At 55.5% G+C, this 81,070-nt stretch carries 77 protein-coding genes and 2 pseudogenes (1 of these 79 running past the window's edge); 51 read left to right on the top strand and 28 right to left on the bottom strand.

Annotation, left to right across the window (positions count from 1 at the left end; genetic code table 11):
- Positions 1-961, bottom strand: a 961-nt coding sequence (manD, locus tag RTM13_RS17165) for a D-mannonate dehydratase ManD (RefSeq protein WP_312213570.1), incomplete at its 3' end; no start/stop codon positions are given.
- 108 nt (positions 962-1,069) lie between these two features.
- Entirely contained in the window at positions 1,070-1,411 is a 342-nt protein-coding gene (locus RTM13_RS17160) for a YnfA family protein (protein ID WP_312213568.1), read from the bottom strand.
- A 91-nt stretch (positions 1,412-1,502) separates the two neighbouring features.
- On the opposite strand from RTM13_RS17160, the gene RTM13_RS17155 reads away from it, so the two are divergent.
- Positions 1,503-1,844, top strand: a complete 342-nt coding sequence (locus RTM13_RS17155) for a DUF1283 family protein (RefSeq protein ID WP_312213566.1) — start codon at positions 1,503-1,505, stop codon at positions 1,842-1,844.
- Positions 1,845-1,846: 2 nt separating this feature from the next.
- Here RTM13_RS17155 and RTM13_RS17150 read toward each other — a convergent pair whose 3' ends face one another.
- Complete coding sequence (locus RTM13_RS17150) at positions 1,847-2,557, bottom strand: YnfC family lipoprotein (RefSeq protein ID WP_312213564.1); 711 nt, start codon at positions 2,555-2,557, stop codon at positions 1,847-1,849.
- 258 nt (positions 2,558-2,815) lie between these two features.
- Here RTM13_RS17150 and atzF point away from each other — a divergent pair, with 258 nt between their 5' ends.
- Genes atzF through RTM13_RS17105 form a run of 9 tightly spaced genes read left to right on the top strand, consistent with a single transcriptional unit; the run spans position 2,816 to position 14,767 of the window.
- Positions 2,816-4,618, top strand: coding sequence for an allophanate hydrolase (gene atzF / locus RTM13_RS17145; protein WP_312213562.1), 1,803 nt, complete (start codon positions 2,816-2,818; stop codon positions 4,616-4,618).
- The gene (gene uca, locus RTM13_RS17140; RefSeq protein WP_312213560.1) at positions 4,611-8,231 is read left to right on the top strand and encodes an urea carboxylase; all 3,621 of its coding nucleotides are present in this window, start codon (positions 4,611-4,613) and stop codon (positions 8,229-8,231) included. Before atzF ends, uca begins: the two co-directional genes overlap by 8 nt.
- 2 nt (positions 8,232-8,233) lie before the next feature.
- Complete coding sequence (locus RTM13_RS17135; RefSeq protein WP_312213583.1) at positions 8,234-8,920, top strand: GntR family transcriptional regulator; 687 nt, start codon at positions 8,234-8,236, stop codon at positions 8,918-8,920.
- 34 nt (positions 8,921-8,954) lie between these two features.
- Positions 8,955-10,226, top strand: a complete 1,272-nt coding sequence (gene urtA / locus RTM13_RS17130; RefSeq protein WP_312213558.1) for an urea ABC transporter substrate-binding protein — start codon at positions 8,955-8,957, stop codon at positions 10,224-10,226.
- Positions 10,227-10,285: 59 nt separating this feature from the next.
- On the top strand, positions 10,286-11,860 hold the full coding sequence (gene urtB / locus RTM13_RS17125) for an urea ABC transporter permease subunit UrtB (RefSeq protein WP_312213556.1): 1,575 nt from the start codon (positions 10,286-10,288) through the stop codon (positions 11,858-11,860).
- Entirely contained in the window at positions 11,860-12,936 is a 1,077-nt protein-coding gene (urtC, locus tag RTM13_RS17120; protein ID WP_312213555.1) for an urea ABC transporter permease subunit UrtC, read from the top strand. The genes urtB and urtC overlap by 1 nt, the downstream gene beginning before the upstream one ends.
- Complete coding sequence (gene urtD / locus RTM13_RS17115; RefSeq protein WP_312213553.1) at positions 12,929-13,720, top strand: urea ABC transporter ATP-binding protein UrtD; 792 nt, start codon at positions 12,929-12,931, stop codon at positions 13,718-13,720. The genes urtC and urtD overlap by 8 nt, the downstream gene beginning before the upstream one ends.
- A gap of 1 nt (position 13,721) precedes the next feature.
- A complete protein-coding gene (gene urtE, locus RTM13_RS17110) occupies positions 13,722-14,420 on the top strand; it encodes an urea ABC transporter ATP-binding subunit UrtE (RefSeq protein ID WP_312213551.1) in 699 nt (232 codons plus the stop codon).
- A gap of 47 nt (positions 14,421-14,467) precedes the next feature.
- Positions 14,468-14,767 carry a DUF1161 domain-containing protein gene (locus RTM13_RS17105; protein ID WP_312213549.1) on the top strand — a complete coding sequence of 100 codons (300 nt, stop codon included), beginning with the start codon at positions 14,468-14,470 and terminating at the stop codon, positions 14,765-14,767.
- Between the two features lie 4 nt (positions 14,768-14,771).
- Here the strand turns inward: RTM13_RS17105 and bioD are convergent, their stop codons facing one another.
- From bioD to RTM13_RS17090, 3 genes are all read right to left on the bottom strand, one after another.
- Positions 14,772-15,467, bottom strand: coding sequence for a dethiobiotin synthase (gene bioD / locus RTM13_RS17100; RefSeq protein WP_312213547.1), 696 nt, complete (start codon positions 15,465-15,467; stop codon positions 14,772-14,774).
- Positions 15,468-15,592: 125 nt separating this feature from the next.
- Positions 15,593-16,813, bottom strand: coding sequence for a sugar metabolism global transcriptional regulator Mlc (gene mlc, locus RTM13_RS17095; RefSeq protein ID WP_312213545.1), 1,221 nt, complete (start codon positions 16,811-16,813; stop codon positions 15,593-15,595).
- Between the two features lie 107 nt (positions 16,814-16,920).
- The gene (locus RTM13_RS17090) at positions 16,921-17,841 is read right to left on the bottom strand and encodes a LysR family transcriptional regulator (protein WP_312213543.1); all 921 of its coding nucleotides are present in this window, start codon (positions 17,839-17,841) and stop codon (positions 16,921-16,923) included.
- Between the two features lie 109 nt (positions 17,842-17,950).
- On the opposite strand from RTM13_RS17090, the gene RTM13_RS17085 reads away from it, so the two are divergent.
- Both RTM13_RS17085 and RTM13_RS17080 read left to right on the top strand, forming a co-directional pair.
- The gene (locus RTM13_RS17085) at positions 17,951-19,207 is read left to right on the top strand and encodes an MFS transporter (RefSeq protein ID WP_312213541.1); all 1,257 of its coding nucleotides are present in this window, start codon (positions 17,951-17,953) and stop codon (positions 19,205-19,207) included.
- A gap of 238 nt (positions 19,208-19,445) precedes the next feature.
- Positions 19,446-19,535, top strand: a pseudogene (locus tag RTM13_RS17080) (hypothetical protein); the annotation flags it as partial.
- A gap of 41 nt (positions 19,536-19,576) precedes the next feature.
- Here the strand turns inward: RTM13_RS17080 and RTM13_RS17075 are convergent.
- The 3 genes from RTM13_RS17075 to RTM13_RS17065 all read right to left on the bottom strand — a co-directional run bounded on the left by RTM13_RS17075 (position 19,577) and on the right by RTM13_RS17065 (position 20,434).
- Positions 19,577-19,894 (bottom strand): hypothetical protein, encoded by a 318-nt coding sequence (locus RTM13_RS17075; RefSeq protein ID WP_312213539.1) that lies wholly within the window; start codon positions 19,892-19,894, stop codon positions 19,577-19,579.
- 62 nt (positions 19,895-19,956) lie between these two features.
- Positions 19,957-20,241, bottom strand: coding sequence for a hypothetical protein (locus RTM13_RS17070; protein ID WP_312213537.1), 285 nt, complete (start codon positions 20,239-20,241; stop codon positions 19,957-19,959).
- A 52-nt stretch (positions 20,242-20,293) separates the two neighbouring features.
- Positions 20,294-20,434 (bottom strand): hypothetical protein, encoded by a 141-nt coding sequence (locus RTM13_RS17065; RefSeq protein WP_312213535.1) that lies wholly within the window; start codon positions 20,432-20,434, stop codon positions 20,294-20,296.
- Positions 20,435-20,810: 376 nt separating this feature from the next.
- Here RTM13_RS17065 and RTM13_RS17060 point away from each other — a divergent pair, with 376 nt between their 5' ends.
- Complete coding sequence (locus RTM13_RS17060) at positions 20,811-21,014, top strand: hypothetical protein (RefSeq protein WP_312213533.1); 204 nt, start codon at positions 20,811-20,813, stop codon at positions 21,012-21,014.
- Entirely contained in the window at positions 21,011-21,454 is a 444-nt protein-coding gene (locus tag RTM13_RS17055; protein ID WP_312213532.1) for a hypothetical protein, read from the top strand. Before RTM13_RS17060 ends, RTM13_RS17055 begins: the two co-directional genes overlap by 4 nt.
- Positions 21,455-22,471: 1,017 nt before the next feature.
- On the opposite strand, the gene RTM13_RS17050 is transcribed toward RTM13_RS17055, so the two are convergent.
- The gene (locus tag RTM13_RS17050; RefSeq protein WP_312213530.1) at positions 22,472-22,708 is read right to left on the bottom strand and encodes a hypothetical protein; all 237 of its coding nucleotides are present in this window, start codon (positions 22,706-22,708) and stop codon (positions 22,472-22,474) included.
- Between the two features lie 348 nt (positions 22,709-23,056).
- On the opposite strand from RTM13_RS17050, the pseudogene RTM13_RS17045 reads away from it, so the two are divergent.
- The 4 genes and pseudogenes from RTM13_RS17045 to RTM13_RS17030 form a co-directional block, all read left to right on the top strand.
- Positions 23,057-23,283, top strand: a pseudogene (locus RTM13_RS17045) (MFS transporter); the annotation flags it as partial.
- Between the two features lie 77 nt (positions 23,284-23,360).
- A complete protein-coding gene (locus tag RTM13_RS17040; RefSeq protein ID WP_312213528.1) occupies positions 23,361-24,845 on the top strand; it encodes a carboxypeptidase M32 in 1,485 nt (494 codons plus the stop codon).
- Between the two features lie 159 nt (positions 24,846-25,004).
- Positions 25,005-25,259 carry an acid resistance repetitive basic protein Asr gene (gene asr, locus RTM13_RS17035; RefSeq protein WP_312213526.1) on the top strand — a complete coding sequence of 85 codons (255 nt, stop codon included), beginning with the start codon at positions 25,005-25,007 and terminating at the stop codon, positions 25,257-25,259.
- Positions 25,260-25,491: 232 nt separating this feature from the next.
- Positions 25,492-26,307: a serine protease gene (locus RTM13_RS17030; RefSeq protein WP_312213524.1), complete on the top strand. Its 816-nt coding sequence runs from the start codon at positions 25,492-25,494 to the stop codon at positions 26,305-26,307.
- Here RTM13_RS17030 and RTM13_RS17025 read toward each other — a convergent pair whose 3' ends face one another.
- The 4 genes from RTM13_RS17025 to RTM13_RS17010 all read right to left on the bottom strand — a co-directional run bounded on the left by RTM13_RS17025 (position 26,308) and on the right by RTM13_RS17010 (position 29,660).
- Positions 26,308-28,470, bottom strand: coding sequence for an EAL domain-containing protein (locus RTM13_RS17025; RefSeq protein ID WP_312213522.1), 2,163 nt, complete (start codon positions 28,468-28,470; stop codon positions 26,308-26,310).
- A gap of 158 nt (positions 28,471-28,628) precedes the next feature.
- Positions 28,629-28,766, bottom strand: a complete 138-nt coding sequence (locus tag RTM13_RS17020; RefSeq protein ID WP_312213520.1) for a hypothetical protein — start codon at positions 28,764-28,766, stop codon at positions 28,629-28,631.
- A 64-nt stretch (positions 28,767-28,830) separates the two neighbouring features.
- Positions 28,831-29,262, bottom strand: coding sequence for a hypothetical protein (locus tag RTM13_RS17015; RefSeq protein WP_312213518.1), 432 nt, complete (start codon positions 29,260-29,262; stop codon positions 28,831-28,833).
- A gap of 158 nt (positions 29,263-29,420) precedes the next feature.
- Positions 29,421-29,660 carry a hypothetical protein gene (locus tag RTM13_RS17010; RefSeq protein WP_312213516.1) on the bottom strand — a complete coding sequence of 80 codons (240 nt, stop codon included), beginning with the start codon at positions 29,658-29,660 and terminating at the stop codon, positions 29,421-29,423.
- A gap of 429 nt (positions 29,661-30,089) precedes the next feature.
- Between RTM13_RS17010 and RTM13_RS17005 the strand changes: the two genes are divergently transcribed.
- The 3 genes from RTM13_RS17005 (at position 30,090) to RTM13_RS16995 (ending at position 33,472) form a co-directional block, all read left to right on the top strand.
- On the top strand, positions 30,090-30,974 hold the full coding sequence (locus RTM13_RS17005) for an SDR family oxidoreductase (protein ID WP_042393648.1): 885 nt from the start codon (positions 30,090-30,092) through the stop codon (positions 30,972-30,974).
- Positions 30,975-31,024: 50 nt separating this feature from the next.
- Positions 31,025-32,860 carry a glycoside hydrolase family 15 protein gene (locus RTM13_RS17000; protein WP_312213514.1) on the top strand — a complete coding sequence of 612 codons (1,836 nt, stop codon included), beginning with the start codon at positions 31,025-31,027 and terminating at the stop codon, positions 32,858-32,860.
- A 99-nt stretch (positions 32,861-32,959) separates the two neighbouring features.
- Complete coding sequence (locus RTM13_RS16995) at positions 32,960-33,472, top strand: DUF892 family protein (RefSeq protein ID WP_312213512.1); 513 nt, start codon at positions 32,960-32,962, stop codon at positions 33,470-33,472.
- Between the two features lie 197 nt (positions 33,473-33,669).
- On the opposite strand, the gene smrA is transcribed toward RTM13_RS16995, so the two are convergent.
- Entirely contained in the window at positions 33,670-34,233 is a 564-nt protein-coding gene (smrA, locus tag RTM13_RS16990) for a DNA endonuclease SmrA (protein ID WP_312213510.1), read from the bottom strand.
- Between the two features lie 410 nt (positions 34,234-34,643).
- On the opposite strand from smrA, the gene ogt reads away from it, so the two are divergent.
- From ogt to uspE, 3 genes are all read left to right on the top strand, one after another.
- Positions 34,644-35,159 carry a methylated-DNA--[protein]-cysteine S-methyltransferase gene (gene ogt, locus RTM13_RS16985; protein ID WP_312213508.1) on the top strand — a complete coding sequence of 172 codons (516 nt, stop codon included), beginning with the start codon at positions 34,644-34,646 and terminating at the stop codon, positions 35,157-35,159.
- Between the two features lie 194 nt (positions 35,160-35,353).
- Positions 35,354-36,106 (top strand): fumarate/nitrate reduction transcriptional regulator Fnr, encoded by a 753-nt coding sequence (gene fnr, locus RTM13_RS16980; protein WP_131406021.1) that lies wholly within the window; start codon positions 35,354-35,356, stop codon positions 36,104-36,106.
- 143 nt (positions 36,107-36,249) lie between these two features.
- Positions 36,250-37,200 (top strand): universal stress protein UspE, encoded by a 951-nt coding sequence (gene uspE, locus RTM13_RS16975; RefSeq protein WP_312213506.1) that lies wholly within the window; start codon positions 36,250-36,252, stop codon positions 37,198-37,200.
- Between the two features lie 57 nt (positions 37,201-37,257).
- Here uspE and pntB read toward each other — a convergent pair whose 3' ends face one another.
- Both pntB and pntA read right to left on the bottom strand, forming a co-directional pair.
- Positions 37,258-38,646 carry a Re/Si-specific NAD(P)(+) transhydrogenase subunit beta gene (pntB, locus tag RTM13_RS16970; RefSeq protein ID WP_312213504.1) on the bottom strand — a complete coding sequence of 463 codons (1,389 nt, stop codon included), beginning with the start codon at positions 38,644-38,646 and terminating at the stop codon, positions 37,258-37,260.
- A gap of 10 nt (positions 38,647-38,656) precedes the next feature.
- Positions 38,657-40,186 (bottom strand): Re/Si-specific NAD(P)(+) transhydrogenase subunit alpha, encoded by a 1,530-nt coding sequence (gene pntA, locus RTM13_RS16965; RefSeq protein ID WP_312213502.1) that lies wholly within the window; start codon positions 40,184-40,186, stop codon positions 38,657-38,659.
- 491 nt (positions 40,187-40,677) lie between these two features.
- On the opposite strand from pntA, the gene ydgH reads away from it, so the two are divergent.
- From ydgH to folM, 3 genes are all read left to right on the top strand, one after another.
- Positions 40,678-41,622: a DUF1471 family protein YdgH gene (gene ydgH / locus RTM13_RS16960; RefSeq protein WP_312213500.1), complete on the top strand. Its 945-nt coding sequence runs from the start codon at positions 40,678-40,680 to the stop codon at positions 41,620-41,622.
- Positions 41,623-41,798: 176 nt separating this feature from the next.
- Complete coding sequence (locus RTM13_RS16955) at positions 41,799-43,184, top strand: amino acid permease (RefSeq protein WP_312213498.1); 1,386 nt, start codon at positions 41,799-41,801, stop codon at positions 43,182-43,184.
- A gap of 33 nt (positions 43,185-43,217) precedes the next feature.
- On the top strand, positions 43,218-43,940 hold the full coding sequence (gene folM, locus RTM13_RS16950) for a dihydromonapterin reductase (RefSeq protein ID WP_312213496.1): 723 nt from the start codon (positions 43,218-43,220) through the stop codon (positions 43,938-43,940).
- On the opposite strand, the gene RTM13_RS16945 is transcribed toward folM, so the two are convergent.
- The gene (locus RTM13_RS16945) at positions 43,937-44,272 is read right to left on the bottom strand and encodes a GlpM family protein (protein WP_312213494.1); all 336 of its coding nucleotides are present in this window, start codon (positions 44,270-44,272) and stop codon (positions 43,937-43,939) included. The two genes, folM and RTM13_RS16945, sit on opposite strands and share 4 nt — an antisense overlap.
- 126 nt (positions 44,273-44,398) lie before the next feature.
- Between RTM13_RS16945 and rstA the strand changes: the two genes are divergently transcribed.
- The 4 genes from rstA to tus all read left to right on the top strand — a co-directional run bounded on the left by rstA (position 44,399) and on the right by tus (position 49,240).
- Complete coding sequence (gene rstA, locus RTM13_RS16940; protein WP_312213492.1) at positions 44,399-45,112, top strand: two-component system response regulator RstA; 714 nt, start codon at positions 44,399-44,401, stop codon at positions 45,110-45,112.
- Positions 45,113-45,287: 175 nt separating this feature from the next.
- Positions 45,288-46,640, top strand: a complete 1,353-nt coding sequence (locus tag RTM13_RS16935; RefSeq protein WP_312213490.1) for a hypothetical protein — start codon at positions 45,288-45,290, stop codon at positions 46,638-46,640.
- A gap of 190 nt (positions 46,641-46,830) precedes the next feature.
- Positions 46,831-48,141 carry a two-component system sensor histidine kinase RstB gene (gene rstB, locus RTM13_RS16930; RefSeq protein WP_312213489.1) on the top strand — a complete coding sequence of 437 codons (1,311 nt, stop codon included), beginning with the start codon at positions 46,831-46,833 and terminating at the stop codon, positions 48,139-48,141.
- A gap of 169 nt (positions 48,142-48,310) precedes the next feature.
- Positions 48,311-49,240 carry a DNA replication terminus site-binding protein gene (gene tus / locus RTM13_RS16925; protein ID WP_312213487.1) on the top strand — a complete coding sequence of 310 codons (930 nt, stop codon included), beginning with the start codon at positions 48,311-48,313 and terminating at the stop codon, positions 49,238-49,240.
- Positions 49,241-49,247: 7 nt separating this feature from the next.
- Here the strand turns inward: tus and fumC are convergent, their stop codons facing one another.
- Together fumC and fumA are read right to left on the bottom strand one after the other, a co-directional pair.
- On the bottom strand, positions 49,248-50,651 hold the full coding sequence (gene fumC / locus RTM13_RS16920) for a class II fumarate hydratase (protein ID WP_312213485.1): 1,404 nt from the start codon (positions 50,649-50,651) through the stop codon (positions 49,248-49,250).
- A gap of 124 nt (positions 50,652-50,775) precedes the next feature.
- Complete coding sequence (gene fumA / locus RTM13_RS16915; RefSeq protein ID WP_268108143.1) at positions 50,776-52,422, bottom strand: class I fumarate hydratase FumA; 1,647 nt, start codon at positions 52,420-52,422, stop codon at positions 50,776-50,778.
- A gap of 198 nt (positions 52,423-52,620) precedes the next feature.
- Here fumA and manA point away from each other — a divergent pair, with 198 nt between their 5' ends.
- Positions 52,621-53,799 carry a mannose-6-phosphate isomerase gene (gene manA / locus RTM13_RS16910; RefSeq protein ID WP_312213482.1) on the top strand — a complete coding sequence of 393 codons (1,179 nt, stop codon included), beginning with the start codon at positions 52,621-52,623 and terminating at the stop codon, positions 53,797-53,799.
- 97 nt (positions 53,800-53,896) lie between these two features.
- A complete protein-coding gene (locus RTM13_RS16905; protein ID WP_312213480.1) occupies positions 53,897-55,510 on the top strand; it encodes a YdgA family protein in 1,614 nt (537 codons plus the stop codon).
- A gap of 24 nt (positions 55,511-55,534) precedes the next feature.
- Here the strand turns inward: RTM13_RS16905 and RTM13_RS16900 are convergent, their stop codons facing one another.
- Positions 55,535-56,563, bottom strand: coding sequence for a Mal regulon transcriptional regulator MalI (locus RTM13_RS16900; RefSeq protein ID WP_312213478.1), 1,029 nt, complete (start codon positions 56,561-56,563; stop codon positions 55,535-55,537).
- A gap of 176 nt (positions 56,564-56,739) precedes the next feature.
- On the opposite strand from RTM13_RS16900, the gene malX reads away from it, so the two are divergent.
- A complete protein-coding gene (gene malX / locus RTM13_RS16895; RefSeq protein ID WP_312213476.1) occupies positions 56,740-58,332 on the top strand; it encodes a maltose/glucose-specific PTS transporter subunit IIBC in 1,593 nt (530 codons plus the stop codon).
- Between the two features lie 11 nt (positions 58,333-58,343).
- Positions 58,344-59,516: a MalY/PatB family protein gene (locus RTM13_RS16890; RefSeq protein ID WP_312213474.1), complete on the top strand. Its 1,173-nt coding sequence runs from the start codon at positions 58,344-58,346 to the stop codon at positions 59,514-59,516.
- 50 nt (positions 59,517-59,566) lie between these two features.
- Here the strand turns inward: RTM13_RS16890 and melR are convergent, their stop codons facing one another.
- Positions 59,567-60,493: a transcriptional regulator MelR gene (gene melR, locus RTM13_RS16885; protein ID WP_312213472.1), complete on the bottom strand. Its 927-nt coding sequence runs from the start codon at positions 60,491-60,493 to the stop codon at positions 59,567-59,569.
- Positions 60,494-60,765: 272 nt separating this feature from the next.
- Between melR and RTM13_RS16880 the strand changes: the two genes are divergently transcribed.
- From RTM13_RS16880 to RTM13_RS16870, 3 genes are all read left to right on the top strand, one after another.
- Positions 60,766-62,121: an alpha-glucosidase/alpha-galactosidase gene (locus tag RTM13_RS16880; protein WP_312213470.1), complete on the top strand. Its 1,356-nt coding sequence runs from the start codon at positions 60,766-60,768 to the stop codon at positions 62,119-62,121.
- A gap of 84 nt (positions 62,122-62,205) precedes the next feature.
- A complete protein-coding gene (melB, locus tag RTM13_RS16875; RefSeq protein WP_312213468.1) occupies positions 62,206-63,633 on the top strand; it encodes a melibiose:sodium transporter MelB in 1,428 nt (475 codons plus the stop codon).
- A 2-nt stretch (positions 63,634-63,635) separates the two neighbouring features.
- Positions 63,636-63,890: a SemiSWEET transporter gene (locus RTM13_RS16870; protein ID WP_312213466.1), complete on the top strand. Its 255-nt coding sequence runs from the start codon at positions 63,636-63,638 to the stop codon at positions 63,888-63,890.
- Here the strand turns inward: RTM13_RS16870 and RTM13_RS16865 are convergent.
- A complete protein-coding gene (locus tag RTM13_RS16865) occupies positions 63,887-64,786 on the bottom strand; it encodes a LysR family transcriptional regulator (RefSeq protein WP_312213464.1) in 900 nt (299 codons plus the stop codon). The genes RTM13_RS16870 and RTM13_RS16865 overlap by 4 nt on opposite strands.
- A gap of 6 nt (positions 64,787-64,792) precedes the next feature.
- Positions 64,793-65,695, bottom strand: coding sequence for a LysR family transcriptional regulator (locus RTM13_RS16860; RefSeq protein WP_312213463.1), 903 nt, complete (start codon positions 65,693-65,695; stop codon positions 64,793-64,795).
- Between the two features lie 220 nt (positions 65,696-65,915).
- On the opposite strand from RTM13_RS16860, the gene RTM13_RS16855 reads away from it, so the two are divergent.
- Both RTM13_RS16855 and RTM13_RS16850 read left to right on the top strand, forming a co-directional pair.
- Positions 65,916-66,938: an alpha/beta hydrolase gene (locus RTM13_RS16855; protein WP_312213462.1), complete on the top strand. Its 1,023-nt coding sequence runs from the start codon at positions 65,916-65,918 to the stop codon at positions 66,936-66,938.
- A 107-nt stretch (positions 66,939-67,045) separates the two neighbouring features.
- Positions 67,046-67,810 (top strand): SDR family NAD(P)-dependent oxidoreductase, encoded by a 765-nt coding sequence (locus tag RTM13_RS16850; protein ID WP_312213460.1) that lies wholly within the window; start codon positions 67,046-67,048, stop codon positions 67,808-67,810.
- 230 nt (positions 67,811-68,040) lie between these two features.
- Here RTM13_RS16850 and RTM13_RS16845 read toward each other — a convergent pair whose 3' ends face one another.
- A complete protein-coding gene (locus RTM13_RS16845) occupies positions 68,041-68,385 on the bottom strand; it encodes a cupin domain-containing protein (protein ID WP_312213458.1) in 345 nt (114 codons plus the stop codon).
- Between the two features lie 142 nt (positions 68,386-68,527).
- Entirely contained in the window at positions 68,528-68,941 is a 414-nt protein-coding gene (locus tag RTM13_RS16840; protein WP_312213457.1) for an Imm63 family immunity protein, read from the bottom strand.
- 369 nt (positions 68,942-69,310) lie between these two features.
- Here RTM13_RS16840 and add point away from each other — a divergent pair, with 369 nt between their 5' ends.
- On the top strand, positions 69,311-70,312 hold the full coding sequence (gene add / locus RTM13_RS16835; protein WP_312213455.1) for an adenosine deaminase: 1,002 nt from the start codon (positions 69,311-69,313) through the stop codon (positions 70,310-70,312).
- A gap of 32 nt (positions 70,313-70,344) precedes the next feature.
- On the opposite strand, the gene RTM13_RS16830 is transcribed toward add, so the two are convergent.
- On the bottom strand, positions 70,345-71,385 hold the full coding sequence (locus tag RTM13_RS16830) for an oxidoreductase (RefSeq protein WP_312213453.1): 1,041 nt from the start codon (positions 71,383-71,385) through the stop codon (positions 70,345-70,347).
- A gap of 217 nt (positions 71,386-71,602) precedes the next feature.
- On the opposite strand from RTM13_RS16830, the gene blr reads away from it, so the two are divergent.
- The 10 genes from blr (at position 71,603) to dtpA (ending at position 80,745) form a co-directional block, all read left to right on the top strand.
- Positions 71,603-71,728 (top strand): division septum protein Blr, encoded by a 126-nt coding sequence (gene blr / locus RTM13_RS16825; RefSeq protein ID WP_312213580.1) that lies wholly within the window; start codon positions 71,603-71,605, stop codon positions 71,726-71,728.
- Between the two features lie 147 nt (positions 71,729-71,875).
- Positions 71,876-72,316: a DUF2569 domain-containing protein gene (locus tag RTM13_RS16820; protein WP_312213451.1), complete on the top strand. Its 441-nt coding sequence runs from the start codon at positions 71,876-71,878 to the stop codon at positions 72,314-72,316.
- A 78-nt stretch (positions 72,317-72,394) separates the two neighbouring features.
- Positions 72,395-72,976, top strand: coding sequence for an electron transport complex subunit RsxA (gene rsxA, locus RTM13_RS16815; protein WP_042393740.1), 582 nt, complete (start codon positions 72,395-72,397; stop codon positions 72,974-72,976).
- On the top strand, positions 72,976-73,554 hold the full coding sequence (rsxB, locus tag RTM13_RS16810) for an electron transport complex subunit RsxB (protein WP_312213449.1): 579 nt from the start codon (positions 72,976-72,978) through the stop codon (positions 73,552-73,554). The genes rsxA and rsxB overlap by 1 nt, the downstream gene beginning before the upstream one ends.
- Entirely contained in the window at positions 73,547-75,649 is a 2,103-nt protein-coding gene (gene rsxC / locus RTM13_RS16805) for an electron transport complex subunit RsxC (RefSeq protein ID WP_312213447.1), read from the top strand. The genes rsxB and rsxC overlap by 8 nt, the downstream gene beginning before the upstream one ends.
- Positions 75,650-76,699, top strand: a complete 1,050-nt coding sequence (gene rsxD, locus RTM13_RS16800) for an electron transport complex subunit RsxD (protein WP_312213445.1) — start codon at positions 75,650-75,652, stop codon at positions 76,697-76,699.
- A 10-nt stretch (positions 76,700-76,709) separates the two neighbouring features.
- Positions 76,710-77,330, top strand: a complete 621-nt coding sequence (gene rsxG / locus RTM13_RS16795) for an electron transport complex subunit RsxG (RefSeq protein WP_312213443.1) — start codon at positions 76,710-76,712, stop codon at positions 77,328-77,330.
- 3 nt (positions 77,331-77,333) lie between these two features.
- The gene (locus RTM13_RS16790) at positions 77,334-78,035 is read left to right on the top strand and encodes an electron transport complex subunit E (protein WP_312213441.1); all 702 of its coding nucleotides are present in this window, start codon (positions 77,334-77,336) and stop codon (positions 78,033-78,035) included.
- Positions 78,035-78,670, top strand: a complete 636-nt coding sequence (gene nth / locus RTM13_RS16785; RefSeq protein WP_312213439.1) for an endonuclease III — start codon at positions 78,035-78,037, stop codon at positions 78,668-78,670. The genes RTM13_RS16790 and nth overlap by 1 nt, the downstream gene beginning before the upstream one ends.
- A gap of 569 nt (positions 78,671-79,239) precedes the next feature.
- Positions 79,240-80,745: a dipeptide/tripeptide permease DtpA gene (gene dtpA, locus RTM13_RS16780; protein WP_312213437.1), complete on the top strand. Its 1,506-nt coding sequence runs from the start codon at positions 79,240-79,242 to the stop codon at positions 80,743-80,745.
- Between the two features lie 132 nt (positions 80,746-80,877).
- On the opposite strand, the gene pdxY is transcribed toward dtpA, so the two are convergent.
- Positions 80,878-81,070, bottom strand: partial view of a pyridoxal kinase PdxY gene (gene pdxY / locus RTM13_RS16775; protein WP_312213435.1) — the final stretch only. The gene runs 668 nt beyond the window's last position; the window shows 193 of its 861 coding nt (coding positions 669-861); the start codon falls outside the window, past its right edge — the gene reads right to left on this strand; its stop codon occupies positions 80,878-80,880.

The raw sequence follows: 81,070 nt of genomic DNA, 5'->3' as shown, positions 1-81,070 counted from the left end.
GCGAGAGATCCGACGGGCCGTGAGAGCCGGTACGCACCTGATAGAGCGAGGCGAAGTCAGCGATACGGCGCATGCCGGTGATGCCGCCCGCGTGGGTAATAGTGGTGCGAATATAGTCAATCAGCTGCTCTTCGATCAGCTGCTTGCAGTCCCAGATGCTGTTAAAGACCTCGCCCACGGCAATCGGAGTCACCGTATGCTGGCGGATCAGGCGGAAGCACGCCTGATTCTCGGCCGGAGTCGGATCCTCCATCCAGAACATGCGGAACTCTTCAATGCTCTTACCAAAGCGCGCCGCCTCAATTGGCGTCAGGCGATGATGCATGTCATGCAACAGATGCTCGTTAAAGCCAAACTTGCTGCGCACCGCGTCAAACAGCTTCGGCGTGAAGTCGAGATACTTCTCCGTTGACCAGAGCTGCTCTTCCGGCCACTGGCCTTTGGTAGCAGGCTCGTAGGCCAGCCCTTTACCTTTAGACATGCCGTAGGTGGTTTTCATTCCCGGCACGCCGCACTGTACGCGAATGGCTTTGAAACCCATCTCTTTATGGCGGGCATAATCTTCCAGCACGTCATCAATGCTGTGGCCCGTGGTGTGGCAGTAGACCATCACCCCTTCCCGGGAAGCGCCGCCCAGCAGCTGATAGAGCGGCATGTTGGCCGCCTTGGCTTTGATGTCCCACAGCGCCATGTCGATTGCCGAGATAGCGGACATGGTGACCGGGCCACGACGCCAGTAAGCGCCCTTGTAAAAGAACTGCCAGATATCTTCGATACGGTGTGCATCGCGGCCAATCAGCTGCGGGCAGAGATGATCCTTAAGATAGGAGGCCACGGAGAGCTCGCGCCCGTTCAGCGTGGCATCGCCCAGACCGACAATCCCCTCGTCGGTGGTAATTTTGAGGGTGACAAAATTGCGCCCCGGACAGGTAACAAATACTTCAGCCCCTACAATCTTCATCTTCTGATCCTTTACATCTCGGTTGTGATGCAGAGAATTTACGCAACTGAGCTACTACCATACAAGTATGATGATCGTAAAATCGTCGCTGGATCACAAAAAAAGGCGCTATGCGCGCCCCCATCCTGCCACGATAATCAACATCCCGCAGAGCGCCACCAACGCACCCAGCCAGTCGTAAAGGCTGAGCTTGACGCCATCCACGACCCGCAGCCAGATCAGCGCGGTGCAGACATAGACCCCACCGTAGGCGGCGTAAACGCGCCCGCTGGCCGCCGGATGCAGGGTCAACAGCCAGACAAAGGCCGCCAGCGCCAGCCCGGCCGGGATCAGCAGCAGCGGGCTGGCTCCCCGCTTTAGCCACAGCCAGGGCAGGAAGCAGCCAAGGATTTCGCATAGCGCAGTGATGAAAAAGAGCAGCGTGGTATTGAGAGTGGCGATATTAAACATTAAAGATGACGGCCTTATATCGTCCAGGAAGAATGGTGTAGAATAGCGTGAGTAATGAGCCACGTCCTCCCTGGCTAACCGAGGAGTAACAATGAACATGATCTTTAGTAAACGCCTCTGCCTGGCGGCTATGCTGACGCTGGGTGCTGGCATGATGTGTTCCGCAGCCAATGCTGATACCAGTAAGCTTATCATTGAGTCCGGCGACAGCGCCCAGAGCCGCCAGCAGGCCGCGATGGAAAAAGAGCAGTGGAATGATACCCGCAGCCTGCGCAACAAGGTAAACACCCGCGTGGAAAAGGAGTTTGATAAGACTGACGTGGCCTTCGATGCCCGTGATAACTGCCAGAAGAGCGCTAACGTCAACGCCTACTGGGAAGAGAATACGCTGCGCTGTCTCGACCGCCGTACCGGGCGGCCGATCGGGCAATAACCTTAGTAGTAGGCGATAGTGTTTTTGATCGCGTACTGATGCTCAACGGCAGGGGTTACGCTTTCATCAACGATGGTTAACGAGCAGCTTACCGGGTTGTCGTGACGATCGTATTCGCAGGCCTGCTTCACGCTGCCGATAGGCTTATCATTCAGCGTGCTGACGCCGGTATAGTCGAGCTTTTTGCGTCTGTCCGTTGAGGGTGTTGATTCCACGGACAGATGCATCTCCTTGCTGGTGGTCGATTTGCCGAGCGGGTACCCTTCCGCATCATACTGGTAGTTAATCTGCAACTCCTTGCCGCGGGCAAGCACCACAAAACCCTTCTCATCCGTATCCCAGGTCACGCCCGCCGACGGGAACTCTGCCAGCTGGCATTTACCCTGTAAACGCAGGCGCTTCTCATGGGTCACGGCATCGACGTAAAAGTTGGCGTTCAGCACCAACGCTAAGCCGGTGTTGTTATCTACATCGTGAAGTTCCAGCGTATCAAAGCATCCCTCCTGCGAGAGCGTGCCGGTCACGCGCCTGGAGACTTCCCCCTTATCATTGAGCAGCGTCTGGCTAAAGTCTTTTACCGGGCCACGCAGTGGGTCAAAGTCAAACTCATTGGAGAAACTGGCCATCTCTGGCGTAAACGAAACCGGCGCTTTGCCATCATCGCACCCGGCAAGCACTGCCGTAACGGCTGCCAGCATTATTAATTTTTTCATACCTACCCCACGCGTTGCACCTTATTAAAGCATCTTAGCAAATTCAGTTATTTATGAAACATCATCCCTTCGCATTAGCTTGTTCGCTGCGCTGTGACGGGGCGCACCTTTTTTGCTCAACGCTGCGCAGCCCGGGTGCAGTCGCCGCTCCCCGCCAGCTGCACATTATTAAAATATTATTATTAAACAATAGATTAAAAACTGGCACGCCGCTTGCTATTTGAATTCCATCTTGTATACCAGATGGAATTGCTCACTATGACAATAATGACCGGCCAGACCCTGAGCGGGTGGCAGCAGCAGATCCAGCAGCGGCGCGGCGACGTTTTATCTCTCCTGACGACGCACCTGGCAACCCTCTCTGCCGATGACAATGCATGGATTACCCTCGCCACACCTGAGCAAATTGCTGCCCAGCTGGCAGCGTTAACGCCTCGCTATCAACAGGATCCGGCGTCGCTGCCGCTGTATGGCATCCCCTTTGCCGTTAAAGACAATATCGATGCGGCCGGATTTCCCACCACCGCGGCCTGCCCGGCGTTTCGCTATATCGCCGAGCAGGATGCGACCACGGTTGCGCAGCTCAAAGCCGCCGGGGCGATTGTCATTGGCAAGACCAATCTCGATCAGTTTGCTACCGGTCTGGTGGGCACGCGCTCTCCGTGGGGAGCGGTGAGCAACAGCTTCAACCCTGACTACGTGAGCGGTGGCTCCAGCTCCGGCTCGGCGTCAGTGGTGGCGCGCGGTCTGGTGCCCTTCTCCCTCGGCACCGACACCGCTGGCTCCGGCCGGGTACCCGCCGGATTTAATAACATCGTTGGGCTAAAGCCCACCAAAGGCTGGTTCTCCGCCAGCGGCGTGGTTCCAGCCTGCCGCCTGAACGATACCGTATCGGTGTTTGCCATCACTGTCAGCGATGCCTGGACCATCGCCGAAACGGCGGCAGGCTACGATGCCCGCGACGCCTACTCTCGCCACGTACCGGGCACCGCCCCGGCCGCGCTGCCGGAGCGCCCGGTATTTGCCGTTCCCGACACGCTGCAATTCTTTGGCGACGCCCAGGCCGAAGAGGCGTGGGAGCGCGCCCTCGAGCAGCTGCGCGTCTGTGGCGTAACGCTGAAAACCATCGACTTCACCCCGTTCGCCGAACTGGCCGCCCAGCTTTATCAAGGGCCGTGGGTTGCCGAGCGCACCGCTGCCGTGGGGGAGATAATCGACCGCCCGGAGGAGATGGATCCGACGGTGTATCAGATCGTTGCCGGAGGCAGTCGCTACAGCGCGGTAGAGGCGTACAAGGCCGAGTACCTGCGCGCCGAGCTGGCGCGAAAAATTCAGCTGACGCTTGCCGAGGTCGACGCGCTCGTCGTGCCCACTTCGCCGACCATCCGCACTAAAGAAGAGATGCAGCAGGAGCCAATCCGCTACAACTCGGAGTTTGGCACCTATACCAACTTTACCAACCTGGCGGATCTCAGCGCCCTGGCCCTGCCCGCGCCGTTCCGTGCCGATGGCCTGCCCGCCGGGATCACTCTGCTCGCCCCCGCCTGGCACGATCGCGCCCTCGCCAGCTTCGGCATCCGTTGGCAGCAGCAGAGCCGCCTGCCTCTGGGGGCAACCGACACCCGCCTTCCCACAGGCGAAACGACGCTGCCCCTCTCGCAGGATCATGTGCGAATCGCGGTGGTCGGGGCGCATCTGCGCGGCATGCCGCTTAACCATCAGCTTGTTAACCGCAAGGCGGTATTTGTCGAGACCAGCGAAACCGCGGCCTGCTACCGCCTCTATGCCTTGGCCAATACCCAGCCGGCAAAGCCGGGTCTGGCCCGGGCCAGTAGCGGCGAATCCATTCAGGTCGAGCTGTGGGATATCCCGCTGGCGCGCTTCGGTGAGTTTGTCGCCGAGATCCCAGCGCCATTGGGGATCGGCTCTCTGGAGCTGGCAGATGGCCGCTGGGTAAAAGGGTTTATCTGTGAGGGTGCGGCGCTTGGCGACGCGCAGGACATTACGGCTTATAAAGGCTGGCGGCACTGGCTCGCCAGCAAGGAGACTCAGCATGTTTGATCGCGTACTGATTGCCAACCGGGGTGAAATCGCCTGCCGCGCCATCCGCACCCTGCGTCGTCTGGGGATCGTGAGCATTGCCGTCTACTCCGACGCGGATAAAAACGCCGAGCACGTTAAGGCGGCGGATATCGCCCTGCCGCTGGGCGGAGAGAAAGCCAGCGACAGCTATCTGCGCATCGACAGCATTATCGATGCCGCTAAGCAAAGCGGCGCCCAGGCGATTTGGCCCGGCTACGGCTTTCTCTCTGAGAGCCTGGCCTTTGCCGACGCCTGTGAGCAGGCAGGCATCGTCTTTGTTGGCCCGACAGCACAGCAGATTGGCGAGTTTGGCCTCAAGCACCGGGCGCGCGAGCTGGCCGCCCAGGCGGGCGTGCCGATGACGCCGGGCACCGGCCTGCTGAATACTCTCGACGAGGCGCTGTTGGCCGCACAGGAGATTGGCTACCCGGTGATGTTAAAAAGCACTGCGGGCGGGGGTGGGATCGGTTTGACCCGCTGCGCCGACGATGAGGCGTTACGGCAGGCGTGGGAGAGCGTCCGCCGTCTGGGCGAGCAGTTCTTCAGCGACGCGGGGGTATTTATAGAACGCTGCATCGATCGCGCGCGCCACGTTGAGGTGCAGATCTTTGGCGACGGTAACGGCAACGTAGTGGCGCTCGGCGAGCGCGACTGCTCTCTGCAACGCCGCAATCAGAAGGTCGTAGAAGAGACCCCTGCGCCGGGATTACCGGAATCCACCCGCGCCGCGCTGTTAGCCTCTGCCGTTGAGCTGGGCAAGCTGGTGAACTACCGCAGCGCGGGCACGGTGGAGTATATCTATGATGCCGGGCAGGATGCGTTCTACTTCCTGGAGGTCAACACCCGCCTCCAGGTGGAGCATCCGGTCACCGAGTCCGTGACTGGTCTCGATCTGGTTGAGTGCATGCTGCGCGTTGCCGCCGGGGATACCATCGACTGGGAGCGACTCCAGCGCAACCCGCAGGGCGCGGCGATTGAGGTGCGTCTGTATGCCGAAAACCCGCTAAAGAATTTCCAGCCAAGCCCCGGCGTACTGACCCACGTCAGCTTCCCGGAGAACGTGCGCGTCGACAGCGGCGTAACTACCGGCAGTGAGGTCTCCGCCTTCTACGATCCGATGATCGCCAAACTGATCGTCCATGCGGATACCCGCGAGGAGGCTCTGCTCACGCTGCGCGAGGCGCTGGACGCAACCCAGCTGCACGGCATCGCCACTAACCTTGACTATCTGCGGCAGATCGTTGCCAGCGAGGCCTTTGTGCAGGGCAGCGTCTGGACGCGGATGCTCGACACCTTTACCCCCGCCACGGCGGCTATTGAGGTCGTGCAGCCCGGTACCTGGAGCAGCGTTCAGGACTACCCCGGTCGTCCGGGCTACTGGGACGTCGGCGTTCCGCCCTCCGGCCCGATGGACGATTTTGCCTTCCGCCTGGCCAACCGCATCGTGGGCAACCACGCCTCCGCCGCCGGGCTGGAGTTTACCCTGCAAGGCCCGACGCTGCTGTTCCACAGCGATACCACTATTGCCCTGACCGGAGCCGACTGTCATGCCGAGCTTGACGGCCAGCCAGTCGCGTACTGGCAGCCAGTGGCGGTGAAGGCCGGGCAGACGCTGGTGCTGGGCCGCGCCCACTCCGGCTGCCGTACCTATCTCGCCGTGCGCAACGGTATTGACGTGCCCTGCTATCTCGGTAGCCGCGCGACCTTCGCCCTCGGCCAGTTTGGCGGCCACGCCGGACGGACGCTGAAGGTGGCCGATCTGCTGCCCATCTCCCGCCCCGAGTTAGCCGCCTGCACTACGCCTGCGCCAGAGCGGGATCCGCAGCCGCTGGCCGCCGGGCTGATCCCTGAGTATCAGGAGAGCTGGCACATCGGCGTGCTCTATGGTCCGCACGGCGCGCCGGATTTCTTCACCCAGGAATCCATCGACGAGTTTTTCGCCAGCGAGTGGCTGGTGCACTACAACTCTAACCGTCTCGGCGTACGCCTGACCGGGCCGAAACCCTCCTGGACCCGGCCCGACGGCGGTGAGGCGGGCCTGCATCCGTCTAACGTTCACGACTGCGAATATGCCATCGGCGCGATCAACTTTACCGGCGACTTCCCGGTGATCCTCACCCGCGACGGCCCGAGCCTCGGCGGTTTTGTCTGCCCGGTGACCATCGCCAAAGCGGAGCTGTGGAAAGTGGGCCAGGTGAAGCCTGGGGATCGCCTGCGCTTCTACCCGATAAGCGTTGAGGAGGCGGTAGCCCTGGAGAAGGCCCAGCACCGCATCGTCGAGACGCTGGAGCCTGCCGAAACGCTGCCCGCGTTTGCTACCCCATCGCTGGCGGATCGCGACGGGATCTCCGCCGCCGCGCTGGTCTCTATTCCGGCCAGCGGCACGACGCCCGCGATCTGCTATCGCCAGGCGGGGGATAACTACATCCTGATTGAGTATGGCGAGAACGTCCTCGATCTGGCCCTGCGCCTGCGCGTCAGCCTGCTGATGGCGCAGCTTCAGACCCTGGCCCATCCGGGGATTAAAGAGCTCTCCCCTGGCGTGCGCTCGCTGCAGATCCGCTACGACAGCCTCGCTATCAGCCAGCCGTCACTGGTGGCCATGCTGCTGGAGATTGAAAGCAGCCTGGGAGACGTCAGCGAGATGAAGGTGCCGTCGCGCATCGTCTGGATGCCGATGGCCTTTGAAGACAGCGCCACCCTTGGGGCGGTCAGCCGCTATCAGGATACGGTGCGGGCCAGCGCCCCATGGCTACCCAACAACGTTGACTTTATTCAGCGCATTAATGGTCTGGCGGATCGTAACGCGGTGCGCGACACGATTTTTGATGCCAGCTACCTGATCCTCGGCCTCGGCGACGTCTACCTGGGCGCGCCCTGCGCCGTGCCGGTGGATCCGCGTCACCGCCTGCTGAGTTCGAAATACAACCCGGCGCGCACCTTTACCGCCGAGGGCACGGTGGGCATTGGCGGGATGTATATGTGCATCTACGGCATGGACTCGCCCGGCGGCTATCAGCTGGTGGGGCGCACCCTGCCTATCTGGAACAAATTCCTGAAAAACAGCCAGTTCAAACAGGAGGAGCCGTGGCTGCTGCGCTTCTTTGACCAGGTTCGTTTCTATCCGGTCAGCGAGGAGGAGCTGGAGCGTCTGCGGGATGATTTCCGTGAAGGCCGGGCCACTATCCGCATCGAGGAGACAGTGTTCGACTACGCCGAGCATCTGCGTTTCCTTGCGCACAACGCGCCCGAGATTGCCCAGTTCCGGGAACGTCAGGCCGCGGCCTTTAGCGAAGAGGTTGCCCGCTGGCAGCTGGATGAGCAGGCCCAGCCCGAGGAGATAGTACTGCCACCAACAGACGCGGTGGACGACGGCGCGCTGGCGGTGAACGCTGACATGAACGGCAACATCTGGAAGGTGCTGGTCCAGCCAGGCGATGAAGTTATCGAAGGCCAGCCGCTGGTGATTGTCGAGGCGATGAAGATGGAGCTGGCGATCCACGCCCCGCAGGCGGGACGCATCAAGCGTATCGGCTGTCAGCCCGGTCGTCCGGTAACGCCTGGCGATGCCCTGCTGTGGCTTGAGCCGTGAGCATGGGCGGCAAGCCGGGGCTGGCGGAGCGCATCTACCGCGCGCTGAAAAATGAGATTTTCACTTTTCAGCTGATGCCGGGGGATCGCTTTAGCGAGAGCGAGGTTGCCGGACGGATGGCCGCCAGCCGAACCCCGGTGCGCCAGGCGCTCTACTGGCTGGAACATGAGGGTTATGTCGAGGTGGCCTCGCGCAGTGGGTGGCAGGTGAAACCATTCGATTTCGCCTGGTTCGAGGCGCTGTACGATCTGCGGATCGTGCTGGAGCGCGAGGCGGTTCGCCGCCTGTGCGGCATGCCTCCCGGCAGCTGCGCCGAGCACCTCGCCCCGCTGATTGCATTTTGGGTGGATGCCCCACCGCTGGAGGACGGTCTGGCGGTCTCGCCCCACGACGAGCAGTTCCACACCGCGCTGGTGGCGGCAACGGGCAACGGCGAGATGGCGCGGGTCCACGTCGATCTGACCGAGAAGATACGCATTATTCGCCATCTCGACTTTACGCGGGACGATCGGGTGGCGGCGACCTATCAAGAACACGGGCGTGTACTCCGCGCCATTTTGACACAGCAGACAGAGGAGGCGCAGCGGATCCTGACCGACCACATACTACAGAGCAAAGCGGTGGTCAGAAAAATCACACTACACAGGCTTCAGCAATCGCGGCTACCGCCGGTTTCATCGCAGATATAACGCAATAATTCTCTTACACTTTTAGGGGTTGATGATGAAAAGACGTTCGTTAATTAAAGCCTTTGCCCTCTCCGCCACCATGGTCAGCATGGGGATCTCCTGGCAAGCCTGGGCCGCCGATACCATCAAGGTCGGCATCATGCACTCGCTCTCCGGCACCATGGCGATCTCCGAGACGCCGCTGAAAAACGTCGCGCTGATGACTATCGATGAGATCAACGCCAACGGCGGCGTGCTGGGGAAAAAGCTGGAGCCGGTGGTGGTCGATCCCGCCTCTAACTGGCCGCTTTTCGCCGAGAAAGCCCGCCAGCTCATCTCCCAGGATAAGGTCGCGGCGGTGTTTGGCTGCTGGACCTCGGTGTCGCGCAAATCGGTGCTTCCGGTGTTTGAGGAGCTGAACGGCCTGCTCTTCTACCCGGTGCAGTACGAGGGCGAAGAGATGTCGCCGAACGTCTTCTACACCGGTGCGGCCCCTAACCAGCAGGCGATCCCGGCGGTAGAGTACCTGATGAGCGAGGACGGCGGCAGCGCCAAACGCTTCTTCCTGCTCGGCACCGACTATGTCTACCCGCGGACCACCAATAAGATCCTGCGCGCCTTCCTGCACAGCAAAGGCGTGCAGGATAAAGATATCGAAGAGGTCTACACCCCGTTCGGCCACAGTGACTACCAGACCATCGTCGCCAATATTAAGAAGTTCGCCGCCGGGGGTAAAACCGCCGTCGTCTCCACCATCAACGGCGACTCCAACGTGCCGTTCTATAAAGAGCTGGCTAACCAGAGCATCAAGGCCACCGACGTGCCGGTCGTGGCCTTCTCGGTAGGCGAAGAGGAGCTGCGCGGGATCGACACCAAGCCACTGGTGGGCCATCTGGCGGCGTGGAACTACTTCCAGTCCGTAGATAACTCAACCAACGCTAAATTTGTGGCCGACTACAAGGCCTATGCCAAAGCGCATAACCTGCCGAACGCCGACACCGTGGTAACCAACGATCCAATGGAGGCCACCTACGTCGGGCTGCACATGTGGGCCCAAGCAGTAGAGAAAGCGGGCACCACCGACGTGGATAAAGTGCGCGCGGCGATGGCCGGGCAGACCTATAAAGCGCCGGACGGCTTTACCCTGACCATGGACAAGACCAACCATCACCTGCACAAGCCGGTGATGATCGGTGAGATCGAGGACAACGGCCAGTTTAACGTCGTCTGGCAGACCGAGCAGCCGGTTCGCGCCCAGCCGTGGAGCCCGTTCATTGCCGGTAACGATAAGAAGCCGGATACGCCAGTGAAATCCACCGGGCAGTAACCCAGACGCCCGGCAGCATGGGCTGCTGGGCAATGACCCCATCAGCGGAATAAGCGACCATGAAAATAGCCACGCGCTTCGGCCTCTTCTTTGCCTGCTGCCTGCTGTTCATCGGCACGGCCTCTGCCGGACCGGCGAGCGAGTACGGCGCTGCCAGCCGGACCCAGCAGGCGCAGCTTTTACAAACCTGGTCCGCCGCGCCCGATGCGTCGCGCTTACCCCTGCTCCAGGCGCTTCGCCAGGAGAACGTGGGCGTCGATAAGCGCGGCCAGCTCTTTATCCAGTCGGGAGCGTCCCTGACCCCGCTGGAGGGCAACGCGGCCCCGGAGGGCAACCCGCGCAAGCTGTTTATGAACAACCGCATCCGTACCCTGGTGGCCAACGCCCTTGCCGCCCACCAGCTGGTCAGCGACGATCGCACCCTGCGCCTCGCCGCCGCGCAAAATTTGCAAAACGACGCGACGTCGGAGCAGCTTCCCCTGATCCAACAGCGGCTGGCCCAGGAGCAGGACAACGAGGTGAAGGCGGCTCTGCTGCTGGCTGTCGCCACTCTCCAGCTCGCCGATGCTAATCCGCAGGTGCGCCTGCAGGCGGTCAAACAGCTGGGTGAAAGTAGCGCCCCGCAGATCCAGGCCAGCCTCCAGCGCCTTATCCAGCCGCAAAACGAGCCGGACGCCAGCGTGCGCGCCGCCGCCGCTGACAGCCTGAAGCAGATCCAGCAGCGCCTGCGCTGGGGTGACTGGCTGGGGCAGGCCTTTAGCGGCCTGTCGCTGGGATCGATCCTGCTGCTGGCCGCCCTCGGCCTGGCGATCACCTACGGTCTGCTGGGGGTGATCAACATGGCCCACGGCGAGATGCTGATGCTGGGAGCGTACGCCACCTGGCTGGTGCAGGATCTCTTTGCCCGCCTCGCCCCGCAGTGGCTGGCCCTCTACCCCATTGTCGCCCTGCCAGTGGCCTTTTTCATTACCGCCGCGATGGGGATGGCGCTGGAGCGGCTGATCATTCGCCATCTCTATGGCCGTCCGCTGGAGACTCTGCTGGCGACCTGGGGCATCAGCCTGATGCTGATCCAGCTGGTGCGCCTGCTCTTTGGGGCGCAGAACCTGGAGGTGGCTAACCCCGGCTGGCTCTCCGGCGGCTGGGCGGTGCTGCCGAACCTGATCCTGCCTTACAACCGCATCGCGGTGATCGTCTTTGTCCTGCTGGTGCTGGCCCTGACCTGGCTGCTGCTCAACAAAACCCGACTAGGGATGAACGTCCGGGCGGTCACGCAGAACCGGCGGATGGCCGACTGCTGCGGCGTGCCCACCGGGCGGGTAGATATGCTGGCCTTTGGGCTGGGCTCCGGCATAGCCGGGCTGGGGGGCGTGGCGCTGTCGCAGCTGGGCAACGTCGGCCCCGAGCTGGGCCAGGGCTATATCATCGACTCATTTTTAGTGGTGGTACTGGGTGGCGTTGGCCAGCTGGCAGGTACGGTAGTGGCTGCCTTTGGCCTCGGCATTATCAACAAGCTGCTGGAGCCGCAGATTGGCGCGGTGCTGGGCAAAATCGCCATCCTGGTACTGATCGTGCTGTTTATCCAGAAACGGCCGCAGGGGCTGTTTGCATTCAAGGGGCGAGTGATCGACTGATGAGCCAACCTATAACCCTGACGCTGGCGCAGCGTGCGCCCCGTCTGACGCGCACCCTGACGCTGGGCATTATCGCCCTGCTGCTGGCCCTGCCTTTTCTCGCCCTGCTGCCGCAGGAGCATCCTCTGGCGATGTCCGCCTACACCCTGACGCTGGTGGGAAAAATCCTCTGCTACGCCATCGTCGCCGTGGCGCTGGATCTGGTCTGGGGCTACGCTGGTCTGCTGTCGCTGGGGCACGGGCTGTTCTTTGCTCTCGGCGGCTACGCGATGGGTATGTACCTGATGCGTCAGGCGGCGGGCGACGGCCTCCCGGCCTTTATGACCTTTCTCTCGTGGAGCGAGATGCCGTGGTTCTGGGCCGGCACCCAGCACTTTGCCTGGGCGCTGTGCCTGATCGTGCTGCTGCCTGGCCTGCTGGCGTTGCTGTTTGGCTTCTTTGCCTTCCGCTCGCGCATCAAAGACGTCTACTTCTCGATCATGACCCAGGCGCTGACCTATGCGGGGATGCTGCTCTTCTTCCGCAACGAAACCGGCTTCGGGGGTAACAACGGCTTCACCGGCTTTACCACCCTGCTCGGTTTCCCGGTCACTGCCACCGGAACACGGATCGGCCTGTTTATCGCCACCGTGCTGCTGCTAATCGCCGCGCTGGGTATCGGTATAGCGCTGGCGCGCAGCAAGTTTGGCCGGGTGCTGACGGCAGTACGTGACGCGGAGAACCGGCTGATGTTTTGCGGCTACGATCCGCAGGGGTTTAAGCTCTTTGTCTGGACGCTCTCCGCCGTGCTGTGTGGCCTCGCTGGGGCGCTCTACGTCCCGCAGGTGGGCATTATCAACCCGAGCGAGATGTCGCCCACCAACTCCATCGAAGCCGCCATCTGGGTGGCGCTGGGCGGACGCGGGACGCTGATCGGGCCGCTGCTGGGCGCGGGCATCGTCAACGGGGCGAAGAGCTTCTTCACCGTCGCCTTTCCGGAATACTGGCTCTTTTTCCTGGGCCTGATGTTTATCCTCGTCACGCTGTTTTTACCGCGCGGCGTCATTGGCCTGCTGAAGCGGAGAAAACATGACTGATACCCTTTTTACCCAGCCGCTGCCGCAGGATCGTTTCCGGGAGACCACCGATCCGGTACTGCTGCTGGAGAAGATCAACGTCTCCTTCGACAGCTTCCGCGCCCTCACCGACCTGACGCTGGCGATTGGCGTGGGCGAGCTGCGCTGCATCATCGGCCCCAACGGCGCGGGCAAAACCACGCTGATGGATGTGATCACCGGCAAGACCCGCCCGGACAGCGGCAGCGTGGTTTACGACCAGAATATCGACCTGACCCAGCTCTCCCCGGTAGAGATTGCCCGGGCGGGCATCGGGCGCAAATTTCAGAAGCCAACGGTGTTTGAGGCACTAACCGTGGCCGAAAACCTTGAGATCGCGTTGAAAACCGATAAGTCAGTCTGGGCCAGCCTGCGGGCGACGCTCAGCGGCGAACAGCGGGATCGCATCGATGAGACCCTTCAGCTGCTGCGGCTGGCAAATCAGAGCCAACGCCAGGCAGGACTGCTCTCCCACGGCCAGAAGCAGTTTCTGGAGATCGGCATGCTGCTGGTGCAGGAGCCGCATCTGCTGTTGCTGGACGAGCCTGCCGCCGGGCTGACCGACGCCGAGACCGAGTATATCGCCGAGCTGTTCCGCACCCTTGCCGGCAAGCACTCGCTGATGGTAGTGGAGCACGATATGGGCTTTGTCGATACCATTGCCGACCACGTTACGGTGCTGCATCAGGGCCAGGTGCTGGCCGAGGGTTCCCTGCGCGAGGTGCAGGCGAATGAACAGGTTATAGACGTTTATCTGGGGCGATAACATGCTGGAAGTGAATGAACTGCATCAATATTACGGCGGAAGCCATATCCTGCGTGGTCTCTCGTTTACTACCCACCCTGGGGAGGTGACCTGTCTGCTGGGGCGCAACGGGGTGGGAAAAACTACCCTGCTGAAGTGCCTGATGGGGCTGATCCCGGCCAAGTCCGGAACCATCAGCTGGCAGGGTAAAGCCATCAACCAGCAGAAGCCCCACCAGCGGGTGCGCAGCGGCATGGCCTACGTGCCGCAGGGGCGGGAGATCTTTCCCCGGCTGACGGTAGAGGAAAACCTGCTGATGGGTCTGGCGCGCTTCGGTGGATCGCAGTCCAGGCGGGTTCCCGATGAGATCTACGACCTGTTTCCGGTGCTGCGGGAGATGAAGCAGCGGCGCGGGGGCGATCTCTCCGGCGGCCAGCAGCAGCAGTTAGCCATAGGCCGGGCGCTGGCCTGTCGGCCGCAGCTGCTGATCCTTGATGAGCCAACGGAGGGGATCCAGCCCTCGGTGATCAAAGAGATTGGCGTGGTAATTAAAACCCTCGCCGCGCGCGGCGACATGGCGATCCTGTTGGTAGAGCAGTTTTATGACTTTGCCGCCGAGCTGGCGGACAGCTATCTGGTGATGTCCCGGGGAGCGATCGTTCAGCGCGGCAGAGGCGAAGAGATGGAGAGCCACGGCGTGCGCAATCTGGTGGCGATTTAGCCACGGCTGCTAGACTAGAGCTATACCCCTGAAAACAGGAGCCGCGTATGAAAACATCCCGTTTGTTCATCGCCCTGGTACTGTTTGCCGCCGCCCCGGCGCTGGCCGCGCCGGAGTATTGCGAAAAAGTAAGACGTGAGATCAAGCAGCGCATCATGGCCAACGGCCTGCCGGAGACGGCGTTTACGCTCAATATTGTTCCGGCAGACCAGGCGGATAAGCCCGATACGCACGTAGTCGGCCACTGCGCCAATGATACCTATAAGATCCTCTATACCCGCACCAGCAGCGGCAACGTGCCTGCCGCCGGATCTGCGCCGGACGGCTCACGTACCGAGCCGCAGTAGTCGATTAGGCCAGCACGCGATCGGCGATCAGCGTCCGGGTCAGCAGGGTGATGTCGATATAGTGCGCCAGGTCGCGCTGCTCGGCGCGGGGCAGATAGGGTAGCTCGCCAATCAGCGGCGCGGGGATCTTTTTGCCCAGCACGTTAATGATCTCGGCATAGTGGGCAAGGCCGGGGTTGATGCGGTTTGCCACCCAGCCGATCAACGGCAGGCCGTCGCTGGCAATGGCCTGGGCGGTCAGCAGGGCATGGTTGATGCACCCCTCCTGGATCCCCACTACCATGATCACCGGAAGCTGCTCCTGAACCACCCACTCAGAGAGCGGACGCAGATCGTTCATCAGGCCACGCCAGCCGCCCGTCCCTTCGACCACCACATGGTCGACGCAGTCGTTAAGATGCGCCAGCCCCTTCGAGAGCAGGCCATAGTTGATGGGACAGCTGTGGGCGACGCTGCTCTCCTCCTCGCTCAACGCGATAGGATTCACCGCCTCGTAAGGGAGCGCTAACGTCGAGACGCTTTGCAGCACCAGCGCATCTCTGTTGCGCAGGCCCTCTGGCGTCTCTTTACTCCCCTTCGCCACTGGCTTGTAGCCAGCTACGCTTCTGCCGCTGGCCGCCAGCGCCTGCAAAAGTGCGCGGGAGACCACTGTCTTCCCGACAGCCGTATCGGTACCCGTAATAAAGAAACGCTTAAGCATCACTCACTCCACCGTTTTGCCGCGAAAATATACACCAGGAAAATAATTCAGAGGAGAAAGTCTAAGTTAAGTCGTCAGGGCCCAATTTGAGGTAGCGCAATTTTTCCTACAACTGTGCGAATTTGTTAACCCTGCAACAGACGAATCAACAACGAACCGTTATACATCGCGTCTTTTACCAGCGCCGCACCCGCCATCGTGCCCTGGTTAGAGAACTGCGTGCTCTCTACGGTGATATGTCGGCTATAGGCAGGCAGAGACTGCTGACGGATGCAGTTGCTGATGGCAGGAAAGAGAATATCTGCGGCCTGGCTCAGGGGGGAGCCAATAAGAATTTTTTGCGGATTGAACAGGTTCACCATGATCGCCAGGATGCGCCCGACGTTGGTGCCTACGCCGGTAATGATATCCGTCGCCAGCCGATCCCCCTCCCGCGCGGCCTGGCAGAGCGAGGCCACGGTGAGCGGCTGGCCGTGCAGCTGCGAGCTCATCGACTGGTTCATGCGCTGCTGCGCCAGCTCCAGCACGCTCTCTACGCTGGCGATAGTTTCGAGACAGCCATGATTGCCGCAGTAGCAGCGCTTGCCGTAGGGGTCGACCTGGGTGTGGCCGATCTCAACCAGGCTGCTGCTGCCTGCATGCAGCAGACGTCCGTCAGTGATCACCCCCGCGCCAACGTTGTGGTCGATCACTACCTGAATAACGTCCCGCGCGCCGCGAGACGCACCAAAAAGCGCCTCCGCCATGGTCCACGCGCTGATGTCATGTTGAATATAGACCGGCACGCCGGTATGGCGCTCAAGGGCCTCCCCCAGCGCCATGTCTTTGACATCTTCATAGAACGGCATTCGATGTACGATGCCATTTTCGGTATCGATAATGCCTGGCAGGGTAATGGCGATGGCGGTCAGGCGTTCGAGCTTGCGCTGATGGCGGATAAAAAACTGGTCGATGTGATGAATAACGCGGCTGACAAAGGGGGCGTGGGAGTGTAGAGGCAGCTCACGCAGCTCCTCGACCACTAGCTTGCTGCTAAGATCACGCAGGGCGAGATGGATCTCACCCCGGCTAATGCGCAACGAGAGATAGTGCCAGGCTTCAGTTTCCACCATTAACCCTACGGCGGGACGACCACGGCTGCCCGGCTCCTGGATCTCGGTCTCCTGCACCAGATGTGCCTCGAGCATTTCACGGACAATCTTAGTGATGCTGGCGGGGGCAAGCTGCGCCAGACGCGACAGATCGATACGTGAAACCGGGCCTAGCTGATCGATAAGCCGGTAAACGGCTCCTGCATTGGTCTGCTTAATCTGATCAATATGGCCGGGCGTACTATCAGCAACCACCTCTTGCTCCCTTTATTTTCGCGCTTCGAAATAAACTTCTGGCTATGGTGAAGCAGTTCCTTAAGGCCGTCAAATTTTTGATTAGCCTTGTGATTTACCGCACAATTTCACCCTTTATGGGGCACATTCTGGTCGCTTTTAACGCTCTCAAGCAGCTGCTGCTTGAAATGCAGCGCGGCAGCGCCCTGCTCACGATGTCTCGACCAGACCAGCCACATCTGAGAGACCGCATCGACTTCGACGATGGGCAGCCAACGCATCTCGCTCAGCTGCACCCGACAAAACGAGGCGGGCAGGATCGATACGCCCAGTCCCGCCGCCACCAGACCAATAATGGTCATCGCCTCGCCCACCTCCTGGGCAATACGCGGCACCAGCCCGTAGCGGCGCATCAGGCCAAGAATATCGTCATACAGTCCGGTTCCGACATGCGGGTCAAAAAAGACAAACGGCTCTCTCGCCAGCTGACTCAGGGTTACCGAAGGCTGCGCCGCCAGGGGGTGATCGCACGGAACCATCGCCAGCAGCGGTTCTCGCAGGATCACCTCCCACGCCAGGGTCTCCGGCAGCGCGGTATTGCGCATCAGGCCCAGATCCAGGGTTCCCTCATGCAGAGGAGCGATCTGCTCGCGGGTATTGATCTCCCGGGTTTGCAGATGCACGTCGGGATAGCGTCGCCGGAAGGTCGATAGGGTATCCGAAACCGCTTTAATAAAGGGGGCAGAGGAGGTAAAGCCGACCCGCAGTTCACCGGTCTGCCCCTGATGCAGACGGGCGGCACGGGCGGCTGCGTCATCAACCTGCATAAGGATCTGTCGGCTGTCGAGCAGAAACTGTTTTCCCGCCGGGGTCAGTGCCACGCTGCGGTTGGTCCGCGCCAGCAACCGGGCACCAACCTGCTGCTCCAGCAGCTGGATCTGCTGGCTTAGCGGCGGCTGAGAAATGTTAAGCCGGGCCGCAGCATGGCCAAAATGCAGCTCTTCCGCCACGGCAATAAAGTAGCGCAGATGACGCAGCTCGATATTCATATGTTTAATATATTATTTGAGATTATTAATATATTAGACAGAATATTTACATTTTCCTACCCTTATCGGTAATCGCTTCTCAGCCGTTATAAGCCACTAAGGATCCCCCGTGAGCCGTACTACCGTCGTTGACATCGCCCCGGCAAGCGATGCCGACGTGCAGACTACCGCTATTCCTGCCACACCCTATATTAAACGCGGCACACCACAGTTTATGCGCGTCACGCTGGCGCTCTTCTCTGCCGGACTGGCGACCTTCGCCCTGCTCTACTGTGTGCAGCCGATTCTGCCGGTGCTCTCCCACGAGTTCGGCGTCTCGCCAGCCAGCAGCAGCATTTCGCTCTCTATCTCTACTGCCATGCTGGCCATTGGGCTGCTGTTCACCGGTCCGCTTTCGGATGCCATTGGCCGCAAACCGGTGATGGTCACCGCTCTGCTGCTGGCCTCGTGCTGTACGCTGCTCTCCACGATGATGACCAGCTGGCACGGCATTTTAATTATGCGCGCGCTGGTGGGGCTGTCGCTGAGCGGCGTGGCGGCGGTGGGGATGACCTACCTGAGCGAAGAGATCCACCCCAGCGTGGTGGCCTTTTCGATGGGTCTCTACATCAGCGGTAACTCTATCGGCGGCATGAGCGGACGCCTGCTCAGCGGGGTGTTTACCGACTTCTTTTCCTGGCGCATCGCTCTTGCCGTTATTGGCTGCTTTGCCCTCGCCTCGGCGCTGATGTTCTGGAAAATTCTCCCGGAATCGCGTCATTTCCGCCCCGCCTCCCTGCGACCCCGCTCGCTGATGATCAACTTCCGCCTGCACTGGCGCGACCGTGGCCTGCCGCTGCTGTTTCTTACTGGTTTTCTGCTGATGGGGTCGTTCGTCACCCTGTTTAACTACATTGGCTATCGCCTGATGCAGACGCCGTGGCAGCTGAGCCAGGCGGTGGTAGGCCTGCTCTCGGTGGCTTACCTGACCGGGACATGGAGTTCGCCCAAAGCCGGGGCGATGACCGCGCGCTTTGGGCGCGGGCCAGTGATGCTCGTTTCAACGGGGATTATGCTGGGGGGCGTGCTGCTGACGCTCTTCTCATCGCTGGGGCTGATTTTTGCCGGGATGCTGCTCTTCTCCGCGGGCTTCTTTGCCGCTCACTCCGTCGCCAGCAGCTGGATCGGGCCGCGAGCGCGCCGGGCAAAGGGCCAGGCCTCATCGCTCTATTTCTTCAGCTACTACCTGGGATCGAGCCTGGCCGGGACGCTCGGCGGCGTATTCTGGCACAGCTATGGCTGGAACGGCGTCGGCGGTTTTATCACCCTGATGCTGCTGGCCGCGCTGCTGGTGGGCCGCAGCCTGCACCGCAGGCTCTCTGCATAGCGTAATGTATCCTGCCTGAACGTGCCGGGCGGCGCTACGCTTGCCCAGCCTAATAACAGCGCCTTACCGTAGGCCCGTGCAAGCGTAGCGCCGCCGGGCAATAGACACCGCGTCAGCTCAACTCTATTGGGAAGCTCTATAGGGTATGACCGCCAGAAAATTTCTCACGTTGGTATCCGCACAAGCGTCCTGTTATCTTGAAATGTAAATAAATAATATCAGCACAACACGAGGCTCAATGGACAACAGCAACTATCAGCAACTCACCCGCACCTTCCAACGTCTTTACCGCTTCTCTCACCTCTCCTTCATCGCCGGCTGGGACATGAATAGTACCTAGAAATATTACGGCTAGCTAAGGGATTAGTACTATGAACGAGTGGACAAAGCTTTTCTACAGCTATTGGATTGGGCTGTATCGTCCCTGATGAAAGTAAGCTCTGTAAGCGAGCCTGATGGATTGCTGTCTACATCGCTCTCAGGGTCTGTTATATAGGCAATACGTGTAGGTAGTTGATTGAGGTAGTTGAGGTCTGTAACAAGAGCTGTGGTTGCTGATGGGAAAGTATTCTGGATCACTTGCTTCACCAACATAATATGGTCATTATCTTGTGAAAGGCCATCTGTATCTGCTGGTAATGCAGGGTCTAAATCCGCTACATATACTGCATCATATTCTACTGTCATAATGTCGTAATCCTTTACATGAATAGAGGGCAAGCATTACTAATAATGCAGCCCCCCTTCTATTAGTCCCTGATAGCAGCTTCAAGTCTAGCCATTACTAATTGAACTTCTGCTTCATCCTTGGTGTGTTTGACTGACTTACGTATCCATTTAATTTCACCATAACCCAGACGCTCTGACTTATAACTTTTGTCATCTGCAAACTTTTTATAGCGATCCGGAGCAAAGTTCGCATTCATTACTACACCAGGAAGAAGGTGAGTAGCTTTCCAAAGTTCATCGCAAGCAGCTTCTTTAGTCATTAATTCACGGTCAACAAAATCTTTGATTTCAAAAATAGTAATCATTTTGTATCTTCTATCTGTCACCACGCTTCGTGGATATATGCTAAGCTTTTAATTACAAGCTCATATCGGGAGCAGGGTTGAGGTTTTGTGTTTTCACATCAAGTTTCTTGGCTGTCACTGTGTAAGACATACCACTTTGATCAATAGCTAAATATAACGCTCTAGCTAGACGCTCTTTAGATTTGGATGCCATAAGGCATACTCATGCCTAATGCCAATGCACTGTGCATTGCATTCTTTAGGAATGAAGTTGTTCGGTATTTCAATTTAACTGAATAGAAAAACCTGCCACTTAGGGAAGAGCGGGAAATGAACAAACCAATGAACCTAAGCAGCAGGTGAGCACCAATGTTAGGTGCAAAACGGGTAGCATCTTCTGTCAAAGGTTGAGGCTAATACAAAATGCAATAAGGAATGAGAATGACTGTTCTTATAATGTAAGTGCAAAGAAGTATAGGGAGACATTCCGTAACAAACTCGGATAGACAGATAACACCAATAGCTAAGAACTTTCCTATATCCAGCAGTAGTATTTAATCTTTGGTTAGGTTAACAGGTTGATAATTATCATGGCTAAAATGAGTCAGCAACAGTTAATAGACATCCTTGATGTTGAGGATATTGATATTACTAAGTTACGTGGTGCAAACAGTTTGGAGAAATATAAAGAGCAGTTGTTTCGTTTGTTAACAGGAGACGTTATTAGTGTTAATTCCTTGGCTAAATTGTCATGGCATACAGTGGCTAAAATTAAGAAGGAACTTGCCTTATGAAGAAGATTATCCTCGCTATGCTTATGCTAGCTTCTGTTGGCGCTCATGCTGAAACTTTGCCTCTTCTGTGCACTGGTGTAAAAGGAGAACCTTCACAAGATAAGCTGATCACTCTGGAGATAGCCGATGGGAAAGCTACAGCTAACATTGCTAATAACGATGGTAAAGACTATGGCTTTACGATGGTGAAAGGCTGGGCGAATTTTGTAGTTTCTGATGATAAACATTATGACATGATGGACTTTACTGAACGTACATTTGAGAAAGAACGTCAGGGTGTTCAGGAGTGGTTTGAAGGTATTCTGTACATGCCTACTTCTGAATATGCTAAAGAGAATCCACAGTCTATGTTAGATGGATGGGCTTTCTCTCTGTTACATCATGTTAACGGTAAGAATAATTTACAGACTGTGTATAGGTGTTCATTGCAAGTTAAGTAGTAATGATTCGAAATGCAATAGAATGCTGAAAGAATTAGAAGGCCTTATTAGGCATTATATCTAGAACAGTTACTTCTTTTATTCAGCGTTCTTTTGACCTTCTTAATATATGAATATGCATGGAATGTTTGGTCAACGCATCTATTTAACCCCACCGAAGGTCATTTTGATCTCCACTAATCCCTAAGCACTCTAAAGAGTGCACCTTACGAGGAAAAATACATGCCTCAGTGTTTACTGGCCTATCATGTTGGGCAACAATGATTTTGGTAAATTGATTGATGTTACTATCCCTCGAAGGTTCAATTAATTAAATAGCAGCAATACAGAACAGCAAACCTGCTATAAACATTGCCATACAGAAACAGAGCAACGCTAGTTCTTAGCTCATCAGAATTATTCAACTTCACACCCTTCCTTATGCAGCGGAATAATAATTGAAGTTAATAGTACTTATGTAGTGTATCAAGATGATAGACGTTCAATGTGGAACATTTTCTTTATGCTTTAGTATTTATACAAAACAATAAGGATGATTATCAAATTGGTGACTAACTTTATTATCCAATAGTACATAGCTACAGAACTGGAAATACTCCCCACAAACTCATAACCGTCCAGCAGGACGAGGGGGCTACATTGAACGATGACATCGAATTAGAAGAAAGTGAATGGGAGCCTTCTGTTATTACAGTAGACCCTGAGTATGCAACTCGATACGCAGCAGCTTACCCATACATCTAATCAGACCGGGGTGAAAGCCCTCTTTCTTGGAGGCTCTTATGCTCGAATTAAAACTTAATCATGCTGATCATCAACTGCTTGCAGCTAACGCTAGTGAGCATGGAGTGTCAGTTCCTAGTTATATCAGGATGTTAATTAAAAAAGATGTTCGCTGAGTCGAACACCTGTCTACAGCGGCTATTATTACTCGTTCTTCAGTGTCTACAGCCAAACGAGCTATCTAAGGATCATAAATTCTTAATATAAGAAGGAGGGCGAAATGCCCTCCTATTTTTATTGCTTGGTCTTCATCTCTCTCAGCATCTGCTCAAGGAGATCATTACGCCTCTTCATTTGCTTCAGTGGATAGCTAACAAGCTTATACACTACGAACGCTGCAAGCAAAGCCCCACCTATCCAGAACAAGAAGTAGAGAACAACTGCTACCCATTCCAATACAGCGCTCCAGTCAATGTAACGCCCCCCCACGACAAACAACCCTCTAAACACTGCTTCAAATAATTCAGCCACTTTCTAATTCCTTATTTACGATCAATAGCTGCTTTCATCAGCTCGGTTAGGTGTTTACTCCTATACAAACGGTCTGTCGTGACTTTATGTGCGTGTCCGGGTATTGAGAAGCGTACACGGCCAGCTACGACACTAAGCTTTATCAGATGGTCTGACATGGCATAGCGTTAACAGTGGGCAGTATGTTTCAACTCAATGGCCTTAAATGTCTGGTTAATCTTCTCACCTGCACTATTGTTCTTCATTCCAGTGGAATAATCTTCAGGATGTAGCTGAACGACCTCCCCTATCCGCATGCCTGTGTACCAGAGCACATGAAGCATCCACTTAATTTCTTCTTCATTGAGGCTATCACAGCTCTTCTCGTCGCTGGGGCTGATCTTTACCGGGATGCTACTTTTCTCCGCCGGTTTCTTTGCTGCCCACTCGGTCGCCAGCAGCTGGATCGGGCGGGGACTCTCGGCGGCGTATTCTGGCACAGCTATGGCTGGAACGGCGTCGGCGGTTTTATCGCCCTGATGCTGCTGGCCGCGCTGCTGGTGGGCCGCAGCCTGCACCGCCGTCTTTCGGTTTAAGATATTAAAAACACGTCGCAATTTACGCTATGACGTGAATAATGGAAGCAAACAATATCAGCACAACACGAGGCACAATGGACACCAGCAACTACCAGCAGCTCACCCGCACCTTCCAACGTCTTTACCGCTTCTCCCACCTCTCCTCCATCGCCGGCTGGGACATGATGACCATGATGCCCGCCGCCGGCAGCGCCGCCCGTGGCGAAGCGCTGGCGGAGATCAGCGTGTTGAAACATCAGATCCTGACGGATAAAAAAGTGACCCAGTGGCTGGAAGCGGCAGCGCAGGAAGATCTGAACGACGTTGAGCAGGCCAACCTGCGGGAGATGACTCGCCACTACCAGCAGGCGGCGGTGCTGCCGGAGTCGCTGGTGGAGGCGAAATCGCTGGCGGGCAGCCGCTGCGAGCACGCCTGGCGTAGCCAGCGCCCTGCGAATGACTGGGCAGGTTTTTCCGCCAATCTTAAAGAGGTGGTGAAGCTCAGCCGTGAAGAGGCAACGCTGCGCGCGGCGGCTAAGGGCTGCACCCCCTACGACGCGCTGCTGGATCTCTATGAGCCGGATATGACCGCTGCGAAGCTCGACGTACTCTTTGCCGATCTGAAATCCTGGCTGCCGGATCTGCTTAATCAGGCGGTAGCAAAGCAGGCCCAGCGCCAGCTTATCGCCCCGGTCGGGCCGTTTCCGGTGGAGAAGCAGCGCGAGCTGGGTTTGACGGCAATGCGTATCCTTGGCTTTAATTTTGACGCAGGCCGCCTGGATATCAGCGCCCACCCCTTCTGCGGCGGCGTACCGGAGGACGTGCGCATCACCACTCGCTATGATGAGAACGATCTGCTGGGTGCCCTCTTTGGCGTCGTGCATGAAACCGGCCACGCCCGCTACGAGCAGAACCTGCCCCGCACCTGGCTGGGACAGCCGGTAGCCGTAGCTCGCTCAATGGCTGTGCATGAATCGCAAAGCCTGTTCTTTGAGATGCAGCTTGGCCGCAGCAAGGCGTTTTTACAGCGTCTCCTGCCTGCGGTCATCGAACGTTTTGGCGCGCAGCCCGCATTTAACGAAGAGAACTTCATCGCCTGGAACCAACAGGTGCAGCCTGGCCTCATCCGCGTGGATGCTGACGAGGTGAGCTACCCGGCGCATGTGATCTTGCGCTATGAGATTGAGCGCGCGTTAATCAACGGTGAGATTGAGGTCGAGGACATTCCGGCCCTGTGGGATGAGAAGATGCAGCACTGGCTGGGCATCTCGACCACCGGCAACTACCGCGACGGCTGCATGCAGGATATCCACTGGACCGACGGCGGCTTTGGCTATTTCCCATCCTACACCCTGGGTGCGATGTACGCCGCGCAGCTGTTCTATGCTGCCCGCACCGCGCTACCTAACCTTGATGCCGCCATTGCTGAAGGTGATTTCAGCGCTCTGTTTGAGTGGCTGCGGCAGAATATCTGGCAGCACGGCAGTCGCTTTACCACCGCCCAGCTGATTGAATCCGCCACCGGCGAAGCGCTGAACAGCCGCTACTTCCGCCAGCATCTTACCGCCCGCTATCTGTAACGCATTTGGCCGGGTTATTGCCCGGCCTCTCCCTGAGTTTGTACAAAGCGTTACACGCCGATACCAATCACTCACGGAAGCCTCGCATTGAGAAGCATATAGTCTCTTCACCGGCCCCGCAGTGGGGTTGAATGATGAAACCAATTCGAGGATATCAGAATGAAAAAAGTATTAGCTCTGGTTGTTGCCGCTGCTATGGGTCTCTCTTCTGCTGCGTTCGCTGCTGATACCGCTGCGACCACCGCTGCGCCAGCGGCTACCGCTCAGACTCAGAGCGCTGCTCCGGCTGCCAAAACCACGCACCACAAAAAACATCATAAAGCCGCTGCCCAGAAAGCGCAGGCTGCTAAAAAACACCACAAAAAAGCAGTAAAACATACTGCGGCTAAACCAGCTGCTCAACCAGCTGCTTAAGTTTCACCCTTGCCACAGCGCCCGCCCCCGGGCGCTGTTTTTAGGAGAAGCCATGCTGCAACGCTACCGTTTCGAGCTGATTTTGCTTATGCTGATTGTCTGCGCGCTGGTAACACTCCGCTTCTCTCTTTCCTGAATGTAGTACGCTGATTTTACTCCCCCTTTCCTCCCGTCCCGTCTATAGTTGTTGCTTAGGGTTTGAATAATCATTAATGCCCCACCAGAGTGTGATATGCATAAATTCGGTATTCTGCTATTGGGTTCGTTTTGCTTATTTTCTTTTTCCAGCCATGCCGATGATGATGCTGCCGCAGCTGCTGAGATCAAGACGCTTTTTTTTAACCATGATGACCGGATCCGGGTAAGTAACCCGACCCAGTCGCCGTGGGATGCTATCGGCCAGCTGGAGACCGCCAGCGGCAATCTCTGCACCGCCACGCTGATCTCTCCGCATCTGGCGTTAACCGCCGGGCACTGTCTGCTGACGCCGCCCCGTGGCAAGGCCGATAAAGCCGTAGCGCTGCGCTTTGTGGCGCAGAACGGCAGCTGGCGCTATGAGATACACGGTATTGAGGGGCGGGTTGAGCCAACGCTTGGCAGGCGTCTGAAACCTGATGGTGAGGGGTGGATCGTGCCGCCTGCCGCCGCACCGTGGGATTTTGGCCTGATTGTGCTGCGCTATCCCCCCTCGGGCATTACGCCTCTGCCGCTATTTGAGGGCGATCGCGACGCGCTCACTGCCGCACTTAAAGTTGCCGACCGTAAGGTAACGCAGTCCGGCTATCCCCAGGATCATCTGGACGATCTCTATAGCCATCAAAACTGCGTGGTGACCGGCTGGGCGCAGGATAGCGTGCTCTCCCACCAGTGCGATACGCTGCCTGGCGATAGTGGTTCTCCGCTGATGCTCAAGACTGAGGATGGCTGGCGGCTGATTGCCGTACAAAGCTCCGCGCCGGGGGCAAAAGATCGCTGGCGCGCCGACAATCGGGCCATTGCTATCACCGGCTTTCGCGATCGGCTCGACGCGCTGGCACAGGAGCAGTAGTTAACCCTGGCGGCGCTGACGGTGCTGCCGTAGCGCGTCAATCGGCATCGGCGCGCTAAAGAAGAACCCCTGAAGCCGATCGCAACCGGCGAGGCGCAGAAGCTTCATCTGCTTTTCGTTCTCGACCCCTTCAGCAATCACCGCCATACCCAGCGCGCTGGCAATACGGATCGTACCGCCCACCAGCGCCGCCGCCTGCTCGTCATTATCTACCAGCCCGGCCAGCGATTTATCGATTTTGATGGTGTCGAAATTAAAGCGACGGAGATAGCCAATGCTGGAGTAGCCGGTGCCAAAATCGTCCAGCGCGATAGCGGTGCCCAGCGCTTTCAGGTTTCGGATCGCCGCACAGGCGCGCTCGGGATTCTCCAGAACGTAGGTCTCAGTCACCTCGAGCTGCAGGCGTTGCGCCGGAAAATGGCTATCCCGTAGAACCCCCGCTACCTTATTTTCAAATTCAGGATCGCGAAACTGCGCCGGAGAGATATTCACCGACAGTTTGAGATCGCTAAAGGGTTGCAGGTCCATACAGGCGCGACGCAGAACGAATTGCCCGAGGGCGTGGATAAGGCCGCTGCTCTCAGCTATGGGAATAAAATTATCCGGCGGCAAGGCCCCCGCGGGACGACCGGGCCAGCGCACCAGCGCCTCAACGCCCGCCATCTGCTGGCTGCGGGCATCAACAATCGGTTGATACCAGACGTCAAATTCGTTACGCATCAGGCCACTGCGGATCTCGTTTTCGATGGTAAGCTGGCGTTCACGAGCGCTGTTCAACTCCGCATCGTAGTGGGTAACCTGCCCTTTACCGTTCATTTTCGAGTGGTACATCGCGATATCTGCCCGCCGGAATAGCTCCGTACTCGTGCACTCCAGCAGCGTGCCGCTGGCGATACCAATGCTGGCCCCGATATAGATTGTGCGTTCGCCAAGGCGAACCGGCAGATTCAGTCCGGCCAGCACCTGCTCTGCAAAGCGGCTGGCCATCTCGCTGGCCTGGCTGCCACCGATCATCATGGCAAACTCATCCCCGCCCATCCGCGCCAGCATGCCGCTGGGCGGCACCTTATCGCGCAGACTTTTGGCAATCTCGACAATCAGACGATCCCCCACGTTGTGCCCGTAAATATCGTTGACGTCTTTGAAACCGTCGAGATCGATAAACACCACGCAGATAGCTTCGTTGGGATCCTCAAGACTCAGCGCTTCCAGTTGCGCCAGCAGCGCCCGACGGTTCGGCAGGCGGCTTAACCAGTCGGTCATTGCAGTGCTGCGGGCCAGCTTCTCCCCCTTGGCCAGCTTATAGAGACCGGCGCTGCTCAGCATGATGAACAGCAATATCAGGCTGGCGACGAGAGCAGTAATCTGGCGGATCTCCCATGCCGCCGCGTGGGCCGCTTTAACACCGGGAAGCTGCGGCTCCCAGCTCAGGTAGCCCAGCAGATCGCCCGCCGAACTTTTCAGCGGTACGCTGGAGTCATTGGTTCTGTTGAGGCTAAAGCGCAGATTATCAATCTGGAAGGTATCCCCCAACGCTTTAAGGTTCTGGGTGTCAATATGGCGGGTGATGACGAGGTAGCGGCGCATATTGCCCTCCGCTGGCGGCGAGCCAACGACGGGCCGGATCAGGCCAATACCAATAAAAGCGACGCCGTGGCGGGTGCGGGTGATCCCGGCGTAGATATTTTGCTCTCCGGGTAGAGCATGGAGATGCTGATTAATAAGCGCCCTAAAGCCTGCGCCAAAAAAATCGAGGTTGTGCTCATTAAAGGGTTCGCTGCGAAACGCGCCCCACAGGACAGAATAGCGCTCATCAAGGATAAAAGTGCCGTCATAGAGGTTATTAATCTTATATCCCGCGCCCCAGGTGTTATAGAGCCACGCGGTATTAAGCTGCGGGCGATAAACCTCACGAACCGCGTCATCCCAGACGGCGTTATCAATCACCAGCGACCAGACGCGATTAACCGACGTCTGTATTGCCCCCTGCACCGACAGCGCCGAGCGGTGTTCATCTATTTCATTCGTTTTACTGCTGACCAGGTGCAGGGAGAGATAGAGCAGCGCCACCACGGAAACAATCAATCCAATGCCAGCAATAAAGATCATTACCGATAGTGTTTTTGCGGTAGGGATATTACGCCAGCTTAACGGTTTAAACATTCACCGCCCTCTTATCCGTCTGAACGGCCATCATCTTTTCGTTGGTTTTATCATGTAATCGTAATACAGAGAGCCGATTTCGCTGCCCGTTAATCGTGAATACTGACGACGATCACAGCGGCAGCGAAAAGGCTTTGGTGCAGGCGTTGGGCGTGAAGCTAGCTGGCTTTGAACGGATCCTTATGATCGTCCTCACTGTCATCCCGTTTGCGGGGAAGCTCGCCCTGCTTGGCAGGGTTGTCCTTAACCGGCTTGGTCTCTTCAGCTTTCAAGGGGGAAGCGTATTTGTCCGTCATTATGGTCTCCTGTTATTACCACATCTGAAGTTTAGTCAACGATTCATCATCCGGGTAACAGAATCTACGGCTGCAATGAAGCACGGTTTCCGCCTCTACCCCGTGCCGGTCGAATAAGCGCAAAGCCCCGCTCAACAAACTCACGGTTATCGATAGGCCTTGCACCCTGCTGTAGCCCTTGCCACAGCCCCGTTAATGCATTAAACGCAAGCTGTGTCTCGCCATCAGGGGTATTAACGATATATTTTCCGCTCGGTAAATAGCCACACGAGTAACGTATTCTGCGCATCGGCGGCGCATTAACGGAGTATTCAATTTTACGAAAGCCAGTAGATGCCGTGATGAAAAAATAAAACGGCAGGCTGGTTATTTTTAAATCATCCACACTGGCAATAATTTCGCCATCGCGAAGCAGCTTTAATGCTTTCAATACCAGATTAACTGAATGGGATCCCGGATAATTGGGATATTCAGCCTTGAAATATACAAAATTCATGTTTGCACCTACGACCACTCATGGCTACTGCGTTAAATCAAGATTAGCAATGAAAACGCGGCCGCAACTATTTTTATTAAATAGTAGAGACGATCGGGCGGGGGTTTCCGCAGCAGCAAGAGAAATACACGCTACTGCGGCTGGAAAGTGGCGCAGGCTTAGGCAACTTTTTCCGCTACGGGACTTTCACACTGACGCAGACTGCGCTGCAGATCGTAAATCAGACTTTTTACCATTTCTGGTGACAGCTGGAAGAACTGTGAATCAAAGGTGCTGGCTCCCGCAGCATGCGGAGAGGCGCTGAAGCCGAACTGAACCACTACACCGTTATGATCCTCCACCGGGCCTACCTGCCAGCCAATGACTGGAAACGCAGGAAATACGGGCTCTTTGCTCATCCTAAATCTCCTTATAAACGTGATGCATAATGTAACCTTTGCAGCCAATCTCGTCAGCGGAGCTTAAGATTCATCTTAAACTCACCGGCGGAATTTTCAGTTTAGCTTACCGTCAGGCAGACACAAGCCGACCCTAAGAATTAAGGGCTATAACCTTGTAACCAGGAGCATTCTGAACCATTTACTGCAAGACGTTAACAGTACTTTCGTATGATTTGCACTTTCCCGCAGTTTATTTAGCACAAGCTTTACTGAATACCAGAAAGTTACGCTAAATAGTCATATTTCAATCGGGTAGCATAATTTCAACGTAAAAATAACGTACCAGGTAAAGTTTTTAAAGTATCAGCATAAATTTTAAAAAAAATAGCGAATCGGCGTATTGCTGTCTACGGTTATTACTGGTTCATTCAAACGAGACGGATAATTATGACGACACAAGATAACAACCTGCCACACTATCCACGCCCTCCTTTTGTAGAGCAAACTCAAAAAGTGCCGGGGCTTGCGTCAGAAATGAAGCCGATCCCCGATCATGGTGAAACCAGCTATACCGGTTCAGGCCGCCTGGCAGGGAAAAAAGCGCTTATTACTGGCGGCGACTCCGGTATTGGTCGCGCTGTAGCGATTGCTTATGCCCGTGAAGGCGCAGACGTCGCTATTAACTACCTGCCAGAAGAGGAGTCAGACGCTGAAGCGGTGATTGCCTTAATTAAGGCCGAAGGCCGCAATGCTGTCGCCCTGCCCGGTGATATTCGCTCAGAAACCTTCTGTCAGCAGCTGGTGGTCGAGGCCATCAACAAGCTTGGCGGGTTGGATATTCTGGTTAACAACGCCGGTCACCAGCAGTTCTGTGAATCTATTGAGACGCTGACCACCGAAGCTTTCGATGAGACCTTCAAAACCAACGTCTATGCGCCATTCTGGATCACTAAAGCAGCCGTGCCGCATCTGAAAGAGGGCGCGGTAATCATCAATACCTCTTCCGTTCAGGCCTTCCAGCCGAGCGATATCCTGCTGGACTATGCCCAGACCAAAGCTTGTAACGTGGCCTTTACTAAAGCGCTCGCTAAACAGCTGGGTCCGAAGGGGATCCGCGTTAACGCCGTTGCCCCAGGCCCATACTGGACGCCGCTGCAGGTGTGTGGCGGACAGCCGCAGGAGAAAGTGAAAGCTTTCGGTGAGACGGCTCCGCTTGCCCGTCCGGGACAGCCTGTCGAGATCGCCCCGCTCTATGTCCTGTTTGCCTCTGATGAAAGCTCCTTCTCGTCTGGCCAGGTTTGGTGCTCCGACGGCGGCACCGGTACCGTGTAACACGCAGGCAGGCCCTGCCTGCCTTATCGATTTTTGCAGGATAAGCATTGATGAAGAATCAACCTTTACCCCGAACCGAGCGTATCGATGGCTATGCCGGCCTTGGCGACTATGCCGCCATTGGCGATGGTCGTTCGGTAGCGTTGATTGCACCTGATGGTGCCATCGACTGGTGGTGCGCGCCGAACATGGACTCGCCGCCGCTGTTCGATCGCATTCTCGATGCGCAATTCGGGGGTTATTTTCAGATCGAACCGATCGATGACTACTGCATGCAGCGCCAGTACCGGGAAAACAGCAACGTGCTGGAGACCTGCTATACCACTAAAACGGGTAAAGTCAGATTTACCGAGTCCCTTAATAGTAATAACGCGGGTCGTCTGCCCTGGTGTGAGCTGGCCCGACGGATAGAGGGTTTAGAGGGCGAGGTGAAGCTAAAGCTGGTCTTTGTGCCCGGCACTGCCGCCTACACGCGCTCCTCCTGGATAAGTGATTCAGGTAAAGGTCAGATTGTTCACGTGGGCGATCTGATGGCCATGCTGCGCACTACGTCTGATATTGAGATCACCCTTGTTGATGACAAGGTGATCGAAGGCACCTTTACCGTTAAAGCAGGCTCACGTTCGCTGGTGGCCCTGCTGGTTAGCGATAAGGAGCCGCTGGCGGTGCCGCCGCTGGAGAGAATTGACGAGCGTATCGACGTTAGTGACAAAAACTGGGCGTCATGGGCAGAGAATTTGAGTTATGAAGGCGTACATAAGCAGCACGTTGTTCGCTCGGCGCTGGCACTGAAGTTTCTCCTCTACTCCCCTACCGGCGCGCTGGCCGCGGCCCCGACTACCTCACTTCCTGAGGGTATCGGCGGCGAGAAGAACTATGACTACCGCTATGCCTGGATCCGCGATGCCTGCCTGATTATTCGTGCCTTTGCTTTTATCGGCGCGCTTGAGGAGTGTAAAGCTGCTTTCTCGTGGCTAACCCATACCATCGTGCGTCATGAGGGCAAGCTGCGAGCCTGCTATACCCTCGATGGCGACGTGGTGCCAAATGAAACCTATTTGCCGCTTGATGGCTATAAAGGGTCCAAACCGGTACGCGTGGGTAATAACGCCCAGAGTCAGCAGCAGCTCAGTATGTATGGCGATATGCTGGATACTGCCCTGCTGTTTGTTCACGCCGGACATATTCTGGATCTTACCACCGCCCGTCTGCTGGCCTCGCTGGCAAATGAGTGTGCGGATACCTGGCGCCAGGACGACTGCGGTATCTGGGAGCTGCCCGAACGGCGTCACTACACCCATTCCAAAATGGCGTGTTGGGTAACGCTGGACATTGCCGTCCGGCTGGCAGAAGACGGTCATATTGAAAAAACCTGGGTTAACCGCTGGTCCCGGGAGCGAGACCGGATCAGCGACTGGATTGAAACCCACTGCTGGTCGGAAGAGAAGCAGGCCTACACTTTCTATGCGGGTTGCGACCATCTGGACGCTGCCATGTGCCTGACGTGGTACTACGGCAAGAAAGTTGACCCGGATCGAATGAAATCGACCTATAACGCCATGTATGAAGAGCTGGGACACCATTCACCGATGCTCTATCGCTACAGCGAAGTCGAGAAAGAGGAGAGCACTTTTGTGGCCTGCTCGTTCTGGCTGGTTGAGGCTTGGGCGCGGCTGGGTGACACAGCTAAGGCTTCAGAGTTCATGGATACCATTCTCGACAGCCTGTGCGACAAAGGCAACGTCGAGAACTTTAACGAGATGTTTGACGTGCGCACCGGCGAGTGGCGCGGCAATGTCCCGCAGGGGCTGAGCCATCTTTCTCTGATCTGCGCTGCCGACGCATTATCACGCTTTCGCGACGGCGAAAAACAGTGGCACGTCTGACGAAATCACCCAAGGCTTCTATACTTCAGAGCGTAAGTGCTCTGTTAAATCCACTGAAGAGAGCAATAAATTATTAGATCTTACGAGGAGTGATTAACGATGGCGACTAACTATACCGAACACTATCATGACTGGTTACGCGACGCTCATGCGATGGAGAAACAGGCCGAGTCCATGCTGGAGAAGATGGCAGGCCGTCTGGAGCACTACCCCGATTTGCGTGCGCGTATCGTACAGCATATTGAAGAGACGCGTCAGCAGCAGAAATTGGTTGATCAGGTTCTGGCCCGCAACAACATCTCTACCTCAACGCTGAAAGATGCAATGGGTAAACTCTCTGCGATGGGTCAGGCCATTGGCGGCATGATGACCCCTGATGAAGTTGTTAAGGGCGCAATCAGCGGCTACGTCTTCGAGCACTTTGAAATTGCCTGCTACACCTCGCTGATCAGCGCAGCCGAGCTGGCTGGTGACCATGAAGGCGCGGCAATTTTTGCTCAGATCCGTGAGCAGGAGATTGCGATGGCCGACTGGTGCCAGACCCACCTCCCTGACGTGACTGAACAGTTCCTGTCACGTTCGGCGCAGCCACATACTGAAGCAAAACGCTAATTCTGCATCCCCCTGCCCGTTTCGCTCTGAAGCGGGCACTCTTCCCCTCTCCGCTAAATTTCGCTAATTTTTGCCGCCTGACGAGTGCCCAAAATATAATATACTTGCATTAGTTAAGCCGCGTAATTAATTAAATCGCTTGCTTTTTACCGGACGTAAATATAATTAAAAGCAGCTACAATAATATTTACCAGAGCTTAACGACTGCGTTTAGCATGCCGTTCCCAATTATCCTGTTTCGCCTGGGCAGATTTGCGCAGCGCAATATAACAGGCCCCGCTTCCCCCATGATGCGGCAGCGCCTGACAAAATGCTTGCACATCCTCAAACTCAGGTAGCCATCGGGCAAGATAGCTACGCACAATATTAGCGTGCGATTTATCATCGCGTCCTTTGCCATGAATAATAAGTAAATTGCGCAGATTGTCCTGCCTTGCCTGATGCAGGAAACTAAATAGCATTTGGCGGCACTGCTCTACCGGCTGCTTCAGCAGGTTCAGGCTGGCCTGCTGGCTGTACTTGCCGAGGCGTAGCTTATCCAGCACCCCGCTCTGTAACCCTTCGCGACGAAACTCCAGCGGCATTGCCAGCGGCACGACCTCAAGAAAATCCGTCGTCAGAAAATTTTCCTGCTGCAACAGATCGATACGCGGCGGCGTGCGCGTATTACGGCTGGGTTGCCAGTGTACGTCGGCACAGCGTTTCAGGGGTTGGACATCCTCCATGGCGTCAAGAAATAGCGATTTGTCGTCAAGGTTCATGCTCGCTCCTCGTGTAACGTTTGACAGCACAGGCGCTACTATAGCCACCTGCGCGACAGGTCTCAACGATGTTGATTAATTTCCTGAACATTCCTGAAAGGAGACTTAATCAGCATAATGTACTCGGGTTTAAGTACATTAACCTCTCCTTAACTAATACCACAATTACAGTAAACAAAATGGTTTAACTTAAATCGTTGACAAATTCATTACCAATTTTTACTGGAATTAGCATTAAAGATGTCTATACTAAAATAAACCCGCATAAGGAATCGTTGCGTTAAAATAAGGTAGGGATGCACTGCTGTGTGTACTGTAGAGTCTGGCGGATGTCGGCAGGCTCTATTTTTTTGCGCCAAAATCGGTAAGATAATATCCTATATTGCCACGCTGCATGTTCAGGATCCCTCATGTTAACCCTGCTGGAAGATAAAATTGACACGCCTCTTGGCCCTTTGTGGGTGATCTGCGATGAACAGTATCGCCTGCGCGCCGTCGAGTGGGAAGAGCACGCCGACCGTATGGAACTGCTGCTCAACGTTCACTACCGTAAGCCAGGCTACCGCCGGGTAGCGACAACCAACCCCGGCGGGTTAAGCGATAAACTCCACGACTACTTTGCTGGCAACCTTAGCGTGATAGATGACCTGCCCACCGAAACGGCGGGCACCCCTTTTCAGCGCGAGGTATGGAAAGCGCTGCGTGAGATCCCCTGCGGCCAGGTTATCCACTACGGTCAGCTGGCTGATCTACTGGGGCGGGCCGGTGCAGCACGGGCGGTCGGCGCAGCAAATGGCTCTAATCCAGTAAGCATCGTCGTCCCCTGCCATCGGGTCATCGGGCGGAACGGTACTCTGACCGGCTACGCCGGTGGCGTGCAGCGCAAAGAGTGGCTTTTGCGTCATGAGGGTTATCTTTTACTGTGAAAAAAGAGGCCGTTTTGTGCCTTTTTACTGGCGATTATTCGATAAACCCATAATCAAACTAAGGAATTTCAATGAGTTAAACTTATTGATTTTCCAATGGTTCCAATAATCGCTGTTTGACGTTTAACCAGGCTTACGTGGTCAGCAAAAAGATGTTAAAATTGACCAATATCAATTACGGCCTGAGCAGACTTATGATCCCGGAAAAGCGAATTATACGACGCATTCAATCTGGCGGTTGTGCTATCCATTGCCAGGATTGCAGCATCAGCCAGCTTTGTATCCCGTTTACTCTCAATGAACATGAGCTGGACCAGCTTGATAACATCATCGAGCGCAAAAAACCGATTCAGAAAGGACAAACGCTGTTTAAAGCGGGTGACGAACTGAAATCGCTCTATGCGATCCGCTCCGGTACTATTAAGAGCTACACCATTACTGAACAGGGCGATGAGCAGATCACCGGTTTCCATCTGGCGGGTGACCTGGTGGGCTTCGACGCTATCGGTACCGGTCATCATCCAAGCTTTGCTCAGGCGCTTGAGACCTCAATGGTCTGCGAAATTCCGTTTGAGACGCTGGACGATCTCTCCGGTAAGATGCCTAACCTGCGCCAGCAGATGATGCGTCTGATGAGCGGCGAAATCAAAGGCGATCAGGATATGATCCTGCTGCTATCCAAGAAAAATGCAGAAGAGCGCCTGGCGGCCTTTATCTATAACCTCTCCCGCCGTTTTGCCCAGCGCGGTTTCTCACCCCGTGAGTTCCGTCTGACCATGACCCGTGGCGATATCGGTAACTACCTGGGCCTGACGGTAGAGACCATTAGCCGCCTGCTGGGACGCTTCCAGAAAAGCGGCATGCTGGCAGTAAAAGGTAAGTACATCACCATCGAGAACGGCGATATTCTTGCCGAGCTTGCCGGTCACGCACGTAACGTCGCCTGACGTTAACGTCACTATTCAGCCCTTGCCAGACAGCAAAATAGTCCGATTTGTTGATCTGGCAAAGGTTCTACTCTGTTTCATTTAGCTCATATAGGTTACTCTTTTACTTACAGACTGCGGTGACAGATGTAAGGAGACCCTGTATGGCCATGTATCAAAATATGCTGGTTGCCATCGATCCCAATCAGGATGACCAGCCAGCGCTGCGGCGCGCTGTATATTTGCATCAGAAGATAGGCGGCCGCATTAAAGCCTTTCTGCCGATCTATGACTTCTCATACGAAATGACCACCCTTCTGTCGCCCGACGAGCGGACCGCCATGCGTCAGGGCGTCATTAGCCAGCGGACCGCCTGGATCCGCGAGCAGGCAAAATTCTACCTTGATGCCGGAGTGCCAATTGATATCAAGGTGATCTGGCACAACCGCCCCTTCGAAGCCATTATTCAGGAAGTCTTAACCGGGCAACACGATCTGGTATTGAAGATGACCCACCAGCACGACAAGCTGGAATCGGTGATCTTTACCCCTACAGACTGGCACCTGCTGCGTAAGTGCCCCTGCCCGGTCTGGATGGTAAAAGACCAGCCGTGGCCTGAAGGTGGCAAGGCGCTGGTCGCGGTCAATCTGGCCAGCGAAGAGCCGTACCATAATGCGCTGAACGAGAAGCTGGTGCGTGAAACTATCCAGCTGGCCGAACAGGTAAATCACACGGAAGTCCATCTGATCGGTGCTTACCCTGTCACCCCGATTAACATTGCTATCGAGCTTCCGGAGTTTGATCCTACCGTCTACAACGATGCTATCCGTGGTCAACACCTGCTGGCGATGAAAGCCCTGCGGCAGAAGTTTGGTATTTCAGAGAAGCTGACCCACGTTGAAAAAGGGCTGCCCGAAGAGGTGATCCCTGACCTGACAGAGCATCTGCAGGCAGGTGTGGTCGTGCTGGGAACGGTCGGGCGTACCGGCCTCTCCGCCGCGTTTTTAGGTAATACCGCCGAGCAGGTTATCGACCATCTGCGCTGCGACCTGTTGGTGATCAAACCCGATGATTACCGGTCGCCGGTTGAGATTGATGACGACGAAGACGATTGAGTCGTTGATGCTATAAAAAAACCGCCGTAAAGGCGGTTTTTTTGTTTAATGCGTCTTTTACAACGCTTTGAGGATCGCATCCACGCTCTGCTTGGCATCGCCAAACAGCATCTGGGTGTTCTCTTTAAAGAACAGCGGGTTCTGCACGCCAGCGTAGCCGGTGTTCATTGAGCGCTTAAACACAATCACGTTCTGCGCCTTCCACACTTCCAGAACCGGCATCCCGGCAATCGGGCTACGCGGATCGTCCAGCGCCGCCGGGTTGACGGTATCGTTCGCGCCAATGACCAGCACCGTATCGGTATCGGCGAAATCATCGTTGATCTCATCCATCTCCAGTACGATGTCGTACGGCACCTTCGCCTCTGCCAGCAGCACGTTCATATGGCCCGGCAGACGTCCAGCAACCGGGTGAATACCGAAGCGCACCTTGATGCCGCGAGCGCGCAGCTTCTCAGTGATCTCGGCAACCGGATACTGCGCCTGCGCCACCGCCATGCCGTAACCTGGGGTAATGATGACCGAGTGTGAATTCTTCAGCAGATCTGCGGTATCTTCCGCGCTGATTTCACGATGCTCACCCACCTCGTCGTCTTCACCGGTTGAGGAGCCGTCGGTGCCAAAGCCACCGGCGATCACGCTAACAAACGAACGGTTCATCGCCTTACACATGATGTAGGAGAGGATCGCACCGGACGAGCCTACCAGCGCACCGGTCACGATCAGCAGGTCGTTGCTGAGCATAAAGCCCGCCGCCGCCGCTGCCCAGCCAGAGTAGGAGTTGAGCATCGACACCACAACCGGCATATCTGCCCCGCCGATCGACGCCACCAGGTGCCAGCCAAAGGCCAGCGCAATAATGGTCATCACCAGCAGCGCCAGCACCTGCAGCCCTACGCTTTCGGTACGAACAAACACCAGCAGCAGCAGGAATGAGACCACCAGCGCCGCAAGGTTCATCTTGTGACGGTTCGGTAGCATCAGCGGTTTAGAGGAGATCTTACCGCGCAGCTTGCCGAACGCCACGATGGAGCCGGTGAAAGTCACCGCACCGATAAAGATACCCAGGAACACCTCAGTCAGGTGAATATTGACCAGAATCGGCTCGAGTCCCGGCTCGTGATACAGGTAGCTGTTAAAGCCTACCAGCACCGCTGCCAGACCCACGAAGCTGTGCAGGATCGCCACCAGCTCCGGCATCTCGGTCATCTCAACTTTTTTCGCCAGATGGATACCAATCGCGCCACCGATAATCATCGCGACGATGATCCAGGCAACGTTGCCGGTATCCGGCCCAAAGATGGTGGCGATCAGCGCAATCGCCATCCCGGCCATGCCAAAGCGGTTACCCTGCTGAGAGGTCTCATGCTTTGACAGCCCGGCCAGGCTGAAAATAAACAGGATCGCGGCAACAATGTATGCAGCTGTAACTAATCCTCCAGACATGTGCTACCCCTTAGTTCTTCCGGAACATTTTCAGCATGCGCTGAGTGACGGTGAAACCACCGAAAATATTGATACTGGCAATCAGAACGGCAATAAAGCTCAGGAAGCTTATCCAGCCGCCGTGACCGATTTGCAACAGTGCACCGACAACGATAATGCCCGAGATGGCATTAGTGACCGACATTAGCGGCGTATGCAGCGCATGGGAGACGTTCCACACCACGTAGTAACCCACCACACAGGCCAGTGCGAAGACGGTAAAGTGACCAAGGAACTCTTTCGGTGCGACATCCGCCAGCCACCCGAAGAGGATAATCACCAGCGCCATCAGGGCATATTTACGCCACGGCGAAGCGGGAGCCTTAGGTGCCTCAGGCGCTGGGGCAGCTTTTTTGGCCGCCTGCGGCTGGGCAGAGACCTGAATAGGCGGCGCAGGCCAGGTGGTTTCGCCGTCGCGGATCACCGTGACGCCGCGCACCACCACGTCGTCAAAATCAACGGTGACGTTGCCATCTTTCTCTTTGCACAACAGCTTCAGTAGGTTAACCAGGTTAGTGCCGTAGAGCTGGGAGGACTGGGTCGGCAGGCGACCCGGCAGGTCGGTGTAACCAATCACCTTAACACCGTTGGCGGTGGTGAAGATCTCGTTAGGCACGGTGTATTCGCAGTTGCCGCCGTTTTGCGCTGCCAGATCGACAATCACGCTGCCAGGCTTCATGGAGTCCACCATCTCACGGGTGATCAGCGTCGGTGCCGGTTTGCCAGGGATTAGCGCGGTGGTCACAATGATGTCCACCTCTTTTGCCTGAGCGGCGAAGAGCGCCATCTCGGCTTTGATAAACGCTTCGGACATCACCTTGGCGTAGCCGTCGCCGCTGCCCGCTTCTTCTTTGAAATCCAGCTCGAGGAACTCAGCGCCCATGCTCTGAACCTGCTCTTTCACTTCCGGACGGGTATCAAAGGCGCGCACAATAGCGCCGAGGCTGTTGGCTGCGCCAATTGCGGCAAGACCGGCAACACCAGCACCAATGACCATCACTTTTGCCGGTGGCACTTTCCCGGCGGCGGTGATCTGCCCGGTAAAGAAGCGACCAAACTCGTGAGCAGCCTCTACAATGGCACGGTAGCCAGCAATGTTCGCCATCGAGCTGAGAGCATCAAGGGACTGGGCGCGGGAGATACGCGGCACGGAGTCCATTGCCATTACCGTTACGTTACGTGCAGCGAGCTTCTCAAGCAGCTGCGGGTTCTGTGCGGGCCAGATAAAGCTGACCAGCGTAGTGCCCGGATTAAGGCGTTCAATCTCGTCGTCGCCAGGCGCGTTCACCTTAAGAATGATGTCTGATTGCCAGATAGCACTACCATCGACAACCTCGGCACCCGCCTCGGTAAAGGCATGGTCATCGAAGCTTGCTAACTTGCCCGCGTCGCTTTCGACCGCGACGGTGAAACCCAGCTTCAGCAGCTGCTCGACCGTTTTCGGTGTCGCTGCCACGCGGGTCTCATTGGCCAACCGCTCTTTTGGTATACCAATACGCATAGTTTTCCCTTCCATCGGTTTTGAATGATGGTTTGTCAGTTTTTTTCACAGGTATCAAAAAATAAAACCGTAACAAACTTTCTATAACCTACTGAAAATAACGCTTGTGATCTACCGCAACAATTCAGAAATTAAGGTTTTATTAGGGAAAATTGAGCCAGCACGGGTATAAACAGCCCAATTTAACTTTAAATAATAGCAACGGCCCCATATTCCGCTTATACGAGGCGGCAAAACATGATTTATCGCCGGGCCAGATCCGTATTTTAACAAGGTATTAACTTAAAAAAGTCATATGCTTAATCGCTTTTTCTGGTCAAGAGCCTGTTTTTTCAACATATCGCGTTTTGTTATGCCTGCCCATCGCCTCGCGGGTGCAGGCGGTGAAAAATCTCGCAGACAGTCACAAGATTAAAATGCAATAATCACCCACGTTTTCAAGACATCTCTAATACCAGTATCTGGTTTGCGCAAGGCGAAGGACTATTTTTATGAAGCTTAAGAACACCCTCCTGGCATCCGCACTCCTGTCGGCAACGGCCCTGTCGGCTCATGCCGCAACCGAGTTGACGCCGGAGCAAGCGGAAGCGGTAAAACCCTACGACCGCGTCGTCGTAACCGGCCGCTTTACCGCCATTGGTGACGCTGTCGCCGCCGTCTCCAACCGCGCCGATAAAGAGGGCGCAGACGCTTTCTTCGTGGTTGATACCTCCGATGTAGGCAACAGCGGTAACTGGCGTGTAACGGCCGATCTCTATAAAAATGATGCGGCTAAAGCAGACGTACCGCAAAACCGAGTGATCAACGGCGTGACCGAGCTGCCAAAAGAGCAGGCCGTTCAGCTGGAGCCGTTTGATACCGTGACCGTACAGGGCTTCTACCGCAGCCAGCCTGACGTCAACGCCGCTATCACTAAAGCAGCGAAAGCGAAAGGTGCTGCGTCGTTCTATATCGTGCGCCAGGTTGATGCTAACGACGGTGGTAACCAACGTATTACCGCCTATATCTATAAAGCCGATGCGAAGAAGCGCGTGCTGCAGAGCCCGGATGCGATCCCCGCTGATTCTGAATCAGGCCGCGCCGCGCTGGCGAAAGGCGGTGAAGAGGCGAAGAAAGTTGAGATCCCTGGCATTGCCACCAGCGCCGCACCGAGTGCGGAAGTGGGCCGCTTCTTCGAAACACAAACCTCGAAGGGTGGACGTTACACCGTCACCTTGCCGGACGGTACTAAAGTTGAAGAGGTGAATAAAATTACCGCTGCGCAGATGGTGCCATTCGATAGCATTAAGTTCACTGGCAACTACGGCAATGGGACCGAAGTCTCTTACCAGGTGGCAAAACGGGCCGCTAAAAAAGGCGCGAAATATTATCATATTACGCGTCAGTGGCAGGAACGCGGCAACAACCTCACCATTAGCGCTGACCTCTACAGATAATTCTCCAAAAGGCGGCTGAAGCCGCCTTTTTCTCGCATTTCTGCAAATTTCTGCCATACATCATTGCATGCACATCTTCCACTACGTAAAATCCCGCGCCTTAGTATGATCCACGCTATTTATGCGCTCCGGCGAAATAATTATTCTGGATTTGTTGTTTTTTTAACAGGATGCCAATGGAAAAGAAACTTGGCCTGAGCGCGCTGACTGCGCTTGTTTTAAGTTCAATGCTGGGTGCAGGCGTATTCAGCCTGCCGCAGAATATGGCGGCCGTCGCCAGCCCTGCCGCGTTAATGATCGGCTGGGCCATTACCGGGGTAGGCATTCTGCTGCTGGCCTTCGCTATGCTGCTGCTGACCCGTCTGCGCCCCGATCTCGACGGCGGAATATTTACCTATGCCCGGGAAGGTTTCGGCGAGCTGATTGGTTTCTGCTCCGCCTGGGGCTACTGGCTCTGCGCAGTGATCGCCAACGTCTCCTATCTGGTTATCGTCTTCTCGGCGCTGAGCTTCTTCACCGATACGCCAGCGCTGCGCCTGTTTGGCGACGGCAATACCTGGCAATCTATCGTTGGCGCGTCATGCCTGCTGTGGATCGTTCACTGGCTGGTGCTGCGCGGGGTGCAAACTGCGGCGAGCATCAACCTGGCGGCGACGATGGCCAAGCTGGTGCCGCTGGGTCTGTTTGTTGTGCTGGCCGGGCTAGCCTTTAACGCCGACAGGTTTAGCCTTGATTTTACCGGAGTAGAGCTTGGCGTACCGGTCTGGGAGCAGGTAAAAAACACCATGCTCATCACCCTGTGGGTCTTCATTGGCGTCGAGGGTGCGGTGGTCGTATCCGCACGGGCGCGCAACAAGCAGGACGTAGGCCGGGCTACGCTGATGGCGGTAATCGCCGCTCTGACGGTCTATCTGCTGGTCACCCTGCTGTCGCTGGGTGTAGTCCCGCGTCCGCAGCTGGCGGAGATGCGCAACCCCTCTATGGCCGGGTTGATGGTAGATATGATGGGCTCCTGGGGTGAGGTGATCATTGCTGCCGGGCTGATCGTCTCTGTTTGCGGCGCTTACCTGAGCTGGACTATTATGGCGGCAGAGGTGCCTCTGCTGGCGGCCAAATACAAAGCCTTCCCGCGTATTTTTGCCCGTCAGAATGAGAACAACGCCCCGTCGGCGTCGCTTTGGCTTACTAACGCTAGCGTGCAGATCTGCCTGATTTTGATCTGGCTCACAGGTTCAGATTACAATACGCTTTTAACCATCGCATCCGAGATGATTCTGGTACCTTACTTTCTGGTGGGTGCCTATCTGTTAAAAGTGGCCCAGCGTCCGCTGCATCAGGCAACGGGTATTGGTGCCTGCATCTATGGCCTCTGGTTACTTTATGCCTCCGGGCCAATGCATCTGCTGCTTTCGGTAGTGCTCTATGCACCAGGCCTGCTGGTCTTTCTCTATGCACGCCGCACCCATCAGCAGCGCGATTTGTTACAACGTCACGAAAAGGTGCTAATGGGTCTGCTGCTCATTGCTGCTCTTCCGGCGACCTGGATATTGATGGGGCAGTAACGCTGCCCTACGCTGTAAACCAAGGAGATTACGATGGGAAAAAACGACCCCTGCCCGATTCTGATCACCGGCGGCGGCCGCCGTATTGGCCTAGCCATTGCCCACCATTTTCTCAACCAGCAGCAGCCGGTTATTGTTAGCTACCGCACGCCCTACCCGGCGATTGACGTTTTACAGGAGGCAGGCGCAGTCTGCATCCAGGCGGATTTCTGTCACGATGAGGGTATCCTCGCCTTTGCCGATCAGGTGAAATCTCTCACCCGCGGGCTGCGGGGAATTATCCACAATGCCGGTGCCTGGGTGCCGGAGAAGCCAGGCACGCCGATCACCGAGGTGCTCTGCTCGATGATGCAGATCCACGTCCATGCTCCTTATCTGCTGAATCATGCCCTGGAAAGCCTGCTGCGCGGCCACGGTCACTCTGGCGGAGACATTATCCACTTTACCGACTACGTCGTTGAACGCGGCAGCGATAAGCATATCGCCTATGCAGCCAGCAAGGCGGCGCTGGATAATATGACCCGCTCGTTTGCCCGCAAGCTGGCTCCAGAGGTAAAAGTAAACTCGATCGCCCCGTCGCTGATTCTGTTCAATGAAGGGGATGACGCTGAATATCGGCAGAAGGCCCTGAATAAGTCGCTGATGAAAATTGCCCCCGGCGAGAAAGAGGTAATCGATCTGATCGACTACCTCCTTACCAGCCGGTTCGTGACCGGCCGCAGCTTTGCGCTCGACGGCGGTCGTCCGCTGCGCTAGTGGAAGCGGCTCCAGCAGTAGATAAGCAGCCAGGCGCTGAGGCTCCAGCAGAGTACCGCCCCCCCCAGCGCCAGCGGCAGCCGCATTGAGGCAGTGAAGTACCAGAGCGACAGCAGGTATAAAAAGTAGGGAATAATAGCCCACATGCCAAACACGATGGTGGTGCGCAGCGCCTCGATACCGCGCTCGGAAGCGACGATATAGTGCGCTATCAGCGCAAAGGTAGGAAACAGCGGGATTAGCCCGGCAATATAGTAATTTTTTGTTTTCGCTAACACGCCAATCAGTAAGACTACCAGCGCGCCAATCGCCGCTTTAACCACCAACCCCATGATTTTTCCCTGACTCTTTACAAAATAAAGCAACCAGCATAACGGAAGCACCGCCGTTTATGAAAGATTAATGGAAGCGTCCGGCAAGGCGGTGTATGTTGGCGTTTTTGCCCCTTATGATGACCTATGAATAAGATCGTTTTTGTAGAAGACGACCCGGAAGTGGGTACGCTGATTGCTGCCTACCTTGGCAAGCACGATATTGAGGTAGTTCTGGAGACGCGGGGCGATCGCGCCGAAGAGACTATCCTGCGTGAAAAGCCTGAGCTTGTGCTGCTCGATATTATGCTTCCCGGCAAGGATGGTATGACGCTCTGTCGCGATCTACACGGTCAGTGGCAAGGTCCTATTGTGCTCCTCACCTCCCTTGATAGCGATATGAATCACATTCTCTCTCTTGAGATGGGAGCCAGCGACTACATTCTGAAAACTACCCCACCTGCCGTGCTGCTGGCTCGCCTGCGCCTCCATCTGCGCCAGAGTTCCGGGGCCACGCGCCCCGCTGCCGCATCGCTGACTCCACACAACGCGCTGCGCTTTGGCACGTTGTCTATCGATCCCGTCAACCGCCAGGTGCTGTTAGCCAACAATCCGGTGGCCCTCTCCACCGCCGATTTTGACCTGCTCTGGGAGCTGGCTACCCACGCCGGGCAGATCATGGACCGCGATGCGCTGTTGAAAAACCTGCGCGGGGTAAGCTACGACGGACTGGATCGCAGCGTTGACGTGGCAATATCGCGCCTGCGCAAGAAGCTGCTGGATAGCGCCACCGAGCCTTACCGGATCAAGACCGTGCGTAACAAGGGCTATCTGTTTGCCCCGCACGCGTGGGATAACTAATGAATGAAAAAGTTGCTCGACCGAATTTGAGTCGCTGCGTGTGAATTGATATTGATGGAAAAACGCATGGTTCCTATTAAAAAAAGAACCATGCGTTATTAATCTCTCTTTAGAATCGATTATGTCCTGATTAAACAGGAAAACAAGCCAATTCATTTAAACGAGAGATTATATTATGTCTAATATTACTTTATATACGCTACCAGATTTCCAGGGCGAACAGATTTCGCTATCACCACATGAGGTTATGCGTGTTTATACCACAGAAGGATGGACCTATCAGTCAGCACAACTTAATGGCAACAAATTAATGTTCGGAACATGGTATGAAATCTTCTCCCCGATAGATTACGAAGAGTATTTTTCCAGTGAAGATATAAGCAATTTTGCTGACGCATTACATATGCGCAGTTACGCAGAGTCAGTTGATGTAATCAACCTTAATGCAAACGATGTTATTGTCAATCTCGATGTACACCAGGATTTGCGCGGTTTTAGGTCATTCGTGACGTGTGAACCTTCTCTGCCGGGTGTATTAAGTCGATGTTATGAGAACTACACTACCGACCGTACCTTGTGCACGATCGCAATATTAAACTCGGAAAAAACAACAGCAGAGGTCACTGTTTGGACTAAAACTAACTCTCAGCATTTCGTGGCAGAAGATCAACTTACGTATGGTATCGTTGCTTCCGTCATTATTCATTATTCATCTGAAGATAACAATATTAGCGTCGTTTTCACAGAAAAGGATCAACTTAGCATTGCAATAGAAAAAATGGATGAAAACCATTTTATTATTCATACAACTTTAGCTCCCTTATTAAGCCACTGTTTATTACATTCAATAGAGGACTATCGAGGAGATAATGCAGTATTAACTTCCGCACAGCTGTTTAAAATGAAAGGTGTCGAGGGTCATTTGAAATATAAATCAATGGAAATTGTAACCACTTTTAATTGCAAAACGGCATGGCTGTGGACAGATTATCCAAAAGGAGGAGACGGGTATGATTTTAATCAGTATCGAAGCTATGCAGCAATAAGCTCGTTATCCTCCCTTTTTGCTGTGTTTGATAACGACAGCTCGTCAGACGCTAGTTGCATTTATCGTGAAGAGGTAATTCCCGTCTTCGTGCGACTTAATAATGTTGATAGCGCTTCAGACTGGAAAGATTTTGTTTTTGAAAGTAGTTTTACCACTGCGTTGTTCACTGTTAAACCAGCAGTGGAATATACTTCGTTTTGCTCTGAGAACCCTGCTGCACTGCAAGAAAGCCTATTATGCGTCATTGGTGAGTTTGAGACAGATTATAATGAGTGCGTTTTGCGTTACGGAACCTTAAGTGCCGATGGCTCTACCGCTATCTGGAATGGGGAAACAACGCTTCTCATAAACTCGGCTTCCAGAGATAAGCTATTACTCTCCCTTGGTCCTGACGCCCCTGCCGATTGGTCTATTACCTCTATCACTAAAGGCGAAGGTGTTTGGTATGTCGATCTCACTGGCTCCGGTGTCGCAGCATGATAAGCGCCAGTAAGAAAGGCTATGAGAATGCAGAAATGATTTATACGGTGTATTCTGCGCGGATAAACGCATTTGATAGTGGTCAGATAGCATTTTTAAACCATCGTATTAGCTGATACAGCGGCGTCCTTCCGGTATCCCCAGAAGGGCGTTCGCAGTTGCTAACACATTGAACGTCCGGTAACTTTCCATGAAAAAGCTATTCGTCCAGTTCTACCTGCTGCTGTTTGTCTGCTTTCTGGTGATGACCATGCTGGTCGGGCTGGTATACAAATTCACCGCCGAACGGGCAGGCAGGCAGTCGCTGGACGACCTGATGAAAAGCTCCCTCTACCTGATACGCAGCGAGCTGCGTGAGATCCCGCCTCACGAGTGGAGCAAAACCCTGAAGGAGATGGATCTCAATCTCTCTTTCGATATGCGCATTGAGCCGCTGAATAAGTTTCACCTCAGCGCCGCCACCACCCAGCGGCTACGCGAGGGGGACATTGTGGCGCTGGACGAGGAATATACGTTTATTCAACGCATTCCCCGCAGCCACTACGTGCTGGCGGTAGGTCCCATCCCCTATCTCTTCTACCTTCACGAGATGCGCCTGTTTGATATCATTCTGATGGTCTTTATTGCCATCTCCCTCGCCTTTCCGGTCTTTATCTGGATGCGTCCTCATTGGCAGGAGATGCTGCGGCTGGAGTCCGCCGCCCAACGTTTTGGTAATGGACATCTGAACGAACGTATCCATTTTTCCAGTGGCTCGAGCTTCGAGCGCCTTGGCGTTGCCTTTAACCAGATGGCGGATAATATTAACGCCCTGATTGCCAGTAAGAAGCAGCTTATCGATGGGATTGCCCACGAGCTGCGCACCCCGCTGGTACGCCTGCGCTATCGGCTGGAGATGAGCGATAATCTCACGGAAGCCGAGCGGCTGGCGCTGAACCGCGACATCGGCCAGCTTGAGGCGCTGATTGAGGAGTTACTGACCTACGCCCGCCTCGACCGTCCGCAAAACGAGCTGCATCTCTCGCAGCCGGATCTCCCCCACTGGGTCGCGAGCTACATCGATGATGTGACCACTCTCAACCCTACCCGCACGCTGACGCTAGCGGCCAGCTCTGAGGCAGACTACGGCGCGCTGGATATGCGGCTGATGGAGCGCGTGCTCGATAATCTGGTGAATAACGCCCTGCGCTACAGCGAAAGTACCGTGCAGATTGCACTTCAGCATGACGGCGCGCGAGCCAGCCTGATCGTTGAAGATGATGGCCCAGGCATTGAGCCGGATGCGCGGGAGCGGATATTTGAACCTTTTGTGCGGCTCGACCCAAGCCGGGACCGGGCCACCGGCGGCTGCGGCCTGGGATTGGCGATTGTGCGCTCTATCGCGCAGGCCATGGATGGAGAGGTAGTTTGCGACACCGGAGAGTTAGGTGGTGCACGGTTTACCTTTAGCTGGCCGGTATATCATCTGGTCTCTACACCCGCCGACATCACCGCGCTATAACGTCTGCACAGACCGTAGGTCGGGTAAGCGAAGCGCCACCCGACTTGACCGAGCGATAACGCCGGATGGCGGCTAACGCCTTATCCGGCCTACGAGAACTCTCAGCACGATGGCCTAACCGTGGGGAATGTGTTACTCTTTTAGTATGTTGTAACTAACGAGATTGCTTATGGCCAGCTACGACCTGATTGAGCGTTTGAACAGTACCTTCCGCCAGATTGAGCGCGAACTTGCGGAGCTAAAGAGCGAGCTGAGCGAATGTCGGCTGCTGGCCGGTCGCGTATTTGAGCTGCCAGAGGTGACTAAAGAGGCCGAGCATGCGCCGCTGACGACTATTCAGGTCAAGCAGCATGTGGGTAAACGCGCCGCCGATCGCGCCCTGCACCACTTCTCGCACCTCTTTATTCAGCAGCAGTCGGAGAACCGCAGCAGCAAAGCGGCGGTTCGCCTGCCGGGTGTGATCTGCTACCAGACCACGCTGGCGACGCGCGACAGCCTGGAGGCGCGCATTGGGCTGATTAACAGCCTGAAAACGACTTTTGAGCATATCGTTACCGTCGAATCTGGCCTGCCCTCCGCGGCCCGCTTTGACTGGGTACACCACCACTTGCCGGGCCTGATCACCCTGAATGCCTATCGAACGCTGACCGCCCTGCGCGATCCGGCGACGCTGCGCTTTGGTTGGGCCAACAAGCATATCATCAAGAATTTTACCCGCGATGAGGTGCTGGCCCAGCTGGAGAAGAGTTTAAAAGCGCCGCGAGCGGTAGGAGGCTGGACGCGGGAGCAGTGGCAGGCCCAGCTGGAGCAGGAGTATAACGATATTGCCGCCCTGCCGCAGAAGGCCCGGCTGAAAATCAAACGGCCGGTGAAGGTGCAGCCCATTGCCCGGGTCTGGTATGCCGGCTCGCAAAAGCAGGTGCAGCACGCCTGCCCAACGCCCATCATTGCGCTGATTGCTGAGGAGAGCGGTGGCCGGGTGCCCGATATTGGCGAGCTGTTGAACTATGATGCCGACAATGTTCAGCACCGCTATAAGCCGGAGGCGCAGCCGCTGACGTTAATCATCCCCCGGCTGCACCTCTACGTTGCCAACTAACGGGTAACTAGCTGCCGGATGGCATGCTGCCTACCATGGTCTCCGGGCGCACCCAGGTGTCAAACTGCTCCTCGGTCAGGTAGCCCAGCGCCAGCGCCGAGGCTTTTAGCGTCAGCCCCTCTTTGTGCGCCTTCTTGGCGATCTCGGCGGCCTTGTCGTAGCCAATGTGGGTATTCAGGGCCGTTACCAGCATCAGCGACTCGTTAAGGAGCTGATCGATACGCGTCCTGTCCGGCTCGATGCCGATGGCGCAGTGCTCGTTGAAGCTCTCCATCCCGTCTGCCAGCAGGCGCACCGATTGCAGGAAGTTATGGATAACCATCGGGCGGAAGACGTTCAGTTCGAAGTTACCCGACGCGCCCCCCATATTGATTGACACATCGTTACCCATCACCTGGCAGCAGAGCATGGTCAGGGCCTCGCACTGGGTCGGATTAACCTTGCCCGGCATGATAGAGCTTCCCGGCTCGTTTTCTGGAATAGTAATCTCACCAATGCCACAGCGCGGGCCGGAAGCCAGCCAGCGCACGTCGTTAGCAATCTTCATCAGCGACGCCGCCAGCCCCTTCAGTGCACCGTGGGCATGCACTAACGCATCGCAGGTTGCCAGCGCCTCGAACTTGTTCGGCGCGGTGATAAACCCCTGGCCGGTGATGGCCGCCAGCTCGTCGGCCACGCGATGAGCATATTCCGGATGGGTATTCAGCCCGGTCCCTACCGCCGTGCCGCCGAGAGCCAGCTCCGACAGATGCGGCAGGCTATTTTCGATATGCTTCAGATTATGCTCCAGCATCGCCACCCAGCCGGAGATCTCCTGGCCCAGCGTCAGGGGCGTCGCATCCTGCAGATGGGTACGGCCAATTTTAACGATATCGGCATAGGCGCGGGATTTTTCCCCCAGGGTGCGGGTCAGCTCCAGCAGAGAGGGGATCAGATCCTCCCGCACGGCGATAACCGAGGCCACATGCATGGCAGTAGGAAAGACATCGTTGGAACTTTGGCTTTTGTTAACGTCGTCGTTGGGGTGCACCTTACGCGCCATCCCCCGCTCGCCGCCCAGCAGCTCGCTAGCGCGGTTCGCCAGCACCTCGTTCATGTTCATGTTGCTTTGGGTGCCAGAGCCAGTCTGCCAGATCGCCAGCGGGAACTCGTCCGGATGATCGCCGTTGAGCACCTCATCTGCTGCGCTGATGATGGCCTGCGCTTTCTCAGTAGCCAGCAGGCCCAGATCCTGGTTAACTTTTGCCGCTGCCCGCTTAGTTAAGGCCAGCGCACGGAGTAGCGAGACCGGCATTTTCTCGGTCGAGATACGAAAATGCTCGAGCGATCGCTGGGTTTGCGCGCCCCATAGCTTGTCTGCCGGGACATCGATTGCGCCCATCGAATCTTTCTCACTGCGATGCGAAGTCATATACGCTCCTTGAATACGTTGCGATGTGGGTTACAGCAATGCTCACCTGCCCAAAGAGTTATAAGTATTGATGATTTTCCAGCGCCAGCGGCAAAAAAAAACCGCCCGGTTGGGCGGTCTCAAGTTACTTCACGCAGCGGGCACAGGCCGAGGCGTGGATCTGCTGGAAGAAGTCGTTGCCCTTATCATCAACCAGGATAAAGGCCGGGAAATCAACCACTTCAATTTTCCAGATGGCTTCCATACCCAGCTCAGGGTACTCGACGCACTCCAGGCTGCGGATACTGCCCTGGGCCAATACCGCCGCCGGGCCGCCAATGCTGCCGAGATAGAAACCGCCATGCTTGTGGCAGGCATCGGTCACCTGCTGGCTGCGGTTGCCTTTCGCCAGCATGATCATACTCCCGCCCTCAGACTGAAGCTGATCGACGTAGGAGTCCATCCGCCCCGCCGTGGTCGGCCCAAGGGAGCCGGAGGCGTAGCCTTCAGGGGTTTTCGCAGGTCCGGCGTAGTAGATTGGGTGATCTTTAACGTACTGCGGCAGCCCTTCGCCACGATCCATACGCTCTTTCAGCTTAGCGTGGGCAATATCGCGGGCCACGATGATGGTGCCACTCAGTGACAGACGGGTCGACACCGGATACTGCGAGAGCTGCTGTAAGATGTCACGCATCGGACGGTTGAGGTCGATACGCACCGCTTCGCCCTCGCCCGCCTGGCGCAGCGATTCAGGGATGTATTTGCCCGGATTCTGCTCCAGCTTCTCAATCCAGATCCCGTCGCGGTTGATTTTGGCTTTGATATTGCGGTCCGCCGAGCAGGAGACGCCCATGCCCACCGGGCAGGATGCGCCGTGGCGCGGCAGACGGATCACCCGCACGTCGTGAGCAAAGTATTTGCCGCCGAACTGCGCCCCGAGGCCGAGATCCTGCGCGGCACGCAGCAGCTCATTCTCCAGGGCCACGTCGCGGAACGCCTGGCCGTGTTCGTTCCCTTCGGTGGGTAGGCCATCGTAGTACTTGGTTGAGGCAAGCTTGACGGTCTTTAGAGTGGCTTCCGCTGATGTTCCGCCGATGACAAAGGCAATATGGTAAGGCGGACACGCCGCTGTTCCCAGGGTGCGCATCTTGTCGACCAGGTAATCCTTCAGCTTGCCCGGAGTCAACAGCGCCTTGGTCTCCTGATAGAGATAGGTTTTATTCGCCGAGCCGCCGCCTTTGGCAATGCAGAGAAACTTATACTCGTCACCGTCGACGCTGTAGAGATCGATCTGCGCCGGCAGGTTGGTGCCGGTGTTGACCTCGCGGTACATATCCAGCGCTGCGTTCTGCGAGTAGCGCAGGTTATCTTCGATATAGGTGTTATAGACTCCACGCGCCAGCGCCGCTTCATCGCCGCCGCCGGTCCACACCCGCTGGCCCTTCTTGCCGCTGATAATGGCCGTGCCGGTATCCTGGCAGGTTGGCAGGATGCCCTTCGCGGCAATATCAGAGTTGCGTAAAAATTGCAGCGCCACGTAGCGATCGTTCTCGCTGGCCTCCGGGTCGGCGAGGATATCCGCTACCTGCTGCTGGTGCGCCGGACGCAGCATAAACGACGCGTCGTGGAAGGCCTGCTGCGCCAGCAGGGTCAGCGCCTGGGGTTCAACTTTGAGGATCTCGTGGCCCTCGAACTCCGTTACGGAGACGTGATCACGGGTAAGCAGATAGTATTCGGTATCATCCTTTTTGAGGGGGAAAGGATCCTGATAGTGAAAAGGTTTTGTCGACATTATGCTCTCACTTACTGCCCGGTCTGGTTATTGTCTGGGCAAACGTTCCGTTGCCCTGCTTAAAAGCGAGTCTGCTTATCCTACACAATTTTTTAACAAAAACTGAGATAAGGACGACTTTTTAAGTCAGGTAATTACTTACCATGGGTTTATTGGTTTAATAGCCACATAATCCTCAACGTAATACAGGGCTTGATAATGCAAAAACTCATCAACTCAGTGCAGAACTATGCCTGGGGAAGTAAAAGTGCGTTAACGGAACTCTATGGGATCGCCAACCCCGACGGACTGCCGATGGCAGAGCTGTGGATGGGGGCGCACCCAAAGAGCAGCTCAAAAATCGAGAACGCGTCTGGCCAGCCGCAGCCGCTGCGGGAGATCATTGAACAGGATAAAACGGCTCTGCTGGGCCAGGCGGTAGCGGAGCGCTTCGGCGAGCTGCCTTTCCTGTTTAAGGTTCTGTGCGCCGATCAGCCGCTCTCGATTCAGGTTCACCCGAACAAGCAGGCCTCGGAAATGGGCTTTGCGAAAGAGAACGCGGCGGGAATTCCACTGGATGCGGCCGAGCGCAACTATAAAGATCCTAACCATAAGCCCGAGCTGGTATTTGCCCTCACGCCGTTCCTGGCAATGAATGCCTTTCGTGAATTCAGCGACATCATCTCCCTGCTGCAGCCGGTAGCGGGCGCGCATCAGGCGATAGCCCACTTCCTGGCACAGCCGGATGCCGACAGCCTAAGCCAGCTCTTTGCCAGCCTGCTCAATATGCAGGGCGAGGAGAAGTCACATGCGCTGGCGGTGCTGAAGGCCACGCTGGCAAGTCAGCAGGGCGAGCCGTGGGAGACTATTCGCTTTATCTCTGAGTTCTACCCGGACGACAGCGGCCTCTTCTCGCCGCTGCTGCTTAATGTGATCAAGCTTAATCCGGGCGAAGCGATGTTCCTGTTCGCCGAGACGCCGCATGCCTACCTGAAAGGCGTGGCGCTGGAGGTGATGGCTAACTCTGATAACGTCCTGCGTGCCGGCCTGACGCCGAAATACATCGATATTCCCGAGCTGGTCGCCAACGTTAAGTTTGTGCCCAAGCCAGCGGACGAACTGCTGACGGTGCCGGAACAAAACGGCGCGGAGCTGGATTTCCCTATTCCGGTTGCCGACTTTGCTTTCTCTCTGCATGACCTCGCTACTCAGGCATCAACGCTTGCCCAGCAGAGCGCGGCAATCCTCTTCTGCGTCGAGGGCGAGGCCGTGCTGAGCAAAGGCGAGCAGCAGCTAGTGCTTAAGCCGGGCGAGTCGGCCTTCGTTAGTGCCGGAGAATCCCCTGTTGAGGCGAGCGGCGTTGGCCGTTTGGCCCGCGTGTACAATAAAGTGAACTAAGTACTGACCTTTTTGTACCTTATTGCTAAGCTTAGCAAGACCTTACGACTCTCCAGGCGGCTTTTTCCGCCTGGTTTCATTTTTAGGGATAATCGCTATGAAGAAAACGCTTGTCGCTGCGGGCATCATTGTTGCACTGGGCGTCGTCTGGACGGGAACCGCCTGGTACACGGGTAAACAGCTGGAAAAACACCTTGCCGACATGGTTGGGCAGGCCAACGCTGAGCTTAAGCGCAATGCGCCAGGCGCAAATCTGGAAGTGGCTTCGCAGAACTACGAGCGTGGCATCTTTAAAAGCCATCTGCAGCTGCTGATCAAACCGGTCGAGGGCGGAGAGAACGCCTGGCTGAAGCCCGGTCAGAGCGTGGTGCTGAACGAGACGGTCGATCATGGTCCGTTCCCGTTTGCCCAGCTTAAATCGTTTAACCTGATCCCGGCCATGGCGTCGGTAAAAACCACGCTGGTTAATAACGATGTCTCTAAGCCGCTGTTTGATATGGCCAAAGGCGAGTCGCCGGTTGAGGTCAATACCCGCATCGGCTACGGCGGTGATACCGGCTCCCACATCGCATTTAAGCCGTTGAGCTATGAGAACGAGGGCGAAAAAGTCGCCTTCAGCGGCGGTGAGTTCCAGCTAGATGCCGATAAAGACGGTAACGCTATCTCCCTGAAGGGCGAGGCTCAGAGCGGCCTGGTCAATACCGTTAACGAGTATGGTCAGCATGTGCAGGTCACCTTCAACAATCTGAAAACCGACGGCGACAGCAAGCGCGCGCAGTTTGATGAGCATCTGGGTAATCAGAAGCTAAGCGTTGAGAAGCTGGCCGTTGCCGTGGAAAACAAAGAGATCGCGGTGATGGAAGGCACTGAGCTGACCGTGAAAAACGATCTTGTCAACGATGATAAAAACATCAACAGCCAGATCGACTACACGGTCAATAGCCTGAAGATACAGAGCCAGGATATGGGTAGCGGCAAGCTGACGATGAAGATTGGTCAGATTGACGGCCAGGCGTGGCATCAGTTCCGCCAGCAGTACAATGCGCAAAATCAGGCCCTGCTCTCTCAGCCTGAGGTGATGAAAGATCCGGCCATCTATCAGCAAAAATCCACCGAGGCGTTCTTCGGCGCGCTGCCAATACTGTTAAAAGGCGAGCCGGTGATCACCATTGCTCCGCTGAGCTGGAAAAACAGCAAAGGCGAGACGACGTTTAACCTGTCGCTGTTTATGAAGGATCCGGCAGCCACCCCTGCCGCTCCTGCACCACAAACCCTGGCGCAGGAGGTCGATCGCAGCGTGAAATCGCTGGAGAGTAAGCTGACGATCCCAATGGATATGGCAACCGAGTTTATGACTCAGGTAGCTAAGCTACAGGGCTACCAGCAGGCGGATGCTGAAAAGCTGGCAAACCAGCAGGTGAAAGGCCTGGCGGCAATGGGCCAGATGTTCCGCATCACTACGGTCGCGGATAACGCCATTAGCACCAGCCTGCAATACGCTAACGGCCAGGTCAATCTCAACGGGCAGAAGATGAGCCTCGACGAGTTTGTCGGCATGTTTGGTATGCCTGAGCTGGGCGTTCCTCAGGTTGAGCCTGCTCCTGCTCCTGCTCCTGCTCCTGCTCCGCAGGTGGCACCGGAAGCTGCTCCAGCTCCTGCCCCGCAGGCGGCACCGGAAGCTACGCCACCGGCGGCTGTGCCTCAGCAGTAATGCTCCAGCCCCTCTCCGGAGGGGCTATTTTTTGGCGATGAGTCGGGCCTTGAGGGTCTGGCTGCGGGCAAGGCTATCCTCCTTCGCAATACGCTGCATGATCCGCTCCGCCAGGGTATAGCCCATCTCCCTTGCAGGCGTCGTTACCCAGATAATCGGCAGTTCATCCAGTGCGCTCTCAGTGACATCCGCAAAGGCGGCCAGGGTCACCTGCTGCTCAAAGTAGCTATCCATCCCTGCCTCACCGCTCTGTCGTCCCGCCCGCATTAAACCAAACCAGGCGCCACGGGCAATAACATCGTTGTAACACACTACCGCGCTGATGGTGGGATTACGCCGTAGCAGCGCCGCGACCGCTTCGGCGCTCTGCTTCTGACTGGTGTCGCACTCAACGACCCATTCGCTGTGAAAGGGTAAACCATATTTCAGCAGGGTGGCACAATAGCCGCCCACTCTCTCTGCCCGCGTTAGCGAGGCGCTGTTGCCCCCCAGCCAGGCAATACGCTGATGACCACGCTGAATCAGATACTCGGTGAGCATCTGGGCTGCCTGCATGTTATCCGGCCTGACGCAGTCGGCATCGTCAAGGTAGCTGGCTCGGGAAGCAAACACGAGTGGCGTGCCTTGCTCGGCGGCACAGGCCTGAAGTTCACCGCTTACCCCCGCGCCTCCGGCGATTACAACGCCGTCTACTCCCTGCGCCAGCAGGGTATTAAAGCGCTGGAGGAGTTGCTCGCCGCCGTCGCCACCGTGCAGGAGAAATACCATTCGCCCCTGGGCTTCGAGCGCCTCGGTAAGTCCGGCCGTGAGTTCGGCATAAAACGGTGAAGAGAGGTTACGGACAATCAGGCCAATCACCCCGCTCTGCCCGCCGCGCAGAGCGGAAGCCTGACGGTTACGAACAAAGCCGAGTCGCTCGATAGCCTGATTAACACGTTCGCCGGTCGCCGTGGAGATACGGCCTTTGCCGCTGAGCACCAGCGAAACGGTGCTGACGGAAACCCCCGCCGCCACCGCGACATCGTTAATGGTTATTTTTTTTAGAGTGGCCATAAAAGCGTAAATCCCCGATCCTGGCGTAGATAAAACGTTTTATCTATAGGACTATTTTATACGCTTTTTTATTGCTCAGTTGTGTGATTTATAGCGCATAAAAATTAGGTAAAACGTTTTATCTTTCATCCCCACTACAATCTCATCTGCACCTCTTTTTCGACAAGGAGTCGTTTATGACGACGAAAACCGTACAGAAAATCACGCTGTGGGAATTTTTTCAGCAGCTGGGCAAAACCTTTATGCTGCCCGTCGCGCTGCTCTCTTTTTGCGGGATCATGTTAGGCATTGGCAGCTCGTTGAGCAGCCGCGACGTCATGACGCTGATCCCTGTGCTGGGCAATCCGGTCCTGCAGGCAATCTTTATATGGATGAGCAAGATTGGCTCCTTCGCCTTTAGTTTTTTACCGGTGATGTTCTGCATCGCCATTCCGCTGGGGCTGGCGCGTGAGAATAAAGGCATTGCTGCCTTTGCCGGCTTCGTCGGCTACGCGGTGATGAACCTGGCCGTTAACTTCTGGCTAACGGCAAAAGGCATCCTGCCAACCACCGATGCGGCGCTGCTAAAGGCCTACAATATTCAAAGCGTGCTGGGCATTCAGTCCATTGATACCGGGATCCTCGGGGCGGTCATCGCCGGGGTTATTGTCTGGCTGCTGCATGAACGCTTCCACACCATCAGGCTGCCAGATGCGCTCGCGTTTTTTGGCGGCACCCGCTTCGTTCCTATTGTTACCACCGTGGCGATGGGACTGGTCGGTCTGGTGATCCCCCTTATCTGGCCCGTCTTCGCCATGGGGATCCGTGGTCTGGGCCAGATCATAAACAGCGCCGGTGATTTTGGGCCGATGATCTTCGGCACCGGCGAGCGTCTGCTGCTGCCGTTTGGCTTGCAGCATATTTTGGTTGCCCTGATCCGCTTCACGGACGCAGGCGGCACCCAGGAGGTCTGCGGCCACACCGTCAGCGGTGCGCTGACCATCTTCCAGGCCCAGTTGAGCTGCCCGACCACCCACGGTTTTTCTGAAAGCGCCACGCGCTTCCTCTCTCAGGGAAAAATGCCTGCCTTCCTGGGCGGCCTGCCCGGCGCGGCGCTGGCGATGTACCACTGCGCCCGTCCCGAGAACCGGCATAAAATTAAGGGGCTGTTGATTTCCGGCCTGATTGCCTGTGTGGTCGGCGGCACCACGGAGCCGTTAGAGTTTCTTTTCCTGTTTGTCGCCCCGGTGCTCTACCTTATTCACGCCCTGCTCACCGGCCTCGGCTTTACGGTGATGGCCGTGCTGGGCGTCACCATCGGCAACACCGACGGCAACGTGATTGATTTTGTCGTATTTGGCATCCTGCACGGTCTGGCGACCAAGTGGTATCTCGTGCCGGTGGTCGCCGCCGTCTGGTTCGCGGTGTACTACATCATCTTCCGCTTTGCTATTCTGCACTTTAATTTGAAAACGCCGGGCCGGGATATTGAAACGGCCAGCACCGTCGAGAAGACGATGGCAGGCGCGCTGGGACGTTCAGGCTATAACGTACCGGCAATTCTCGCTGCGCTGGGCGGGAGTGAAAATATTGTCACCCTCGATAACTGCATCACCCGCCTGCGCCTCTCCGTTAACGATATGTCTCGCGTTAATGTGCAGGCCCTTAAGGACAATCGTGCCATTGGCGTGGTACAGCTCAACCAGCATAACTTGCAGGTAGTGATTGGCCCCCAGGTGCAGTCGGTGAAAGATGAGATGGAAGCCCTGATGAACTCGGTGCAGGCATAAAGGATAAGGCTATGTTTGATTTTTCTACGGCGATCGACCGGCATGGAACATGGTGTACGCAGTGGGACTACGTAGCGGATCGGTTTGGCGTGGCCGACCTGCTGCCGTTCACCATCTCGGATATGGATTTCGCTACCGCCCCCTGCATTATTGACGCCATCCAGCAGCGGCTGGCGCATGGCGTGCTGGGCTACAGCCGCTGGAAGAATGAGGATTTCCTTGGCGCGGTCTGCCACTGGTACGGAACCCGCTTTGCCACAGAGGTCGATCCCGAGACCATCGTTTACGGTCCGTCGGTTATCTACATGGCTTCCGAGCTTATCCGTCAGTGGTCTGCGCCGGGAGACGCAGTGGTCATTCACACTCCGGCCTACGATGCGTTCTATAAAGCGATTGAGGGTAACCAGCGCCGCGTCCTGAGCGTGCCGCTGGAGAAAACCGATACCGGCTGGGGGTGCGATCTGGCTGTCCTTGAGGCCATGCTCTCCCTGCCGGAGACTAAAATCCTGCTGCTGTGCAGCCCGCATAATCCGACAGGGAAAGTGTGGACGCGTGAAGAGCTGGAGGCGATGTCCAGGCTTTGCGAACGCCATGGTGTCCGGGTGATTAGCGACGAGATACATATGGATATGGTCTGGGGTGAGGCGAAACATATTCCCTGGTGCCAGGTGGGGCAAGGCGAGTGGGCGTTGCTCACATCCGGATCAAAAAGCTTTAACATTCCGGCTCTGACCGGGGCGTATGGGATAATCAGCAACGCTCAACGCCGTGAGGACTATCTCACCGCGCTAAAGGGCCGGGACGGGCTCTCCTCCCCGGCGGTGCTTTCGCTCTGCGCTCATATTGCCGCCTACCGCGAGGGCGCGCCGTGGCTGGATGCGCTTCGCACCTACCTGCATGGTAATATGGTGACCATCGCCAGCCAGCTCAATCAGGCTTATCCTCAGCTTCGCTGGCAGCCGCCCGAGGCAAGTTATCTGGCGTGGATCGATCTGCGCCCGCTTAATCTCGACGACCATGCATTGCAGGATGTGCTTATCCACCAGCAGAAAGTGGCAATTATGCCCGGCTATACCTATGGCCCCGAAGGGAACGGGTTTGTCCGGCTGAATGCAGGCTGCCCGCGGGAGAAACTGGATCAGGGCCTCAGCAGACTGATTACAGGGATCAATGCTTTGTTATGATTGATGTCCGCTTTGTGACAGAAGCGGACGTTGTTAAGCCACCCGGTTGATTAGCTACCACTCCTTAACTGGCGCAGTTTGCGGTAGTTATGCGGCGACATCCCAACATATTTGTTAAATGTGCTGTAAAAGCTGCTGCTGGAGTGGAACCCGGCAGTGAGGGCAATATCCAGAATCGACTTGTCCGTATCACTAAGAAGTGCCCGCACGTGGTTAATGCGCATCGCAGTAATGTATTGCTTCATGGTGAGCTGCATCACGCGCTGAAATATCCCCATCGCATAATTCGGATTAAGTTTGACGTGTTCAGCAACCTGCTCGATGGTCAACGCCTGGTCGTAATTCTTGCCGATAAATTCCAGCATTTGGCTGACATAAAATTGTGCATGGCGTGACACATTGTTACCGCTGCTGCGCGTACGGGCGGGTTTATTCACCAGAATCGGCTGCCAACCTGACAGGCTAAAACGTTTGAACATGAGGCAGATTTCATCGATGACTAACTGGCGAATTTGCTCATTGGGGCTTCTGATCTCCTCCTGCCAGCGCTGAACTTCAAAGGGGCTAAGCTGCTGCGCAGTCAGGGATTTAAGCACCGTACCGTGGGTGACATGATTGATAAGCTGCCGGTCCAGTGGCCAGGAGAGGAAAAGATGCATAGGAAGACTAAAAATAGCCATGTTTTTGCATTCGCCAGGGCGGGTGAGCTGATGCGGAGTACAGGCCCAAAATATCGTGATATGTCCCTGCTTAATCTGCACCGTTTCATTATTGATTAAGTATTCTACGTCGCCGTCAAACGGAACATTCACCTCGACCTGCCCGTGCCAGTGGCAGGCTTCCATATGCTGAGGCCTGCGTAGCTCGATATCCATGCGTTGGTATTCGGAGTAGAGCGACAAAGGACTGCGCGTATTGCTATCGGTGCTGCTGCACATATCCGGGTCGGGCGGGAGGCTATTAGGGATGATGTTCATTGTTCTCTCCGTTTCCTGAATTGTCAGAAATACTGGCACAAAAGTTTTTCTGTGACTGTGAGAATAAGGAAAATTTGTCGATATAAGCGGGCGGTTATAAGTCTGATAGCCGATATTGTCTGCTTTCCCGATGAAAAAATCCGGAAAACTCATATTTAAATGAGTGATGAAACCAATCTGAGTTTTCCGGAATGCTAAGTAAGGAAGATGGAGGAGAACCGGTTCTCGACATGCCAATCTGACGGGGTTCACTTATGCCACGGAGAAAGAAAATGTCAGCACCAAAAATTACCTTTATCGGCGCAGGCTCGACGATTTTTGTTAAAAACATTCTCGGGGATGTTTTTCATCGCCCGGCGCTGAAATCGGCCCATATCGCCCTGATGGATATTGATGAAACGCGTCTGGAAGAGTCACACATTGTGGTACGTAAACTGATGGACTCTGCAGGCGCCTGCGGAAAAATCACCTGCCATACCGACCAGAAACAAGCCCTTCAGGATGCTGATTTCGTTGTGGTTGCTTTCCAGATTGGCGGCTACGAACCCTGTACCGTCACGGATTTTGCCGTCTGTAAAAAGCACGGACTGGAACAAACTATTGCCGATACCTTAGGCCCTGGCGGAATTATGCGTGCCCTGCGTACCATCCCGCATTTATGGCAGATTTGTGAAGACATGACGCAAGTTTGCCCGGATGCCACGATGCTTAACTACGTGAATCCTATGGCGATGAACACCTGGGCGATGTATGCACGCTACCCGCAGATCAAACAAGTGGGACTGTGTCACTCGGTGCAGGGAACGGCTGAAGAGCTGGCGCGTGATTTGTCTATCGACCCGGCGTCCTTACGCTACCGCTGCGCCGGTATCAACCATATGGCATTTTATCTCTCGCTTGAGAAAAAAAACGATCAAGGCGAATACGTCACTATTTATCCGGATTTGCTGAGAGCTTACGAAAGTGGGGAAGCGCCGAAGCCCAATCTACATGGCAATCCGCGCTGTGAAAATATCGTCCGCTACGAGATGTTCAAAAAGCTGGGCTATTTCGTGACGGAATCGTCTGAGCACTTTGCAGAATATACGCCTTGGTTTATTAAACCTGGGCGTGAAGATTTGATTGAGCGTTACAAAGTCCCGTTGGATGAGTACCCAAAACGTTGTGTTGAGCAACTGGCTAACTGGCGCAAGGAGCTTGAAGAGTACAAAACGGCAGAACGCATCGACATCAAGCCATCGCGTGAATATGCCAGCACCATTATGAACGCGCTGTGGACGGGCGAGCCAAGTGTTATCTATGGCAACGTGCGCAACGATAACCTTATCGATAACCTGCCGCAGGGCTGCTGTGTTGAAGTAGCGTGCCTGGTGGATGCCAACGGAATTCAACCGACTCGTGTTGGCACACTACCGTCACATCTGGCAGCACTTATGCAAACCAATGTTAATGTTCAGACCTTACTGACCGAAGCGATTTTAACAGAGAATCGCGACCGCGTTTATCACGCCACGCTGCTTGACCCTCATACTTCATCTGTCCTTGGAATTGAGGAGATTTATGCCCTGGTTGATGACCTGATTACAGCACATGGTGATTGGTTACCGGCCTGGCTTCATCGCGCATAACTCAGTACGCCGGGCGTCATGCCCGGCTTCTCACCTATCTAATAACAGAAGGAAGGCTCTGGTAACAGTGGCCTGGTACCCTATATGAGCATATCAATTACAACAAAACTCAGTTATGGATTTGGGGCGTTTGGTAAAGATTTCGCTATCGGCATCGTTTACATGTATCTGATGTATTACTACACCGATGTTGTCGGTTTATCGGTGGGCTTAGTGGGCACGCTGTTTTTAATAGCAAGAATTTGGGATGCCATCAACGATCCAATTATGGGCTGGATAGTCAACAGTACCCGTAGCCGCTGGGGGAAGTTTAAGCCGTGGATCCTGGTGGGGACGCTGGCAAACTCGATTGTTCTGTTTTTACTGTTCAGTGCGCATCTGTTTGAAGGTACAACGCAGGTAGTGTTCGTCTGCGTGACCTATATCTTATGGGGCATGACCTACACCATCATGGATATTCCGTTCTGGTCGATGGTGCCCACCATTACCCTGGATAAACGTGAACGCGAACAGTTGGTACCGTTTCCACGTTTCTTTGCCAGTTTATCCGGGTTTATCACCGCAGGCGTTACGCTACCGTTCGTCAACTATGTCGGCGGCGAAGACCGAGGTTTCGGCTTCCAGATGTTTACGCTTGTATTGATAGCCTTCTTCATTGCTTCAACCATCATCATGTTACGAAACGTGAAAGAGGTCTACTCGTCAGACAGTGATGCAACCGAAGACAGTAGCCGCCTCAGCTTAAAGGCTATCGTGGCATTGATCTATAAAAACGATCAGCTTTCTTGCCTGCTGGGTATGGCGCTGGCTTACAACATCGCAGCAAACATTATTACGGGATTCGCGATTTATTACTTCACCTACGTTATAGGTGACGCCAGTCTCTTCCCGTATTACATGTCTTATTCGGGGGCGGCAAACCTGTTAACCCTGATTCTGTTCCCACGGCTGGTAAAAGCGTTGTCACGCCGCTTACTGTGGGCCGGCGCATCGGTGCTGCCAATTTTTGGCGGCGGGGTACTGCTCTGGATAGCGCTGGCTGGGTATCACAATGTGTGGTTAATTTCCGTTGCTGGAATTTTGCTGAATGTAGGGACAGCGTTGTTCTGGGTGCTACAGGTCATTATGGTGGCGGACACCGTGGATTATGGCGAGTACAAACTCAACGTTCGTTGCGAAAGCATTGCCTATTCAGTCCAAACGATGGTAGTTAAAGGAGGCTCGGCATTTTCTGCATTCTTTATCTCCCTGATACTTGGCATCATCGGTTACGTACCAAATGTTGCGCAGTCTGAAAGTACCGTCATCGGTATGCAATTTATTATGATTGCGCTGCCTGCGATCTTCTTCCTGATAACCCTGATCTTCTACTTCCGCCTCTACAAACTCAATGGCGATATGCTGAGAAAAATACAGATCCACCTGTTGGATAAATATCGTAACTCCAAAGCGCCTGTTGAGACCCAACCAGCCAGCATCATCACGACGAAAACTTCAGACGCAAAGGCGTAACCATGGAATGTGTATCTGTAATTGGTTATATGGCGGCAAGCCTGACGACATTGTCATTCTTGCCCCAGGCGATAAAAGTGTTTTCCACACGCAATACGCAAGGCATCTCCGGCCTGATGTACACGATGTTTGTTTGCGGACTGATGATGTGGTTTTTCTATGGGCTTTTAATTAATGATTTGGCTATTAGCGCGGCGAATCTTCTGACATTGCTGTTTGCTCTGCCCGTCTTAATTATGAAATACCACCTGCGTTAAGGTAGGTCGGATAAGCGTAGCGTCTCAATAATCAGGGACAACGCTGGCAGGAGCTGGCGCTCGCTGGAGTAGAAGATATGGAAGCCTGGCTGTACAGGGCACCACGCTTCCAGCACCGTCTGCAGGCGGCCACTCTTCAGCCAGGGGCGAGCAAGCATTTCAGGGAGATAAGCCAGCCCATATCCTGCCAGCGCGGCATCAAGAGCCGCATAAACAGAATTAAAGATCAGCGGGCCATCTACACGGCACGTCAGATTGATACCATCCTTCTTCAGTTCCCAGGCGTTAATCCCTTCCTTAAGCGAAAAACGAGTGTTAATACACGAATTCTGGCTTAAATCATCAGGCGTCACGGGAATCGGGTTATCCCTGAGATACGCAGGAGAAGCGACAATGACGGTTTGCAGATCGGGAGATACAGGCACAGAGGCCATGTTTTTACCGATCCTGTCCCCCGGTCTGATGCCGGCGTCGAATCGTTCGGCAATAATATCGGTCAGTGCAGAATCGTTGACTACCTCAAGTTTGACATCCGGATATTTCAGCAATTCACCTGAAAGGCGGGGCCACACGAAAGCGTTAAAGGCAAAATCCGAGGCCGTGATCCTAACGGTTCCGGCGATCTTACTGCCCAGCTCACGCAATGAGGCCAGTTCATCCGCAATACTCGCAAACCGGGGCGATACGCGTTCAAGTAACCGTTCCCCCGCCTCGGTGGGAGAGACGCTGCGGGTGGTTCTGGTCAGCAGGCGTAACCCCAGCCGCGCTTCAAGTTGACGGATCGTGTGGCTCAGCGCTGATTGAGATACGCCCAGTTCCGCCGCCGCACGGGTAAAACTGCGCGCGCGGGCGACAGTAATAAACGCCACAATGTCCCGGTAGATTTCATCTGCCATAGAATTTCACGCCTGTTTTCCCTGATAACGTAGGGCTTCGACCATCAACGTCATGGCCCGTGATTGCTGCCGTCGGTTGGGATAATAGAGATGGAGCCCAGGCCAGAGTGGACACCACGACTGAAGCACGGAAACCATCTGACCCGAATCTATCCAGGGCTGAACCATATCCAGAGGTAGATAAGCAAGACCAAACCCCTCTTTCGCTGCATCGAGGATGTCATAAGCGTTATTGCATATCACCGGGCCGGTGACCCTGACATCGAAGGTGCGCTTGCCATCCGTAAACTCCCAGTCATACAGACCACCATAGGTTGATGTCCGCAGCCGGATGCACTGATGCTGGCTGAGTTGATCGGGCGTGCCGGGAACAGCATGCCGGGAAAAATAATCAGCGGAGCCCACTACAGTATTTTTCACATCGGGTCCTATGCGTACGGAGATCATATCCTGCGCCAGCTCCTGGCCAAAACGCACTCCGGCGTCATAGCCTCTGGCAGCGATATCCACACTGGCATATTCGCTGATGAACTCAATAGTGATATCTGGATACTGCTTCAGGAAGAGAGAGAGTTTTGGCCATAAAACAGAGCGGATGGCGTAATCAATCGCGGTGATGCGCAGCGTCCCCGTCGGCGTGTCCCGAAGATCGTTGAGAGCATTAAGTTCATTATCGATTTGCTGAAATTCCGGGACGAGACGATCCACAAGGTGTTGTCCGGCCATCGTCAATGTGGCGCTTCGGGTGCTACGCAAAAGAAGGCGGACGCCCAGCCGTTCTTCAAGGCTGCGAATGCTCGCACTCAGCGCAGGCTGCGTAACGCCGAGCTTGGCCGCCGCCCGGGTAAAGCTCCCCGTTTGCGCGACGGCAATCAACGCGATTAAGTTACCAAAACCTTCACGTGCCATCCTCACCTTTACCTGCCCCACAGGGCATAGTGCCATCCTGTCAGCAGATTAATGAATTCTATTTATGAATGCAAGAGAGCCACCGGTCTGGTTTCCAATGCACTGGTTCAGTAAATTACCCGTCAGAAAATAACAAACGGCCATCATAGAATATTAATACATGAACCTTTTGTTTTCAGAAGTTCATGATCTGGTAGATACAAGCACCCCGGAGAGAGTTATGTTCTTATTAAAAACGTCATTGTTGTGCTCATCATTATTAATAGCGAACATCGCTATTTCAGCTCAAAACAAGCCTGCCACTGTCGCCGACGGTATTAATACCGTGGGTTCGCAGAAAGTTTCGTTTCAGAATGGGACGATCAAAATGATGGCGAATTTATACCTGCCTGAGAATTATGATCCTTCCAAAAAATACCCTGCCATTGTTGTCTCTCATCCCTGGGGTGGCGTGAAGGAGCAAACTTCAGGACTCTACGCCCAGCAACTGGCAAAAAGCGGCTTTATTACGCTGGCGTACGACGCCTCTCACTATGGTGAAAGCGGTGGAATGCCGCGCGATCTGGAAAATCCGGCAGACCGCGTGCAGGATATCCGCAGCGCCGTTGGCTATCTCAGCACCCTGTCGCAGGTTGATGCCGTGCGCATTGGCACATTAGGCATCTGCGCCGGAGGGGGCTACACCCTCCATGAAGCACAGAGCGACCTGCGTGTGAAAGCTATGGCTGGCATAGTCACTTATGATATCGGGGAGGCGACCCGCACCGGTATTGAAGGGCTGCCCGTCAACGAAGCCGATCGCCAGAAATTACTGCAAAGCGTGGATGAACAGTTGAATAAAGAAGCAGCTAGTGCGCCTGCTCTCGTCCAGCAACTGCTGCCTTCTCGGGATACGCTGAATGACAGCACGCCGAATTTTGTGCGTGAAGCCACCGACTATTACCTGACGCCGCGCGGTGCCCATCAGAATGCCCACAACCGCTATGTGATGACCAGCCCGGGGCTGCATATGGCGTATTATCCCCTGGCGCATGTGGACCAGATTGCGCCCCGTCCGGTGCTGCTGATTACCGGAGAAAAAGCGGAAACCCGTAAGTTCAGCCAGCAGGCTTATAATAATGCTAAACAGCCGAAGGAACTCATGGTGATCCCTGGCGCAACACATTTTGATTTATATGATAAGCCCCAGTTTGTTAATCCGGCAGTCGATAAACTTGCCGTATTCTTTACTAAAAACCTGTAATTAACTCAACGTTATTTTAAATAACCCGGTAAATAGTTGCGTGACGTTTTTAATGCGTCGCGCAGGAACATTAATTTCAAAATTCAGTTATCAGCGGAGAAATCAAGATGAACTACTCCTTAGAAAATAAAGTTGCCTTAGTGACCGGCGCAGCATCAGGTATTGGCCTTGCCACCGCCCACGCCTATGCCGAAGCGGGCGCGTCAGTTGTGCTGGCCGACCTGAATGCCGAAGCGGTACAGGCGGCAGCAAAGGATCTCATCGCTAAAGGGTACAAAGCGAAAGCCGTCATCTGTAATGCGGCAAACCTCGACGAGGTGGAAGCGATGATCCAGGAGACTGTTTCCACCTTTGGACGGCTGGATATCGCCTTTAATAATGCCGGTATTCAGAATGTCCAGGCGGAGATTGCCGATGCCACGGTAGAAGACTTTGACCGGGTGAACAGCGTAAATCTGCGCGGCGTGTGGGGATGCATGAAGTATGAACTTCAGCAGATGCGTAAGCAGGGCAACGGGGTGATTGTTAACTGTTCATCCATCGGTGGCATTGTCGGTGGCGCTGAGCGTGCCAACTATCATGCCGCGAAGCACGGAGTGTTAGGCCTGACTAAGAGCGCCGCGCTGGAATATGCCGCCCGCCATATCCGTGTCAATGCCGTCTGCCCTGGGCTCATATGGACGCCGATGGCGGAGAAAATGGCGGCCTCAGGTCAGAAGGAAGCGTTGGATGCGATGGTCAAAAGTGTGCCCATGCAGCGTCATGGTCAGGCGGAAGAGATTGCCGATGTGGTGCTGTGGTTATCCAGTGATGCCTCTTCTTATGTCACCGGCCAGTCAATTTCCGTCGATGGCGGCTTAACCATGCGCTAATTCCGGGTTTCACGATAGTATGCTTATTACCTAAGAGTATTTTGCTTCTCACTCTGGCTATCTCTGTTTCCTGCAAATTGGTTGCTATAGGCGAATTGCAAATGAATATAGGTATTTCATCAGAAAGCCCCAATAGCAGGGAACTGGCAGATGCGAACTGTGAGGCCGCTTCTCGCTCAAAGCAGACATTAGGAACCAATACAGCCAAACCTGTTGTCGGAAATCTGTTATCAACAAACGGAGAGATCAGAACGATCGCCCCGAGTTGTCGGATGAGAGATGACAATAAATTCGACGGGTGATTGGCTGTCGTTCCGGGCCTGATGTTTTGCCCCCGGGGGGATTTCAAGTCCCTGCCGGGCCTTGATTTCATGTTTATCACCTTCAAGTTCCATCGTCAGACTCCCCTCTAGAACATAAAAAAACTGTCTGGAAATGGAGTGAAAGTGTCGCTTTTCGTGCGTGCCTGGGGGCATTTTTTCATGAATAATGAGCATGTCCTGCCGGTTAAGCAGATACCAACCGTCGCAATTATCACCCCAGATATAATGCTCGGCATTATCTTTTGAAATCATCGCCCTTCTCCTGTTTACACCTGTATATCCTGCAAGTTTTAAGTTAGTTATAAAGAAGGAAGCCATTGATGTGCAATGGGCAAAGTTTGTGTTAAGGAGTTAAGTACAGAGCGGAATGCCAAAGCTGATAGCGTGTAGAAATTCAACTATGCTCGTTTATTCGAGAACGGAGAATCTCTGTGAATTCTTTGCGCGTCCTTGTTGCCCATTCAGTATTGATGGCGAGCATTAGACTGTATTGCTTCCTGAAATAAATATTCCTGAATTCACTTTCTGGTGTTGTTTGTGATGCCGCATAACTTGAGGCCAGACCCTTCACGCCACACTCAACAAACCAATAAAGGATCTCATCATCACTAAGAGTCACTTTTCGGGCTAATTCGGTGCCTCTTTCACTGACGATGAAATGGTATTCTTTGCCATGAATTTCCAGATAGGGAGTCGCAGCATTATCGGATTGCTCAGGGATAATGAAGTAATGATTTGGTCTTGTTCCCCCACCTAATTGCTCACCAATTTTGAGAAGTTCTCTGCGTAGTTCTTCAATCGTTTTCATAAGCATCTATTTTTTTGTAGGTAAATCACTCATTCCATACATCTGCAGAGTTTGCAATTTCTGCCACCCACTCAGTAGCAACATTATCGCAGATAGTACAGATATACTAATGTTACATAATCTTTATGACTCTTGGGTAAAATTATACATAATTTCATTTTTACATAATCAGGAAAGCCAGGGGCTTATCCGGCTGAATGCAGGCTTCCACCAAGAGAAGTTGGCTCTGGGCCTCGGCAGATTGATTACCGGACTCAATGCTTTATGATGATTTATATTGCGCAATAGAAATTTTCCTTGCGCAATATAGCTTTCCGTAGCGTTTTATTTTTATAATGCTCTGCACTTCATCTAAAAAAGAGTGCAACCATGATTGACGCTAACCTACCTTTGACCGACATTCACCGCCATCTCGATGGCAACATCCGGGCGCAAACCATCCTTGACCTTGGTCGTGAGTTTTCTCTTGCCCTGCCCGCCGACTCGCTTGAATCGCTGCGTCCGCACGTACAGGTGACAGCTAACGAACCGGATCTGGTGAGCTTCCTGGCGAAGCTGGACTGGGGCGTCAAGGTGCTGGCCTCGCTGGACGCCTGCCGCCGCGTGGCGTTTGAGAATATGGAAGATGCCGCACGTAACGGGCTGCACTATGTCGAGCTGCGCTTCTCCCCCCGCTATATGGCGATGACCCACGGCTTGCCGGTCGCGGGCGTGGTTGAGGCGGTGATCGAGGGCGTACGTCAGGGTAGCGAGGCGTTTAACGTTCAGGCGCGGCTGATTGGTATTTTGAGCCGCACCTTTGGTGAATCCGCCTGCGTTGAAGAGCTGGATGCGCTGCTGGCCCACCGCGATGCCATCACCGGACTGGATCTGGCCGGTGATGAGCTGGGCTTCCCCGGCAGCCTGTTCCTGACTCACTTCAACCGTGGCCGCGATGCGGGCTGGCACATTACCGTTCACGCGGGTGAAGCCGCCGGGCCGGAGAGCATCTGGCAGGCAATTCGCGAGCTGGGTGCGGAGCGCATCGGTCATGGCGTCAAAGCCATTGAGGATCGGGCGTTACTGGATTTTCTTGCCGAGCAGCGCATCGGTATCGAGTCCTGCCTGACCTCTAACATTCAGACCAGCACCGTTGCATCGCTTGACGTGCATCCGCTGAAAGCCTTCCTTGAGCACGGCATTCTGGCAACCATCAACACCGACGATCCGGCGGTTCAGGGGGTGGATATTATTCATGAGTATAATGTGGCGGCCCCGCAGGCAGGCCTGAGCCAGGCGCAGATCCGCCAGGCGCAAATCAACGGCCTTGAGGTGGCTTTCCTCAGTGCGGCAGAGAAGCAGGCGTTAAGAGATAGCCTGCGCACCGCGTAAAAAAGATGCCGCCCCATCGGGCGGCACATCGGTTAAGCCAGGCAGAGCGTCGAACGGTGCTTCGCCGACTCCATGCCTAACTCAATCAGCTCCATAATTTGAATCGCCTGGCTGGCGGGCACCGGGTTTTCGCCCACGCCGTTTAGCGCATCGCGGATACCTGCATAGTAGGCTGGATAGTTCCCCGGCACGGTGAGCCAGCTCTCCTCAACCACCTCTTCACCGTGTACGCGGGTTAATACGCCGTCGCGCATATCATAGCCCCAGTCCTCCTGCGGCAGGCGCTCGCCGTTTTTCAGACGCTCCTCCTGCGGATCGAGACCATATTTGACGTAGCTACCGCGGGTGCCGTGCACGATGTAACGGGCCGACTCCGCCGCCGCCAGCAGCGTACCGTGGAGTATGACACGGCGCTGGGGGTAGCTTAGCACCGCGTGGAAGTAGTCCGTTGCCTGTGCCCCTGGACGCAGCTGGGCCAGGTCGACGGTCAGACTCACCGGCAGGCCGAACAGGTTCACCGCCTGGTCGAGGAGATGCGGTCCCAGATCGTACCAGATACCGCTTCCCGGCCCGGCCAGCTCGCGCCAGCGGTTACGCACCTGGGGACGAAAACGATCGAAATGCGACTCAAAGTAGGTGATTTCGCCCAGCGCCCCATCGGCAAGCAGCGCTTTCAGGGTCAGGAAATCGCTGTCCCAGCGTCGGTTATGAAACACCGAGAGCACCCGACCAAGGCTGCGGGAGAGCGCGTCCAGCTCGCGCGCTTGTGACAGTGTCACGGTAAAAGGCTTATCTACCACGACGTGCTTGCCCGCCTCCAGCGCCGCTTTTGCCAGCGGGAAGTGAGTATCGTTGGGCGTTGGAATAACAATCAGATCGAGACTGGGATCGTTGAAGAGATGCTTAGGCTCCGAGACCACCGGGACCGCAGGCCAGTCTGCCTTAACTTTTGCCTCATCGCTGCTGGAGATAGCGGCCAACTCCATACCCGACGTGCCGTCAATCAGCGGAGCGTGAAATGTCTTGCTAGCGTAGCCGTAGCCGATTAATCCGACCCGAATTTTATCATTCATATGCTGCCTCTCGTCAGTGCGCGGGGATATTTCTATCCTCAACAAAGTTGTCACAATAATATGCAGTTTATAACTTATCTAAAACATCCTGTAGCGCAGTTTAACGTTCCAATTGCGAATAGGCTGAAAATATGGTTTGTTACTTGCTGAGGCTTTTTTGCGCCGATACTATGCCATTTCTATATACAGGGAGAAATAGAAAAGTATGTCCGGGATAATGAACCGAATCATCGAATTAGCTGGGTGGATCGTGCTGGGCGTGAGCGCCATACTGCTGGGCGTTGCCAGCCACATAGATAACTACCAGCCGCCGGAACCTGCCGCTACCGTTCAGGCTAAATAGCGCTCACCCGCGTTGTTTTTAAACGCTTGCCGCCACGGGGATTTGTCGCCACGTGCGGTAGGGAATAGCGCGGGTAGCATTCGCGGTATAATGCTTTATACTCTCGCCCTGCAAAAGTGAGTTAACCATGCCAGGGGAGAAGATGATATGACCGCAACGCCTGCTGAACGTATTGGAGGCTGGTTGCTGGCTCCGCTCGCCTGGCTGCTGGTCTCCTTATTGGGTACGCTTTTTGTAGTGGTACGCTTTATCACCGTGCTGCTGACGCCTGAGATTATTGCCGTGCTGAATGCCCAAAGTGACGGAGATAAAACGCTGTGGTACGCCTCGTTTATCTTTGCTGTCGCCATGGGCGGCTATACCCTGTGGCTAACCGTCGCTTTCTTTAAACGCCGCGGGCTGGTGCCAAAGCACTACATTATCTGGCTACTAATCTCAATTCTGCTGGCGCTGAAAGCCTTTGCGTTCTCACCGGTTTCGGACACGCTGGCGCTGCGCCAGCTGCTGTTTCCTTTACTGGCCGCCGCCCTGATCGTCCCCTATTTCAAACGATCGCAGCGGGTAAAGAAGACCTTCGTTAACCCGTAATTAACCCTATACGTTGTACTGTTGTCGCCCGGATCGATTTATCCGATAATAGGCGGCTACTCTTTTTCAGGCTGAATAATGACTGATTACCTGTTGCTGTTTGTCGGGACCGTACTGGTTAACAACTTCGTGCTGGTTAAGTTCCTCGGTCTTTGCCCGTTTATGGGGGTGTCCAAAAAGCTGGAGACCGCTATGGGGATGGGACTGGCGACCACCTTTGTACTGACGCTGGCCTCTATCTGCGCGTGGCTGATCGACACCTTTGTTCTTATTCCGCTCGATCTCATCTACCTGCGCACCCTGGCCTTTATTCTGGTTATTGCCGTGGTGGTGCAGTTTACCGAGATGGTGGTACGCAAAACCAGCCCTGCGCTCTATCGCCTGCTGGGGATCTTCCTGCCGCTCATCACCACCAACTGCGCGGTGCTGGGCGTGGCGCTGCTGAACATCAACCTTGGGCATAATTTTTTACAGTCGGCGCTGTACGGTTTTTCCGCCGCCGTCGGCTTCTCGCTGGTAATGGTCCTGTTTGCCGCTATTCGCGAACGTCTGGCGGTGGCGGATGTACCAGCACCGTTCCGCGGTAACGCCATTGCGCTGATTACTGCGGGTTTGATGTCTCTGGCCTTTATGGGCTTTAGTGGTCTGGTGAAGCTGTAATGACTGCAATCTGGATAGCCATTGCTGCCCTGAGCGTGCTCGGGCTGATCTTTGGCCTGATTCTCGGCTATGCCTCGCGCCGCTTTGCGGTGGAGGACGATCCGGTCGTCGAAAAAATTGATAATCTGCTGCCGCAGAGCCAGTGTGGCCAGTGCGGCTACCCCGGCTGTCGCCCCTATGCTGAAGCCGTAGGTAGCCAGGGCGAGAAGATCAACCTCTGTGCTCCCGGCGGCGAAGCGGTAATGCAGAAAATCGCCACGCTGTTAAACGTCGATCCGCAGCCCATTGGTGACGATGCCGAGGCCGCAGAGCCGGTACGTATGCTGGCGGTAATCGACGAACCTAACTGCATTGGTTGTACCAAGTGCATTCAGGCCTGCCCGGTTGACGCTATCGTCGGCGCAACCCGCGCCATGCATACGGTCATCAGCGATCTCTGCACTGGCTGTAACCTCTGTGTTGCCCCGTGCCCGACGCAGTGTATCGACCTGCGTCCTGTCGCGACAACCACCGAAAGCTGGAAATGGGATCTGCAAACCATTCCGGTACGCATTATTCCTGTGGAACAACATGCTTAAGCTATTCTCCGCATTTAAAAAAGATAAGCTCTGGGATTTCAACGGCGGTATCCATCCGCCGGAGATGAAAACCCAGTCAAACGGTACGCCGCTGCGCCAGCTTCCGCTGGCCGGGCGTTTCGTCATTCCTCTTAAGCAGCACATCGGCGCTGAGGGCGAGCTGTGCGTAGCCGTCGGCGAGCGCGTCCTGCGCGGCCAGCCGTTGACGCGCGGTCGTGGCCGTATGCTGCCGGTTCATGCGCCCACCTCCGGCACGGTGGTGGCGATTGCCCCCCACTCTACTGCCCATCCGTCGGCGCTGGCCGAGCTGAGCGTAATTATCGATGCCGACGGTGAAGACCGCTGGATCGAGCGCAACGGCTGGAGCGACTATCGCTCGCGTACGCGCGCCGAGCTGATTGAACGCATCCATCAGTACGGCGTAGCGGGTCTTGGCGGCGCGGGTTTCCCGACCGGCAATAAGCTGCTGGGCGGCGGCGATAAGATCGAAACGCTGATTATCAACGCCGCAGAGTGTGAGCCTTACATTACCGCCGACGATCGCCTGATGCAGGACTGCGCCGCGCAGATCGTCGAAGGCATTCGTATCCTTGCGCATATTCTTCAGCCGCGTCAGGTGCTGATCGGCATCGAAGATAACAAACCGCAGGCCATCTCAATGCTGCGGGCGGTGCTGGCGAATGCGCACGATATCGTGCTGCGGGTGATCCCGACCAAGTACCCCTCCGGCGGCGCGAAGCAGCTGACGCAGATCCTCACTGGCAAACAGGTTCCGCACGGCGGGCGCTCGTCAGACATCGGCGTGCTGATGCAAAACGTCGGGACCGCCTTTGCCGTTAAGCGTGCGATCATCGACGGTGAACCCCTGACCGAGCGCGTTGTGACCCTAACCGGCGAGGCCGTGACGCAGCCGGGTAACGTCTGGGCGCGCCTGGGCACCCCGGTGCGCCACCTGCTTGATGCAGCTGGTTTCTGCCCCTCCGGCGAGCAGCTGGTCATTATGGGCGGGCCGCTGATGGGCTTTACCCTGCCATGGCTTGACGTGCCGGTGGTAAAAATTACCAACTGCCTGCTCGCCCCATCGGCCAGCGAAATGGGTGAGGCGCAGGAAGAGAAAGGCTGTATCCGTTGCAGCGCCTGTGCCGATGCCTGCCCGGCGGATCTGCTGCCACAGCAGCTCTACTGGTTCAGTAAAGGCCAGCAGCACGATAAGGCTACCGCCCATAACCTGGCGGACTGTATCGAGTGCGGAGCCTGCGCCTGGGTCTGTCCCAGCAACATTCCCCTGGTGCAGTATTTCCGCCAGGAGAAGGCCGAGATCTACGCTATCGCTCAGGAAGAGAAGCGCGCCGCCGAGGCGAAAATCCGCTTTGAAGCACGTCAGGCTCGTCTGGAGCGTGATAAAGCGGCGCGTCTTGAGCGTCATAAAAAGTCTGCTGCCCAGCCAGCCGCTAAAGATAAAGATGCGGTGAATGCCGCCCTGGCCCGCGTACGCGAAAAACAGCAGCGCGCCACCCAACCGGTGGTGGTCCAGGCCGGTGCCGAACCGGATAACAGCGCAGTCATTGCTGCTCGCGAAGCCCGCAAGGCCGAAGCTCGTGCCCGTCAGGCCGAAAAAGCCCAGCAGCCTGTTGTAGAGGCAGCGCCTGAGCCAGCCGCCGCGGTTGATCCGCGTAAAGCCGCCGTTGAGGCCGCCATTGCACGCGCGAAAGCACGTAAAGCGGCGCAAGCGTCTGAACCAGAAGCAGCGCCTGAACCTGTTGCTGAAAAACCAGCCGCCCCGGTCGATCCGCGCAAAGCCGCCGTTGAGGCCGCCATCGCGCGGGCGAAAGCACGTAAAGCAGCGCAGGCGTCTGAACCAGAAGCTGCGCCTGAACCTGTTGCTGAAAAACCAGCCGCCGCGGTTGACCCGCGCAAAGCCGCCGTTGAGGCCGCCATTGCGCGGGCGAAAGCACGTAAAGCGCAGCAACAGGTCGTTGATAAGATAGTGGACACCCCTGCGGCCAATGACGATCCGCGTAAAGCGGCCGTCGCTGCGGCTATTGCCAGGGCTCAGGCCAAAAAAGCCGCAAAACAGGCAGTTAACGAGGAATAGATGGTCTTTCGAATCGCAAGCTCACCCTATACGCACAATCAGCGCCAGACATCACGGATTATGATGCTGGTTCTGCTCGCCACCCTTCCCGGGATCGCCGTGCAGACCTGGTTCTTTGGCTGGGGTACGCTGCTGCAGATCCTGCTGGCAGGCATGAGCGCTCTCGCTGCGGAAGGGCTGGTTCTCAAGCTGCGTAAGCAGAGTGCGGCGGCGATCCTCAAGGATAACTCTGCCCTACTCACTGGCCTGCTGCTGGCGATCAGTATTCCATCATTCGCGCCCTGGTGGATGGTGGTGCTGGGTACCGTGTTTGCGGTGATTATTGCCAAGCAGCTCTACGGTGGCCTTGGTCATAATCCCTTCAACCCGGCCATGATCGGCTATGTGGTGCTGCTGATCTCTTTCCCGGTGCAGATGACCAGCTGGTTACCGCCTCATGAGATTGCCGCTAACGTGCCTGGGTTTATGGATGCGTTACAGGTTATCTTCACCGGTCACAGCGCGAGTGGGGATATCACTACCCTGCGGATGGGCATTGATGGCGTTAGCCAGGCCACGCCGCTGGATACTTTTAAAACCTCGCTGCACGCCGGGCATAGCGTAGACCAGATTATGCAGTACCCGATCTACAGCGGCGTGCTGGCGGGCGCAGGCTGGCAGTGGGTCAACCTTGCTTATCTGCTTGGCGGGCTGTTCCTGCTGGGGAAAGGCGCTATCCGCTGGCATATTCCGGTAAGCTTCCTTGTTACGCTGGCCTTCTGCGCCACGCTGGGCTGGATCTTTTCGCCTGAGAGCCTCGCCTCGCCGCTGCTGCATATTTTTTCCGGAGCAACGATGCTCGGCGCGTTCTTTATTCTGACCGATCCGGTAACCGCCTCGACGACGAACAAAGGTCGCCTGATTTTTGGCGCGCTGACAGGGGTGTTGGTCTGGCTGATCCGTAGCTTTGGCGGCTACCCGGACGGCGTCGCCTTTGCGGTGCTGCTGGCTAACATTACCGTGCCGTTAATTGACTACTATACGCGTCCGCGCGTCTACGGCCATCGTTGAGGAGAGCGCCATGTTAAAGACCATGCAGAAACACGGCGTGACGCTGGCGATCTTTGCCGCCTGCTCTACCGGCCTGACGGCGGCGATCGCCCAGCTGACCAAATCGACGATTGCCGAGCAGGCCGCTATTCAGCAGAAGGCGCTGTTCGATCAGGTCGTGCCGGCCAATATCTACAATAACGACCTAAGCCAGAGCTGTTTTTTGGTTAACGCCCCGGCGCTGGGCAAGGGCGAGCGGCGGATCTACATTGCCCGACAGGACGACAAGCCCGTTGCAGCGGTCATGGAGGCCACGGCCCCGGACGGTTACTCCGGCGCTATTCAGCTGCTGGTTGGCGCTGACTTTAGCGGCACGGTGTTGGGTACGCGGGTGACCGAACACCATGAGACACCGGGCCTGGGGGATAAGATCGAACTGCGTCTCTCTGACTGGATCACCTCTTTCAGCGGCAAGACGATTGCAGGCGCGTCTGACAGCCACTGGGCGGTGAAAAAAGACGGCGGTGATTTTGACCAGTTTACTGGCGCAACCATCACGCCACGCGCGGTGGTAAACGCCGTTAAACGGGCCGGACTGTATGCGCAGACCCTGCCCGATCAGCTTAATTCTTTACCGTCCTGCGGAGAGTAGACCATGAGCGAAATAAAAGAGGTTATTGTTCAGGGGCTGTGGAAGAACAACTCGGCGCTGGTTCAGCTTCTGGGACTCTGTCCGCTGCTGGCCGTGACCTCCACGGCGACTAATGCGCTGGGTCTTGGCCTCGCGACGACGCTGGTGCTGACCCTGACCAATCTGGCCGTTTCCGCCCTGCGCCGCTGGACGCCTGCGGAGATCCGTATCCCAATCTACGTCATGATTATCGCCTCGGTGGTCAGTGCGGTACAGATGCTAATCAACGCCTATGCCTTTGGTCTCTACCAGTCGCTGGGGATCTTTATCCCGCTGATCGTCACCAACTGCATCGTAGTGGGCCGTGCGGAAGCCTTTGCCGCGAAGAAAGGCCCGGCGCTCTCGGCGCTGGACGGCTTCTCAATCGGCATGGGGGCGACCTGCGCTATGTTCGTGCTTGGCTCGCTGCGCGAAGTATTAGGTAACGGCACGCTGTTTGACGGCGCGGATGGCCTGCTGGGCAGTTGGGCGAAAGTGCTTCGCATTGAGGTATTTCATACCGATTCGCCTTTCCTGCTGGCGATGCTGCCCCCGGGTGCGTTTATTGGCCTTGGCATGATGCTGGCGGTGAAGTACCTGATCGATGAACGAACTAAAAAACGCCGGGCGGCGGCTGCTGTGGCCACGCCTGCAGTAGAAACCCCTGTCGCGCCCGGGAAGGCCTGATGAATAAAGTAAAACGGCTGGAGATTTTGACCCGGCTTCGCGAAAACAATCCGCACCCCACCACCGAGCTGAACTTTAACTCGCCGTTTGAGTTGCTGATTGCGGTTCTGCTTTCCGCACAGGCCACAGACGTCAGCGTCAATAAGGCGACGGCGAAGCTCTATCCCGTCGCCAATACCCCTGAGACGATGCTGGCGCTTGGCGTCGAGGGGGTAAAGTCCTATATCAAGACCATCGGCCTGTTTAACAGCAAGGCGGAGAACGTTATCAAGACCTGCCGTATCCTGCTGGAGCAGCACGGCGGCGAGGTGCCAGAGGATCGCGCTGCACTAGAGGCGCTGCCCGGCGTTGGACGCAAGACCGCCAACGTGGTGCTCAACACTGCCTTTGGCTGGCCGACCATTGCCGTCGATACCCATATCTTTCGCGTCTGTAACCGCACGCTATTTGCCCCAGGGAAGAACGTTGAGCAGGTGGAAGAGAAACTGTTGAAGGTGGTGCCGACTGAATTCAAAGTCGACTGCCACCACTGGCTGATCCTGCACGGCCGCTACACCTGTATTGCCCGTAAACCCCGCTGTGGCTCCTGCATTATCGAAGATCTGTGCGAGTATCGGGAGAAGGTTTACGAGTAATTTCCCCCTCGCTGTTTTCCCTCTTCATAACACCAGCTTATGTTTCCATGCGCCTTGTGAGCATGATAAAACTCCGCTGGTTATTACTTTTTAAGGTTAATCGTTTTTTTAATACTAAAAATTTCTATACATTTGTGACGCAGATCACTGTACCCGGCAAACGTTAAAAAATTGTTTAAAACTTAAGGCGCGCGCCGGGCGCAAGCTGCTCTGCATAAGTACCAGGCGGTAGATTAAACCACTATTTTTAGCAATAGCGGTCCATTGCGCTGCAAATCAGGCAAATTAGTAGAACATATCGCCAGACACCCGTAAACTCCGATTTCATTTAGTGGAAAAAACTATCAAACTGCTAAAGGCAAAATTTAACGCTGAATAACAAACTCTAAAGCGGAGCATTATAGCGAACATTTTATATGTAACAGGTTATTACAAAGGTATTGCCTCAACGCCCCGGATAGGGAACATTACCTGCCGTTTCCCCTCCCCTATAACTATAAGCTCGATGGACTCTGGCCATCGCGCACTGAACACCCCCGTTAATATGGGATGTAAAAAAAGAGGTATATGTGTCGACTGCAAACAACAAACCAACTGAAAGCGTTAGCCTGAACGCTTTCAAACAGCCCAAGGCGTTCTACCTGATCTTCTCCATTGAGCTTTGGGAGCGTTTCGGTTTCTACGGCCTGCAAGGAATTATGGCGGTGTACCTGGTGAAACAGCTGGGTATGTCCGAATCCGACTCTATTACGCTGTTCTCCTCCTTCAGCGCCCTGGTCTATGGCCTGGTGGCCATCGGCGGCTGGCTGGGTGATAAGATCCTGGGTACCAAACGCGTTATCATGCTGGGTGCCATTGTGCTGGCGATCGGCTACGCGCTGGTGGCATGGTCCGGCCACGATGCGGCCGTTGTCTATATGGGTATGGCAACCATTGCCGTGGGTAACGGCCTGTTCAAAGCCAACCCCTCTTCGCTGCTCTCTACCTGCTACGCGAAAGACGATCCGCGTCTTGATGGCGCTTTCACCATGTACTACATGTCCATCAACATCGGTTCGTTCTTCTCTATGCTGGCAACGCCGTGGCTCGCCGCGAAATTTGGCTGGAGCGTGGCCTTTTCGCTGAGCGTGGTCGGGATGCTGATCACCGTCGTAAACTTTTTATTCTGTAAGCGTTGGGTTAAACAGTACGGATCGAAGCCGGACTTTGAACCGCTGCGCGTCGGTAGCCTGCTGACCACCATCGCTGGCGTTGTTGTCCTCATTGCCGCTGCGACCTGGCTTCTGCACAACCAGGGCATCGCCCGTCTGGTACTGGCAGTCGTGGCGCTGGGTATCGTGATCATCTTTGCCAAAGAGACTTTCTCGATGCACGGCGCAGCGCGTCGTAAGATGATCGTGGCCTTCATTCTGATGCTGCAGGCGATTGTGTTCTTCGTCCTCTACAGCCAGATGCCGACCTCGCTGAACTTCTTTGCTATCCGCAACGTTGAGCACTCTATTCTGGGTATCGCCTTCGAGCCGGAGCAGTATCAGGCCCTGAACCCGTTCTGGATCATTATTGGTAGCCCGATTCTGGCCGCTATCTATACCAAGATGGGCGACACGCTGCCGATGCCGTTTAAGTTCGCCTTCGGGATGGTGCTCTGCTCAGCCGCGTTCCTGATCCTGCCGCTGGGCGCTAAATTTGCCAGCGATGCTGGGATCGTCTCCGTGAGCTGGCTGATCGCGAGCTACGCCTTCCAGAGCATCGGTGAACTGATGATCTCCGGCCTTGGCCTGGCGATGGTGGCCCAGCTGGTTCCCCAGCGTCTGATGGGCTTCATCATGGGTAGCTGGTTCCTGACCACCGCCGGGGCAAACCTCGTCGCAGGCTACGTGGCTAACATGATGGCTATCCCGGAAAACGTGACCGATCCGCTGATGTCGCTGGACGTCTACGGCCGCGTGTTCCTGCAGATTGGTATGGTGACCGCCGTTATTGCGGTGCTGATGCTGCTGACGGCGTCGAAGCTGAACCGTATGACGCAGATGGACGAGAAAGAGTTAGCCGAGTCTCAAACAGCCTCCGCGTAACGGTGCCGGGAAACGCAAGCCAACAAAAAAGCCGCTGAGAAATCAGCGGCTTTTTTTGTTTAAACGGCGATGCAGGCTGTGTGCAACGCCGGGCGGCACGTTGTTTGCCCGGCCTACGTTTTACACCACAGCTTAAACCTCTGTGGCACGGAACAGATGTTCGGGCCGGGCAATGCGATCCTGGGCAGCAACCACCTGCAGCTCATACTCGCCCATCTGTTTGGTAGTAAGCATGATCTCATATACCGCCGCCGTCACGTGCTCCAGCGCATCGCGCAGGGACGTGCCCTGAAGCAGTTTTACCAGTAGCAGACCGCTGGTGACG

The organism is Pseudescherichia sp. (assembly GCF_031979925.1).
In the GTDB taxonomy this organism is placed as follows: Bacteria; Pseudomonadota; Gammaproteobacteria; order Enterobacterales; family Enterobacteriaceae; genus Pseudescherichia.
This window is presented reverse-complemented; position numbering and strand designations above follow the sequence as displayed.

Bases quoted from the DNA above. Each gene is read 5' to 3' on its own strand.
- blr (WP_312213580.1), top strand. From the start codon at position 71,603: ATGAACCGAATCATCGAATTAGCTGGGTGGATCGTGCTGGGCGTGAGC.
- uca (WP_312213560.1), top strand. From the start codon at position 4,611: ATGTTTGATCGCGTACTGATTGCCAACCGGGGTGAAATCGCCTGCCGC.
- RTM13_RS17000 (WP_312213514.1), top strand. From the start codon at position 31,025: ATGAAGAATCAACCTTTACCCCGAACCGAGCGTATCGATGGCTATGCC.
- fnr (WP_131406021.1), top strand. From the start codon at position 35,354: ATGATCCCGGAAAAGCGAATTATACGACGCATTCAATCTGGCGGTTGT.
- add (WP_312213455.1), top strand. From the start codon at position 69,311: ATGATTGACGCTAACCTACCTTTGACCGACATTCACCGCCATCTCGAT.
- RTM13_RS16935 (WP_312213490.1), top strand. From the start codon at position 45,288: ATGTCTAATATTACTTTATATACGCTACCAGATTTCCAGGGCGAACAG.
- RTM13_RS17075 (WP_312213539.1), bottom strand. From the start codon at position 19,894: ATGACAGTAGAATATGATGCAGTATATGTAGCGGATTTAGACCCTGCA.
- rsxD (WP_312213445.1), top strand. From the start codon at position 75,650: ATGGTCTTTCGAATCGCAAGCTCACCCTATACGCACAATCAGCGCCAG.
- RTM13_RS17020 (WP_312213520.1), bottom strand. From the start codon at position 28,766: ATGACGGACAAATACGCTTCCCCCTTGAAAGCTGAAGAGACCAAGCCG.
- RTM13_RS17010 (WP_312213516.1), bottom strand. From the start codon at position 29,660: ATGAGCAAAGAGCCCGTATTTCCTGCGTTTCCAGTCATTGGCTGGCAG.
- RTM13_RS17150 (WP_312213564.1), bottom strand. From the start codon at position 2,557: ATGAAAAAATTAATAATGCTGGCAGCCGTTACGGCAGTGCTTGCCGGG.
- RTM13_RS16905 (WP_312213480.1), top strand. From the start codon at position 53,897: ATGAAGAAAACGCTTGTCGCTGCGGGCATCATTGTTGCACTGGGCGTC.
- atzF (WP_312213562.1), top strand. From the start codon at position 2,816: ATGACAATAATGACCGGCCAGACCCTGAGCGGGTGGCAGCAGCAGATC.
- RTM13_RS16840 (WP_312213457.1), bottom strand. From the start codon at position 68,941: ATGAAAACGATTGAAGAACTACGCAGAGAACTTCTCAAAATTGGTGAG.
- manA (WP_312213482.1), top strand. From the start codon at position 52,621: ATGCAAAAACTCATCAACTCAGTGCAGAACTATGCCTGGGGAAGTAAA.
- RTM13_RS17090 (WP_312213543.1), bottom strand. From the start codon at position 17,841: ATGAATATCGAGCTGCGTCATCTGCGCTACTTTATTGCCGTGGCGGAA.
- RTM13_RS17060 (WP_312213533.1), top strand. From the start codon at position 20,811: ATGGCTAAAATGAGTCAGCAACAGTTAATAGACATCCTTGATGTTGAG.
- RTM13_RS16790 (WP_312213441.1), top strand. From the start codon at position 77,334: ATGAGCGAAATAAAAGAGGTTATTGTTCAGGGGCTGTGGAAGAACAAC.
- urtA (WP_312213558.1), top strand. From the start codon at position 8,955: ATGAAAAGACGTTCGTTAATTAAAGCCTTTGCCCTCTCCGCCACCATG.
- RTM13_RS17030 (WP_312213524.1), top strand. From the start codon at position 25,492: ATGCATAAATTCGGTATTCTGCTATTGGGTTCGTTTTGCTTATTTTCT.
- melB (WP_312213468.1), top strand. From the start codon at position 62,206: ATGAGCATATCAATTACAACAAAACTCAGTTATGGATTTGGGGCGTTT.
- RTM13_RS16870 (WP_312213466.1), top strand. From the start codon at position 63,636: ATGGAATGTGTATCTGTAATTGGTTATATGGCGGCAAGCCTGACGACA.
- RTM13_RS17005 (WP_042393648.1), top strand. From the start codon at position 30,090: ATGACGACACAAGATAACAACCTGCCACACTATCCACGCCCTCCTTTT.
- pntA (WP_312213502.1), bottom strand. From the start codon at position 40,186: ATGCGTATTGGTATACCAAAAGAGCGGTTGGCCAATGAGACCCGCGTG.
- RTM13_RS16890 (WP_312213474.1), top strand. From the start codon at position 58,344: ATGTTTGATTTTTCTACGGCGATCGACCGGCATGGAACATGGTGTACG.
- rsxC (WP_312213447.1), top strand. From the start codon at position 73,547: ATGCTTAAGCTATTCTCCGCATTTAAAAAAGATAAGCTCTGGGATTTC.
- rsxB (WP_312213449.1), top strand. From the start codon at position 72,976: ATGACTGCAATCTGGATAGCCATTGCTGCCCTGAGCGTGCTCGGGCTG.
- RTM13_RS17155 (WP_312213566.1), top strand. From the start codon at position 1,503: ATGAACATGATCTTTAGTAAACGCCTCTGCCTGGCGGCTATGCTGACG.
- urtC (WP_312213555.1), top strand. From the start codon at position 11,860: ATGAGCCAACCTATAACCCTGACGCTGGCGCAGCGTGCGCCCCGTCTG.
- RTM13_RS17135 (WP_312213583.1), top strand. From the start codon at position 8,234: ATGGGCGGCAAGCCGGGGCTGGCGGAGCGCATCTACCGCGCGCTGAAA.
- RTM13_RS16945 (WP_312213494.1), bottom strand. From the start codon at position 44,272: ATGGGGTTGGTGGTTAAAGCGGCGATTGGCGCGCTGGTAGTCTTACTG.
- rstB (WP_312213489.1), top strand. From the start codon at position 46,831: ATGAAAAAGCTATTCGTCCAGTTCTACCTGCTGCTGTTTGTCTGCTTT.
- malX (WP_312213476.1), top strand. From the start codon at position 56,740: ATGACGACGAAAACCGTACAGAAAATCACGCTGTGGGAATTTTTTCAG.
- RTM13_RS17160 (WP_312213568.1), bottom strand. From the start codon at position 1,411: ATGTTTAATATCGCCACTCTCAATACCACGCTGCTCTTTTTCATCACT.
- RTM13_RS17015 (WP_312213518.1), bottom strand. From the start codon at position 29,262: ATGAATTTTGTATATTTCAAGGCTGAATATCCCAATTATCCGGGATCC.
- folM (WP_312213496.1), top strand. From the start codon at position 43,218: ATGGGAAAAAACGACCCCTGCCCGATTCTGATCACCGGCGGCGGCCGC.
- fumA (WP_268108143.1), bottom strand. From the start codon at position 52,422: ATGTCGACAAAACCTTTTCACTATCAGGATCCTTTCCCCCTCAAAAAG.
- ogt (WP_312213508.1), top strand. From the start codon at position 34,644: ATGTTAACCCTGCTGGAAGATAAAATTGACACGCCTCTTGGCCCTTTG.
- uspE (WP_312213506.1), top strand. From the start codon at position 36,250: ATGGCCATGTATCAAAATATGCTGGTTGCCATCGATCCCAATCAGGAT.
- rsxG (WP_312213443.1), top strand. From the start codon at position 76,710: ATGTTAAAGACCATGCAGAAACACGGCGTGACGCTGGCGATCTTTGCC.
- asr (WP_312213526.1), top strand. From the start codon at position 25,005: ATGAAAAAAGTATTAGCTCTGGTTGTTGCCGCTGCTATGGGTCTCTCT.
- urtB (WP_312213556.1), top strand. From the start codon at position 10,286: ATGAAAATAGCCACGCGCTTCGGCCTCTTCTTTGCCTGCTGCCTGCTG.
- RTM13_RS16900 (WP_312213478.1), bottom strand. From the start codon at position 56,563: ATGGCCACTCTAAAAAAAATAACCATTAACGATGTCGCGGTGGCGGCG.
- bioD (WP_312213547.1), bottom strand. From the start codon at position 15,467: ATGCTTAAGCGTTTCTTTATTACGGGTACCGATACGGCTGTCGGGAAG.
- urtE (WP_312213551.1), top strand. From the start codon at position 13,722: ATGCTGGAAGTGAATGAACTGCATCAATATTACGGCGGAAGCCATATC.
- rstA (WP_312213492.1), top strand. From the start codon at position 44,399: ATGAATAAGATCGTTTTTGTAGAAGACGACCCGGAAGTGGGTACGCTG.
- rsxA (WP_042393740.1), top strand. From the start codon at position 72,395: ATGACTGATTACCTGTTGCTGTTTGTCGGGACCGTACTGGTTAACAAC.
- RTM13_RS16850 (WP_312213460.1), top strand. From the start codon at position 67,046: ATGAACTACTCCTTAGAAAATAAAGTTGCCTTAGTGACCGGCGCAGCA.
- RTM13_RS16855 (WP_312213462.1), top strand. From the start codon at position 65,916: ATGTTCTTATTAAAAACGTCATTGTTGTGCTCATCATTATTAATAGCG.
- RTM13_RS16995 (WP_312213512.1), top strand. From the start codon at position 32,960: ATGGCGACTAACTATACCGAACACTATCATGACTGGTTACGCGACGCT.
- RTM13_RS16860 (WP_312213463.1), bottom strand. From the start codon at position 65,695: ATGGCACGTGAAGGTTTTGGTAACTTAATCGCGTTGATTGCCGTCGCG.
- smrA (WP_312213510.1), bottom strand. From the start codon at position 34,233: ATGAACCTTGACGACAAATCGCTATTTCTTGACGCCATGGAGGATGTC.
- nth (WP_312213439.1), top strand. From the start codon at position 78,035: ATGAATAAAGTAAAACGGCTGGAGATTTTGACCCGGCTTCGCGAAAAC.
- RTM13_RS16820 (WP_312213451.1), top strand. From the start codon at position 71,876: ATGACCGCAACGCCTGCTGAACGTATTGGAGGCTGGTTGCTGGCTCCG.
- urtD (WP_312213553.1), top strand. From the start codon at position 12,929: ATGACTGATACCCTTTTTACCCAGCCGCTGCCGCAGGATCGTTTCCGG.
- fumC (WP_312213485.1), bottom strand. From the start codon at position 50,651: ATGACTTCGCATCGCAGTGAGAAAGATTCGATGGGCGCAATCGATGTC.
- RTM13_RS16865 (WP_312213464.1), bottom strand. From the start codon at position 64,786: ATGGCAGATGAAATCTACCGGGACATTGTGGCGTTTATTACTGTCGCC.
- RTM13_RS17105 (WP_312213549.1), top strand. From the start codon at position 14,468: ATGAAAACATCCCGTTTGTTCATCGCCCTGGTACTGTTTGCCGCCGCC.
- RTM13_RS17025 (WP_312213522.1), bottom strand. From the start codon at position 28,470: ATGTTTAAACCGTTAAGCTGGCGTAATATCCCTACCGCAAAAACACTA.
- RTM13_RS17040 (WP_312213528.1), top strand. From the start codon at position 23,361: ATGGACACCAGCAACTACCAGCAGCTCACCCGCACCTTCCAACGTCTT.
- RTM13_RS17070 (WP_312213537.1), bottom strand. From the start codon at position 20,241: ATGATTACTATTTTTGAAATCAAAGATTTTGTTGACCGTGAATTAATG.
- melR (WP_312213472.1), bottom strand. From the start codon at position 60,493: ATGAACATCATCCCTAATAGCCTCCCGCCCGACCCGGATATGTGCAGC.
- tus (WP_312213487.1), top strand. From the start codon at position 48,311: ATGGCCAGCTACGACCTGATTGAGCGTTTGAACAGTACCTTCCGCCAG.
- RTM13_RS16845 (WP_312213458.1), bottom strand. From the start codon at position 68,385: ATGATTTCAAAAGATAATGCCGAGCATTATATCTGGGGTGATAATTGC.
- RTM13_RS16880 (WP_312213470.1), top strand. From the start codon at position 60,766: ATGTCAGCACCAAAAATTACCTTTATCGGCGCAGGCTCGACGATTTTT.
- RTM13_RS17065 (WP_312213535.1), bottom strand. From the start codon at position 20,434: ATGGCATCCAAATCTAAAGAGCGTCTAGCTAGAGCGTTATATTTAGCT.
- RTM13_RS16830 (WP_312213453.1), bottom strand. From the start codon at position 71,385: ATGAATGATAAAATTCGGGTCGGATTAATCGGCTACGGCTACGCTAGC.
- ydgH (WP_312213500.1), top strand. From the start codon at position 40,678: ATGAAGCTTAAGAACACCCTCCTGGCATCCGCACTCCTGTCGGCAACG.
- pntB (WP_312213504.1), bottom strand. From the start codon at position 38,646: ATGTCTGGAGGATTAGTTACAGCTGCATACATTGTTGCCGCGATCCTG.
- RTM13_RS17055 (WP_312213532.1), top strand. From the start codon at position 21,011: ATGAAGAAGATTATCCTCGCTATGCTTATGCTAGCTTCTGTTGGCGCT.
- RTM13_RS16955 (WP_312213498.1), top strand. From the start codon at position 41,799: ATGGAAAAGAAACTTGGCCTGAGCGCGCTGACTGCGCTTGTTTTAAGT.